The sequence below is a fragment of the Pseudomonas capeferrum genome (assembly GCF_013523055.1).
Classification (GTDB): Bacteria; Pseudomonadota; Gammaproteobacteria; order Pseudomonadales; family Pseudomonadaceae; genus Aquipseudomonas; species Aquipseudomonas capeferrum_A.
The window spans coordinates 115,344-229,768 of sequence record NZ_JAAMQM010000003.1 but is presented as its reverse complement, the minus strand read 5'-3'; the positions used below and the strand labels follow the sequence as shown (position 1 = coordinate 229,768).

The 114,425-nt window shown below is 60.3% G+C and carries 99 protein-coding genes and 8 pseudogenes (2 of these 107 cut by a window edge); 42 read left to right on the top strand and 65 right to left on the bottom strand.

Annotated features, from left to right (window positions below):
- From G7009_RS04995 to G7009_RS04980, 3 genes and pseudogenes are all read left to right on the top strand, one after another.
- Window positions 1–817, top strand: partial view of a fumarylacetoacetate hydrolase family protein gene (locus tag G7009_RS04995; RefSeq protein WP_181128904.1) — the 3' portion only. 41 nt of this gene lie to the left of the window's left edge; 817 of the gene's 858 nt are visible here — the last part of the coding sequence; its start codon lies beyond the left edge, outside the window; the stop codon is at window positions 815–817.
- On the top strand, window positions 814–1,989 hold the full coding sequence (locus G7009_RS04990) for a 3-hydroxybenzoate 6-monooxygenase (RefSeq protein WP_181128903.1): 1,176 nt from the start codon (window positions 814–816) through the stop codon (window positions 1,987–1,989). Before G7009_RS04995 ends, G7009_RS04990 begins: the two co-directional genes overlap by 4 nt.
- An 83-nt stretch (window positions 1,990–2,072) precedes the next feature.
- Window positions 2,073–3,249: pseudogene (locus G7009_RS04980) on the top strand (OprD family outer membrane porin).
- 109 nt (window positions 3,250–3,358) lie between these two features.
- Here the strand turns inward: G7009_RS04980 and G7009_RS04975 are convergent.
- Window positions 3,359–4,177 (bottom strand): IclR family transcriptional regulator, encoded by an 819-nt coding sequence (locus G7009_RS04975; protein WP_308813311.1) that lies wholly within the window; start codon window positions 4,175–4,177, stop codon window positions 3,359–3,361.
- A gap of 547 nt (window positions 4,178–4,724) precedes the next feature.
- Between G7009_RS04975 and G7009_RS04970 the strand changes: the two genes are divergently transcribed.
- The 15 genes from G7009_RS04970 (at window position 4,725) to G7009_RS04895 (ending at window position 20,321) form a co-directional block, all read left to right on the top strand.
- Window positions 4,725–6,203, top strand: coding sequence for an aldehyde dehydrogenase family protein (locus G7009_RS04970; RefSeq protein ID WP_153375588.1), 1,479 nt, complete (start codon window positions 4,725–4,727; stop codon window positions 6,201–6,203).
- 187 nt (window positions 6,204–6,390) lie between these two features.
- On the top strand, window positions 6,391–7,395 hold the full coding sequence (locus G7009_RS04965; protein WP_181128901.1) for a SphA family protein: 1,005 nt from the start codon (window positions 6,391–6,393) through the stop codon (window positions 7,393–7,395).
- A gap of 120 nt (window positions 7,396–7,515) precedes the next feature.
- Window positions 7,516–8,874 carry a PucR family transcriptional regulator gene (locus G7009_RS04960; protein WP_181128900.1) on the top strand — a complete coding sequence of 453 codons (1,359 nt, stop codon included), beginning with the start codon at window positions 7,516–7,518 and terminating at the stop codon, window positions 8,872–8,874.
- A gap of 144 nt (window positions 8,875–9,018) precedes the next feature.
- Complete coding sequence (locus G7009_RS04955; protein WP_181128899.1) at window positions 9,019–10,014, top strand: hypothetical protein; 996 nt, start codon at window positions 9,019–9,021, stop codon at window positions 10,012–10,014.
- A gap of 132 nt (window positions 10,015–10,146) precedes the next feature.
- Entirely contained in the window at window positions 10,147–10,305 is a 159-nt protein-coding gene (locus tag G7009_RS27995; protein ID WP_308813310.1) for a TetR/AcrR family transcriptional regulator, read from the top strand.
- 16 nt (window positions 10,306–10,321) lie between these two features.
- Window positions 10,322–11,278 (top strand): AraC-like ligand-binding domain-containing protein, encoded by a 957-nt coding sequence (locus G7009_RS04945; protein WP_153374995.1) that lies wholly within the window; start codon window positions 10,322–10,324, stop codon window positions 11,276–11,278.
- Between the two features lie 155 nt (window positions 11,279–11,433).
- Window positions 11,434–12,789 (top strand): benzoate 1,2-dioxygenase large subunit, encoded by a 1,356-nt coding sequence (gene benA / locus G7009_RS04940; RefSeq protein ID WP_153374989.1) that lies wholly within the window; start codon window positions 11,434–11,436, stop codon window positions 12,787–12,789.
- Window positions 12,789–13,277, top strand: coding sequence for a benzoate 1,2-dioxygenase small subunit (benB, locus tag G7009_RS04935; protein ID WP_153374987.1), 489 nt, complete (start codon window positions 12,789–12,791; stop codon window positions 13,275–13,277). Before benA ends, benB begins: the two co-directional genes overlap by 1 nt.
- Before the next feature lie 69 nt (window positions 13,278–13,346).
- On the top strand, window positions 13,347–14,360 hold the full coding sequence (gene benC / locus G7009_RS04930; protein ID WP_153374984.1) for a benzoate 1,2-dioxygenase electron transfer component BenC: 1,014 nt from the start codon (window positions 13,347–13,349) through the stop codon (window positions 14,358–14,360).
- 63 nt (window positions 14,361–14,423) lie between these two features.
- Entirely contained in the window at window positions 14,424–15,200 is a 777-nt protein-coding gene (locus G7009_RS04925) for a 1,6-dihydroxycyclohexa-2,4-diene-1-carboxylate dehydrogenase (RefSeq protein ID WP_153374982.1), read from the top strand.
- Between the two features lie 57 nt (window positions 15,201–15,257).
- Complete coding sequence (locus G7009_RS04920) at window positions 15,258–16,592, top strand: MFS transporter (RefSeq protein WP_181128898.1); 1,335 nt, start codon at window positions 15,258–15,260, stop codon at window positions 16,590–16,592.
- A gap of 60 nt (window positions 16,593–16,652) precedes the next feature.
- Window positions 16,653–17,774, top strand: coding sequence for a muconate cycloisomerase family protein (locus G7009_RS04915; protein ID WP_153374978.1), 1,122 nt, complete (start codon window positions 16,653–16,655; stop codon window positions 17,772–17,774).
- Window positions 17,775–17,800: 26 nt separating this feature from the next.
- Window positions 17,801–18,091: a muconolactone Delta-isomerase gene (gene catC, locus G7009_RS04910; protein ID WP_153374976.1), complete on the top strand. Its 291-nt coding sequence runs from the start codon at window positions 17,801–17,803 to the stop codon at window positions 18,089–18,091.
- A gap of 42 nt (window positions 18,092–18,133) precedes the next feature.
- On the top strand, window positions 18,134–19,060 hold the full coding sequence (catA, locus tag G7009_RS04905; protein WP_153374974.1) for a catechol 1,2-dioxygenase: 927 nt from the start codon (window positions 18,134–18,136) through the stop codon (window positions 19,058–19,060).
- Window positions 19,061–19,185: 125 nt separating this feature from the next.
- Window positions 19,186–20,321, top strand: a protein-coding gene (locus G7009_RS04895; protein WP_219856437.1) for an IS3 family transposase whose coding sequence is annotated in 2 segments (ribosomal slippage) — window positions 19,186–19,438 and window positions 19,438–20,321 — 1,137 coding nt in all. Because the reading frame shifts where the segments join, the coding sequence is not laid out codon by codon here.
- A 34-nt stretch (window positions 20,322–20,355) separates the two neighbouring features.
- On the opposite strand, the pseudogene G7009_RS04890 reads toward G7009_RS04895, so the two are convergent.
- The 4 genes and pseudogenes from G7009_RS04890 to G7009_RS04875 all read right to left on the bottom strand — a co-directional run.
- Window positions 20,356–21,757, bottom strand: a pseudogene (locus G7009_RS04890) (bifunctional 3-(3-hydroxy-phenyl)propionate/3-hydroxycinnamic acid hydroxylase); the annotation flags it as partial.
- Between the two features lie 29 nt (window positions 21,758–21,786).
- The gene (locus G7009_RS04885; RefSeq protein ID WP_181128895.1) at window positions 21,787–22,608 is read right to left on the bottom strand and encodes an IclR family transcriptional regulator; all 822 of its coding nucleotides are present in this window, start codon (window positions 22,606–22,608) and stop codon (window positions 21,787–21,789) included.
- A 1-nt stretch (window position 22,609) separates the two neighbouring features.
- Complete coding sequence (locus G7009_RS04880; protein WP_020300871.1) at window positions 22,610–23,461, bottom strand: fumarylacetoacetate hydrolase family protein; 852 nt, start codon at window positions 23,459–23,461, stop codon at window positions 22,610–22,612.
- Between the two features lie 19 nt (window positions 23,462–23,480).
- Window positions 23,481–24,841: pseudogene (locus G7009_RS04875) on the bottom strand (MFS transporter).
- Between the two features lie 277 nt (window positions 24,842–25,118).
- Here G7009_RS04875 and G7009_RS04870 point away from each other — a divergent pair.
- Window positions 25,119–26,876: an FUSC family protein gene (locus G7009_RS04870; RefSeq protein ID WP_181128894.1), complete on the top strand. Its 1,758-nt coding sequence runs from the start codon at window positions 25,119–25,121 to the stop codon at window positions 26,874–26,876.
- Complete coding sequence (locus G7009_RS04865; RefSeq protein WP_181128893.1) at window positions 26,869–28,344, top strand: aldehyde dehydrogenase family protein; 1,476 nt, start codon at window positions 26,869–26,871, stop codon at window positions 28,342–28,344. Before G7009_RS04870 ends, G7009_RS04865 begins: the two co-directional genes overlap by 8 nt.
- A 153-nt stretch (window positions 28,345–28,497) precedes the next feature.
- Here G7009_RS04865 and G7009_RS04860 read toward each other — a convergent pair whose 3' ends face one another.
- From G7009_RS04860 to G7009_RS04850, 3 genes are all read right to left on the bottom strand, one after another.
- Complete coding sequence (locus tag G7009_RS04860) at window positions 28,498–29,934, bottom strand: carotenoid oxygenase family protein (protein WP_181128892.1); 1,437 nt, start codon at window positions 29,932–29,934, stop codon at window positions 28,498–28,500.
- 235 nt (window positions 29,935–30,169) lie between these two features.
- Window positions 30,170–31,495 (bottom strand): NAD(P)-dependent benzaldehyde dehydrogenase MdlD, encoded by a 1,326-nt coding sequence (gene mdlD, locus G7009_RS04855; RefSeq protein WP_181128891.1) that lies wholly within the window; start codon window positions 31,493–31,495, stop codon window positions 30,170–30,172.
- A gap of 49 nt (window positions 31,496–31,544) precedes the next feature.
- Entirely contained in the window at window positions 31,545–33,140 is a 1,596-nt protein-coding gene (locus G7009_RS04850; RefSeq protein WP_181128890.1) for a GMC family oxidoreductase, read from the bottom strand.
- A 175-nt stretch (window positions 33,141–33,315) separates the two neighbouring features.
- On the opposite strand from G7009_RS04850, the gene G7009_RS27990 reads away from it, so the two are divergent.
- The 3 genes from G7009_RS27990 to leuD all read left to right on the top strand — a co-directional run bounded on the left by G7009_RS27990 (window position 33,316) and on the right by leuD (window position 36,600).
- Window positions 33,316–34,398, top strand: a complete 1,083-nt coding sequence (locus G7009_RS27990; protein ID WP_181128889.1) for a helix-turn-helix domain-containing protein — start codon at window positions 33,316–33,318, stop codon at window positions 34,396–34,398.
- 139 nt (window positions 34,399–34,537) lie between these two features.
- On the top strand, window positions 34,538–35,959 hold the full coding sequence (gene leuC / locus G7009_RS04840) for a 3-isopropylmalate dehydratase large subunit (protein ID WP_181128888.1): 1,422 nt from the start codon (window positions 34,538–34,540) through the stop codon (window positions 35,957–35,959).
- Window positions 35,956–36,600: a 3-isopropylmalate dehydratase small subunit gene (gene leuD / locus G7009_RS04835; protein ID WP_181128887.1), complete on the top strand. Its 645-nt coding sequence runs from the start codon at window positions 35,956–35,958 to the stop codon at window positions 36,598–36,600. The genes leuC and leuD overlap by 4 nt, the downstream gene beginning before the upstream one ends.
- A 14-nt stretch (window positions 36,601–36,614) precedes the next feature.
- Here the strand turns inward: leuD and G7009_RS04830 are convergent, their stop codons facing one another.
- Window positions 36,615–37,361, bottom strand: coding sequence for an IclR family transcriptional regulator (locus G7009_RS04830; RefSeq protein WP_181128886.1), 747 nt, complete (start codon window positions 37,359–37,361; stop codon window positions 36,615–36,617).
- Between the two features lie 266 nt (window positions 37,362–37,627).
- Here G7009_RS04830 and G7009_RS04825 point away from each other — a divergent pair, with 266 nt between their 5' ends.
- The 5 genes from G7009_RS04825 (at window position 37,628) to G7009_RS04805 (ending at window position 43,472) form a co-directional block, all read left to right on the top strand.
- The gene (locus tag G7009_RS04825; RefSeq protein WP_181128885.1) at window positions 37,628–39,016 is read left to right on the top strand and encodes an MFS transporter; all 1,389 of its coding nucleotides are present in this window, start codon (window positions 37,628–37,630) and stop codon (window positions 39,014–39,016) included.
- Between the two features lie 17 nt (window positions 39,017–39,033).
- Window positions 39,034–40,080, top strand: coding sequence for a cupin domain-containing protein (locus G7009_RS04820; RefSeq protein WP_181128884.1), 1,047 nt, complete (start codon window positions 39,034–39,036; stop codon window positions 40,078–40,080).
- On the top strand, window positions 40,077–40,934 hold the full coding sequence (locus tag G7009_RS04815; protein WP_181128883.1) for a fumarylacetoacetate hydrolase family protein: 858 nt from the start codon (window positions 40,077–40,079) through the stop codon (window positions 40,932–40,934). Before G7009_RS04820 ends, G7009_RS04815 begins: the two co-directional genes overlap by 4 nt.
- Window positions 40,931–42,106, top strand: a complete 1,176-nt coding sequence (locus G7009_RS04810; protein ID WP_181128882.1) for a 3-hydroxybenzoate 6-monooxygenase — start codon at window positions 40,931–40,933, stop codon at window positions 42,104–42,106. The genes G7009_RS04815 and G7009_RS04810 overlap by 4 nt, the downstream gene beginning before the upstream one ends.
- 106 nt (window positions 42,107–42,212) lie before the next feature.
- Window positions 42,213–43,472, top strand: coding sequence for an OprD family porin (locus G7009_RS04805; RefSeq protein WP_375139535.1), 1,260 nt, complete (start codon window positions 42,213–42,215; stop codon window positions 43,470–43,472).
- Between the two features lie 378 nt (window positions 43,473–43,850).
- On the opposite strand, the pseudogene G7009_RS04800 reads toward G7009_RS04805, so the two are convergent.
- The 9 genes and pseudogenes from G7009_RS04800 to G7009_RS04760 all read right to left on the bottom strand — a co-directional run.
- Window positions 43,851–44,072: pseudogene (locus G7009_RS04800) on the bottom strand (transposase domain-containing protein); the annotation flags it as partial.
- A gap of 92 nt (window positions 44,073–44,164) precedes the next feature.
- Window positions 44,165–45,838 (bottom strand): group II intron reverse transcriptase/maturase, encoded by a 1,674-nt coding sequence (gene ltrA / locus G7009_RS04795; protein ID WP_033997878.1) that lies wholly within the window; start codon window positions 45,836–45,838, stop codon window positions 44,165–44,167.
- Between the two features lie 576 nt (window positions 45,839–46,414).
- Window positions 46,415–47,723, bottom strand: a pseudogene (gene tnpC / locus G7009_RS04790) (IS66 family transposase); the annotation flags it as partial.
- A gap of 61 nt (window positions 47,724–47,784) precedes the next feature.
- A complete protein-coding gene (tnpB, locus tag G7009_RS27630; protein WP_157831713.1) occupies window positions 47,785–48,120 on the bottom strand; it encodes an IS66 family insertion sequence element accessory protein TnpB in 336 nt (111 codons plus the stop codon).
- On the bottom strand, window positions 48,117–48,434 hold the full coding sequence (gene tnpA / locus G7009_RS04780; RefSeq protein ID WP_003282986.1) for an IS66-like element accessory protein TnpA: 318 nt from the start codon (window positions 48,432–48,434) through the stop codon (window positions 48,117–48,119). Before tnpA ends, tnpB begins: the two co-directional genes overlap by 4 nt.
- A 248-nt stretch (window positions 48,435–48,682) precedes the next feature.
- A pseudogene (locus G7009_RS04775) lies at window positions 48,683–49,938 on the bottom strand (integrating conjugative element protein); the annotation flags it as partial.
- A gap of 8 nt (window positions 49,939–49,946) precedes the next feature.
- A pseudogene (locus tag G7009_RS04770) lies at window positions 49,947–50,883 on the bottom strand (TIGR03756 family integrating conjugative element protein).
- Window positions 50,880–51,317, bottom strand: coding sequence for a TIGR03757 family integrating conjugative element protein (locus G7009_RS04765; RefSeq protein WP_181128881.1), 438 nt, complete (start codon window positions 51,315–51,317; stop codon window positions 50,880–50,882). The pseudogene G7009_RS04770 and the gene G7009_RS04765 overlap by 4 nt, the downstream one beginning before the upstream one ends.
- Before the next feature lie 167 nt (window positions 51,318–51,484).
- The gene (locus tag G7009_RS04760) at window positions 51,485–51,934 is read right to left on the bottom strand and encodes a JAB domain-containing protein (RefSeq protein WP_181128880.1); all 450 of its coding nucleotides are present in this window, start codon (window positions 51,932–51,934) and stop codon (window positions 51,485–51,487) included.
- A gap of 364 nt (window positions 51,935–52,298) precedes the next feature.
- Here G7009_RS04760 and G7009_RS04755 point away from each other — a divergent pair, with 364 nt between their 5' ends.
- The gene (locus G7009_RS04755; protein ID WP_027897568.1) at window positions 52,299–52,670 is read left to right on the top strand and encodes an MbcA/ParS/Xre antitoxin family protein; all 372 of its coding nucleotides are present in this window, start codon (window positions 52,299–52,301) and stop codon (window positions 52,668–52,670) included.
- Complete coding sequence (locus tag G7009_RS04750) at window positions 52,667–53,191, top strand: RES family NAD+ phosphorylase (RefSeq protein WP_181128879.1); 525 nt, start codon at window positions 52,667–52,669, stop codon at window positions 53,189–53,191. The genes G7009_RS04755 and G7009_RS04750 overlap by 4 nt, the downstream gene beginning before the upstream one ends.
- A 34-nt stretch (window positions 53,192–53,225) precedes the next feature.
- On the opposite strand, the gene G7009_RS04745 is transcribed toward G7009_RS04750, so the two are convergent.
- Window positions 53,226–53,519 carry a hypothetical protein gene (locus G7009_RS04745; RefSeq protein WP_181128878.1) on the bottom strand — a complete coding sequence of 98 codons (294 nt, stop codon included), beginning with the start codon at window positions 53,517–53,519 and terminating at the stop codon, window positions 53,226–53,228.
- Window positions 53,520–53,759: 240 nt separating this feature from the next.
- Between G7009_RS04745 and G7009_RS04740 the strand changes: the two genes are divergently transcribed.
- Together G7009_RS04740 and G7009_RS04735 are read left to right on the top strand one after the other, a co-directional pair.
- Entirely contained in the window at window positions 53,760–54,371 is a 612-nt protein-coding gene (locus G7009_RS04740; RefSeq protein WP_181128877.1) for a DUF6088 family protein, read from the top strand.
- Window positions 54,364–55,380 (top strand): nucleotidyl transferase AbiEii/AbiGii toxin family protein, encoded by a 1,017-nt coding sequence (locus tag G7009_RS04735; protein WP_181128876.1) that lies wholly within the window; start codon window positions 54,364–54,366, stop codon window positions 55,378–55,380. Before G7009_RS04740 ends, G7009_RS04735 begins: the two co-directional genes overlap by 8 nt.
- Before the next feature lie 8 nt (window positions 55,381–55,388).
- On the opposite strand, the gene G7009_RS04730 is transcribed toward G7009_RS04735, so the two are convergent.
- The 10 genes and pseudogenes from G7009_RS04730 to G7009_RS04685 form a co-directional block, all read right to left on the bottom strand.
- A complete protein-coding gene (locus G7009_RS04730) occupies window positions 55,389–55,775 on the bottom strand; it encodes a hypothetical protein (RefSeq protein ID WP_258197862.1) in 387 nt (128 codons plus the stop codon).
- A gap of 21 nt (window positions 55,776–55,796) precedes the next feature.
- Window positions 55,797–58,655, bottom strand: coding sequence for a conjugative transfer ATPase (locus tag G7009_RS04725; protein ID WP_181128875.1), 2,859 nt, complete (start codon window positions 58,653–58,655; stop codon window positions 55,797–55,799).
- Window positions 58,655–59,086 (bottom strand): TIGR03751 family conjugal transfer lipoprotein, encoded by a 432-nt coding sequence (locus tag G7009_RS04720; RefSeq protein WP_181128874.1) that lies wholly within the window; start codon window positions 59,084–59,086, stop codon window positions 58,655–58,657. Before G7009_RS04720 ends, G7009_RS04725 begins: the two co-directional genes overlap by 1 nt.
- A pseudogene (locus tag G7009_RS04715) lies at window positions 59,067–60,484 on the bottom strand (TIGR03752 family integrating conjugative element protein). Before G7009_RS04715 ends, G7009_RS04720 begins: the two are co-directional and overlap by 20 nt.
- Window positions 60,474–61,334, bottom strand: coding sequence for a TIGR03749 family integrating conjugative element protein (locus G7009_RS04710; protein ID WP_181128873.1), 861 nt, complete (start codon window positions 61,332–61,334; stop codon window positions 60,474–60,476). The pseudogene G7009_RS04715 and the gene G7009_RS04710 overlap by 11 nt, the downstream one beginning before the upstream one ends.
- Window positions 61,331–62,011, bottom strand: coding sequence for a PFL_4703 family integrating conjugative element protein (locus G7009_RS04705; RefSeq protein WP_181128872.1), 681 nt, complete (start codon window positions 62,009–62,011; stop codon window positions 61,331–61,333). Before G7009_RS04705 ends, G7009_RS04710 begins: the two co-directional genes overlap by 4 nt.
- Complete coding sequence (locus tag G7009_RS04700) at window positions 62,008–62,403, bottom strand: TIGR03750 family conjugal transfer protein (RefSeq protein WP_181128871.1); 396 nt, start codon at window positions 62,401–62,403, stop codon at window positions 62,008–62,010. Before G7009_RS04700 ends, G7009_RS04705 begins: the two co-directional genes overlap by 4 nt.
- Before the next feature lie 16 nt (window positions 62,404–62,419).
- Window positions 62,420–62,782, bottom strand: a complete 363-nt coding sequence (locus tag G7009_RS04695) for a TIGR03745 family integrating conjugative element membrane protein (RefSeq protein ID WP_003244858.1) — start codon at window positions 62,780–62,782, stop codon at window positions 62,420–62,422.
- A 12-nt stretch (window positions 62,783–62,794) separates the two neighbouring features.
- A complete protein-coding gene (locus tag G7009_RS04690; RefSeq protein WP_181128870.1) occupies window positions 62,795–63,028 on the bottom strand; it encodes a TIGR03758 family integrating conjugative element protein in 234 nt (77 codons plus the stop codon).
- Window positions 63,025–63,393: an integrative conjugative element protein, RAQPRD family gene (locus G7009_RS04685; protein WP_181128869.1), complete on the bottom strand. Its 369-nt coding sequence runs from the start codon at window positions 63,391–63,393 to the stop codon at window positions 63,025–63,027. Before G7009_RS04685 ends, G7009_RS04690 begins: the two co-directional genes overlap by 4 nt.
- Window positions 63,394–63,576: 183 nt before the next feature.
- On the opposite strand from G7009_RS04685, the gene G7009_RS04680 reads away from it, so the two are divergent.
- From G7009_RS04680 to G7009_RS04670, 3 genes are all read left to right on the top strand, one after another.
- Window positions 63,577–64,623 carry a DUF6710 family protein gene (locus G7009_RS04680; protein WP_181128868.1) on the top strand — a complete coding sequence of 349 codons (1,047 nt, stop codon included), beginning with the start codon at window positions 63,577–63,579 and terminating at the stop codon, window positions 64,621–64,623.
- Between the two features lie 79 nt (window positions 64,624–64,702).
- Entirely contained in the window at window positions 64,703–65,362 is a 660-nt protein-coding gene (locus G7009_RS04675) for a hypothetical protein (protein ID WP_181128867.1), read from the top strand.
- Window positions 65,359–66,063 (top strand): PIN domain-containing protein, encoded by a 705-nt coding sequence (locus G7009_RS04670; RefSeq protein WP_181128866.1) that lies wholly within the window; start codon window positions 65,359–65,361, stop codon window positions 66,061–66,063. The genes G7009_RS04675 and G7009_RS04670 overlap by 4 nt, the downstream gene beginning before the upstream one ends.
- A 13-nt stretch (window positions 66,064–66,076) precedes the next feature.
- Here G7009_RS04670 and G7009_RS04665 read toward each other — a convergent pair whose 3' ends face one another.
- Genes G7009_RS04665 through pilL2 form a run of 7 tightly spaced genes read right to left on the bottom strand, consistent with a single transcriptional unit; the run spans window position 66,077 to window position 72,013 of the window.
- Window positions 66,077–66,826, bottom strand: coding sequence for a TIGR03747 family integrating conjugative element membrane protein (locus tag G7009_RS04665; protein ID WP_181128865.1), 750 nt, complete (start codon window positions 66,824–66,826; stop codon window positions 66,077–66,079).
- Complete coding sequence (gene traD / locus G7009_RS04660; protein WP_181128864.1) at window positions 66,823–68,997, bottom strand: type IV conjugative transfer system coupling protein TraD; 2,175 nt, start codon at window positions 68,995–68,997, stop codon at window positions 66,823–66,825. Before traD ends, G7009_RS04665 begins: the two co-directional genes overlap by 4 nt.
- Before the next feature lie 10 nt (window positions 68,998–69,007).
- Window positions 69,008–69,535: an integrating conjugative element protein gene (locus G7009_RS04655; RefSeq protein WP_181128863.1), complete on the bottom strand. Its 528-nt coding sequence runs from the start codon at window positions 69,533–69,535 to the stop codon at window positions 69,008–69,010.
- Entirely contained in the window at window positions 69,532–70,113 is a 582-nt protein-coding gene (locus G7009_RS04650) for a transglycosylase SLT domain-containing protein (RefSeq protein ID WP_181128862.1), read from the bottom strand. The genes G7009_RS04655 and G7009_RS04650 overlap by 4 nt, the downstream gene beginning before the upstream one ends.
- A complete protein-coding gene (locus G7009_RS04645; RefSeq protein ID WP_181128861.1) occupies window positions 70,095–70,820 on the bottom strand; it encodes a TIGR03759 family integrating conjugative element protein in 726 nt (241 codons plus the stop codon). The genes G7009_RS04650 and G7009_RS04645 overlap by 19 nt, the downstream gene beginning before the upstream one ends.
- A 9-nt stretch (window positions 70,821–70,829) precedes the next feature.
- A complete protein-coding gene (locus tag G7009_RS04640; protein ID WP_181128860.1) occupies window positions 70,830–71,483 on the bottom strand; it encodes a hypothetical protein in 654 nt (217 codons plus the stop codon).
- The gene (pilL2, locus tag G7009_RS04635) at window positions 71,480–72,013 is read right to left on the bottom strand and encodes a PFGI-1 class ICE element type IV pilus protein PilL2 (protein ID WP_181128859.1); all 534 of its coding nucleotides are present in this window, start codon (window positions 72,011–72,013) and stop codon (window positions 71,480–71,482) included. Before pilL2 ends, G7009_RS04640 begins: the two co-directional genes overlap by 4 nt.
- A 521-nt stretch (window positions 72,014–72,534) precedes the next feature.
- Between pilL2 and G7009_RS04630 the strand changes: the two genes are divergently transcribed.
- Together G7009_RS04630 and G7009_RS04625 are read left to right on the top strand one after the other, a co-directional pair.
- Window positions 72,535–74,280 carry an ATP-binding protein gene (locus tag G7009_RS04630; protein WP_181128858.1) on the top strand — a complete coding sequence of 582 codons (1,746 nt, stop codon included), beginning with the start codon at window positions 72,535–72,537 and terminating at the stop codon, window positions 74,278–74,280.
- A gap of 113 nt (window positions 74,281–74,393) precedes the next feature.
- Window positions 74,394–74,966 carry a hypothetical protein gene (locus G7009_RS04625; protein WP_219856436.1) on the top strand — a complete coding sequence of 191 codons (573 nt, stop codon included), beginning with the start codon at window positions 74,394–74,396 and terminating at the stop codon, window positions 74,964–74,966.
- Window positions 74,967–75,011: 45 nt separating this feature from the next.
- Here the strand turns inward: G7009_RS04625 and G7009_RS04620 are convergent, their stop codons facing one another.
- Both G7009_RS04620 and G7009_RS04615 read right to left on the bottom strand, forming a co-directional pair.
- On the bottom strand, window positions 75,012–75,839 hold the full coding sequence (locus tag G7009_RS04620) for a DUF932 domain-containing protein (RefSeq protein WP_181128857.1): 828 nt from the start codon (window positions 75,837–75,839) through the stop codon (window positions 75,012–75,014).
- Between the two features lie 185 nt (window positions 75,840–76,024).
- The gene (locus tag G7009_RS04615; RefSeq protein WP_181128856.1) at window positions 76,025–76,909 is read right to left on the bottom strand and encodes a DUF3577 domain-containing protein; all 885 of its coding nucleotides are present in this window, start codon (window positions 76,907–76,909) and stop codon (window positions 76,025–76,027) included.
- Between the two features lie 462 nt (window positions 76,910–77,371).
- On the opposite strand from G7009_RS04615, the gene G7009_RS04610 reads away from it, so the two are divergent.
- The gene (locus tag G7009_RS04610) at window positions 77,372–78,505 is read left to right on the top strand and encodes a DUF6035 family protein (RefSeq protein ID WP_445676985.1); all 1,134 of its coding nucleotides are present in this window, start codon (window positions 77,372–77,374) and stop codon (window positions 78,503–78,505) included.
- A gap of 72 nt (window positions 78,506–78,577) precedes the next feature.
- On the opposite strand, the gene G7009_RS04605 is transcribed toward G7009_RS04610, so the two are convergent.
- A complete protein-coding gene (locus G7009_RS04605; protein ID WP_219856435.1) occupies window positions 78,578–78,943 on the bottom strand; it encodes a hypothetical protein in 366 nt (121 codons plus the stop codon).
- 310 nt (window positions 78,944–79,253) lie between these two features.
- Window positions 79,254–80,051, bottom strand: coding sequence for a GTPase (locus G7009_RS04600; RefSeq protein WP_181128853.1), 798 nt, complete (start codon window positions 80,049–80,051; stop codon window positions 79,254–79,256).
- A 384-nt stretch (window positions 80,052–80,435) separates the two neighbouring features.
- On the opposite strand from G7009_RS04600, the gene G7009_RS04595 reads away from it, so the two are divergent.
- Together G7009_RS04595 and G7009_RS04590 are read left to right on the top strand one after the other, a co-directional pair.
- Window positions 80,436–81,395 (top strand): LysM peptidoglycan-binding domain-containing protein, encoded by a 960-nt coding sequence (locus tag G7009_RS04595; protein ID WP_181128852.1) that lies wholly within the window; start codon window positions 80,436–80,438, stop codon window positions 81,393–81,395.
- Between the two features lie 7 nt (window positions 81,396–81,402).
- The gene (locus G7009_RS04590) at window positions 81,403–81,888 is read left to right on the top strand and encodes a hypothetical protein (RefSeq protein WP_181128851.1); all 486 of its coding nucleotides are present in this window, start codon (window positions 81,403–81,405) and stop codon (window positions 81,886–81,888) included.
- 158 nt (window positions 81,889–82,046) lie between these two features.
- On the opposite strand, the gene G7009_RS04585 is transcribed toward G7009_RS04590, so the two are convergent.
- The 3 genes from G7009_RS04585 to G7009_RS04575 all read right to left on the bottom strand — a co-directional run bounded on the left by G7009_RS04585 (window position 82,047) and on the right by G7009_RS04575 (window position 85,528).
- The gene (locus tag G7009_RS04585) at window positions 82,047–82,439 is read right to left on the bottom strand and encodes a hypothetical protein (RefSeq protein ID WP_181128850.1); all 393 of its coding nucleotides are present in this window, start codon (window positions 82,437–82,439) and stop codon (window positions 82,047–82,049) included.
- 24 nt (window positions 82,440–82,463) lie between these two features.
- On the bottom strand, window positions 82,464–82,700 hold the full coding sequence (locus G7009_RS04580) for a hypothetical protein (RefSeq protein ID WP_181128849.1): 237 nt from the start codon (window positions 82,698–82,700) through the stop codon (window positions 82,464–82,466).
- An 809-nt stretch (window positions 82,701–83,509) separates the two neighbouring features.
- On the bottom strand, window positions 83,510–85,528 hold the full coding sequence (locus G7009_RS04575; RefSeq protein ID WP_181128848.1) for a DNA topoisomerase III: 2,019 nt from the start codon (window positions 85,526–85,528) through the stop codon (window positions 83,510–83,512).
- A gap of 251 nt (window positions 85,529–85,779) precedes the next feature.
- Between G7009_RS04575 and G7009_RS04570 the strand changes: the two genes are divergently transcribed.
- Together G7009_RS04570 and G7009_RS04565 are read left to right on the top strand one after the other, a co-directional pair.
- Complete coding sequence (locus G7009_RS04570) at window positions 85,780–86,856, top strand: hypothetical protein (protein ID WP_181128844.1); 1,077 nt, start codon at window positions 85,780–85,782, stop codon at window positions 86,854–86,856.
- A complete protein-coding gene (locus G7009_RS04565) occupies window positions 86,760–89,051 on the top strand; it encodes a hypothetical protein (protein ID WP_181128843.1) in 2,292 nt (763 codons plus the stop codon). Before G7009_RS04570 ends, G7009_RS04565 begins: the two co-directional genes overlap by 97 nt.
- A 12-nt stretch (window positions 89,052–89,063) precedes the next feature.
- On the opposite strand, the gene G7009_RS04560 is transcribed toward G7009_RS04565, so the two are convergent.
- The 22 genes from G7009_RS04560 to G7009_RS04455 all read right to left on the bottom strand — a co-directional run.
- On the bottom strand, window positions 89,064–89,843 hold the full coding sequence (locus G7009_RS04560; protein ID WP_181128841.1) for a hypothetical protein: 780 nt from the start codon (window positions 89,841–89,843) through the stop codon (window positions 89,064–89,066).
- 166 nt (window positions 89,844–90,009) lie between these two features.
- Complete coding sequence (locus G7009_RS04555; RefSeq protein WP_181128840.1) at window positions 90,010–90,411, bottom strand: single-stranded DNA-binding protein; 402 nt, start codon at window positions 90,409–90,411, stop codon at window positions 90,010–90,012.
- Window positions 90,412–90,471: 60 nt separating this feature from the next.
- On the bottom strand, window positions 90,472–91,005 hold the full coding sequence (locus G7009_RS04550) for a DUF3158 family protein (protein WP_181128838.1): 534 nt from the start codon (window positions 91,003–91,005) through the stop codon (window positions 90,472–90,474).
- Window positions 91,002–91,793 carry a PFL_4669 family integrating conjugative element protein gene (locus G7009_RS04545; protein ID WP_181128836.1) on the bottom strand — a complete coding sequence of 264 codons (792 nt, stop codon included), beginning with the start codon at window positions 91,791–91,793 and terminating at the stop codon, window positions 91,002–91,004. Before G7009_RS04545 ends, G7009_RS04550 begins: the two co-directional genes overlap by 4 nt.
- Window positions 91,794–92,062: 269 nt before the next feature.
- Window positions 92,063–93,193, bottom strand: a complete 1,131-nt coding sequence (locus G7009_RS04540) for an STY4528 family pathogenicity island replication protein (RefSeq protein WP_181128835.1) — start codon at window positions 93,191–93,193, stop codon at window positions 92,063–92,065.
- A 4-nt stretch (window positions 93,194–93,197) separates the two neighbouring features.
- A complete protein-coding gene (locus G7009_RS04535; protein ID WP_181128833.1) occupies window positions 93,198–93,758 on the bottom strand; it encodes a DUF2857 domain-containing protein in 561 nt (186 codons plus the stop codon).
- Window positions 93,759–93,776: 18 nt separating this feature from the next.
- Entirely contained in the window at window positions 93,777–95,447 is a 1,671-nt protein-coding gene (locus tag G7009_RS04530) for a ParB family protein (protein ID WP_181128831.1), read from the bottom strand.
- Window positions 95,448–95,457: 10 nt separating this feature from the next.
- Window positions 95,458–95,643 carry a type II toxin-antitoxin system HicA family toxin gene (locus G7009_RS04525; protein ID WP_124084248.1) on the bottom strand — a complete coding sequence of 62 codons (186 nt, stop codon included), beginning with the start codon at window positions 95,641–95,643 and terminating at the stop codon, window positions 95,458–95,460.
- Entirely contained in the window at window positions 95,627–96,490 is an 864-nt protein-coding gene (locus G7009_RS04520) for a ParA family protein (protein WP_181128830.1), read from the bottom strand. Before G7009_RS04520 ends, G7009_RS04525 begins: the two co-directional genes overlap by 17 nt.
- The gene (locus tag G7009_RS04515; protein WP_181128828.1) at window positions 96,481–96,729 is read right to left on the bottom strand and encodes an AlpA family transcriptional regulator; all 249 of its coding nucleotides are present in this window, start codon (window positions 96,727–96,729) and stop codon (window positions 96,481–96,483) included. Before G7009_RS04515 ends, G7009_RS04520 begins: the two co-directional genes overlap by 10 nt.
- Window positions 96,730–97,209: 480 nt before the next feature.
- Window positions 97,210–98,109, bottom strand: a complete 900-nt coding sequence (locus G7009_RS04510; RefSeq protein WP_058167086.1) for a LysR family transcriptional regulator — start codon at window positions 98,107–98,109, stop codon at window positions 97,210–97,212.
- Between the two features lie 702 nt (window positions 98,110–98,811).
- Window positions 98,812–99,597: an ABC transporter ATP-binding protein gene (locus G7009_RS04505; RefSeq protein ID WP_181128826.1), complete on the bottom strand. Its 786-nt coding sequence runs from the start codon at window positions 99,595–99,597 to the stop codon at window positions 98,812–98,814.
- 10 nt (window positions 99,598–99,607) lie between these two features.
- A complete protein-coding gene (locus G7009_RS04500; RefSeq protein ID WP_181128825.1) occupies window positions 99,608–100,363 on the bottom strand; it encodes an ABC transporter permease in 756 nt (251 codons plus the stop codon).
- Window positions 100,364–100,373: 10 nt separating this feature from the next.
- Window positions 100,374–101,126 carry an ABC transporter permease gene (locus G7009_RS04495; protein WP_181128824.1) on the bottom strand — a complete coding sequence of 251 codons (753 nt, stop codon included), beginning with the start codon at window positions 101,124–101,126 and terminating at the stop codon, window positions 100,374–100,376.
- Window positions 101,127–101,420: 294 nt separating this feature from the next.
- Complete coding sequence (locus tag G7009_RS04490) at window positions 101,421–103,868, bottom strand: TonB-dependent receptor plug domain-containing protein (protein WP_181128822.1); 2,448 nt, start codon at window positions 103,866–103,868, stop codon at window positions 101,421–101,423.
- Between the two features lie 119 nt (window positions 103,869–103,987).
- On the bottom strand, window positions 103,988–106,231 hold the full coding sequence (locus G7009_RS04485; RefSeq protein WP_181128820.1) for a TonB-dependent receptor: 2,244 nt from the start codon (window positions 106,229–106,231) through the stop codon (window positions 103,988–103,990).
- 248 nt (window positions 106,232–106,479) lie between these two features.
- Window positions 106,480–107,538 carry an ABC transporter substrate-binding protein gene (locus G7009_RS04480; protein WP_181128818.1) on the bottom strand — a complete coding sequence of 353 codons (1,059 nt, stop codon included), beginning with the start codon at window positions 107,536–107,538 and terminating at the stop codon, window positions 106,480–106,482.
- Window positions 107,535–108,599: an ABC transporter substrate-binding protein gene (locus G7009_RS04475; protein ID WP_181128817.1), complete on the bottom strand. Its 1,065-nt coding sequence runs from the start codon at window positions 108,597–108,599 to the stop codon at window positions 107,535–107,537. Before G7009_RS04475 ends, G7009_RS04480 begins: the two co-directional genes overlap by 4 nt.
- 19 nt (window positions 108,600–108,618) lie before the next feature.
- Window positions 108,619–109,770, bottom strand: coding sequence for an LLM class flavin-dependent oxidoreductase (locus G7009_RS04470; RefSeq protein ID WP_181128814.1), 1,152 nt, complete (start codon window positions 109,768–109,770; stop codon window positions 108,619–108,621).
- A gap of 537 nt (window positions 109,771–110,307) precedes the next feature.
- The gene (locus G7009_RS04465; protein WP_181128813.1) at window positions 110,308–112,158 is read right to left on the bottom strand and encodes an ABC transporter ATP-binding protein; all 1,851 of its coding nucleotides are present in this window, start codon (window positions 112,156–112,158) and stop codon (window positions 110,308–110,310) included.
- Window positions 112,151–113,926 (bottom strand): ABC transporter ATP-binding protein, encoded by a 1,776-nt coding sequence (locus G7009_RS04460; RefSeq protein WP_181128811.1) that lies wholly within the window; start codon window positions 113,924–113,926, stop codon window positions 112,151–112,153. The genes G7009_RS04465 and G7009_RS04460 overlap by 8 nt, the downstream gene beginning before the upstream one ends.
- Window positions 113,927–114,007: 81 nt before the next feature.
- Window positions 114,008–114,425 carry the 3' portion of an acyl-CoA dehydrogenase family protein gene (locus tag G7009_RS04455; protein ID WP_181128810.1) on the bottom strand. 815 nt of this gene lie beyond the right edge of the window, so 418 of the gene's 1,233 nt are visible here — the last part of the coding sequence; the start codon falls outside the window, past its right edge — the gene reads right to left on this strand; its stop codon occupies window positions 114,008–114,010.

Sequence of the window (114,425 nt, the reverse complement as noted above, 5' to 3'; positions counted from 1 at the left end):
CGAAGCCAACACCGTTTACGATGTTTCTGAAGCACTGCGTCAGCTGCCGACCTCGGGCTATCCCTATCCCCAGACCGACGCGCTGATTACCAACCTAGAGCAGCTGACGCCGGAAATTATTCGGTTGAGAGAAGGTGCATCGTCCTTCCCTTTGAACGAGGTAACACTGCTTAGCCCCGTGGCGAATCCTGGAAAAATCGTCGCAGCGCCGGTGAATTATCAAGCGCACCTGGACGAGGCGATCGCTGATCCAGCGACCTTCACACGTGCGAACGTCAGGAAGATTCAGGAAACTGGCCTTTTCCTGAAAGCGACGAGCTCGCTGATCGGCGCCGGCCAACAGGTCGTCATCGGTTTGCCTGAACGCCGTACCGATCATGAGATCGAGTTGGTAGCAGTAATTGGGAAACGCGCTAAGAATGTCAGCGCTCGTGATGCACTTTCCTACGTTGCTGGTTACAGCATCGGCTTGGATATCACTATCCGTGGTCCGGAAGAGCGAAGCCTGCGCAAGTCTCTGGACACCTACACCGTCCTTGGCCCTTGGTTGGTTACTGCAGATGAGCTGTCCGATCCGCATGCTCTGGAAATGGTCCTGGACATCAACGGCGAAAAGCGACAGCACGCTAATACCAGTGACCTGATCATGGATGTAGCTGAGCTGATCGAGTTCGCTTCCCAGTACTACACCCTGGAGCCGGGTGACTTGCTGTTCACAGGCACTCCGGAAGGCGTGGCACCCATTGTTGCCGGTGATCGAATCAATGCTCGCATCGACAACATTGGCCAGTTGAGCGTTGATGTAGTGCAGTCATGACTCAGGCCAATCCAGTCGTTATCGTCGGTGGAGGTATCGGAGGCCTGGCGGCCGCTCTCGCCCTCTCGCAGAAAGGTATCGCATCACTTTTGATTGAGCAGGCGAATGAATTTCGTGAAGTAGGCGCGGGCATCCAGGTAGGCCCAAATGGCTATCGTGTGCTGGAGACGCTGGGTATCGCCGATAAGGTAGCCGAGTTGGCGGTGCTGCCCGACGACCTGATCTTTATGGATGGCGTTACCGAAAAGCAGATCACTTCAATCCCAACAGGCGCCGCCTTCCGCGACCGTTTCAAGTATCCGTATTCCCTAGTCCATCGTGCCGACCTGCACAGCGTTCTGCTGGAGGCCTGCCGTGAATCAGAGTTGGTTCAATTTCAGGGCGCGACGAAGGTCGTAAGCTACGAGGACACCGGGACCTCCGTGAGCGTTTTCACTGATAAAGGCGAGCCTTTCCAGGCTAGCGCCCTAATTGGCGCGGATGGCCTGTGGTCCAAAGTAAGGGAACGAATCGTAGGTGATGGCGCCCCGGTCGTATCCGGCCATATCGCCTACCGAGCGGTCCTGCCTATTGAGGATGTGCCGGTCGAGTTCCGCCGAAATGCCATGATTCTTTGGGGGGGGCCGAAGTGCCACTTGGTTCAATACCCACTGCGAGGTGGAAAACTGTTTAACCTGGTGGCGGTGTTCCACAGTGATAAATATGTCGAAGGGTGGAACACCGAGGGTGATCGTGAGGAGTTGATCAAACGCTTCGCCGGTACCTGCCCAACGGTGCAGACCTTGCTGTCCAAAATCGACAGCTGGCGCATGTGGGTGTTGTGTGATCGTCAGCCGGTCAAGCAGTGGTGCTCGGGGCGGAGCGTACTCCTAGGTGACGCTGCTCACCCAATGCTGCAGTACCTGGCACAAGGCGCTTGCATGGCCATGGAAGACGCAGTTGTACTCGCCGATGAAATGTCCAGGGCCAATGGTTGGTATGCCGGGGCCTTTGAAAAATACCAGGCTCGTCGGTATCTGCGAACCGGACGGTGCCAAGTGATGGCCCGTGTCCACGGTGACTTCTACCACGCAGAGGGAGTTGTAGCGGAGCTGCGAAATGGAATGCTTGCGAAGCGTACGGCCGAACAGGCTTACGACGGGCTGAGCTGGCTTTATGACGCGGTGATCTGAATCAAGCCCGCGGAGATCGAGTCCGACCTCCGCGGGTTGTCTTTTGAAATTCTCGTCTTACAAAAACAATAACGAGTGAACTCATGAACGCGAGATGCGCTACCTTGCTGGCAGCGCTTTGCCTTGCTGAGCGCTGCATCGCCGGCGACGCGCCGGCATTTCTGTCCGAAGCCACGGCAACACTACAAACCCGAAACTACTACTTCCAACGCAACTACTCCGATATCAGGGGTACGGAGCGCTCGAAGGCGGAAGAATGGGCTCAGGGCTTCATTTTCAACTTCAAGTCGGGCTATACGCCTGGCAGCCTTGGTTTGGGCGTCGACGCTACAGCCACATTGGGCATAAAGCTGGATAGCGGACCTGGGCGCGTAGGCGTTGGATTGCTACCGGTCCAGGATGACGGCCACCCCGCCGATGAGTACAGCCGGTTAGGTGGGGCAAGGTGAAAGCCTTGCAGCGACTGCTGACTCGCTCGTTCAGCGGCAAAATGTTGGCCGTGAAACGAGTGACGGAAAACAGAGGGAAGAGAACACCGGGCGTTGATGGCAAGATCTGGTCGACTCCGGTGGCCAAATCGACGGGAGCACACATCCCTCAACGCAATGCCAGCAGCGATGCGTTTAATTATGTTGGTGGGGATTACACGTTCAACGGCAACAGAACGACACTGAGCGGATGGATAGGCCAGTTGGAGGACATTTATCTCCAGACGTACCTCGGGGTTGAGCATAAAGGCTCTCTGGGCTCTTGGTCATTGGCAGGCATTCTCGGGCTCTATGATGCGGTTGAAGACGGCGCCCATTTGATCGGCGATGTGGACAACCGGGCGCTTCATGGCATGGTTTCCGCAACGAAGGCAGGTCATACATTCTCGTTGGGTTACCAGTGGATGTTCGGTGAAACGGCTTTCCCGCGCGTGTTCGCAAATATTGCACCGTTGAGCAATGAACTGCCCACTTACGACTTTTCGTTTACCGACGAAATCTCGTATCAGCTCAAGTACCGCTACGACTTCGTCGCAGTGGGTATCCCGGGCCTAGCGCTTACCGCGCGCTACGGACCGGCGACAATGTGAAGACCGGGCGAGGCTATGAAGGGAAGGACACAGAGCGAGACCTTGATCTCTCTTACGTGGTGCAGAGCGGCTCACTTCAGGGATTGGGTATTCGCCTTCGGAACGCGGCTGCGCGCTCGAATTATCGCACTGACATAGACGAGTATCGGATCATCTTCAGCTACACTTGGGATGTGCTTTGAAGCTTCTAGTGGAACAGCGCAGCACCCGATGTCTGTTCGGTTGTGATACCGGTAGTACTCCGGCGCACGGCCGCTGCCCCGCACTGCCGACCTTGCTATGAAGGACTAATCAGAGAGAGTTCGCCGCCAGAGCAGCCATCGTGTTGCTCATTGTCTGAGCCGCAGCAGCTACTACGGGAGCCAACTGAGCTTTCACCTCATCAGATGCTAGGGCTGCTGGTACTACGAGGCTTATGCTTCCGATCACCCGTTTGTCATCGAAGATCGCCGCCGAAATGCCAGCCGCACTGCTGCCCAACTCGCCTGAAGTGATCACAGCCTGTTGCTCCCTGAGTGCTCGTAACGCCTGCTTCAATTCGGACCAGTTTGCACCTAGGTGGAAGCGCTCGAACTCCTTCGGTACCTCCTCATAGAAGGCTTTCACCTGTCGCAGAGGGAGGTGAGCAAGAATGACCTTCGATGCCGCGCCTTGGTATAGAGGCCGTGGAAGTCCGCGCTCGTAGCTAACCTCGTGCTGGAAGCGAGTGGTGAACTCCTCATGAACGCACATGACCTGACCTTGGAAATATCGGCACAGAATTGCGATGCAGCCTGCTGGAACAGGCACAAGAATTTCATTCATCAGTGATCGGGCCGCCTGAATCATCGGATCGCCTGTCCGCATTTTCCTATCCAGCGCGATGATTGCAGGGCCGAGTACATAGCGCCCAGGGGTGAAGGCGCTGATGTAGCCAGCGCCGGAGAGGGTGCGGAAATAACGGTATGTATGGCTAGCCGAAAGCCCTAGCTCGATGGCCGCTTCGTCTACTGACCAATGACTTTTTCCCTCTCTGCTGAAAAGCTCAAGCAGAAGCATTAAGCGATTCAGCGAGCCCGATTTTCCTTCCTCGGGTCCTCTATCTGAGGTGTCACTGGACTCATGCCGCACTGCGAATCTCCTCCAAACCTGTTGTTGGCTAGTACCAGCGGAGTGTACAGGGAAACCGCCGCTCGCCAATAAAGCAAAAACTATCCTAATGGGATAACTATGTTGACGCGGATCAAAAAAAGCGTAATTATCGTATTGCACTAATTCTTACAAAAATCACCTTGAGGTGCTAGGTACCCATTCATGAGCCAAGCTCTGCCTGCCGACCTTAGCAGCCCCTCTTGCGAGCTAGGGAAGGCCTTGCTCCAGCCTCTCAAACTTGTCGCGATACTCGTGGCCCCGTTGCTTCTGCACAGCCTTGCCTGGCAATTGGGCGCAGCTTTGGCGAGGGCCTCCAGACAAGCAGCCCTTACAGCGGGAACCCCACAACTCTCTGCCCTCTGGTCCTATGCGACCCGCCAAATTTTCGGTGCCATTTCGGGCTCTCTCACGCGCGCGTATCAAAAAAAACCTGAGCCGGCACAGGACAGCCTCGCTGAGCATCAAGCCCAAGGTGTCTGATCTCGAACACTCCGTAACCAAATCATCGATAGGAAGGTTGTTAGAAATGAATAAGCCGACACTGCTTCCGTACAAAATCACCGGCCAGCAATTTATCAACGGCAATTGGAGCATGGGACGCTCGGAACGTCGTCTCGACGACCGCAACCCCTATAACAATGAGCAGTTGCTCGACATGCAGCTTGGATCTGTACAGGACCTTGATGAGGCCTATCAAGGGTCGAAGCAGGCTCAGCAGCAGTGGGCGAAGGTAGCTCCTGCTGAGCGTGTTGCGCTGGTGAATGCTTTGGCTTCGGTCATGGAGTCCCGTAGCGATGAAATTATTGACTGGCTTATTCGCGAGTCAGGCAGTACCCGTGGAAAAGCAACCTTTGAGTGTTTCCATACGATTAGCATGGTTCGTGAAAGCGCCACTCTCCCGTACCAGGTGGAAGGTAAAGTCCTTACCAGCTATAAACCGGGGAAGCAAAGCTTCGTATTTCGTGAGCCGCTCGGAGTCATAGGCGTCATCAGCCCCTGGAATTTCCCGCTCTATCTCAGCATGCGCTCAGTCGTGCCAGCGGTCGCATTAGGCAATACCGTAGTCTTGAAGCCAGCTAGCGATACGGCTATCACTGGTGGCCTTTTGATAGCTCATCTGTTCGAGGAAGCTGGCTTCCCGCCAGGGGTGGTAAACGTGATTGTTGGCGCCGGTTCCGAAATCGGTGATGCCTTCGTAGAACACTCCGTTCCAAGCTTGATTTCGTTTACAGGATCGACAGACATCGGCCGCAGTGTGGGGCGCATTGCTGTCGGCGGAAAATACATCAAGCGCGTAGCCCTCGAACTTGGTGGTAACGCTCCACTGGTCGTATTGGACGACGCCGACATCGAGGCCGCAGCCCATGCGGCAGTGGTGGGTCGCTTCCTGCATCAGGGCCAAGTCTGCATGAGTGTCAATCGGGTCATCGTTGATCAAAAGATCTATAACGACTTTGCCGCCCTCGTAGTGGAGCGAGTTCAGAAGCTTTCTGTGGGTGACCCTAACCTGGCTGAAACGGTGATCGGACCAGTTGTGAGCCAGAGCCAACTGACTGGTTTGCTCAACAAAATCACCCGAGCAAACCGCGATGGTCTTGAGTGCCTCCATAGCGGAGCTGCATCAGGCTTGGTTCTTCCACCACATGTTTATGGACGGGTAGCACCACATCACGAGCTGGCATACGACGAAACATTCGGGCCGATCATGCCTTTGGTCATTTCTCAAAACGAAGAGCATGCTTTGGAGCTCTCTAACTCCAGCGAGTTTGGGCTTTCGAGCGCTGTGTTTACGCGAGACATGGATCGCGGCTTGCGCTTCGCAAGCGGTATCGTTGCAGGCATTACGCATATAAACGACATCACCATCGATGACCAGCCCAACGCGCCCTTTGGAGGGGAGAAAAACTCTGGCCTAGGTCGATTCAACGGAAGCTATGCCATCGACGAGTTCACCAGAGCTCACTGGGTAACTTGGCAGCAAGCAGGTCACAACTATCCGTTCTGAGAAGATTTTTCTGAGAAAGCGGGGAGCGGCGGCTCCGCTTTTCGGTATCAAGAGGTTAGACCCAGCGAGAGTTCGCTAGATTGGCAAGTGAAATTTATTTCAAATAATTCGACAGGTTGCTTGAGGCAGAATTTCAATTAATCTGCTCGCACTTAATTCCGTTCAAATAAAAATAAGGCGGTTCGTGATGATGGCTAAAGTTATGCGTAGTTATGCACTTGCAGCGATAGCTGCGACTGGACTTGTTGCCTTTGATGTAAGCAAGGCGCTCGCTGTCCAGCCCACTGTTACGCTTCCTACTGGTTTGAATTTAGGAGCAACAAGCTTCTATGACGGCTTTGGGGGACAACCGGGAGACAGTGCCTGGCAGACGTATATTTCATATGCTCACAATAAAGGCATAAAAGATGGTGATGGAAAAGACATTCCAATTTTTAATGACCCCAAAATGGATGTCTATTCCGTTATCAGTCAGTACAGTTATCTGTTTAAAACAGACCAAAAGATCTTGGGTGGTCACCCTGGCGTTGATGTGATCGTGCCGATGGCTTCGTTGGATGCAAGCTTTCAGAATGCGCCACCATTTCCAGGGGTAAAACTCAAGGATAATGGATTTGGGTTGGGCGATCCAACGGTATCGCTGTTCGTTCAGTATGACCCAGTTACAATAAATGGGAATCCGTTCTTTGTTTCGCGACTGAATGCCGGCGTGACAATGCCAGTTGGAAAATACGACAACGATAAAGACTTTAATATTGGCAACAATTTCTGGTCCATTCACACATACTGGGCGATGACATTTCTGCTCAGCCCCAAGTGGTCGATTAGTCTCCGGCCTCAGTATTACTACAATTTCAAGAACAATGACCCAGCGAGCAGTCTCCCTCTCGACGAGGGTGTTGATGATACGCAAGCCGGACAGAGTGCATCGATTAACTATAATGTTGGTTACAAAGTTAATGATTATCTCACCGTCGGTGTCAGCGGTTATTACCTGAAGCAAATTACAGACCACCAGATAAACGGGCATAGTATTTCAGACTCCAAAGAAAAAACGCTCGGTTTTGGTCCTGGTCTAGTGGTTGACCTTGATAAAGATAAGTTCTTTGTTACAGCCTATCGCGAGTCAAGCGTGGAAAATAGGTTTAAGGTAGAGAACTCTATAACCTTGCGCTGGTTGCATATGTTCTAGCTTGGATAGGCGGGTCGCCAACAAGTGAAAGCGCAGGCATAAACAAGGTAATCGAATGCCAGAGCATTCGATTGCTTTTGACTTTTACGGCGCCGAAAGCTCAGCTGCATGAGCTTCGGCATGTCTACGCTCCAAGCTGCTATACTATTCCTGATGACTATGAAATCGAAACCTGCAGTGTTTGGCTCTCGATTGATCGGGGATTACATGGAAAACTTGAAATCTGTCTTCGCTTATTTTCTACCATCGTGCAGGGCAGATCAGGTGTTAAGCCAAGCTCTTGTTGCGCCGGTAGTTCTGGAACTTGCTATTTCCAAGGTTGGTGAGAAAGAAGTTGCATGGGGGCTAGAGTTGTCTCAGCGCTCACTGGCTGTGGCTAAATCAAAGTTTTCATACCTTGATAGCTTCCCTGACATGGAGGTTCTTAAGAGTCTTGAGCTTCTGATGTTGCAACTGCTCGTCAGGATGTCGGGTCACGATGCTGATGTCGGGTTGTCTGAATCTATGCGTGCGATGGCATATAAGGCAGTGCGCATGGATGTATATTTTGAAAGCATTGTTCAAGGCATAAGAGAGACGCAGGGGCTCTGGACTAAGGAGATTTTGGACTCCTTAGATATATCCATTGAGCGCCAGAATATCTCGCAGTTGGTTATGATGTTGGCGCTGGTATTTGATGATGCAGTTAAAGATTTCTTTGAGGGTTGCCTAGCCGAAAAAGAGTTATTGCTGGAAGAGTCTCTTGTTTCGAAGCGAAGACTAGTGGAAGAGCTTATAGAAGGCGGTTCGTCTATGGGGTCAGAAGTGGTCGAGGCTTTTAAGAGTAATCTAGGGGTGGATCCTGATAAGTTTTACACTGCCATCATAATCTCTTCAGCTCGTGCTGCTTCTAAAGCTAATAAATATACCCAGAGAGCCATCGGTGAGCTTATTTCAAATTCTAGCTTGGTTCACTTGCCTCAGGCAGATGGAGCATGGCTTTGGATTGCAACCGGTACTCCGCCATTAAAAAAGCAAATTTCAAATTTGACTACTTCTTTAAAGTCCGCTGAGATCGGGATTTATTGCTTAGGGGAGACCGTCAGGGGCATCGAGGGCTTCAGGCGATCTCACGTACAAGCTCGTGCATTGTTGGAGGTAGGAAAGCAGTACTCAGTCGGCAGGGTATTACAATGGCCTACGCACGCTGCTACGGCGATTTTCATCAGGAATAAAGAGCTTACAGACTGGTTTGTAAAATCTACGCTGGGAGAATTGGCAAGCACTGACCAAAAAATCGAGAGTTATAGAGAAACTCTCAAGAGTTATCTGCTTTCAGGAAATAGCTTACTGCATGCTGCGGAGAGTCTAGGCATTCATCGAAATACGGTTGTGTATCGACTGCAAGCTGTTGAAGATATCCTGGGCAAACCGATAAAGGAATTTGATTTTTCATTGAGCTGCGCACTGACATTGCTTGACCTCAAACCGCGCGACTAATCCTTCCTAGCATCTCCTGTGCCTTAGTACGATATTTTCGGAAAAATTTGTATTCGGCGTCTAATGACACGTAGGTCTGAGAGGCATAGCATCTACTGGGAGTCACTTAAAACATCAACACAATAACAAGATGGGGTCTTGAACATGCCTAGAAAGTGGATTGCTAAGCGCATCAATAGCCTTGATCCTACCACCGACTTTGATGAGATCTGGAAGCTGTCATCCGCCTATCGGCCCAACGATTTCATCATGAACTTGATTTACACTGTCACGTTTCCTCACTTCTTTGTGCGTGAACTCGATGCCCTGCCATTGTTTGATGAAGGCTCAGGGAAGATTCTAAGTCGCCGAGACGCGAGGGCTGACGATACGTCTTGGAAAATGCAGGTTTGGTGGAACTACGGATCATCACATGAACTAACGTTGAAGAACGTCGAGTCCATTAATAAGCTTCATGAGCATTACGCTAAAAAATTCTCAGAAAGTTTTAGCCGCAATGACACCTATATTTATACTTTGTGTTATGAAGCTGCGGGTATGCATAGGCTTCTTCGTCGAGTAGGTCTACCTGGCTTTTCCGATAAAGAGAAATTGGCTGCGGTTCACTACTGGACAAACATGTCTAAAGTATTTCGTAACGCAGGCACAGGCGAAGAGCTAATCGGGTTCCCCGATTCGTTTGATGGCATCATGGAATTCATGGACAAGTGGGAGGCCGAAGAGGTCCCATCTCACAAAATAGGGCCACCTGCAGCTGAAGCTATCATGAGTCAGTTTGCCGATCGCTACTTCCCGAAGATTCTGCATCCTTTGGTCTACAAGTGGATCGCGTCCCTTTACCCAGAGCACGTGCTGAAAGCCTTTTCGATAAAGCGGCCGTCAGCTTTAGGAACTGCTGTGCTTAGGAAGCTGACCGCTTGGTTCTTTTGGTTCGGTGAAAAGGTCCTGCCGGATCCTCTAGACACCTTCGAGGAGCGCCGACTGAAGACCCGAAATGCTCAAACGAAGGGTTGCCCATTTTCAGCCCTGAAGGCTCGCCAGATGCAAGGCGGTTGTCCGCATCTGCGTTCCGCAGACTCGGCAGGATCCGAGAGTCCGGAAGATGTTAACAGTCGGCACATCAGTGATGCCGTCAAATAGCTATCCAGGCACTGCTGACCTGTATGAGCAAAGAAGAGAAGCCTGCGACCGGAGTAAGTGAGATTCCGGTCGCAGCTGAGATAGCGTGAAAACAGTCTCACGTATTCAAGCTGCGAAACGCTGATTTACCATGTGCTGAACCTCGGCAGTATCGAATCAACAAAAAAGGCTAGGATTCGGACCAGGAGCAAATTGCTTTGTGCGGCCCGGACTGTATTCGGTTGTAAGGGCATAGAGTCCACCGCAATTAACGATATTACTGAAGCGGCTGGTGTTTCGTTTGGTTCTTGAAGAGAGTGCCTTGATGATGGAAAGCCACCTCCTGAGTGACCGCAGCAGTGTATTCCAGCACGCTGATCCCTACGCGGTTTCCGAGTATGTGAACAAGCACGTGGGCCAGCATTGCATTGGCCTAGCCACTTCATCGCATCCTCAAGCAAGCCTCAATCACCGTAAGTTCGCCACCCTGGATCTTTGCCGGATCAGTTATGGCGGGAGCGTTCGAGTGACCTCGCCAGCGCTGGAAAGTATCTACCACCTGCAGATACTGCTCAGCGGTAACTGCCTATGGCGGGGATACCAACGCGAGCATCATTTTGTGCCTGGTGAACTGCTGCTGATCAATCCGGATGAGCCGGTTGACCTGACCTATTCAGAGGACTGTGAGAAGTTCATCCTCAAGGTGCCGGTCAAACTGCTGAATTCGGTGTGCGACATGCATCGCTGGCAATTGCCCAGCGGCGGCGTAAGGTTCCAACGCAATCACTACCGGCTTGATGAACTCGAAGGTTTCATCAATCTGCTGGCAATGATCTGCTTTGAATCGGAGGTTGCTGAGCCTTTACCGAGCGTTCATGAGCACTACTCGCAGATCGTAGGCAACAAGATGCTCTCCCTTCTGAGTAGTAACGTAGTTCGCAACACCGGTAGTGCGTCCTCGATCAGTTTCGAACGAATCCTTCAGTACATCGATCAGAACGTCAAAAGTGAGCTGAGTACCGAGATCCTGGCCGATCATGCCAGGCTGAGTCCGCGCTCGCTTTATGCTCTGTTCGAGCGGCATTTGGGGGTCACACCCAAGCAGTATGTGCGCCAGAAGAAGCTGGAACGCATCAACGCCTGTCTCAAAGACTCCAGCTGTTTCGTGCGTAATCTCACTGAGCTTGCCATCGAGTTCGGCTTCATGCACCTGGGGCGGTTTTCCGAATCCTATCGTCAGCAGTTCGGTGAGCTGCCATCTGACACGCTCAAGCAGAGAGGTTGATTGAGCGCCCACCTGAGGCGGCTCTGGTCACACATTCTTACGGTTCAGGAAGGTTGTGCAGGAATCGGATACAGGTCTGCACAAATAGGATATTGCGCCATCTGGCGCCTTCCTATGATGACCCTGCCTGAACAATAACAATGGAGGCCCTGGCCATGACCTTGGGAATCGATTACCTGAACACTTTGCTTGAAGAAGATAGAGAGCAGGGTGTCTACCGTTGCAAGCGTGAGATGTTTACTGACCCTCGGCTGTTCGAGCTTGAGATGGAGCATATCTTCGAGGGCAACTGGATCTACCTCGCACACGAGAGCCAGATCCCGAACGTCAATGATTTCCTGACCACCACCATGGGTCGCCAGCCTATCTTCATTGCACGTAATAAGGATGGCGAGCTGAATGCATTTCTCAATGCGTGCAGCCACCGAGGCGCGATGCTGTGTCGGCACAAGACGGGGAACCGCTCCAGCTACACCTGCCCGTTCCACGGCTGGACATTCAATAACAGCGGCAAGCTCCTGAAGGTCAAAGATCCAAAGGAGGCCGGTTACCCAAGCACGTTCAACTGCGAGGGCTCCCACGACCTCACCAAGGTTGCTCGATTTGAGTCGTATCGCGGGTTTCTCTTCGGCAGCCTCAATGCTGATGTCAAACCACTCACAGAACACCTGGGTGAGTCCTCGAAGATCATCGATATGATCGTCGATCAGTCTCCTGAAGGGCTTGAAGTGCTGCGTGGTTCGAGCTCTTACATCTACGAGGGAAACTGGAAGCTGACCGCCGAAAACGGCGCGGATGGCTATCACGTGAGCTCCGTTCACTGGAACTATGCCGCGACCCAAAATCAGCGCAAACAGCGTGAGTCTGGTGAAGAAATCAAGACCATGAGCGCTGGTAGCTGGGCCAAAAATGGCGGTGGTTTCTACTCCTTCGATCACGGCCATTTGCTGCTGTGGACTCGCTGGGCAAACCCCGAAGATCGGCCTGCTTATGAACGACGGGACGAGTTGGCTCAGGACTTTGGTCAGGCCCGTGCTGACTGGATGATCCAGAATTCGCGCAACCTGTGCCTGTACCCGAACGTGTACTTGATGGATCAGTTCAGTTCGCAGATCCGGATCGCACGTCCTATCTCCGTAGGCGTCACTGAAATCACCATCTACTGCATCGCTCCTAAAGGTGAAAGCGCCTCGGCACGTGCTAAACGCATCCGCCAGTACGAGGACTTCTTTAACGTCAGTGGTATGGCCACACCTGATGACCTCGAGGAGTTCCGTTCGTGCCAAACCGGCTATGGGGCTGGGCGTGGCTGGAATGACATGTCCCGTGGCGCTACGCATTGGGTCGAGGGGCCGGATGCCGCCGCCCAGGAGATCGAGCTCAAGCCGCTGCTTTCCGGCGTTCGTACAGAGGATGAAGGTCTCTTCGTTCTGCAGCACAAGTACTGGCAGGAAACGATGCTCAAGGCGGTCGCCAGCAATCAAGAGCTGATTCCCGTGGAGGCTGTGTGATGAGCAGCACCTACGAAGTCGTTCGCGATTTTCTGTATCGCGAAGCTCGCTATCTTGACGATTGCCAATGGGAACAGTGGCTGGAGCTGTACGCGCCGGACGCCACCTTCTGGATGCCTTCCTGGGATGACAACGACAATCTCACCGAAGATCCTCAGAGTGAAATTTCGCTGATTTGGTACGGCAATCGCAGCGGCCTGGAAGACCGGGTATTTCGGATCCAGACCGAGCGCTCCAGTGCCACGATTCCAGATACACGCACCTCGCACAACATCAGCAACATCGAGATCATCGAAGAGGCTGATGGCCAGTGCAAGGTGCGCTTCAACTGGAACACCCTGAGCTTCCGCTACAAGTCCAACTTCAGTTACTTCGGCACGTGCTTTTACACCCTCGATATGCGCGGTGAGCAACCGCTAATCAAGGCAAAGAAAGTAGTGCTCAAGAATGACTACGTTCGGCAAGTAATCGACATCTATCACATCTGATCTGCGTGGCTGTACGCACTAAGCCGCCCCCTCGTGGCGGCAGGCGTACGGCTGCGTAGGAGGTGCAGCATGAGTTTCCAAATCGCACTTAACTTCGAAGACGGAGTGACCCGCTTCATCGAAGCAACAGCCAGCGAAACCGTGGCGGATGCAGCCTACCGCCAAGGTATCAATATCCCCCTCGATTGCCGAGATGGTGCCTGTGGTACCTGCAAATGCTTGGCCGAGTCTGGGCGTTACGACCTTGGCGATCAGTTCATCGAGGATGCATTGAGCGACGATGAGGTCGCGCAAGGGTTTGTGCTGACTTGCCAGATGCGCGCTGAGAGCGACTGCATAGTTCGCATTCCTGCGTCCTCCCAGGTCTGCAAGACTGAGCAAGCTAGCTTCGATGCTGTGATCAGCTCCGTGCGTCAACTCTCGGAAAGCACGATTGCCTTATCAGTAAAAGGTGAGTCGTTGAGCTCTCTGGCATTCCTCCCAGGGCAGTACGTCAATCTGCGTGTACCAGGTAGCGACCAGACTCGGGCCTACTCGTTTAGCTCGCTGCAGAAGGATGGCGAGGTCAGTTTCCTCGTGCGTAACGTACCTGGTGGCCTGATGAGCAGTTTCCTGAGCGGTCTGGCAAAAGCCGGTGATGCGATGAGCCTGACCGGCCCGCTGGGAAGCTTCTACCTGCGCGAAATCAAGCGACCACTGCTGCTGCTGGCTGGTGGAACCGGCTTGGCACCGTTCACCGCGATGCTGGAGAAGATCGCTCGCGATGGTTCCGACCATCCCCTTCACCTCATTTACGGGGTGACCAATGATTTCGACCTAGTCGAGTTGGACAAGCTGGAAGACTTCAGCGCCCGCATCGCCAATTTTACCTTCAGCGCCTGCGTGGCCAATCCAAACAGCGTTCACCCGCACAAGGGTTATGTGACTCAGCACATCGAACCCAAACACCTGAACGAGGGCGAGGTGGACATCTACCTATGTGGCCCGCCACCAATGGTGGAAGCCGTTAGCGGCTTCATCCGCGAGCAAGGCATTACGCCGGCGAATTTCTACTACGAAAAATTTGCTGCCAGTGCGGCGTGAATTCAGCCAATCAATCCATGGGGGCTGCTCGCGGGAGAGGAGCCCCTCGTGATGGAGGTAGTCATGAACATGAGATTCTCAGGCAAGGTTGCGTTGGTTACAGGTGCTGCGCAGGGTATTGGTCGCCGGGTGGTTGAGCGACTGATCGCCGAAGGCGCCGTTGTTGCGGCAGTGGATCGTTCAGAGCTGGTCTTCGAACTGACTGAGGACGCGAGCATCAATGAGTCAGTGCTCGCGTTGACTGCAGACCTGGAGCAATACAGCGATTGCAATCGTGTTATGTCACAGACCGTCGAGCATTTCGGTCGCATCGACATCCTGATCAACAACGTCGGCGGCACCATCTGGGCTAAGCCATACGAGCACTACGTCGAGGCAGAAATTGAAGCCGAGGTAAGGCGTTCACTGTTCCCTACTCTGTGGTGCTGCCATGCAGTGCTACCACACATGTTGGAGCAGGGGGCGGGCTCGATCGTGAACGTTTCCTCGATTGCTACACGGGGAACCAACCGCGTGCCTTATGGTGCAGCCAAAGGTGGGGTGAATGCCCTGACTGCATGTTTGGCATTTGAAAATGCCACACGTGGAATTCGCGTCAACGCCACCGCACCAGGCGGGACAGAAGCACCGCCACGACGCATTCCTCGCAACACCGCTGAGCAGAGTCCCGACGAGAAAGCCTGGTATCAGCAGATCGTTGATCAGACTGTCGACAGCAGCTTGATGAAGCGCTACGGAACCATTGACGAGCAAGTCGGCGCGATCCTTTTCCTCGCTTCAGACGAGGCCTCCTACATCACCGGATTAACACTACCTGTTGGCGGTGGTGATCTCGGCTGATCATCGGTCAGGCCTTCTCAAACGCAGTTTCGACAACAAAAACAAGACTTCGATGCCATGCGCCAAATCAACGTTAACCAAGCAATCGACAATGCCGGTTTCACCCGATTCCACTGGATGGTGATGTGCTTGTGCGCACTGTTGCTGATCTTTGATGGCTATGACTTGTTCATATACGGGGTCGTATTGCCTTCACTGATGCAGGAGTGGAATCTGACTCCACTGGAAGCCGGTGCACTGGGTAGCTATGCACTATTTGGGATGATGTTTGGTGCGCTTACCTTCGGCACTCTGGCGGACAAGATCGGACGCAAGAAGGGCATCGCTATCTGCTTCCTGTTGTTCTCCACCGCAACCATCATCAATGGTTTTGCCAGTAATCCAACCGAATTTGGCATTTGCCGTTTTATCGCTGGGTTGGGATGCGGTGGGCTGATGCCCAACGCCGTCGCTCTGATGAACGAATACGCGCCCAAGCGTTTGCGCAGCACGTTGGTCGCGATCATGTTCAGTGGCTACTCCTTGGGCGGCATGCTGGCCGCTGGAGTGGGTATCTACATGCTGCCACGCTTCGGCTGGGAGTCGATGTTCTTCGCTGCCGCTGTTCCGTTGCTTCTGCTGCCTCTGATTCTCTGGAAGTTGCCAGAGTCGGTAGGTTTTCTGGTGCGCGAAGGGCGTACTGCACAGGCGACTGAAGTACTGAGCAAGGTCGATCCAAATCTTGAGATCGCTCATGGTGATGTGTTGGCCATGAGTGACAGCAAAGCCCATGGTGTCGCCGTACTTGAACTGTTCCGGGAGAGCCGTGCGCTGCGCACGCTTTGTCTTTGGGTGGCGTTCTTTTGCTGTTTGCTGATGGTCTATGCGCTCAGTTCTTGGCTTCCTAAGCTAATGGCAAATGCCGGTTACAGCCTGGGGTCGAGTTTGACCTTTCTCGTGGCGCTGAACCTCGGTGGCATGGCTGGGGCAATCCTTGGTGGTTGGCTTGGTGATCGCTACAACCTGGGTAAGGTCATGGTGGTGTTCTTCGTCGCAGCAGCAGTCTCCATAAGCCTACTGGGCTTCAAAAGCGCCCCTGAACTGCTTTACCTGCTGATCTTCATTGCCGGTGCGACCACCATTGGTACTCAGATTTTGCTCTATGCCGGTGCAGCCCAGTTCTACGGGTTGTCTATCCGATCCACTGGCTTGGGCTGGGCCTCTGGCGTGGGCCGTAATGGCGCCATCGTCGGGCCGCTTCTGGGTGGTGCCTTGATGGCGATCAACCTTCCGTTGCAACTCAATTTCATCGCTTTTGCGATACCTGGAGCCGTCGCTGCGCTGGCGATGACAGTGTTCACTTTAAGTAACCGCACCAAGCCTCAGGTGGTTGTACTGACCGCGAAGGCATAGATCCGGCGCGGCTCTGTTTCACCGAGTTGCGTGCTTCGACTTATCTACTGGAGAGCAGGAATGTCCGTACCCCTGATTGAGGGATTTACGACGATCATCGTCGACCTCCCGACTATCCGTCCGCACAAGCTGGCGATGCACACCATGCAGAAGCAGACACTGGTGATTCTGCGTCTGCAGTGCAGCGATGGTGTTGAAGGTCTTGGTGAGTCCACCACGATTGGTGGTCTTTCCTACGGCTATGAAAGTCCCGAAAGCATTAAAGCCAATATCGATGCCCATCTGGCACCAGCACTCATCGGCATGGAGGCTGACAACATCAATGCCGCCATGCAGAAGCTCGATAAGATCGCGAAAGGTAATACCTTCGCCAAATCTGGTATCGAGACTGCATTGCTAGACGCCCAGGGCAAGCGACTTGGTTTGCCGGTGAGCGAGCTGTTGGGCGGCCGTGTTCGCAACAGTCTGGAAGTGGCCTGGACGCTTGCCAGCGGCAATACGAGTCGTGATATCGACGAAGCTGAGCAGATGCTTCAGACGCGCCGCCATCGGATCTTCAAGCTCAAGATCGGCGCCAACCCGCTGGAGCAAGACCTCAAGCACGTTATCGCAATCAAAAAAGCATTGGGTGATCGCGCCAGTGTTCGCGTCGACGTTAACCAGTATTGGGATGAGTCTCAGGCGATTAGAGGTTGCCAGATCCTGGGTGACAACGGGGTCGACCTGATTGAGCAGCCCATCTCGCGTATCAATCGATCAGGCCAGGTGCGCCTCAATCAGCGCAGCCCGGCGCCGATCATGGCCGACGAATCGATCGAGTGTGTTGAGGACGCATTCAGCTTGGCTGCTGACGGCGCTGCTAGCGTCTTCGCACTGAAGATCGCCAAGAATGGCGGCCCTCGTGCGGTACTGCGAACGGCCCAGATTGCAGAGTCCGCCGGCATTGCTCTGTATGGAGGCACGATGCTCGAAGGGTCGATCGGAACCTTGGCCTCCGCCCACGCGTTTCTCACGCTTAAGGAACTGACCTGGGACACCGAGCTCTTCGGGCCGCTGCTACTGACCGAAGAAGTGGTCACTGAGGCCCTGGAATACCGAGACTTTCAACTGCACATACCTCGCACCCCTGGACTGGGCCTTAGCCTCGATGAAGATCGGCTGGCCTTCTTCCGCCGTTCCTGATCGAGCAACCCTAGGAGCAAGTTCTCATGCTTTTCCACGTGAAGATGACCGTAAAACTGCCTATCGATATGGAGCCTTCCAAGGCATCGAAGTTGAAGGCTGACGAGAAAGAACTCGCTCAGCGCCTGCAACGTGAGGGCAAATGGCGCCACCTCTGGCGCATCGCTGGGCACTACGCGAACTACAGCGTTTTTGATCTCTCAAGTGTTGAAGAGCTGCACGACACCCTGATGCAGCTGCCTCTGTTTCCGTACATGGAAATTGAGGTTGATGGGATCTGCCGTCACCCATCTTCGATTCATTCGGACGACCGCTAATTCATCAGTTCTCTGTACAAAAACAAAATGGGGTAAACCGTCATGACCGTGAAAATTTCGCATCAACCAGAAGTTCAGAAGTTCTTCCAAGAGGCTGCCGGCTTTGAGAACGACACGGGTAGCCCTCGCGTAAAGACCATCATCCTGAGGCTGTTGCAGGATACTGCGAAGATCGTTGAAGACCTCGAAATTACCGAGGACGAGTTCTGGAAAGCAGTGGACTATCTGAACCGTTTGGGTGGCCGTACAGAGGCTGGCTTGCTGGTTGCTGGCCTGGGTGTTGAGCACTTTCTGGATCTGCTCCATGACGCCAAAGATGAGCAGGCAGGTCTGACCGGAGGAACCCCCCGTACCATCGAGGGGCCGCTTTATGTGGCAGGGGCACCACTGTCTGAGGGTGAAGCGCGTCTGGATGATGGTAGCGAGGACGATGTCGGCACATTGTTCTTCCTTGAGGGTCAAGTGCTCGATCCGAGCGGCAAGCCGCTACCTGGCGCCACTGTGGATCTGTGGCAAGCGAACACGAAGGGCACTTATTCATTCTTCGACCCAAGCCAGTCTGAGTACAACCTGCGTCGTCGAATCATCACTGACAGCGAAGGGCGTTATCGCGCGCGTAGCATCGTGCCTTCTGGCTACGGGTGTGACCCGAAAGGGCCAACCCAGGAATGCCTGGACCTGCTTGGACGTCATGGCCAGCGCCCGGCACATGTGCATTTCTTCATTTCGGCCCCAGGCCATCGTCACCTGACAACCCAGATCAACCTGTCAGGCGAGAAATACCTGTGGGATGACTTTGCCTACGCGACCCGTGATGGTCTGGTGGGGGAGGTCGTATTCCGCGAAGACGGTGCGCGTGGCACGCAAGGTCGCTATGCCGAACTGAAGTTTGACTTCCAACTTCAAGCGGCGGTCAAGCAGGCTGACGAAGTTCGCAGTAATCGCCCACGGGCTCTGCAAGAAGCGTAATGCGGTGAGCTGCCAGGGCGGCTATGAATCGCCCCGGCTTTCCTAGACACTCTCCAAGCTCTGGATGGACTACCCCCGCTCCGGTAGACATCCCCGGCCTATGCTTTGAGCATAGGAGGAAGTCTATGAGCACCCAACGATTCACCCCGGAATTTAAGACCGAAGCCGTCAGGCAGGTTGTTGAGCGTGGATATTCAGTCGCGGAGATCGCCGCGCGCCTCGGCGTCTCTACTCACAGCCTCTACAAATGGGTAAAGGCTGTCACGCCCGATAAGTCAGAGAGACAGGCTAGCGAGCTGCTGGAAGCCAAGAGTGAAATTTTACGCCTGCGAGCCCAGATGCGCCGCCTTGAAGAAGAGCGAGATATCCTAAAAAAAGCCGCGCGGTACTTTGCCAGGGAGCCCGAGTGAAGTACCGCTTTGTGAACGAGCATCGCCATCAGTACGCCATTGCTACAATGTGTCGGATATTGCGAATTGCTCGTGCTGGGTTCTATCAATGGCTACATAAACCGGTCTCCGATCGCGAGCGGGAAAACAGCCGTTTGCTGCAATTGATCCGTGACTCCTACGCGGCCAGTCACGGTGTTTACGGTGCGCGCCGCGTCTTTGGTGATCTGCGGGAAGCTGGCGAAAACTGTGGCAAGCATCGTGTTGCTCGTTTGATGCGCGTCCACAAAATCAAAGCATTGCGGGGCTACAAGGCACCACGGCCAATCGCTGGGCGACCCTCGATCATTGCACCCAATCATCTCAAGCGTGAATTTACCGTCGATGCGCCCAACAAGGCTTGGGTAACCGACATTACCTACATTCGTACCTGGCAGGGCTGGCTGTACCTGGCGGTAGTGGTGGATCTGTACGCGCGTAAGGTGGTTGGCTGGTCGATGAAGCCGACGCTGGCTCGCGAACTAGCGCTGGACGCCTTGCTCATGTCGCTCTGGCGGCGCAAGCCCAAGAGTCGAGTCATCGTTCACTCCGACCAGGGTAGTCAGTACGGCAGCGATGACTGGAAGCGCTTTTGTGCTGCCAACAATCTGGAGCCCAGCATGAGCCGACGTGGTAATTGTTGGGACAATGCAGTGGCAGAATCCTTCTTCAGTAGTTTGAAGAAAGAGCGCATCCGCAAACGTATCTATAAAACCCGCGACGTGGCGAGGGCTGATGTGTTCGACTATATCGAGGTGTTTTACAACCGAACTCGACGTCACAGTCATTTGGGTGGCGTCAGTCCCGAGGCCTTTGAAAGCGCCTCGTTATGAGGCCGGGAAATGTCTATTGGAATGGGGGTAGTCCAATGATCACGATGCGCTTGGCATCCAGGTGGGTCCAGAGCGGGTGCTGCAGTTGATCCATGCGTTGGCTGCGCAGATCGCCATATTGAATCAAGGCAAAGCCCGGGCCGATGTGCTCATCCAACAGTTGCGCGCAGCCGTGAGAGTCGAAAAGAGTCGGCTGCGGCAGCATGGTCCCGGCGCGCAGGTTGCCGGCCTTACCTTGGGATAACACCAGGCCCTGGGTAAAACGAGGCTTTGGTTTAAACTTCATTTGCAGAAAGTAATCGCGCAGAGGCGGGATCAGCCCGATCACGCGGAAGGTGCTGGTAATGAGTTTGGCGCGCAAGGCTGAAGCCGGCGCCATGACCACCCCGAGATTCAGCGCCAGCTTGATCAGCGCCCAGGCATGATCGCGGCGTTCGCTTTCATAGGTCTCGAGGGCGCTTTTCGCCATTTGTCCCCGGAGTACCGCCACAAGTTTCCAGGCGATGTTATGCGCATCACGCACACCACTGTTCATGCCTTGGCCCGCATAGGGTGGGGGTCAGGTGCGCAGCGTCACCGGCGAGAAAAACACGACCTTCCTGCCAGCGAGAGGCAACCCTGGCGTGGAAGGTGTAGACCACTTTGCGCACCAGCGAATAAGCTTTTTCACCCCGGAACGGCCGCAGCAAGTTGCCAAGGCTAGCGTCGCTGAGCATTTGCTCATCAGTCTCGTCGTCTTTGAGCATGAACTCGAAGCGACGTGTCTGATGAGGGCCGGGCACTTCTACGACAGGTCGCTGCGCGTCGCAATACACACGAGTCTGCCAGAACGGGTCATCGTCCTGATCCAGATCCACGACCAACCATCGGGACTTGAAGCTGGAACCCACCATATCGATACCCAGTTGTTTTCGAACCGGGCTTCTGCCGCCATCACAGGCAACCATGTACTGGGCGTGCACCTCAACCGTGTCACCGGCCGCATTTTGTATTCGAGCGAGAACGCCTGAGGCGTTCTGTGTGAAGTCGATCAGTTCATGGCAGAAAAGCGGAGTCAGGCTAGGGAAACGCTCCATACCTTGCATCAGCGTGCGTTCGAACAGGGGTTGCCTGAACGCATTGCGTTTGGGGTAGCCGTATTGCTTGCCGACAGGTTCGACCTTGCCAAAGCAACGTCCCCCTGGCTTGTCGAAGTAGTGAACGCCGTAGCCTTTGACGACGTCAGCCAACACGGCTTCATCCAGCCCGGCTGCCTGCATGGTTCGCAGCGACTCATCGTCGATCGAAACGGCACGCGGTTCAGTCACGGTGCCGGCTTTACGATCAAGAATGGTCGTACGCACGCCGGCCTGTCCGAGGAGGTTGGCCAACGTGAGTCCTGTCGGGCCGGCACCGATAATCAGTACGTCAGTATTCACGGGTGTAAGGGTTGTCATTTTTATTCCCTCGGTGACCGCCGGGCTGGTCAGTCCAGTACTTCTGGTCTGTGCGCCAGCGCGGTCATGAGTTGTGAAAGATTGTCGGCAAGGGCGAGGATTTGCTGGCCTTGCATTTCATCCTGTTCGCTATCGCGTTGCGAGGTCGGGCGCACGCAGCTGACGCTGCCCACCACTTTGCCGTCGCCATCGAATATGGGGGCCGCGAGGCCAAAGACGTCAGCATCGACTTCGCTGGTGCTCAGCACATATCCCTGGCGGCGCAAGCGTTGGAGCGAGCGCCGGAACACCTCCCAAGTCTTGCCAAGGTTGCTGGACTCGATGTCACTCGGGTTTTCCAGAAACAGTTGGCTTTGATGCCGTGAGCCCATGTTGGCGAGGATCGCTTTAGAGGTCGCTCCCATGAACAAAGGTCTTGGCGATCCTCGCGAGTAGCTCACTTGGTTGGAAAGGTTGCCGGTTTGATGGATACAGACCACTTGATCCTTGAACAGCCGACACACCAACCAGGCTTGCTCGGCACCCCATTGCGGAAAGGTCGACTCCAGGGAGTGCGCCGCGCGTACCAACGGATCACTGACGCGCAGTTGGCGATCCCAGGTGATGATTCTCGCGCCCAGCGCATAGCGACCGGCCTCCACCTGAAACAGCAAATTGGCCTCGGCCAGTTCGCGTACATAACGGTAGGCAGTGGAGCGTGTGAACCCCAGCGCATTTCCCATCCCGTCGACCGTCCAGATGGGATGGTGCTCGGTGAACAGGTCGAGAATTCGCAGCATCCGCTCCAGGCTGGAGCCTTTGCTGTCTGCCAGGTGCTCGGTGGTGTCTTCGGAATCAAACGGTTTTTGCATGTCAGCTCTCGTCTACAATACTGTTGCGCAGGATACCAATGCGCTCGATTTCGATTTCGACGATATCGCCCGGCTTCATCCAGACTGGTGGCTCGCGGAATGCACCAACGCCGCCGGTGGTGCCGCTGACGATTACGTCTCCAGGGGCCAGTTCAGTGAACGCGGTGCAGTACTCGATCAACTTGCGCACATCGAAAATCATGTCGCTGGTGCGCGTGTGTTGCATCACTTCGCCGTTCAAACGAGTCGTCAGTTCCAGGTCCTGCGGGTCGACGATTTCATCGCTGGTGACCATCCATGGGCCGAATCCACCGGTGGCCGGGAAGTTCTTCCCTGGAACAAACTGGATCGTGTGCTTCTGCCAGTCACGTACGCTGCCGTCGTTGTAGCAGGCATAGCCGGCGACGTAGTCCAAGGCGTCCTCCGGTTTGACGTGGCGAGCGGTCTTGCCGATCACCACGGCCAGTTCACCTTCGAAGTCAAGCTTGTGGGACACGGTTGGGCGAACGATGGGCTGCAGGTGTGCGGTCTGGCTGTCGGCAAAGCGGGTGAAAATCATCGGGTAGGTCGGCATGTCCCGACCAGTCTCGCGCACATGCGTGGCGTAGTTGATCCCGATGCAGAGCACTTTGCCTGGGTTGGCAATGACCGGCAAAAAGGTGATTTCACTCAATGCCAGGCGAGGCAGGTCTTTCAGCGCATCAGCCCCCAGTTCGCTCAGTCGATTGCGCGCGATGGCTTCTTTGAGGTCCGCACCCAGGTGAGACTTGAGTGATTCCAGGTCAATGACGTGGTCACCTTTAACAATGCCGTACGTGGAACGGTTTTGGTAAACGAAGCTTGCGATTTTCATGGGTATGCCTCTGGTTGCATCAATGATGTGTAACAGACTGTGAGGGTGTGGGTTGTTGTTTGCTCGCGGGGTCAAGTCGTAGCAAGGTAATCGCCGTCAGCGCGATGATCCCCGGAACCAACGCTGCGCTGAGGATCTCTGTCAAAACCCAGCCGGCTGCCAACATCAAGCCGCCGCAAACGGGCCCTGTAATGGAACCCACTCGCCCGACGCCAAGTGCCCAACCGACGCCCGTGGAGCGAATTTCCTGTGGATAGAGTTCTGCCGCCAACGCATTGAGACCCGCCTGTGCGCCTTGCACCAGCACACCCAGCATCAACATGGCAGGGAACAGTGAGTAGAGCGAGACGGGCAGCTGGCTCAGCGCCAGGACGATGGCCAGGTACCCGGCGAACTCAGTCGTCAGCACATTGGCAGCGCCCCAGCGATTCATCATCGCCCCCTGGATGACCGAGCCGATCACACCGCCCAGGCTGAACAGAATGATTGCCCGTATGCCAAGGCTCAAGGGCGCATGGGCTGCCACCAATACCGTCGGAATCCAGCTCATGATGAAGTACAGAATCAGCAGGTTCATTGCGTAGGGCAGCCACAGCAACAAGGTGCGACGCCACATGCCGCCGGTGAATAACCGGCCCAGGGAGGTCGACGCCGCCACTTCAGCGCGTGCGCGGGTGATGCTGGCTGGCAGCTCGGTGAGTCCGGGGGCGAGCCGCTGGATGATGGCGCTCACTGCATCGCGATTGCTGGGCTTGCGGCTGAGGAATTCTACTGACTCAGGCAGGCGCCACACCACGGCACCGGCAACCAGCAACGGCAGTGCGCCACCGATTAGAAACAGGTTCTGCCACCCCAAGGTGTGCAGCAGTTGGTCGACGGTCAAACCGGCCAGCATCGCGCCTAGCGGCATTCCGCAGAACAGCAGGGTGACCGCGCTGCGCGAATAGCGCCGTGGGCTGTATTCAGAAATCAGCGCCACCAGGTTGGGGATCGCGCCGCCCAGGCCAATGCCGGTCAGGAACCGCAGTACCAGCAATTGCGGACGCTGGTCGCGAGGGCGGTCAGCGCCGCGAACGTGCCGAACAGCAGAATCGACACCACGAGGATTTTTTTGCGGCCCAGGCGATCCGCCATGGGTGCCAGAAGCAGCGCGCCGAGCATCAAGCCGAACAGGCCGACTGCAAACACTGGCGCCAATGCCTGTGGGGTCACGCCCAGAGTCGAAGATATCGCGGTGACCAGAAACCCGATGATCTGGGTGTCGAAGCCGTCGAGCACGGCGACCAGCACGCATAGGGCGATTACTTCATATTGCAACCGGCTCACAGGGCGGTTGTCCACGACATCGCAAAGCAGATTGTTGAGTATAGGGGTGTGCATGACGCGTACCTCTTCTTGTTTTTGTTGTCGGGGGGCAGGCGTGTGCCCTTGACTGAGCTCAATCTAGTACGAGCATTAAATCCTGTAAAGCGAAAACCATCACAAATCCCAAATAGCAGGATATTGGTTTATTTGGTAGGCTGTGCAGGGATGGCGGCTTGCAGTTGAGCTATCTCGCTGGGCCCTCGCTGCGATCGTCCTGGCCAACCTCCGAGATAACAGGCAACACATGAGAAAGTGGCTATATCAACCTCGGCAGAGCGTAAAGCGTCAGCCGATGCCCTGGCTAAAACCGCCCACCGCGGCTTCGCTGATATTCAGCGCTCATACCACCCTGGCCGCACTGCTGGCCCTGGTGATCGCGCAAATGCTCGAGCTTCACCACCCGTGGTGGGCAGCGATGACGGTTTGGTTGGTCGCGCAGCCTACGCGGCAGCTGATGATCGGGCGCATGACCGCAAGATTGATCGGCACTGCGGTCGGTGCGCTGGCGGGCGGCATATTGCTGGCGATTTTTTTCGACCACCCTTATTGGCTTATGCTCGCACTGGCCGGTTGGGTCGCCCTGTGCGCAGGCGTCGGAAACCTGTTTCGGCACTTTCGCAACTATGCCTGTGTGCTTGCGGGGTACACCGCTGCGATCGTGGCGTTGTTCGGCCTGCAGGATCGTACCCTGGACGTGGACCTCGCCTTGGGGCGGTTTTACTGCACAGTGATCGGCGTCCTGGCCTCTGCGTTCTTCGCCTGGGCGTTTACTGTCAGCAGCGCAGCGCAGCAAACGCTCGATAATCGAATCGACGACTGGGTACTGGCCAGTGTGCGCTACAGCCTGCATTGTGCTCGGGGCGCTACTTCACAAGGCCGGCAACGGCTGAACACGCTCCTTCAGGAAGCCGCCGAGTTCGATCTTTCCCTCGATCAAATTGCTGCGGGCTCCAGGGCGATGAGCCGGCGTGCGCGGCATGTTCGCGCCACCCTCGCGGCGGTCCTCGAGCTGCTCGTATGGGCCACGCACTTGGGTAAGGTTGGGGAGCTGAACCGCTCTCTCGAGCTACCGCAGATCCCCCCGGGAGCTCCGGCCATTGCGGCGGTGCAAGCGGTCATCAGCCAAATACAGGACGAGCCTTGGGCTGCGGGCTTGTCTGCCAAGTTGGAACACGTGGCATTCACGCTGCAGAGGCCTGAGTCCGCAGCCCCCAGGACGCGGCAGATGCTGGGGCAGCACGATTGGCGGGGCGCTTGCCTGGCGGCAGCCAGGCCGTTGGTGGCGCTGCTCATCGCCACTACGCTGTGGTGGGCGTTCGCTTGGGCGGATGGCCCGATGATGGTGATGACGGCGGTGTTGTTCGCCTCGCTGTTTTCCAGCCATAGCCATGCTAATGCTGCGTTGAAAGATGTACTGGTGGGCTCCTGCGTGGGCGCCGTATTGGGCCTGAGTTGCCGGTTCTGGTTGTTGCCTCATGTCGCCAGCGCTTGGCAGTTGGCCTTGGTCATTGCGCCTTTTCTGCTGGCCGGCGCGTGGCTGATGGCTCGGCCCAGCACGGCGAAGTTGGCGATCGATCTGAACATGACCTTCTTGTTGATCGCCCAGCCCAGCCTGAGTACTGACACCAGCATCGAACATTCGCTGTTGCAGATGGTTGCGATCCTGGGGGGCGTAGTCATCGCGTTACTGACCTACCGGTGGTTAGTGCCTTCCTCGCCTGGCAGTGAGGGTAAACGCCTGGCAGTACGCATCGCGAACCTGACCCTAAAGATATCGAATGGGCCTAGTGCCGCCATGCGGTCACGCCTCTATGGGCAAATCACAGTGCTGTTGGTGAGGCTGATCACTATCGAGAAGTGCGCCTCGACGCTGCTGTTGAGCGCATTCGAATGCACGGCCATGGCCCAGCGTGTTGCTGAGGGCCGGGCCGAGAAATTTCCCCTCAGCGTGGCTGATCAACACGGGGTGACCCACGCGGTTGCCACGCTGCAAAACACAACTATCCCAGGCGCTGACTGCCTTGAATCAACGGAGAATACTCATGTCTGACCGTCCACCACTGTGGCAGGGTTTTACTGGCCAATACATCGCTGGCGCCTGGCGCTCCGGCAGTACCCGTAAAGTTCTGGAAAACCGAAACCCCTACAACAACGAACTGCTGACCGAGATTTCGCTGGGCGATGCTCAAGATCTCGATGCCGCCTACCAGGCTGCCGCCATCGCACAAAAGGCCTGGGCGTTGACGCTGCCCGGTGAGCGTTCAGCGTTGTTCATGCGCGCGGTGAATGTGCTCGACGCCCGCCACGAAGAGATTGTCGACTGGTTGATTCGTGAGTCCGGTAGCACGCGCACCAAAGCCGAGATCGAATGGGCGGCTGTACGTTCGACCATGATCACCGCGGCGGCGATGCCTTCGAGGGTGGTAGGCCGAATTTTGCCCATCGATACCCCCGACAAGGAAAGCCGCGTCTATCGCAAGCCATTGGGCGTAGTAGGGGTCATCAGCCCCTGGAACTGGCCGCTGCATCTGTCCAACCGCTCGATCGCTCCCGCGCTGGCATTGGGGAACGCGGTCGTGGTCAAACCGGCCGATGATACGCCCGTCACTGGCGGCTTGTTGTTAGCCAAGATCTACGAAGAAGCAGGCTTCCCCCCTGGCATCCTCAACATCGTAGTGGGCGATGTGGCTGACCTGGGTGATGCGTTCACCTTGCATCCGATTCCAAAATTCATCTCGTTCACCGGCTCGACACGCGTTGGGCGGCATATCGGTGCCTTGGCGGTGACTGGCCCCACGCTCAAGCGCGTAGGGTTGGAGCTGGGTGGTAACGCGCCGTGTGTCGTGCTCGATGACGCGGATCTGGATCTGGCGGTACATGCTGCGGTCGTCGGGCGCTTCCTGCACCAAGGGCAGATATGCATGAGCAGCAACCGCATCATCGTCGACGCCTCGCTGCAAAAAGATTTCGTCGAAGCTTTTGTCGAGCGTGTGCGCCAGCTCAAGGTCGGCGATCCGAACCTGGCAGACACCGTTATCGGCCCGTTGATCAACCGTCGTCAGTTAGAGGGTGCAGTGGCCCGTATCGAAGCGGCAAAAGCCGAAGGTATCGAGTTGCTGCTCGGTGGTGCTGCACAGGGGCAGGTACTGCCGCCTCATGTGTTCGTCAATGTCGATAACATGAGTGAGCTGGCCCAGGCTGAGCAATTTTGTCCTGTAGCGCCGATCATCACTGCGCGGGACGAGGCACATGCACTGGAGTTGGCCAACCAGACCGAGTTCGGCTTGTCTTCTGCGGTGTTCACCAAGGATGAAGGTCGGGGCCTGCGTTTCGCTCAACAGATCGAAGCCGGCATGACTCACATCAATGACATCTCGGTCAATGATGATCCGAACAACATGTTTGGCGGCGAGAAAAACAGCGGTATCGGTCGCTTCAACAGCGAATGGATCATCGCGGAGCTGACCAGCGATCACTGGATCTCGGTGCAACACAAACGTCGCGCTTATCCGTTTTAAGGTCAGGGTTTGGTGGACTGATCGTATGGCATGAACGCCCCTCGCAAGGGGCGTTCCTTCATACAAAGACTGCCCGCAGCGATACGTTATTTGCAGGGCAGTCAGTTGCGCGTCGCTGTTGCTAGGACGCCCGGCTAGAACGCTACCGGTGGGTTAGGGGATCCAGTTCCCATGAAAACCCAGCGGGATATGATGATCCAGCTTTACCCGTGCCAATGGTGCACCGGTGAAGTCGCTCGCGTCGTGGATCACCAGTTCGCTTTTGTTTGTCTGCGGGTCCCACCAGACGACCAGCAACCAGCCATCGTCTTCACTCACCGCATCGGGTTTGGCCACGAATATCGGCTCGGCAGGGGACACGTCCCTGTCACCTTCCAGCGTTTGATACTCGGTTTTGCCGGAAATAAAGTCATGCTTTATCAGGCAGTTGAAATCGTGGCTGTCACTTTTGGGTTGATGCACCCCGGCAAAGTAGCCATATTGGTGTTTTGCACCCAGGAGTTTTTCGTTGATCCTGGGAAACTCGACGGAGAAATCTCCGACACGTGCTCGTGTCATCCGACCGGCATCGAGATCCAAGGTCCAGCGGTACAGCACGGGAGGTGTAAACGGCGAGCGTCCAGTGTCAGGAAACGGAAACGGGAAGAAATTCTCGACTTTTATGTCATCGATAAATTGGAGGTCACTGACGCAGCCGTCGACGATTATTTTGCCATCTTCCTCGTAGGCGTTGACGAAGTGTGTGGTTTGGTACGCTTCATCGGTGAACCATTGAGTTGCACCGGTCTGGCGGTGGACCACCAGGGTTCGATTACTCAGCTTTGGGTCAAACGTCCACGCCGATTTGCCTGCAGGGACTCGGTCGGATGATTCTGGATGCCAGTTGATGGGCCCAAAGAAGAAGACAAAATGGTTTTCAGTAAACATGAAGTCGTGAATGTAGGCGGGGGCGTCGAGTGTAACGACGTGCTGTTTCAGGATGTTCCCTTGCCTGTCAGCCAGTGCGCAGACGAACCGGCGGGTTTCGGGTTCGACCGTATATAACAGTATTTCATTTTTTGCAGCGTCGGTATGGATATGCGCGGTAACCGGTGCATCAATTGCACCGTGAAAATCAAAGGTGCCGATGGTTTCCAGGGTGTTTCGGTCAAGTTCATAATAGTGTCTGCCCGCCTCTTGCAGAGCCAATACGCGCCCGTCGATTTCCACGACGTTGACGTTGGCGACTTGCTTGACGGTAGCGGGCCCCTGTTCCAGCTGCGCTTGAGCTAGTTCGTAGGACCCGTAGATACCGTTGTAGAGCGATCTGCCGGCTGCTTCTTCATCCTTGAAACCCTCGGTGCGCACCCATTTATTGCGGTAGCTGACAGCGCCATTGCTGATATAAAACCCATGAACCATGCCATCGCCGTCGAACCAGTGGTACCGATCAGGGCGAGCAGGCTCCCAACGCTGGTTGGAGCCGGTTCGAAAAAGAACGCCCTCCAGTCCAGGTGGCACAGTCCCTTCTATGCGAAGTTCATCGGCGATGATCTCGTTGGAGAGGGGTTGGCGAATACCTTGTAAAAAGGGGCTGCTATTGTTCCACATGCTATATCTCCCAAGGCTAATAGGGGTGACTTTTTAAAGGTTTAGAGAATGCTAGCCGTTGGGTTTATTGCTGTCTCCGGGTTGCGAGTACGAATTCTTATAGAGTGTTGGTACTGAGGTACACGCAGTTTAATTTATTGAACTCGTCATGGTTTTTGTAGTCTTGCGATCACGGCAGGCTTGCAAAGCATGCCTGCCGTTGACCTTGCCCGGTCTCGCGTTGTTGCTGTTTAATTTATACCGGCTTGCCAGATTCAACTATCCGTACAGACTTTTTGTGGGTAAAGGCCAAGTAGCTGTATCGGCCGTGATATTCGCCCATCCCTGAAGCGCCCACCCCACCGAACGGCAGATATGGGGAGAACGCGTGCACCAGCACGCCGTTGACCTGAGCATCACCAGCTTGAATGTGGTCGATGACGGGTTTGGCATTGGCTGTGTTGCCAGTGAACACATAAACGGCCAGTGGCTTGGCGTGATGTTGATTGATGAGATTGACCGCACTATCCACCGAATCAAACGTCAGCACCGGCAAAATGGGCCCAAACAGCTCTTCGGCCATCAGGGCGTCGTCCCATTGCACCTGGTCGACCACGGTCGCGCTGAATACCCGCCGTTGCGGGTCTGCATCGCCGCCGACCAGCACCTTGCCCGCGCTCTTGCTCAGCAAGTTTTGAAGCCGCGATACTTGTTGGCTCGTGACGACTTTTCCCGTGGAACCGATGTCTGGCAGGTCCTGCTGAATGCGCTGCGTCAGGCGAGTGAGCAGCTCATCCTTGATGCTGCTGTGGACGTACAAGTAATCCGGTGCGATGCAGGTCTGGCCGCTGTTGATGAACTTGCCAAACATCAGCTGCGACACCACCAGATCAACATCGGCATCGGCCAGAGCAATCAAGGGGCACTTGCCGCCCAGTTCCAGGATCACTGGCGTAAGGTGCGCGGCGGCTGCCTGCATCACTATCTTGCCGACGTTAGGGCTGCCCGTGAAAAAGATGAAATCGAACGGCAAGCTCAGCAGATGAGTGTTCTCATCCCGCCCACCCTGCACCACAGCGATATAGTCGGCAGAGAATGCTTCCTGGATGATTTTCTCGATGACCCATGAGGTATTGGGCGTGGTTTCGGAGGGCTTCAGGATGCAGGTGTTACCGCCAATGATTGCGCCTATCAGCGGCGTCAGCGTCAGGTTCACGGGATAGTTGAACGGCCCGATGATGTAAGTAACGCCAAACGGCTCCTGCGTGACATAGCACTGGGAGGGCGCGATCAGGTCTGCGGTGGGTACCGTTTCCGGTGTCGCCCATTCGGCGAGGTGGGCGAGGGCGAAGTCGATTTCGTGGATGACTGCGCCGATCTCGGCCAGGTCCACATCGGCCTTGGGTTTTCCTAAATCTTCGTCCAGTGCGACGTAGAGCGCCTCTTTGTGATTGAGCACTGCCTGTTTCAGGCGCTCCAGGCTGTGCTTGCGAAACTCGATGGACAACGTTTGCCGGGAAGCGAAAAAAGCACGTTGCGACTTGAACACTGCATCGATGGATTCGGAGCTGGGGTAATTCATGGGATATCACCTTTTCGGATTCAGTGGATGTACATGAGCATCACGCGGATCAGCGAAAGTAATCTTCACAAAGCATTTTAGCTGCGTGCAGGGCCAACGCTTGAGTGGGCGCGTTGGTGTTCCCGCTGGTAATGTTGGGCATGATCGAGGCATCGATGACACGCAGATGCTCTACACCTCTGACGCGCAGGCGACCATCAACGACGGCACCTTCGTCCTTGCCCATGCGGCAGGTGCCGACCGGGTGCCACATGGTGGTAGCGACGCGTTTGACCCAGTCGCCAATCTGCTCATCGGATTGCACGCTGCGACCCGGTGAAACTTCTTCGTCGATCACCGGCGCCAACGATTGCTGAGTCAGCACATGACGCATGGCTTTGACCGACTCGACGGCCACTTTCAAATCGTATTCGTGGCCAATGAAGTTCGGGTTGATCAGTGGCATAGAGGTGGGGTCAGCGTCAGCCAGGCGTACCCAGCCGCGGCTTTTTGGCTGCAACACCACCAACTCGAAGGTCACGCCAGGGCGCGAACCGGTAGGGCTCAAACCGTCTTGAGAAATGATCGGTACGTGATAGCACTGAACCGTCGGCTCGCCTTGAAAGTTCAGGGGGTCCCAATAGCTGACGGTCTCGATGCCACTGCCTGCGGCCGGCCCATCTTTGGTCAGTACGTAACGGATCCCTGCCTTCAGCGTCCCAAGGCCTTGAGCCGCGCTTTGGTAGCCCAGGTTTCCCTTTACATAGGCACTGAGCGGCACGATAGGGTGGTCGTGGAGATTTTCGCCCACGCCGGGGGAGTCGACCTTCACCTCGATGCCGAACTCCTGCAGCTGTGCCTTGGGCCCGATACCGGAATGCATGAGAATCTTCGGGCTATGCACGGCGCCAGCGCTGAGGATTACCTGTTTGCCCTGGATCTGCTGCGTGGCCCCACCCTTGATTATCTCGACGCCTACCGCGCGGTGCTGATCGATCAGCACGCGAGTCACCGTTGCGTTCGTCAGCAACGTTACACGGCCGCTGTCCAGATGACGGCGCAGGTGCGCGACCACCGCACTGCAACGGCGACTGTTCTCGATATTCGATTGCACCGGTGACACACCGATCTGGCTGGCGCCGTTGTAATCCGGATTGTAGGGCAGGCCGTATTCCTGAAATGCCTTCAGGCAATACTGGTTCAGTTCGTTGATCCCTTTGGGCAACTGCACCGACAGAGTGCCTTGGGTGCCATGATGTTCGTTGTGGAACGTGTCGTTTTTTTCTTGCTCGATGAAGGCACGCCACATGCTGGCGTAGTTCCAGTCCCCGTCACCTGCGGTGGCTTGGTCCCACGCATCGAAGTCGCGTTTTTGACCCCGCACATACGCCATGGCATTTACCGACGTGCCGCCTCCCAGCACCTTGCCGGAGCGAAAGCGTCGCTCGGTGCCATGCTGGGCAATGGTTGAATGGGGCCATACGTGTTTATCCTTGGCCAGGATGGTGCCAAAACCCGCAGGAATATGGATCAGCGGGTCCGAATCTCTGCCGCCCGCTTCGATCACGGCGATGCTGGCGTCACTGTTCTCGGCCAGATAACTGGCCACCACGCATCCGGCAGCACCACTTCCCACAATCAGCACATCATAGCTTGTCGTTGTCATTTTACCCACCGCAGATTGCTCTTGAACGGGTGAGTATCGAGGGGGGGATAGCGTACTGCCTATCAGACATCGGTAGCGAGCTCAGAAATCAAGAATCGTTTAAGCCAGCGGTTTCGATGTTTAGATGTTACAAATATGAACAGTCGGGCCAGAGTCAGCCTTTGGAAACCCCCTTATGCACCAAAATGAAGCTCTAGGTGACTGCTATCGGATGCGAGTACTCGCGGCCAAGCACGCCATCGTCAACGGTGTGCCGGTATCCGACCCAACCATCGCGCCCTACCTCTTAGCATCATGGCAGCGCAGCCATGACTTTGGGCTCAAGAGGAGCGATCGTCTATTGGCCGGACCGGACTACCCTCAATTCATCATCGACGACGCCGATCGTGAATTTGCCGCCATTGTCGGACACGAGATCGACGCCATCTGGGAATCGTTCGGGGGAGAACATTGGGCGGCGTACTGCACCAATGCACGCAGCATCATCATCAGGGCGCGCCATGGCGCCAATCCAGCATCGCGATCGTTCGCGCTTCACGTCGGGCGGCGTATTGAGGAGCGTGATGTAGGCACCACGGCGCCTGCGTGTGCCCTGCGCGAACAGATGCCCGTGACCTTGGTTGGGCCGGAGCATTATCTGGACGAGTTCGCTGACATGTTTTGCTGCGCCGTACCGGTATGGGGCCCGTGGGGAACGCTCGTTGGAGTGCTCAATGTCACCGGGAGTGAGACCTTCAAATCGCGTCTGGTCGAACACAAACTGCAAAGCACGGCGATGAAGACCGAAAATCGCCTGTTCCTGGCGGCGCATCAGCCGAACACGGTTTTCAAGATTCACTATGACGCCGCGTTCATCGACACCCATTTGGCAGGCCTGATAGCCGTCAATGCGTATGGTGATGTGTTGGCAGCTACTCGTAACGGGCTTCAGATGCTGGATCCGATCGACGTCTTCAACACGCGCTGTAATCTAGCGGACCTGTTTGCCGATGGCTTCGTTGTCACCCAAGGCTATTGCCTTAAAACCAGACTTCGCACCGGCGTGGTGTTCTATACCAAGGCTTGTGGAGTCGATACCCAAAACAGCCTGACCCAAGACCCCGCAGTGGGCGAGAGCGGGTCTATGCGTGACAGAGCTGCGCAGCATGTTCTGGACGTCGTGCGTCAATGTGGCGGCAATATCAGCCAGGCTGCGAAAGTGCTGGGGCTCTCGCGCACAACGCTGTACCGCGTGCTGAAGCACCGTGTGGATCGATGATCAGGATGCTCTGTACTGTGTCATGCAGTAAAAAACATAACTATCGCATAGCGATATAAGTGTTCTTTATTTGCGGGGCAGTCTGCCTGCGATTGGCCAGGCACGTCCGTAGTGATCGATCTAACAAGAGGAGCCTCCAGTGCCCAAGACGCTGCTGCAAAAACTCTGGGAAACGCACGTCGTGCGACATGATCCGGACGGTTCGGCGATGCTCTACATTGATCTGCAGTTGATCAATGAGGTCACCAGCCCTCAGGCTTTTGAGGGATTGTCGGTGGCGGGACTCAGCCCTTGGCGAAGCGGCACGATCATCGCAACCTCGGACCATAATGTGCCGACTGTGGACCTGGACCTGGGTATTCAGGACCCGGTGGCGAAAATTCAAGTCCAGACGCTGGAGCGTAACTGCGATGACCTGAATCTGCGCCACTTCAAGATGGGGGATCAAAGGCAGGGCATTTTGCATGTCATCGCGCCAGAATCCGGCGCCAGCCTTCCGGGTATGACCATCGTCTGTGGCGACTCTCATACCAGCACCCATGGTGCTTTCGCAGCCTTGGCATTTGGCATCGGGACTTCAGAGATCGAGCATGTTCTGGCCACCCAATGCCTGCGTGTTTCCCCCATGGCAGCGATGAAGGTGCAGATCGACGGCGACTTGCAACCGTTAGTGACCGCAAAAGACTTGGCCCTGGGCTTGATTCGCAAGATCGGTACGGCGGGGGCCACCGGTCATGCGATCGAGGTCACGGGCAGCACGGTCAGTAGCATGTCCATGGAAGCGCGGATGACCCTGTGCAATATGGCCATCGAGGCCGGCGCGCGTGTCGGCCTGATCGGTGTAGACGCGACCACGCTGGCCTACCTGCACGGCCGACCGCACGCGCCGCGAGATGCAGCCTGGGAGGCCGCCGCTACGTTCTGGCGCACGCTTCACAGTGACCCGGGGGCGGTCTTCCAACAGGTCGTGCATCTGGATGCAGCACAAGTGGCCCCTCAAGTTTCATGGGGCACCTCGCCGCAAATGGTCTGTGATGTATTAGACAAGGTGCCCGACCCCGCCGACGAAGCAGACCCTGCTAAACGTCAAGCCCTGGTCAGCGCGCTCGACTACATGGGGATCACCGCGGGCACCCCCATCGTTTCAATCGGACTCGATAAGATTTTCATAGGCTCCTGCACCAATGCGCGCCTGGAGGACCTGCGGGCAGCTGCCCAGGTTGTAGTGGGCCGGAAAGTATCCTCGCGTATCAAACAAGCGTTGGTGGTGCCGGGATCGGGGCGGGTCAAAGCCGAGGCCGAAGCCGAGGGGCTAGACAAAATATTTACCGACGCCGGGTTTGAATGGCGCGAGCCCGGTTGCTCGATGTGCTTAGGCATGAACGACGACCGCCTGCTCCCTGGCGAGCGCTGCGCATCCACGTCCAATCGCAATTTCGAGGGGCGTCAGGGGCAGGGCGGCAGAACTCACCTCGTGAGTCCGGTCACTGCAGCCGCTGCGGCGTTGGCAGGACATTTCGTGGATGTAACCGCTGCTCAGATCAGGAGTTCAAGGCCGTGAAACCATTCCAGCAGTTTTGTGCAGTAGCGGCGCCGCTCGATCGCATCAATGTCGACACGGACGCCATTGTGCCCAAGCAATTCATGAAATTGATCAGCAAATACGGCTATGGCGATTACCTGTTCGATAACTGGCGTTATCTAGACCAAGGCGAACCTGGCGATGACTGCTCGGTACGCCCGCTCAACGAGCAGTTTGTGCTCAATCAGCCCCGGTTCAAGTCAGCGCAAATACTGCTGTGCCGGGATAATTTCGGTTGTGGTTCAAGCCGGGAGCACGCGCCATGGGCTTTGCGCGATTTCGGTTTCAAAGCGCTGCTCAGTACCAGTTTTGCGGATATTTTTTATGGCAACTGCCTCAAGAACGGCATCCTGCCCATTGTGTTGGCCAAGCCTGAGATCGATCACCTGTTCGCACTGGCGGCCGATGACGCTGCGCTGCACCTTGAGATCAATCTGGCGGACCAGACCGTCTCCCAGCCTGGGGGCGTGACTTACCGTTTCGAGATCGATGCATTCCGCAAAAAATGCGTGATGCTGGGGCTTGATGAAATCAGCCTGACGCTTGCTCAAGCCGATGACGTGCGTTTGTACGAGGGCAAGCGCCGCGCCACCGAGCCTTGGCTGTTCCCGGAGGGCTGAAGGCGCTGCGTGTTTCATGATCCAGAAGACGCCAACGCTGCCATCTTCTGCGTCATCTGCGCCCCGGCCACGGCCACAATAGGCGCGAGCAGCGTTCTGACTTCCTGCGAGGCATCGACAACGGGAATCACCAGGCTGATGCTGCCGATCACCCGTTTATCGTCAAAAACGGCGGCTGAAATACCCGCAGCGCTATTGCCCAATTCGCCGGAAGTGATAACGACGGGCTCGTTTCTCAGCGATCGTAGTGTCTGCTTCACTTGCGCCCAATTGGACCCGAGGCCAAACCGCTCGAATTCGCCCGTTACCCCTTCGTAATAGGGTTTGACCTGCCGCAAGGGCAGGTGCGCCAGGATAACCTTCGAGGCCGCGCCTTGGTAAAGGGGCCTAGGGAGGCCGCGCTCATAGCTGATGTCTTGCTTGAAGCGCGTGGTGAACTCCTCATGCACGCACATGACGTGCTCTTGGAAGTAGCGGCATAAAATCGCGATGCTGCCTGCGGGGGCCACTTCCAGCATGTCGGCCATGACTGGCCTGGCAGCTTGGATCATCGGATCACCCAGGCGCATTTTTCTGTCCAGGGCGATGATTGCAGGGCCCAGGACATAGCGCCCAGGTGTGAAGGCGCTGATGTAGCCGGCACCCGACAGCGTTCGAAAGTAACGGTACGTATGGCTTGCCGATAGCCCTAACTCGATGGCTGCTTCGTCTACAGACCAGTCAGATTTGCTGTCCCCACTGAAGAGTTCGAGCAGGCGCATCAAGCGATCCTGCGAGCTGCCTTTGGCATCTTCTGCGCCTGACGCGTGCACTGCGCGAGCGCCGGTTACCTGCTGCTTTATCAACCCTGACCCCTTAGAAAGGTGTGCTTGACGGAGCCCATCATGTTACCGCCAAGCTGGATCGTGAGTGGAGTAAAAACAAAAATAGCGCCATAGGATAAAATCGTTGACACGCAGATTAAAAAGCATAATTATCGTATTACAACAAATACTACATAAACACCTTAAGGTGTGAGGGTCCCATCATGAGCCAGCCTGCGCAGCCATCGTCCGCCGTCCTCGACATCGCGCCCATTCTCGATCACGGCGAATGGACGTCCTATCAAAAGCGGATTCTCTTTCTCGTTGCCCTGGTCATGGTGTTCGATGGGGTGGACGCGCAAGTGTTGAGCCTGTCGCTGTCCTCCATCTCAGCCGAATGGGGTGTCAGCCGCGCGGCCTTTGCCCCCGTGCTCGGATTCAGCTTCGTGGCCATGGCCCTGGGAACGGCCCTCGGGGGCCTGCTGGGCGACCGCATCGGCCGCAAATGGACCCTCATCGCGTCCAGTGTCACGTTCGGCCTGATGACGCTATTGGGCGCATTGGCTAATGACGTCGTATTTCTGGGCACCTGCCGAGTGATTGCCTCGCTGGGCATGGGCGCAGCCATGCCTAACGTCACAGCAATGCTGGCCGAGTACACCCCAGTGCGCCGGCGCAGCCTTGCACTGGCCATCGGGATGAGCGCTTTGCCCTTTGGCGGTATCGTCGTTGGTCTGCTGGGGGCGCAAATTCTTCCCGCTCTCGGCTGGCGTAGTTTTTTCGTAATTGCAGGGTGTGCGCCGTTGCTCGTCGCGCTGACGCTGATCGTTGGCGTTCCGGAATCTTTGAGATTTCTAGTGGCCCGCGGCATCAAGCCGCAAGCCTGTCTGTCCATCATTCGCCGTCTGGGGCGTGTGGTGCCAGCTACATCCACGTTGGTGGACAGCGGGGAAACTGCGGCGGTCAAGAAGGCTTCGGTGCGAACGTTAATGGCCAGCGAATATGCCGGAGATACTCGTGTCTTGGCGGTCGCTTTCTTTACCGTGATTCTGTCTAGCTACCTGATGTTTACCTGGTCCCCATCCCTGTTTGTCGAGGCCGGTTACAGCGTTAGTCTGTCCAGCGCCAGTATGGCGGTATTCAGCCTGGGTGGCCTGATCGGCGGCGTGGGCGGCGGATGGCTGTTCAGTCGCTTCGGCTCGCGTAGAACCATGCTCTGCATGGCGGCGGGGGCTTTGGCCTGTTGCGCTGCGCTAATGGTGACGCCACTGCAACCTACAGCGCATTCACTGCCCATCATTGCCGTCAGCCTGCTTCTACTCGGCGTGTGTGTGCCCGGCACACAAGCGATCCTGTTTGTACTGGCGGCGCAAATATTCCCTACCTCAATGCGTGCAAGTGGCGTCGGTTTGCCAGCTGCTTTTGGCCGCCTGGGCGCCGTGCTGAGCGCCTTCATCGGCCCCTGGATTCTTGCCAGCACAGGCATTCGGTTCTTCGGTTTCATAGCCGCCATGATGGTGATTCTGTTTGTCGCGCTGACCCTCGTCCGTCGCCACATCGCACGGGCCTCAACTCAAGGCCGTAGCGACGCACGGTTGAACGAAGCTCGGTAGATAGTAAGGAGATAATTGTGAGTAACAGTACGTTCAGAGATCATATCGCCCAGGACAACATGACGCCGCTTTGGGAGGTATTGCGCGGGCTCACCCCGCGCGAGCCCAAGCAGACCGCCGACCCCATCATCTGGCGCGCCGAGACTATTCGCCAGAACATGAAAATGGCCTGTGAGGTCATCTCCGCAGAAGACGCAGAACGCCGAGTGCTTGTCCTCGAAAATCCCAAGTTTCGCGGCAAGTCGCAAATCACCTCGTCCCTGTACGCCGGTATTCAGATGATTCTGCCCGGCGAGATCGCCCCCAGTCATCGCCACACCGCGTCTGCCCTCAGGCTGATACTGAGCGGTCAAGGTGGATTCACGACGGTGCATGGCGAAAAGGTACTCATGAGCCCAGGCGATTTCGTGATCACGCCTACTGGGGTGTTTCATGACCATGGTGCCCAAGGCGACGATCCAGTGATGTGGCTCGATGGCCTGGACGTGCCTGTCGTGCAAATGCTCAACGCTGGATTCTCCGCCGATGACCCGAACTTGCGTCAGGCGGTTACACGTCCCACTGGCCACTCGAATGCCCAGTTCGCTGCCGGCCTCAGGCCGGTAGGCGATACCCACGGTGGGCCCGTCAGTCCGCTGTTCCACTACCCCTATCCGCGTACCCGTGACGCACTGCAACAGTTGGCGCTCGTTGACGATGCGGATGCCTGCAATGGCTTCAAGTTGATGTTTACCAACCCCACCAATGGGCTGTCGCCAATCCGCTCGATGGGCGCCTTCATGCAGCTGTTCCCGAGTGGGTTCAAGGGCGCCAGTTTTCGCGAAACCGACGGAGCCGTTTGCTGCGTGGTCGAGGGCAGCCTGCGCGTACAAGTCGGCGATCAGTCGTGGACAGCCTACAAAGATGACGTGTTTGTGGTTCCGGGTTGGGCATGGCGCTCATTCGAAGCTGACGAACAATGCGTGTTGTTCAGCTTTTCTGACCGACCGCTTCAAGAGCATCTCGGATTTTGGCGCAGTGAAATCAATCTGAGCTCGAATACTACACCAGGAGAAAAACAATGAAGATTTGTCTGTTTAACGATAACCGTCTGGGCCTGATCGAGGGCGAGACTGTCTATGACGTCTCCCAGGCATTGCGCTCCTTGTCGCCGGTTCGTTATCCGTTTCCTCGCCATGATTTGCTGATCGCTAACCTCGCTGAACTGCTGCCTGAAATATCGTCGGCCAAGGCCAGTGCCGTGGCCTTCAAACTGAGCGAAGTCCAACTGCTCAGCCCAATAGCCAACCCCGGCAAGATTGTGGCTGCGCCAGTCAATTATCAGGCTCACCTTGACGAAGCTATCGCGGACACCGAAACCTTTACCCGCGCCAATGTCCGCAAAATTCAGGAGACGGGTCTTTTTCTCAAAGCCACCAGCTCGTTGATTGGTGTCAGTCAGCCCATCGTTATCAATCTTCCAGAGCGCCGTACCGACCATGAAATCGAGTTGGTGGCGGTGATCGGCAAGCGCGCAAAGGATGTAAAAGCTAAAGACGCGTTGTCCTACGTTGCCGGCTACAGCATTGGCCTGGATATCACCATCCGCGGGCCTGAAGAGCGGAGCTTGCGCAAGTCGCTGGATTCTTACTCGGTGTTGGGGCCATGGCTGGTGACGGCCGATGAACTCAGCGATCCGCACGGTCTGGAGTTGCTGCTGTCGGTCAATGGTGAGACGCGCCAGCACGCCAATACCAAGGATCTGATCATGAACGTCGCCGAGCTGATCGAATTCGCCTCGGCCTATTACACGCTCGAACCTGGCGATCTGCTGTACACCGGCACGCCCGAAGGTGTAGGCCCCATCGTTCACGGCGATCAGATCAAAGCGCGGATTGAAGGGATTGGCGAAATCACTGTCGAGGTCGTATCGCCATGAGCCTACAAGACCCCATTATCATCATTGGCGGCGGCATTGGCGGTTTGGCAGCTGCGCTGGCACTTTCCCAGAAGGGCTTCAAGACGCTGTTGATCGAGCAGGCCGAAGAGTTTCGCGAGGTCGGGGCGGGGATTCAGGTAGGCCCTAATGGATTTCGCGTGTTGGAGACGCTCGGTGTGGCCGATAAGGTGCGCGAGCTGACCGTGATGCCCGATGATTTGATTTTCATGGACAGTGTCACTGCCAAGGAAATCACCACGATCCCCACAGGCGCGGCGTTCCTGGATCGTTTCAAATATCCCTACGCACTTGTTCATCGCGCAGACCTGCATTCTGTGTTGCTGGCGGCGTGTCGCGAGTCGGCTGATGTCGAATTTAAGATTGCTACAAAAGTACTGAGCTACGAAGACAATGGACAGTCTGTCAGCGTTACCACAGATCAGAGTGAAACCATTCGCGGCAGCGCGCTGATTGGTGCCGATGGGCTGTGGTCCAAAGTCAGGGAGAGGATTGTCGGAGATGGTGCGCCTGTGGTGTCCGGGCACATCGCCTACCGGGCAGTGCTGCCGATTGAAGATGTGCCCCTGGAGTTTCGCCGTAATTCGATGATTCTCTGGGGTGGGCCAAAGTCTCACTTGGTCCAATACCCGCTTCGCGGTGGCAAGCTGTTCAATCTGGTCGCGGTGTTCCACAGTGATCGGTACGTAGAGGGCTGGAACACCGAAGGCGACCCTGAAGAGCTGCGCCGCCGATTCGTCGGCACCTGTGACACCGTACAAACGCTACTCTCCAAAATTGAAAGCTGGCGTATGTGGGTACTGTGTGATCGCGAGCCCGTGAAGAATTGGAGCGACGGGCGCACCACATTACTGGGCGACGCAGCGCACCCCATGCTGCAGTACCTTGCCCAAGGCGCCTGTATGGCCATGGAAGATGGGGTGGTGCTCGCTCAGGAAATCGAAAAGTGCCCGGGTGATCTCGAGTTGGCATTCAAGGCTTATCAAGCTCGCCGTTACTTGCGCACCGGCCGGTGCCAGGTCATGGCACGCGTGCATGGTGAGTTTTACCATGCCGAAGGGGTGGCGGCTGAATTACGCAATGGCATGCTCGCGGCCCGCACGCCCGAACAAGCCTATGCTGGCCTCTCCTGGTTATATGACGCAGTGATCTAAGCACTCCCAACGAACCATCCTGCAGCACTCATCACGCTGCCGGGTGGATCATCGTTTGCACCATGTACGCAATGCTCATTCTATAAAAATAAAAAAGGGTGAAATCGTGAAAAATGACTACACGGGGCCTCTGTGGCCCGCGTTACTGGTTTGCTGTGCGCCAAGCTTGGTATGGGCAGAGGATTCGGATTTTTTCAAAGATTCGACCGCTACACTACAAGCCAGGAACTACTACTTTCAGCGCAACTATCTGGATATTCGGGGCGCTGAAAAACCCAAGGCCGAAGAATGGGCGCAAGGCTTCATTCTCAACTTCAAATCCGGCTATACCCCAGGCCCGATCGGTTTTGGTATCGATGGTATTGCTACCCTCGGCCTCAAGCTCGACAGTGGTACCGGTAGGGTAGGGACAGGGCTGTTGCCTATCAAAGACAGCGGAGCGCCTGCGGACGATTACAGTCGCGTGGGGCTTACCTTGAAAGCGCGGGTTTCCAAAACCGAATTCGAGTTCGGTGAACTTCAACCGGACATTCCCGTATTGCCATTCAGCGACATTCGTCTGCTGCCCCCGTCCTATCAGGGCGCTTCCTTTTCCAGCAGCGAGTTCGCCGGATTGACCCTGCAGGGTGGCCGCATCAAATCCACCAGCCTGCGAAACGAGGCGGGTGACGAAAAGTTGACCACGATTCTTGGTTATATTCCCCAGCGCAAGGCGTCAAGCGATGCCTTCAATTACATGGGCGGCGACTATAGCTTCAACGAGTCCCATACCACCGTGAGTGGCTGGTATGCGCAGTTGGAGGATATCTATCGGCAGAGCTATATCGGTATAAAACACAATCAGGCGTTGGGGCCTTGGGCGGTAACAGCTACGCTGGCCCAGTATGATGCTGTCGAGGATGGCGATCACTTGATTGGCGACGTCGATAACCGCGCCTTGTATGGCACACTGGGGATTGCCAGATCCGGTCATACGTTAACGGCTGGATACCAGAAGATGTACGGTGATACCGGTTTCCCCCGGGTGTTTGCCAATATTGCGCCACTGGCCAATGAACTGCCCACCTACGATTTTTCCTCACAAGGCGAGGTGTCTTATCAACTTCGGTATGACTATAACTTTGCCGCTGCGGGAATACCCGGCTTGCTGTTCTCTACCCGATATGTGCAAGGTTCCAATGTCGAAACGGGTCGAGGTTATGAAGGCAAGGATACTGAACGGGATATAGACATGTCGTATGTCATCCAGGGCGGGCCTGTCAAAGGGCTGGGCATCCGGCTTCGCGATGCCGTAGCTCGCTCCAATTACAGGACTGACATCGATGAGTATCGAGTCGTCCTCAGTTACACGTGGAAGCTCCTGTAGCGGCGGCCGATCGGCAGATCGTTCCCTTGTCGAGACTGACGCTGCCACCGTGGCAGCCGTCGGGCGCTTTCTGCATCAAGGGCAGATCTACATGAGCACCATGCGGTTTGTCATCGACAGATTGGGACCCTCAACGTTCACTGGACAGATGGCGTCTTGCAGAACGAAGACCGCAGCACCGGCGTAAAAAGGCAGTCTCTTATCCAGTGTTGCATGATGTGATATGTCGACAGACTGGCCTCGGGTCAGAGGAAGCTGCCAGTTGGATTGTGTGTGGCGCCGATCTAGGCCTGATAGCCTAAGCGCACGGGTTAGTAGCGAAATCGTCAAGCTGTAGTCGTTGAGCGGTAAGCGTACGCCGAACTCACCTTGCGCGACTCAGGCAGGCGCCCACTGATGCGGCAGCAGTTGGCCGACCTCACTCGCCCGTTGCGTCGGCAGGCGTGTCAGCACGTCCTTGAGATAGGCATACGGATCATGCCCGTTCATGCGGGCCGACTGGATAAGGCTCATGATCGCCGCCGCGCGTTTGCCGCTGCGTAGCGACCCGGCAAACAACCAGTTCGAGCGCCCCAGGGCCCAGGGCCGGATCTGGTTGTCGGGTAGTCAGACGCGGTTGCCCGCGTCCAACCCCCTAAGAACCGTGCATGCGAGTTTCCCAGCACACGGCTCAAGCCTCCGCTAAGGCACCTCTAGGCACCCGGTTGTACGTCATCGGCATAGGCAAATTGCACATCCCTCGGGCAGCGCAGGTGGTATATCTCAAGATTAGCCGCCGCGTCCGTTCCGCCATGACCTAGCTTCACAATATGGCGACTATGCCACGGTGTGTCTTTGGTCACCGGCTTGAAGCAGACGCAGCACCGACCGCCCTGTTGCACCCAAATCCGGTACAGCTTGGCTCGACCTTTCGCGGAAGTGAGCATCCTCTTGCCCCAGCGGGACTCGAAGTATTCATCCCAAGCGGGGTCGTGTGGGTTGGCAGCGGCCTTGATCTTGATATGTCGCACAATTGGCGTGTCCGAGGCGTCCAATAACGTGTACTGACGCTTCCGACCATCGGCGGATTTTTCAGCACATGAGAACACCCATCGACGCCCCCCTTGTACTTTGAAATACCGATCCTTCACCCATCGGCGTGTCTTGCGAGGGTGGCGACGTACCGCCCATCGCCAGAGCATTTCCCACACTGCACTGTCCACCTGGTTGAAGACCTTCTTGGCGACGACATGACTGTGATAGTTCGCCCAGCCCCGTAGAACCGGGTTGAGCAAACCTATCAGATTGGTCTGCCGTATCGTTTTGTTGGCCTTGATCAACTCTCGTAGCTTGGCAAGGTGAGCGCTGATATTCGCCTTGGAAGGCTTGATCAAGAGCTTGCCGTTGTACTTGCGCACGTTCCAGCCGAGAAAGTCGAACCCGTTCCCTATGTGCGTGATTTTGGTCTTATCCTTGGAAAGCGTGAGACCACGCTCTGCCAAGAACTCGACCACGGCAGGACGAACTTCATTTTCCAGCCACTCCTTCGAGTACCCGGTGATGATGAAGTCGTCCGCATACCGCACTGCTTGCAGTTTCTTGCCTGTCCATTTGGCGGTAGGAAACCTCTTCGCCAGCATCGCTTCTAGCCCGTCCAACGTCATGTTGGACAGTACCGGAGAGATGATGCCTCCCTGCGGCGTTCCTGCGTTACTAGGGAACAGCTGGCCGTTGTGGATGTATCCGGCGTTGAGCCACTTCTGCAAGATCGCCTTATCCATGGGGATGTTGGCGATCAACCAATCATGGCTGATATTGTCGAAACAGCCTTGAATGTCACCCTCTAGAATCCACTCCGCATTTGCTTTTCGTGACAGCACACCAAAGCACTGTGCTGCCGCATCCGCGGTCGAGCGTTCCGGCCTGAACCCATACGAGTTTGGGTCGGCGGTGGTTTCCGCAATGGGCTCCAAAGCCAGCAGATGGAGTGCCTGCATGGCCCTGCATTTCATGGCGGGTATTCCGAGAGGTCTCGTCTTGCCGTTTTTCTTCGGGATAAGAACTCGCCGAAGCGGAAGCGGCGAGTAGCCTCGCCGCTTCAACGACTCTATCGCACCGATCTTGGCCCTAGGCGTATTCCAAGTAACCTTGTCCACACCTGGGGTATTTTTGCCTTTGTTTTCAGACACCCGTTTCACGGCCAATGCCTTACCGCTGAACGAGTGAGTCAGCAGCCATTGCAGGGCTTTCACCTTGTTATGTCTGCCGTCTTGTACAGCCTTCACAATACGCGCTTGCAGCCCTCTGACACGACGTTGTACGGCAATCCAATCGATGGCTTCCCACGACGTGCCGGAAGGTGCACACGCCAATGCTGCTGCGTTCATTTGCTCTCCTTCCGTTGAAAGGGTTCTACCTACTCTCGTGTGAAGAGAGACCATGAGGACGTCTGCCCGCTTTCGCGTGAAGTGATGTTTCAACTCCTATCCAGCCCATTACAGGATGGCGTTCGCTTTTTCCTCGTTCCTTCGCCCGCACCGCCATGGACAGTTTTTACAAACGGCTTTCCCTGGCGGGAGCGATACGGGATTTCCACGTTCCGCTTATTGAAGTGCGTCGGGTTAGGTGCCTGCTATCGACCGGGAGGCATGTGGGTCACGAATGCGTAGTCGAAAGACGCGATTCCCACCTCCGTTACCTTTTGGTTCGAGCGTATAAGCCATTTCCGCTCGTTCAACTTAACGATCGTTGCGCAGATTCACATGTGTTCACCATACCAACTATCTAGCCCTTGTCCGGCCATGGCTGCCAGAAGGGTACGCCTCTCACGATTGGTACCCCGCACCTTGCGATGCCTCGTTCCATTGTCGAAGGCGCTCTTGATTCAGCCTTCTAGATTCACCCGGTGACACGGGTGGTTCCCACCAAGGGGAACAACTTCATTAAGCGACTTCGTGTCGCACTTCGACCTGGTTGTTGTCGATGGGCACAGTTCCATCTTCCAGGTAGCGCGTCAGCGCTACCCAGCGTTTTAGGCTGTAATCCAAGGCTTTCGCCGTGGCCGATCCGTTGGGCACAAGATCACGCTGGGCCAGCATCCAGTCATGCAGTGTATCGAGGATCGGTGAAGCCTTTTCCTGTCGTATTCGCCAGCGTTCTTCATCGCTCATGTCCCGTGCTTGCCGTTCGATTTCGTACAGGCTGCCCATCGCGTGCAGTGCTTGTTCGGCCAACTGGCTTTTGTTTGCAGCGTGCAGATCGAAGAACTTGCGGCGGGCGTGGGCCATGCAGCCGATTTCGGTAATGCCTTGCTCGAAGCTGGCCTTGTAGCCAGCGAAGTCGTCGCAGACCAGCTTGCCATTCCACTGACCAAGAAAATTGCGCGCATGCTCGCCGGCACGGCTGGGACTGAAGTCATACACCACGGCCTTCAGATCGGCGAAGGGTGTGGTGCTGTAGGCCCAGACGTAAGCCCGATGGGTTTTCTTCTCGCCTGGGGTGAGCATTTGCACCGGGGTTTCGTCAGCGTGGATCACGCGTTGGCCCAGCACGGCTTCGCGCAGGGCATCGACTAGCGGCTGGAGCTGCACGCCGGTTTGTCCGACCCACTGCGCCAGTGTCGAGCGAGCGATGGCCAGGCCGGCACGGCCAAAGATTTTCTCTTGCCGATATAGCGACAAGTGGTCGGCGAATTTGGCCACCATCACGTGAGCCAGAAGGCCGGCGGTGGGGATGCCCTTGTCGATCACCTGGGCCGGCACGGGGGCCTGGATCAGTGTTTCGCACTGGCGACAGGCCCATTTCCCACGCACATGCTGTTCGACGGTGAACACGCCCGGCGTGTAATCCAGCTTTTCGCTGATGTCTTCACCGATGCGTTGCAGCTGGCAGCCGCAGGCGCATTGGGTGTTCTCCGGTTCGTGGCGGATCACGGTGCGCGGAAATTGTGCCGGCAGCGGTGTGCGCTTGGGCTGTTGGCGGGGTTCGGCTGGAGCAACCGGGGGGATTGACAGCTTTCAGCTCCGCCTCGATGGCGGCGATGTCAGTGTCGAGCAGGCCGTCCAGCAAGCTACCCTGGTCAGGGCTCAGTTGCTCGCTACGCTTGGCAAACTTGTGCCGTTTGTACCAAGCGATTTCGTGTGTGAGCTGCTCAATGATGGTTTGATCACGGTGGATTTTCTTGCCCATCACGTCGACCTGCGTCAGCAACTGCGCGGCCAGTGTGCGCAGTTGCTCAGCTGTCAGTTGGTCGAGATTGGGCGAGGAGTTCATGCTGCTGATTGTGCCAGAGCAGACGCTCTGCGCAGATACACCGATGGGCTAATGGCCGGTGCTACAGCACTGTGATCGCGCCGCCCGCACCGACCCGCTGCCAGGGCAGCCCCAGCACTAACGCCTGGAGTTGCTCGGTGTCGAGTTCAACTTCCGAGCCGTGGCGGATGCCTGGCCAGTGAAACTTGCCCTGGTTCAATCGCCGCGCGGCCAGCCAGATACCCACGCCGTCATGCACCAGCACCTTCATCCGATTGGCGCGGCGATTTGCGAACAGATAGGCACAGTGCGGCTTCGCCGCACCGAACACCGCAATCACACGGGCCAACGCGGTCTCGGTGCCGGCGCGCATGTCCATCGGTTCGGTGGCGAGCCAGATACTATCGATACGGATCACTGGGCGAGCCCCCGGACAAAGCGGGCGCATCCTTCAGGATCGGAAGCTGGCCATTTCACTGTGATCGATTGCTCGCCCAGCGGCAGCTCGATAATCACAGCTGGTTCAACTGGTCGTTTTGGCGTAACTCTCGCAGGAACGAACGCCGGCAACGCCGCTGGCAGTTGATCTCGATAAAGCGGTAGCCACTTGCGAATGACGTTGGCATTGATGCCGTGGCGGATGGCAACGCTGGAAACGGTCGCACCGGGTTGCAGGCACTCCTGAACAACCTGGGCCTTGAACGGTTTGGGGTAAGAGCTTCGTTGGCGCATGGAAATCCCGGCGATAAGGGCTATCGCGTCCGCTTAAAAATACGCGGACACCATCGCCCTTAATGCTGGAGTTCGGAAGGTGACTTGGCTGAACGCTTACGTTGAGCGTGCGCGGCAAGTGACTGATTCGAAAGAAATTGCTTTCAGGGGTTGCCATCCATGCGAAGTTAGTCCTTGATGCTGCCCATTTTGTAGCGGGTTTTACAGGAAAAATATTGTAAATCAAAAGGTTATGGAGTAGATAAGAGTCTCGTTTCCAGCTCGGTTTTCAGGTTGTGGATCTCGCGGTCGAGCAGGTCGCTTTCCTGCGACACCGCTTTCTGCGCCAGTTCATTGGCCGCGACGTTCGGCTCCTTGCGCCCGGTCAGCAGCGTGCGTTGCAGCAGCAGGGCTTTTTCGAGCACGCTGGACAGCGCGATTTCCGAGGCCAGGCGCCGCGCCAAGATGTCTTGATCGGGCTCATCGCGCAGCGCTTCGATCACGCCGCGAGTGATGGGCAGGGAGGCGCTGCCGGCCGCCTGCAGGTTGTCGAGGCTCAGGGGGCGGCTGCCGCTGATCAGCGCCTGCAGCGCTGCGAGCTTGGCTTCGTATTCTTCCTGGATCAGCGGGGTAAGCCCTACGCCTGTGTAGTCACGGTCTTGTTGCAGGTCTCGCAGGTGCGCTGTTCCTGCTCGCCGAGCACGCGCACGGCCCAGGCTGCGGCAGCCGCCGGCGAACTCCAGGCCTGGCAGGTCAGGTTGCCACCGCAACTGCCGGGATCGATCGAACTGGCGTCCCCGACAGCGCGCCCGTTGACCAGGTTGTAGCCGGCGCGGGTCACGTCACTGATGACGCGAATCGGGTCCTGCCCGGCGCCGCCGGCGTTGTGGCCACCCACCCAGGTCACGCCGTCGTTGCCGCGGCTGGTTTCGGTCTGCTCGATGGCGGATACGGCGTCGCTACTGGCGACGGCTTGGGTGAGCGCCATACCGTCGGCGAGCTGACTCCAGCCGACCTGGCCACCCGCCACGTCGGCCATCTTCTCGGCCATGGCGCGGCAGGTCAGCTTGGAACGGTCGAAGTCCAGGCGCGCCTGCAGCACGCCATTGGTGAGCAGGTTGTAGAGCCCGGGATCGGCGCGCTGGATGATCAGCGCCGGCAAAGAGGCGACCGCCGCGGTGGCGTTCTGGATCACCGACGACATGATGGTCTGAAAGCCGTTGGTCAGGCCGTTCAACTGGTTCTGGATGGTGGTGGAAATCGACATGTCGCCGCACATCAGGTTGCTGTTCCAGCCGACGCCGACGCCAATCGAGCGCATGGCGGATGCGGGCGTCATCGACACGGCGCGACCGCCGCCGATCGAATACAGCACGTCGTCACCGATCACCGCGCCCTGGTGTTGCACACCGTACTGATTGACGCTGGTCTGGGCGGAGGCGCTGACGCAGACCAACACCCACGGCGCCGCCAGCAGGGCGAGGCTGCGGCGGAAACGGGACGAGGACGCGAAACGATTGGTCATGGCCAGCCTCAGTCGAAATCGACGCTGCCCAGAAACACCTGGCCTTCGCGCTTGCAGCAGCTGTAGGGGCGCCACAGCGTCCAGGCGTAATCGCCTTGCGGCGCCTGTACGCGGGCGTCGCTGTGCGGGAACACCGCGCAGGTGCGCGAAAGCGTCGGCGTCAGCTCCTGCCATTTGCCCGTCTGCGCGTCGCTTTCGAGCAGTGCGCCGGCTGGCCAGTAGCCGTCCTTGGCGTTCGCAAGCAGCGGCTGGTAGACGTGGAGTTGACCGCGACGGGTGACGATATCGCCGGCACGCTGGGCCACCACGGCGCCTGCCAGGTAGTCGTCGCTCTGGTGCAGAAAACCGCCGCGCGGGTAGACGTTGCCCCAGAGGTTGCCGCCGGTGCGGCTGCCAATCTCGCGCATGCCGGGCGTCAGCGCCTCCGGGTAGAGCATCTCCGGGAGGTTGTAGCGCCACGCGAGGGTGTCGAGGGTGCTCAGCAGGTAGGGCATAAAGGCGGTGCCGGCGCCTTCGCAGCTGTAGCCGAAACTGGAAGCGAACTGGTTGAACACATAGCCGCCGGGATGGCCGATCACGTCGGCATTCTTGAACTTGGCCAGGTTGTTTTCGTGGTGTTGGTTGGTCGTGCCGTCGCCCCCGGCCTGCGCCATGGCATTGGACGGGCTCATCGGCCGCACCTCCAGCCAGGGATTGGCGCCGGTGTTGGCATAGCTGGAGACCACTGCATCCGGCACGAAGTGGCGCACCTTGACCGAGGTCTCCACTGAGCAGCCGAAACTGCTGCAGTGCAGCCAGAAGCAGATGCCGACCACGCGGTATGCCAGGCAGTCCGGCGAGAGCGTCGAGACGGCAAATGGTCGCCGTGGTGAGCGCGAACGACGGTGCGCCCGTGGCCAGCAAGATGGTGGCGATGCCGGCGCGCAGGCGGGAAGAACGCGTCATGGTTGCGTCCTCCGGTGCGCTTCGATCAGCGCAACCGCCTTGGTGACGTCCGGCTCGCCATAAACCACATAACGGTGATCGACGATCACCGCCGGAATTGTTGTCACCCCGAGGCTCCAGGCATCCACTACCCCCTGATAGGCCGCGCCGAGGCGTTGTTGCAATTCGATGCCGCCATTGTTCAAGCGCTGTTGCACCAGGGCAGTGCCACGTAATTGATCGGCCGGCAAATGGGCACCCAGCTCGGCCTCGATACGGGCGGGTTGATCCAGCTCGATCAGCCGAGCATCGCCGGTGGCTTGCACCGGATGCCGGCTATTGGTCACGACCAGAATCTCAGCAGCCTGCGTCAGTGGCGAGAGCAACGCGGCGCACAGCGCTGCGGCACAGAGGGGCGGGCGCAATGGGAGCCGGCTGGGGCGTTGGGCTGGCATGTCGAAGAACCCTGAGATGGACTTGCGGACAGTTGACGCGCAGGTCGGGCGTGCGACGACAAACAAACGGGAATCGCGGCACGCCGATTTCATCGCGAGCCGGCGCGTCCACCTGGACGGCCGGCTCTGGGCGGGTGAGGGAGGAGGTGTGGCACGGCTACGAAGGATTACAGCTGGGCATGCTCCGCGAACGAATACGGCTGGCCTTTGCCGATGATGAAGTGATCCAGCAGGCGCACGTCCACGCACTCCAGTGCAGTTTTGAGGCGCTGGGTCAGGCGCTCATCCCTGGATGAGGGTTCGGAGCAGCCCGAGGGGTGTTGATGCGCCGCGATCAGAGCGGACGCGTTATGCAGCAGTGCCCGCTGAACCACCACGCGGGGATGGACTTGCGCGGCATCGATGGTGTCTCGGAACTGCGTTTCACAGGCGATGACCTGATGCTTGGCATTGAGAAACAAGGCGACGAACACTTCGCTGGGTTCCGGCATCAGTTTCAGGCGCAGGTAGTCGCGGGTGACCTGCGGGTCTGACATCGGCGGACCATCGACGAACAGCCGGCGCTCCAGAATGGCAATGGCCTGGGCGATGAGGCGGTTCTCGTGTGCGACGATCAAGGCAGAGCCCGGTTCTGCTGGGGTGTCGAGACGGGCGTGGCATCGACCACCGCGTCGGCGGTGGTTGTTCGCGCGGGGATGCGAGGCGAACGGGACGGGTCAGCGCAGCAGTGCGGCGCCGTAGCCTTGCAGACCTTGGCTACCGACTTGCCGCATCAGTCGAACGCAGCGCGGCGAGGCGCACGACAAAGATTCGGCAATTGGCATGTCCGCTTTGGCCTGGGCATCGCTAAGGGCGATCGGCATTGGGAGGTGCTGGCCAAGGCAGGCATGTGTAGGCGAGCAGCTGAGTCGTAGAGTCGTTTGCGAAAAGAGCGTTTGGAGTGCAAAATAAGTGCGTGAATTCTGCGTCAGGTGATATGCCATGAATACCGCCCTGCAAGAACCTTTCGTTGAACGGTTCCGTGAGCCCAATACCCCGTATCTGTCGCCGGCCAAGGTCGGTGACTTCTTCGGCTTTCGGGTGCAGGAACTAGCCGAGCGCGCACACGTGCATCGCAATACCCCGACCGCCCGGCCCCAGGCCCCGCAGTTGCAGAAGTACTTGCAAGACATGGTGAAGGTGCTGGCTGTGGCTACCGAGATGACCGGAGACCTCGAGCGCGCGGCCTTCCTGGTACGCAATGAGCCGCTAAGGGCCTTTGGCTACAAGACCGCCGATGACCTGATTCAGGAAGGACGGGCCGATGCGGTGATCGCTTATCTGGAATCTCTCGCCGGTGGTGCCGCCGGATGATTTTGAGAACCCTCGGCGAGGGCGGGGACGCAGCCTTGTATCGGGTCATCGTGCCGGCCTACGCCAGCTCGCCGCTGTCCGGGATGGGCGCGGCGCGCCAGGGTGGTCGTTTCAACCGCCCCGAGCAGGAGGCGCTGTACCTGTCGCTGGATGAGTCGACGGCACTGGCGGAGTACAAGCAGGACAACCCGTGGTTGCGCCCGGGTACGATCTGCACCTTCTTCGTCAGCGGGCTGCGCGTGGCCGACCTGAGCGCAGGCTTCGATCCCGAGCAATGGTCATCGCTGTGGGCCGATTTCGCGGTTGACTGGCGGGCGGAATGGTTCGGCAAATCTATCGAGCCGCCGACCTGGTACATGGCCGACGACGTGGTAGCGGCCGGACTGGACGGGATCCTCTTTCCCTCCCAGGCACGCCCAGGCGGAACCAACCTGGTGATCTACCGCAGCTCGGCCAGATCACCGGCGCAACTGCGCGTCTATGACCCGGACGGGGCGTTGCAGAGGCTCGCGCTACGCTGAGTGTTCAACTCAGATGATTGTGAATGAGCTGGTGCTATGCGGCGGGCAGCGCCGGCATCGAGCAGGCCATCAGCGCCTGGCAGTCACCGTTGGGCCACACCAACTGCGCGTGCATGCCGTCGAGTTGCAAGCGCGCCTCGCGGAAATGGCGCACCTGCGGCGTATCGCTTTCCGTATTCAGGGGCCGCTGGCTGGTGACGGAGCGATCCGTGACCCACAGCCATTCACACACGGCGGCTGTAGAGGCCCGGCCGATCAGGTGGCGGATCTCGACGAGATAGCCCTGCGTCGAGGTGAACAGACGCAGGATGTCGTAGGGCAGCGGCATAGTGACGAATCGGAAACCGGCGTGTCCGCTTTGCTCTCGGCATCGGTAAGGGCGATTCGTATCAAATAATGCGGTCTCCATCAGATGTCCGAATTCCACTGCACCCTGCGCTCGCCAGGCAATGGCTCCAGCGGGGCTGTGAGTCGTCTATCGCCATCCGGCGGTCACCCCCTGACAGATAGCGGTCGCCTTGCATGTTGTTAGATTTTTAAACAAAATATCTAACAAATGGAGGTCGACATGAGTACAGCCCAAGTCATACGCGAACGCATCGCGGCGCAGCCAGTCGGTGAGCCCTTCACCCCAGCCCTGTTCGCCGGGGTGGGTTCGCGCGCGGCGATCGACCAGACCCTGATGCGTCTGACCAAGGCTGGTCATATCGAGCGTATTGGCCATGGCCTGTATAGCGTGCCCAAGGTGGGACGGTTCGGCATCAAGGCCATGCCGGCGCCGGAGCAGGTGGCGCAAGCGCTGGCCGCGCGTGAGGGCGCAACCATCGAGGTGCATGGCGCCGAGGCCGCGCGGCGGTTCGGGCTGTCGACGCAGGTGCCGGCGCAGCCGGTGTTCTACACCACGGGTTCGTCGCGCACGGTGCGCTTGGGCAAGATGGTCGTGCGCCTGCAGCATGTGGCTCCGCGCAAACTGGTGTTGGCGGGGCGCGCTGCCGGACAGGCACTGTCCGCGCTGTGGTACCTGGGACGGCATCAGGTGACCTCCGCGACCTTCCAGCGTATCGCCGAGCGGCTGCCGAGCAGCGAGTTCGAGGCGCTGCGCCAGGCGAAGGCGGTGATGCCGGCCTGGATGGTGGCGGCGCTGAGTCGCTATGAGCGTGGCGAGGTCGCGCATGGCTGAGGGCACCGAGCGCTATTTCGATCTATCCCTGGCGGAGCAGGCCGAGCTGTTGCTCGGGCTGGCCCCGGTGCTGGGGCGCCGGGCTGAAATCCTGGAGAAGGACATCTGGTTGTGCCAGGTGTTGGGACTTTTGTTCAGCCTGCCGTGCCGCAAGCCGATGGCGTTCAAGGGTGGCACGTCGTTGTCCAAGGTCTATCAGGCCGTCGAGCGTTTCTCAGAGGACATCGATGTCACCGTCGATTACCGCAGCCTGGTCGATGACGTCCCGGAGCTGGCGAGCCTCGGCAGCAACCAGCGCCGGCGCTTGTCCGACCTGCTCAAGGCCGCGTTGGCACTACATGTGACCGGGGAGCTGGTACCGACGCTGCGCGAGGCCCTGGCGCAGGCGCTACCGGGCAGGGAGATCAGCATTGAGGTCAGCGAGGATGCGGAAAAGCTCTGGCTCTACTATCCGAGCGCGGTGGACAACACGGACGCCTACCTGCGCCCCAGCGTGCTGATCGAGTTTGGCGGCCGCAATGCGACCCTGCCGCAGGACCGGCTGACCATCGTGCCGGACGTGGCCACCTATGTGCCGGAGCTGGCGTTTCCAAGTGCGGAGGTGGTCGTGCTGTCGCCCATGCGGACCTTCTGGGAAAAGGCGACGCTGATCCATGTCGAGTGCCACCGTCCGCAGATGCGCGCAGGTGCCGAGCGTTTGTCGCGGCACTGGTACGACCTGGCGCGTCTGGCGGATCATGATGTTGGTCGTCGGGCCGTGTCCGACATCGCGCTGCTGCGCGATGTGCTGAACATCAAGGAGACCTTCTACCGCAGTGGCCACAGTCACTACGACCGGTGCGCGGCGGGTGGGCTGCGGCTGGTGCCGGAAGCGGCGCTGCTCGGCGCGTTGCGCGAGGACTATCAGGCGATGCTGGCCGCGCAGATGTTCTACGGCGAGACGCTGCCCTTCGAGCGCATCATCGAGCGCCTGGCTGCGCTGGAGCAGCAGATCAACCAGGGGCGTTGAGGCGCACCTCAACTCAGATGATTGTGAATGAGCTGGTGCTGCGCGGCGGGCAGCGCCGGCATCGAGCAGGCCATGAGCGCCTGGCAGTCGCCGTTGTGCCACAGCAACTGCGTGTGCATGCCGTCGAGCTGCAGCTGCGCCTCGCGGAAATGCCACACTTGCGGCGTGTCGCTGTCCGCGGGCAGGGCGCGTAGGCTGGTGACCGAATGATCCGTGACCCACAGCCATTCCCGTGCGGTGGCTGCCGCAGCGGCCCGGCCGGCCAGGTGTTGAATCTCGACGAGATAGCCTTGCGGCGAGGTGAACAGACGCAGGATGTCGTAGGGCAGCGGCATATCGACGGGGTGGCTTCCACAGAAGTGGCCGATTCTGCCAGAGATGGGCTGGTTGTTCATGCTGCCGATTCCTCCATGGGGCTACCGCGGACGGCTCCAGTCCAGCGGCAGTGAGGTGATGCCACGTGCCCGGTCGATGTGCTCGGCGATCTTGAGCGCGGCGTCGAGTTCGCTGATGCCGTGCTGCTGCATGAGCTTGTAACGCTCGGCTTTTTCTTCCGGTTCGGTTTGCGCGAGCGCGAGATAAAGGCTGGGCGGCACGGCGCGAAACAGCAGCTCCATGCTGCGCGACAAAATCACCCCTTCCGAGAACTTGCCGGCCTCCTTGCGGGCCGAGAGCATCAGGGCCTTCTGCGCCGGGGTGAGCTCGCGGAACCTGGCGATCTTCTCCACCTCGTCCGGCGGCATGCCCAGGCACAGCCACCACTCCATCATGTTGAGCATCGGTTCGGCGGCCTTGGGCAGGTCGTCGAGGTTCTGCGTCGCCAGCCAGAACCAGGCGCCCAGCTTGCGCCACATCTTGGTGATCTTGACGATGTAGGGCGCGAGCAGCGGGTTCTTGGTGATGATGTGGCCCTCGTCGGTGACGTTGATGATGGGCCGGCCGAGGAACTGGTCGCGCTCGGCGAGGTTGTTGACCGTATTGATCAGCGAGATGTAGGCGATGGAGAGCTGCGCGTTGTAGCCCTCGCGGGCATAGGTGGCGAGGTCGACGATGGTGATGTCGGCCTCCGGCCAGGGCGTGCCGGGGCGGTCGAACATCTCGCCGTCGCTGCCCTGGGTGAACATGTCCATCGCATCGGCCATCTCCAGCAGCTGGGCCCGGCGCAGCTCGGGCAGGCCGGTGTCGCGGCTGCGTTCGCGCAGCGCGTCGCGCACGTCGCGGGTCAGCACCGTGCGCTGCGTGTCCACGCACAACCGCGCAGCGTCGAGGATGCACTGGCGGATCAGGCTGCGGTCCGCACGGGTCATGCGCGCCTCTTCCTTGTCCTCGCCACCGGTGATCATTAGCCGCGCGGTGATCTCCAGTTCACCGAGCACGTCGCGCTGCTCGTCCCCTTCGACCGCCGCATGCTCGTCGTCCAGAGCATCGGCATCGAGCGTCTGCACCTGGCTGGGCGTCTCCACCAGGCGCTGGGCGTCGGCGAACGGCGCCAGGCTGACCCCGGCACCCGGCGCGAGCTTGACCCGATGCACGCGCAGGCCCAGGCGCGCGGCAAAGTCGCCATACAGGCCAAAGGAGTTGCCCGCCTCGACGATGAACAGCCGCGGCCGGTAGATGGCGGTGACCTGGTTGAGCAGGTTGTTCAGCGTGGCCGACTTGCCGGAGCCGGTCGGGCCGGCGAGGAACAGGTGGGCATTCATCTGCCGGTCGAGGCGATTGAGGGGATCGAAGGTGATCGGCCCGCCGCCGCGGTTGAATAGGGTAATGCCGGGGTGGCCGGTGCCCTGGCTGCGCCCCCACAGCGGCGCCAGGTTGGCCGCATGCTGGGCAAACATCAGCTGGGTGTACCACTGTTGGCGGTCCTTTGCCGGGTCGTAGACGCAGGGCAAGCCGCGCAGGTAGGTGTTGAGCGGCGCCACTTCATCCTCTTCGCGCACCGGCTGCAGGCCGGCGCCGAGCAGCACGTTGCCCAGTTGCAGGCCGCGGGCGTCCAGCTCCGCCTGGTCGCGGCCACGCAGGTAAAAGGTCAGGGCACTCCGGTACAGCTTGTGGGCGCTGCCGATCAGGCTGCGGGCCTGCTGCACATCGGCGCGGGCCTGCTCCGAGGCGAGGGTATCGCCCACGGCCTTGCGGCCCAGCTGGTTGAGGTGCGCTTCGAGCACGTCCTGCGGGGTGATGACCAGCGTCAGGCACTGAATGGTGTCTTCCGGCAGTTGGTCGAACAGTGCGTTGATCGCCTCGCCCTTACGGGTTTCGCCGGTGACATGGCCGGTGCTGGGCGGGCTGCGCAGGCGGTCGACGGCGATGGCGCGGTGCGGCAGGCCGTCGAAGTACCACAGGCCTGGCTCGACCGCCGAGCGCGGCTGGCTGAAGAACAGGCGCTGGCTGAAATCCGTGCCGCTGGCCAGCTCGACCTCGCCGGGCTCTTGTTCGTCCGGGTAGCGGGTCAGGGCATAGAAGCGTTCGCGGTCTGCGGCAGTGTCGCCGAGCTGGGGCGGATGGGGGTTGAACCAGCGCAACAGCCAGGCGTGGATGTCCGCCGCGCCCAGCCGCCGGGCGCGCACGCCGGCGTGGGCCAGGCCGCCGATGAGGCGCTCGCACACCCGGTTCAGTGCCTGCTCGGGCGATTGCCCGCGGCGCTGCGGTGCCGGGCCGACTCGGCGGTAGACGACCAGCCGCGTGCGCCGGTTTTGCCCGCGCCAGGGCAGGCGGGTGACGGTGTGGTCCTCGAACAGCCCGCCCGGTTTGGCGATGGCCTGCAGGTGATGGGCGAAGAAGCGCAGGTAGAACGCGGTGAAGGCACTGCCCTGGGCGCGGGGCTGGATGTAGGCGCGCAGCTCGTCGAGGTAGCGGTCCCAGTTGGGGTCGTCCTGGGCGTAGAACTGCACGACCCAGGGGTTGTCCTCCAGCTCGTCGAAGGCATCCTGCATCACGTTTTCCAGGGTGTCGCGCACCTGCAGCAGCCAGGCGGGTTCGCGCCCCTCTGTGCCGACCGGCAGCAGTTCGTAGAAGGCGGCGACCGAGATGCTGTCATCCAGCAGCATGCACTGCGACTCGGGCAGGTACTCGGCCCACGGCAGCTGATCGGCGAAGGAGGGCGCCACGCTGTAGAGCGCCTGCTCATCGGCCTGGGTGGCTGGCCGCCGGGTGCTCTGTGCAGTGCCGGGCTCGGCGAGGCCGTGGGCGTGCAGCTCGGCGACGTGGCGCGCCCAAGCGTCTGCAGGAGGCGCCGGGTCCTCGGTCTGGGCGCGGCGCATAAACCACGGCCAGGCCATCAGTAGTCCTCCAGCCGTTCCCCGGGCAGGGCGTACTGCACCCGCTGGTACAGGGGAAACAGCGTGGTGTAGCCGGGCACCGGCACCGGGTCGCTGCCGGCCAGGTGGGGGAACACGTACATCAGCAGATCGGGATTGGGCAGACGATGGAACTGCCGGTAGATCTCGTTGGCTGCCGTGCGGGTATAGCGGGCCTGCACGGCCGGCGCGGCCTGCACATCGGCCTGCACATCGGCCTCGCTCAGCGACCGGCGCAGGGCCTGGCGCGCATCGAGCAACTGCCGGGCGCTGCCACCGCCGGTCTCGACGTTCCAGATGTCGAGCATGCTGCGGTTGTCGTGTGGCAGCAGGGCTTCCTTGCTGGTGGCGCAGCCACCGAGCAGCAGCGCCATGGCCAGCAGGGCCAGGCCGTCAGTCCAGGTCTTGTGCATGGGGCAGCCCTCCAAGGCGATGATCGACGCGGCGGCCGGTGGGGTCATAGTCGAGGGTCAGGGGTTGTTCGAGGTGTACGGCGACCTGGGCGCCGGGCTTGACGTAGACCGCAGCGAACGCCTGGCCATAGAGCTGGTTGACCCAGGCCGACATGTCCTGCACGCCGCCGGCGAGGATGCGGCCCATGCTTCGTTGGCACCGATGCCCACGGTGCCGACCGAGCCGTCGCGGCTCATGTAGGAGACCTGGCCGCTGCCTTCGTCGATCAGCGAGGCGACGCCGGCACCGGCTGCAGTGATCAGGGCCTGCGAGCCCAGGTACTGCTGGGCGTTGCTGCGCCGCTCGCCGGAGACGCAGGGGATGCCATACGGGTCGCTGATCCAGCCCAGTCCGTCCTGGGTGTCAGTGCTGCTGGTCTGGCGGTTGCCGCCGCGCGCGTCGTCGTTGGGTAGAGTGCGGATGGTGCCGTCCTCGAAGACGAAGGTGACCGAGCGGATCTGCCCACGCACGCAGGAGAGGGTCCAGTCCCCAGAGGCCGTTCCGCTGACCACGGCGCCGGCCACGTCCGGAATGTCGATACCGTTGGCGGTCAGGTTGTCCCGCCCGATCAGGACTTTGAAGGGGTAGGGGTCGTTGACCGTGCCGTCGATGGGCACGCGGCCGATCAGCGCCGTCATGGCGATCGAACCCATCAGGGTCGAGTTGGTCGGCACGGTGTAGACCGCGGTGGTCTCCGGCACCTCAGCGGCGCGGCGGCCGGCGTCGACGGCAGCGCTGGCGGTGCTTTCCAGCGTCTTCTGCGCTGGCCCGAAGCTGGTCGGAAAACTGAAGCTGCCGGTCGTGCCGCTGCTGCGCGACTGACCATCGTCGCGCCGATCCTCCGGTTCGATCCAGCGCAGGGCATCGCCGGGCAGGCCGTCGCTCGGCTCGAGCCCCAGGCCGACCGGTAGGTCGGCGTGGCCCTCCTGGCCGATGGCATCGAGCCGCTGCTGCAGTTGCTGCAGCAAGCCCTGGGTCTGCTGGCGTTCGTGGCTGAGCTGTTGGCGAACCTGATGCAGCTGGCTGCGCTCGCTGTCGAGCGCGCTCTGGATACGCTGGTCGATGGCCCCTTCGCGTTGGCGCAGGCGCTGGTTCTCGTCGCGCTGCACCTTGTTGTCGCTCAGCGCGGTCTGCAGCTCGGTACGCAGTTGGCGAACCTGGGCGACCAGCGTCGCCACGGTGTCGCGCGGGGTGTCGCCCTCGATGCCGAGCGCCTTGGCTTCCTCGGGCGTCAGGCGGCTGGCCTCGTCCGCCGTACCGGGCGCGTCGCTACCAGTGGAGAACAGCTTGACGGCGCCGAACACCAGCAACAGCAGCAGGGGGATCATCAACCACTTGAGCAGGCCATTACTGTGCATCGTGGCCTCCTGTGGGTGCGGGCAGGTTGAGGGCCGCGTCGATGGGGGCAATGGCCGGCAACAGGGCTTGCGCCAGACCGTGTCCACGGGTGACGAGGTAGACCACAGTGGTGTCCTCCGGCGTGCCGCGCGGGCCCAGCGTCGGGTGCTGAAAGGTCGCGGCGAGGAAGTACCCCTGTAGCGCACGCGGGTCCAACCCGACCCCGTGCGCGCTGTGGTTGCGCAGGCGCACAGCGCTGACCCACAGGTTGTCCAGGCGCCAGGCCGCCAGCGCGTGCGCCTGCACCGGCAGGGTGGGCAGCAGGGTGTCGAGCGGCAGGTCGGGGTGCAGGGTGACGCGCACAACGCCCGGCACCGGTTCGACGGTGCGTAGTGGGGCGTAGAGGTTCTGCGCGGCGAAGCGGGTAAGGATCACCGGCTGCGGTGTGGCCCGCACGGGAGCCGAGGCGGCACTATCGTCATCGGCCGCGGATGCAGCCGCGGTTGATGTAGCCTCAATGATGCGCACCGGCTCCAGAGGCGGTTGGCCGTCCTGGGCCGGCTCGGCAGCGATGTCGAGCAGCATCACCGTGCCGGTGTCGGCGTCCTGCAGTTGCAGCCGGGTTGGTTCGATCGGCTCGCTGGCCAGCAGGTAGATCGCACCGGCGTCGCTCTGCACGCGCAGGCGATTGCCAAGCGAGGCGGGGACGCCGACACGGACATTGCGCTCGACGAAGACGACGCGCTCCTGATCGACCAGCAGTGGTAGCGCCAGGGGCAAGCGTTCCCAGCGCAGGAGTTCGGTGGCCTGGGCGGCGCTGAAAGATGCCAGCGCGAACGCCGCGAGGGCCAAGGGCAAGAAGCGGTTCATGGCATGCTCTCTGTGGCGGGGGCAGGGGCGGGCGTGGCCGCCGGATCGACAGGGCTGGCAATGCGCTGCGGCGCGCCGTCGTAGCAGTCGATAACCAGCCCGAACGGGTTGCGCTGCGGGTCGACGTCGCTGCGCAGGACCTTCAGCGGGTAGCGCACCAGGGCGCGTTTGACCTGCTCTGAGGCGTAGTACTCGTCGGCCGTAACATCCAGGTTCACCACCCATTCACGGGTGGAGACGCTGCGCACGCGCAGGGTGGGGTTGTCGCCGTACCCGCGCCCGGGAATCTCGTAGATGCCGCGCACGCGCCGGCGCAGCTCGCCGCTGTTGCGACGGTACTCGTAGTCCTGCTGCAGGAGCGCCTGGCAGGCGGGCGTGAGGTAGGGCGACAGCACGTGCAGGTTGCGCGGGTAGTCGTCGTCGCCGTTGGTGGGCCAGCGCTGCAGCTGCTGCCAGACGTAGAAGGTGAAGGCGTACACGCTCTCCGGTGGCACGTCCCACCAGGGGCGCGTGCTACCCGAGCGCAAGTCTGGCGGTACATGGATGGTCAGGTTACGCGGCGCGCTCCACCAGCCGATGCCCATGACCAGTGTCAGCATCACCAGCAGACTGGCGCCGATGCGCAGGGTCCTGATGTGGGCGTCGAGCCGCTGCACTTCGTTCTTGAACCGGCTCACGGTGCATTGCCCCTGCGCGTGCTCCAGTAACCGGAACGGGTCACCAGCCGCTGGCCGTCGGTGAGGGTGGCGAGCGCCGGTAGACGCAGCGCGATCCACCACTGCAACCGCCGGTACAGCCAGGTCTCGGGGCGGCCGCGCTTGAGCCGGCGCAGTGCACCGCCGCCGATGAAGATGCCTGCGCTGACTGCCAGCAGGATGGCCGTGGGGACGATGGCAATCGTCGCCAGCAGCATGGCCAGCGCCACGCCGCTCGCCAGGCCAAGCAGACCCGACAGGCCGGCACAGACCCACAGCTCATTTGCCGTCAGTCCGCGCACCACCACCGGGTGACGGTTGAGACGGTGGGGCAGAAACAGCACCGTCCCGTCCGTGCGGATGTCTTCGGTCATTTCGGCAGGCCTCGCTTTAGAGCACGCCGATGGCTTCGGTCAGCAGCCAGATGCCCACCACCAGCAGCATCGCACCGACCGCCACGGTCAGGCCGAACTGGCCCCAGGTCGAGCGACCAATATGGATCTCCGCGTAGCGGGTGTAGGCGTGGTAGCAGACGCCGACGAACATCGAGGCGACCACCAGCAGGGCGATCAGCATCACGATGTCGTAGCCGTAGTTCTGCAGCGTTTGCAGGATGCCCGTGCCGACGCCGCGCGATGGGTTCTCCAGGGTGGGCAAAGCGGCCTGGGCCGATGGCGACAGCACGCCGAACAGCGGCAGCGCTGCCAGGCCAGCGAATGGACGGGGGAGACGGGAACGGGCAAGCGGCTTCATCAGGACGACCTCTTACGAGAGCAGGAAAAAGGTCAGCACTAGGTACAGCACGACGAAGCGCACCACGACGACCAGGAACTGACGATGGGAAAGCTGTTCTTCGGCCCAGCCCACGTAGGCGCTGCGGATCGCCCAGACGCCCCACAGGAGCAGCGCGGCGAACACCGCACCGAGCAGCACGGTTGCCATCTCGGCCGGGATGAGGCCGCTGTTGGCCTGGAATGCGGTGATCTGGGCGGCGTTCATGGCGCCTCCTGCGCGTCGCGCGCGGCGGCAGGCTGGCGATATCCGCTGAGCAGCTCGGCGGGGTCGCGCGGCTGGGCACGCGAGGGCGTCAGGTAATCGCGAATACCGCCGCGCACGCGCTCCAGGTCGGCGGCGAGACGGCTGTAGTCGAAGTGGTAGCGGGCACGTGCATCTGGCGGCTGCGCGGCCTGTTGCGCGACGAGGCGTTCGATGCTGTCGAGTTGGCGCAGCGCGGCGGCGAGGCGGGCGTGTTCGGGCGTGGCATCGTCGGCGGCGGCGTGAACGGCCAAGCACAAACCGAGCAGCGCTGGGATCAGACTGATGGTGTGATGCCTGTTGGCGTGAGAGAGCAGTCGCTTCGACATGAGCCAGTCCACGATGTGCGAGGAATGCCGAGATGCTCTCGGTATGGCTGTGGTGCTGCCTTAAACAATGGGAACCTGAGGCTATCCCTATTGGGGCGTTGGCGATGGCCTTCGATGCTTAGTAAATGGCACTGTGAGTTGCGCAGCCTGCGATGGGTATATAAGAGCGAGAGGGAGCGAGAAATGACTGCGAATACAAATGGGAGGAGGCGAGCAAGCTGGCTGGGGCGGGAGTTCCGCTGGCGCCTGGCGGAGCATGAAGCGATACGCCGGGAGCGTTTTGAGAACGTGATGAGGCGGGCTAGATCGGTTGCGGCGGCTGATCCGCTCGGACTCTCCAGCCTAGTCAGGCTGATCGCCGCGCCGTTGCAGGCCAGAGCTACTACATCGCTGGTATTCCAGTCTGCGCATGGCGCGCGTAGCGCTTACGATCTGTCCGACCTCTTCGGTTCTCTGTCCGCGCAGATAACAGTGGAAGGGCTGACGGTTGACCAAGTGGGCGTGCGTTTGACCGAGGCGCGATACCGCCTTCGCCTGGGACGTGATCCGATCCTGGCCGTACCCTGGTCAGAATCCAGCTTGACGAATGCCATTGCCAACATCGGGCATTCGCGCCGCATGGGCGAATGGCGCGCGGATTTCAACCACAAGGTTGAATTGCTACTGCCATTCGGGTTGACCCTAGTGCATGGCGGTAACCACTCGCTGGCGGCTGGTATCACCAATGCCGAGGGTACGGTGGTGGCCGAAACGGTGATCGACCTTGCACCGCTGTACGCTCATGTGCGCTATGACGGCGTAAGCATGATCAGGACGCATGACGGCTATCTACGACTGTGGGAACCTATCGACGAAGAACTTGGCATCCTGTTCGAGATCGGGCGCTTGATGGTGGAAAATAGGGTGCGCTACGACGCGCAGAGGACCACCGCCAATGAGAGCAACAGTGATGAAGGCAGCGAGAGTTTTCCGATCTGCTACCGGGTACTCGTCGATGGTCAAGACACGGGTTATTCGCTTTCCGGTAGCGGTGCCACGCGAGCGCTTTTGCAAGCTGAGATCGAGCCAGGCAGTGCCGAGGCGCGCTCGGTAATTGTTGATGGGGCGGCGTTTACACACCGTACACGGGCTGGCGCAGACAGGCGGGTGGCGCTTGAGCACTATGGACGCAGACCCCTTGTCCATGATCTGGAGCGTGTCGCGCAGCTATCGATTCTGGGGGGCGATTGAGGTATTCCATATAGTTAGATGGCGATGTGCGTGTACAAATGGAAACTCACCATATACATAATCAACATAGGCTTTCAGTATGACGGATAAAGGCATTGAGGTTTTTCAGGAACTCCACTTGAGGGGGGCGTCTGCAACGCTCATCCGTGATTGCGTCTTGTCTCAAGTGCAGGAACCGTGGCATCACGACGCTGAGCGAGAGGAAGACATCGGAAGAAATGCGCCTGGTGACGAAGATGTGATTGTCTTGGTGCGCGCTTCATTCGGGGATATTGATGAGTCTGGTTTGTTGCTCTGGCAAGAAAATGATGGTTATAGAGTGGCGAACATTGTTCCCCGGAATGTAGGTGAGCTTGGAATAACGAAATACAACCTAATCCTGCGCGACTTTTTCTCTCGGATCGCAGAGCCAGCAGCACAGGCAGGAGGATTCAAGGTTGATCTAACATCGTCCAATCAAACACTGGAAGACTGGCTGGAGACTGATTCAGCAGAAGCGCTAAGGCGTTTTTCGAGGCACGCGAATAAATCTACAGGTGCCTCGCATCCGATGGATCAGCAACGGTGGTTTAGCTTTTTGATATCTGCACACCATGCCTCAAAGCGACCGGATTCAGAGCAAGTGGCTCGATGGTTTGTCGAGGTTGATGGCTGGTCGTCGGAGCAGGCACAGGACTTGGCAATCGACTATGAGTTCGCGCTCGGATTGCTTGAACAATACGATAACTCACGTTCATGAGTTTCAGTTCTCAAGATATCGCCAGACTAGCGGCACTCGATGTGCCTGTTTTATGCGTCGATACATGTACCTTATTGGATGTGATTCGCGACATCACGCGTGATTCCGTTGCTTTGAGCGATGTAAGTGCCGGGCTCACTTTGTTGGCCACGGCAGAGCTTGGTGCTGAACTAACCGTTCTTGTAGCGGAGCAGGTGACCATAGAACTCTTGACCCATATTGAGGGCGTCGAGCAGGAGGCACAGCGTGGATTGGAGAGATTCCAGACGCAAGCGAGCCGTATTCACTGTGTGGCGGATGCCTATGGGGCTCAAGGTATCTTGAATGCTCAATACCTCAATGGGCATGTGGATAGAGCTCGTGCTGTGCTGGATCGCTGGCAGAGCGTCGCGCGCTTGGTACCACACAACGATGGCGTTTCCAGTCGAGCTTTTAGGCGTGTCAACGAACCACGCACACCTGCGCGACGAGGGAAGGAATCAATGAAGGACTGCGTGATCGTCGAAGCTTATCTGGAGACAGCTCATCAGCTTCGTTCTGCTGGCCTCCGAAAACCGATTGTATTTGCGTCGTCGAATACGAAAGAGTACTTCGAACCAGCTACGCGGCACCTATCAGCCGATATTGCTGCTGACTTGGCCGTGGTACAGATGGAATATGCTCCCAATTTCGGGGCTGCTAAGCACCTCCTGGGGCTGTAGCTTGGGGCCGGAACTAAAGATACTTCTTGAAGCTTGCCGCAGTGATGTTCACCGCCAGGCCCAGCAGCGCCGCGCTCGGCAGTAGCACCAGCAGCGGATGCACGCTGACGGGCAGGGTGAGGTAGAGGATCCACGGCAGGACGGCTAGTGGCATCAGGCTGGCTTTGGCGCGGTGGTAGATGAACCCTGACTCGCGACCGGCGCCGAACTTGCGGATATCTCTCCGCACCAGGCCATCGATCAGGCCGACGAAGGCGGCCAGCAGAAACAGCGGCAGCGTCAGCACCAGGACCAGCAGCCGTACCATGAACGTCAGTGTGGTGAACGCGGCTGCGATCAGGTAGCGCTCGCTCCAGACATAGACCTGGCTGATGTAGTAGTGGGCGTCGCGGGCATCGGCATGGCTGGGCGCGCGCGATCGTGCCGATGCCTGGCTCATCCAGTCGAGCAGGCCGGTCTTCACGAAGAGCCATTGGTAGGCGCCCTCGACCAGCTGCTGCGCGGTGCGGCCCGGCTCCTGCACCACCGCGCTGCGGGTGAAGTGGGTGGAGAGGTGATTCAGTTCGTAGTCGAGCATGCCCTGGGCGTGACGCCAGCCCTGCTCGGGCCAGAACAGGTGCATGCCGGCACACTCGATGAGGATCGACAGCAGCAGCGAGCCGATCAGCACGCCGAGCATACGCAGCGGCAGGGTGACGAGGCTGGCGAACATGCCTTGCTGGCGGGCCTGTTCGCGCTGGGTGGCGGCGGCTGGGTCCTTCATGGACGTGCCTCGGTTTCTTCGGAAGCGTCCGGATCGGCAAGGTGGCGAAAGCCGTCGAGCAGGTCGTCGGGCAGCGGTTGATCCTGCAGGCCTGGCAGGACCTGGTTTTCCCACCAGTCGCCGGCCTCGGCATAGTGCTGGCGCATGTAGCCGGCGAGCTGTTGGAGATCCTCGGGCAGGGCTTCATCCGGATCGGGGGCCGGCAGCGGCATGCGGATCTTCCACAGCTGGCCGCCTTGCAGCAGGGCAAAGGCCTGGCCTTTGGGCAGGCCGACCACGTGGGCGGGCTCGATCATCGGCACGCTTGCGGTGCTGATGCGGTCCTGTGCATTGGAGGTGAAGTCGGTCGGCCCGCGTACATCGGAGCTGTCGGTGGCGCCGCTGACCAGTGTCGTGGTGTAGACGTCCACTTTGGGCAACTGGCGGGTGAGCAGCTCGGCGGTCGCGGTCTCGCGCACCCTCAGCATGAACAGGTTGTTGAAGTTGCCAATGACCTGGCCTGCTTTGGCGCGGTTGCCGACACGCGCCTCAATGTCGCTGAGCGTCTGGGTATAGGCGGTGACCTGCAGCCCAGCCCCGCCGCCTTTGTTGACCAGCGGCACGAACTCGTCGCCCATCAGTTCATTGAATTCGTCCGCATGGACGTTGATCGGCACCCAGGCACCCGCCAGGGCCTCGGGCAGTCCATCATCGATGCCGAACTTGTAGATATGGCCGGCGACCGACACCAGGTCGGCAAACATCGAGTTGCCGACGGCGGCGGCGACCTCCGCATCCGACAGGGCGTCGAGGCCGACATAGACCACCGCGCGTTTGCGCACGATCTGCATCCAGTCGAAGATCGGCCGCGGATCGGCCAGGTCCGCATAATTCGGTGCGAGCAGTTGCGCGGTCTTGCCGGTGGTGAGCTTTTCCAGCAGCGGCAACAGGCTGGCGACGATCTTGTCGAAATAGGTGCGGTCGTAACGCACGGCACTGCGCAGGCCGTCGAGCACTGGGTCGTAGACGCGGACTTGCGACAGGTACTGTTCCAGCGCGACCACGCGCTTTTCCCGGCCGATCATGTTGCGCGGGATGTTTTTGTCGTTCAGCCGTCCTTCGAGCTGCACGATGATGTCCCAGGCCTTGGGTTCGTGCCGGGCGAAGTAATGCTGCGCGTACTCGATGAACAGCGCGTCGATATTGACCACGTGGCGCTGGATCAGCAGATAGTCCGGACGCTGGCCCAGCTCGACCAAGGCGCGGGCGATGATGTTGACGAAGCGCCAGGCGAACTCGCGAAACGCTGCGCTATTGCCCTCACCGGAGAGTTGCCCGGCGATGCGCGTGGCCACCTCCGAGATTCTTCCGAAGCGACCCACTGCGTTGTAACGCGCGCTGAAATCCGGCCAGCCCAGGTGGAAGACATAGAACTCGCGTTCGCGCCCGGTGCGCTTGGCCTCCACGTACATGCGCTTGAGCAGGTCGGCATCGCCTTTGGGGTCGAACACGATCACCACCTCGTGCTCGCCGGCCGCGTTACGCCGCCGAATGTCCTGGGTCACGAACAGTTCGGCCAAGCGGGTCTTGCCGACCCGGGTGGCGCCCAGCACCAGCGAGTGCCCGACCCGTTCGCCGAGTGGCAGGCTGACATCAACTTCGTTCGGTTCAATGCCATGCAGCCTGGGCAGGCCGCCGACCGCAGGCAACGGGCGTAGCGGGTTAAAGGCGATGTCCCAGGCGGTGAGCTTGGCCAGCTTCGACAGTGGAAACGGCGCGAACTCCAGCCGCTCTTCCAGGCGGCGCGCCAACTGGTAGACAGGCGTGGGCTCGACGTAGCGGCGGAATTCGGGCCTGAAGGTCTGCGTCAGGCGGTGCGTATGGCGTTGTTCCCAGCGAAATCCGCGGCCGATGAACAACCGCTGCTGGCTGACCGGCACATCGCGACTGGTCATCACGTAGCGCGGCAGGCGGCGGATGTTGCGGCGGTAGCGCAGGATCACCAGCGCATCGCGCAGGCGGATCGCGCCGAAGGCGAGGAAGGCCAGTGCGCTGCCCAGGCCAATCGTCGGATTCAGCGCCAGCGACCAGGGGGCCACCAGGGACAGCAGCGCGGCGGCGGCGCAGACCTCCACGGTGTACAGCTCCACCGCTGGCCGTAGCAGCACCTCGATCGCGTGGGACTGGGCCATGGCCGACGCTTCACTGTTCGAGGCCGGTGGCCGTGATCAGCACCGGGTAGTGCCGCAAGCCGAGACGCTCGGCGAGGTCGTCGCCGGCCACCGGTGACAGCGGCAGCCCTGGCACCAACGCACGCAGCGCATCCAAAGACTCGGTCGAGCTGATATTGACGATCAGGCCCACGGCGCCAAGTTCGCGCAGGCGCAGAGCCCGCTGCTGTAGCCAGGCGCGCGAGCGTTGGTCGTCGCCGACGAGAAAGAACGGCCGCAGCCCGGGCGCCTCGATCACCCGACGCGCCACAACGCCGGGCGACAGTCGCAAGGAATGCACCGGGAGCATGCTCGCTTCGTTGACCACCCCAGCGGGCGGAAGCGGCATCTCAATCCGTGGCGCGCTCACCTTGGCACGCGGCTGCAGGTTCAGTGCCTCGTAGTACGGCAGGGCCGAGACGCCGCCACGATCTTCGATGATGATCAGTGCATCGGCCTGGGCGAGCATCGGCAGCCACGGTAGAGAGAGGCAGGCGACGAGTACGGGTAGGGCGTTCATGGCAGGTTTCTCCGGGAGCGGGTCGCCAGTCGGGGTTCGCCCAGTACGCGGGCCAGGTGCTGGCCGACGCTGTGGCGGTAGCGCGCAGCCGGCGCGCCGCCAGCAGGGCGGTGGTAACGGCCGATGGCGAGCAGCCAGTCCTCACCTGCGACGTGCTGCTCGCGCAGGATCTCGGCGGCGATGGCCAGGTTGCGGTAGGGATCGAGCAGGTCGCAGGGCTGGGCGTAGCGCTGTGGGTGGTAGCCGAGATTGATCTGGCCGAGCCCGGCGTCGATGCGGGTGACCGGAGTGTCCTTGAGCGCTTGGCGCAGCCCGATGCAGGCTTCGGCGTGGGTGGCATAGCGCTGCGGCGTACCGGCGACGTTGAGCGTCCAAGGCCAGGGCACCAGGCGGCCCCCCACGCGGGTGCCGCTCTCCTGCAGCGCCACGGCGTACAAGACAGTGGAGGGAATGCCGGTGCGCTGCGCGGCGACCTGATAGGCCGGCGGCGGGATTTCCCCTGCCCGGATGGCGCCGGCCAGCGCAAAGGCCAGCAGCGCGAGCACGGTGCGGCGCGACATTAGGGCTGCCGCTGCCATTGCCCACCGACCTGACGCACCACCGCCGGCAGATCGCCTGAAAGCCCCAGCGACACCCAGCGCCCCACGTCGTGATTGAGCGTGACCTGGCCGCTGCGTACCTTGGCTGGGTCGATGCCAATGCGCTGCGCCCAGGCGCGGATGCGCGCGTCGTCGGCGCTGCTGTCGACGACGTAGATATCGAACGCCCTGCCGGCGTCCTGCAGCCGCAGCGCAGCTTGATCGCAGGCTGGGCAGGCGTCCCGGACGAACAGGGCGAGCCGTCCGCTTGTCGCCGGCATCATCGGCGAGAACGCCAGACCGGCGTCGGGCAGGATGACGCGCGGCATATCGGCGTGGAGCCGCTGCCAGGCGTCGTCGTAGGCCCGCTGGTAGGCGAGCAGCTTTTCGACGCGCTGCGCTTCGGCTGCGACCTGCAGTTCCGCGTAGTGCTGCCGCTCCTGGTCGGAGCGCGCCTCGATACCCAGCGCTGTCAGCGGGTCGATGTGCGGCGAATAGACGCCAAGCGGCCCCTGCATCAGGTCGCGGTAGCGCGTCCATTCCTCGAGTTTCAGACCCCAATCGCGGGCATGCTGTTCGTCGGCACGTTCGATGGCCACCGGTCGCTCGCGGCTGGGCCGGTGGTCGCTGCTGAGGGTTGGCGCGCCCTGGGCCAGGCTGCTCGTCAACAGGAGCAGCAGGGCAGGGGCGATACGATGAGGCCTCATCTGACCCTCCTACCGCGCCGGAATCGGCAGACGACGGCTGTCGGCACCGTGCCGAAATACGGCGGTATTGGGTTCGATGGCCTCTAGGTGCCAGCCGGCCTCGGATTCGCCAAGGCGCAGCAGGCGAACCTGCGCGAGTGCGTTCGAAGCAGCCGGCAAAATCGAGAGAAACGGCTCGCCGGCTCGCAGCTCCGTGCCGACCACCCGGAATGGCGGCTCGATGGCCTTGGGTTTGGCGGGTGCGGCGGCGCGTGGGCGTGGCGGAGTCGGTAGGGCAGGAGGGGGCACGCTGAGGCGCATTTCCAGTTGATCAAGGCGGGCTTGCAGCGGCAGCAGGTTGTCCGCTGCCGGCTGGTTGCCGAATGCCGCCTCGATCGCACTGAGCCGTTGCTCCAGCACCTCACGCTCTGCTTCGTAGCGTGCCTGGGGCAGGGCGTCCGGTTGTTGCTGGACGTACTCGATCTGTTGGATCAGTTCGGCAAGACGCTTTTCCAGCACAGCGACCTGCAGGCTAGGTGCGTGGGTTTCGACCTGGGCCGTCAGACCCGACAGCGCAACGTGGTTGATCGCGACGGCGCCGCTGATCAGCAGCAGCCAGGTGGCTACAGCGACCCGTATCAGGGGGCCGTGCGTGCTAGATCCATGGCCGGGCATCATCGTCATGGCTGCGGCTCCCCGGTTGCACTTTGCAGGGGAACGCTATCGGCTATAGCCGAGGTCGCTTCAGCAGCCACTTTGTGAGGCTGGCTGAAGCAGATGCTGCGCGTGCTGTGGTCGACGTGCAGCGCTCGCGCCGGCCCGGACAGGGTCAGCAGGGCATCACGCAGTTGCAGAGGGCCGAGGTGATAGTGCGCCGCTGGTAGCGGGAGGCTGCTCAGCGCATCGGTGTCGCCTCCGCTGCATAGCTGATAGCCGGAGCGTTGCAATACATGCCGCAGCGCATCCCCGACGCTGGCGTGCAGCGTGCTGGGAATGGACACGTCGACCACCTGCAACAGCAGATCCTGCTGGGCGGCCGTCGGGGTCAGCTCGACTAGGGTGTAGCGGCCGTAGCGAACTACTGGAACGTACTCCAAAGCCTGAGCCGGAGCCGCGACCTCTGCGGGAACGGGATAGGGCGCTGGAGGTGTTGCACAGCCGGCCGCCAGTGCGGCCAGCAACAGGCAACTGCGGTAGAAACGGATGGCGTGCATGGCTCGGCTCCCGGCAAGGTCGAGCCGAGACCATCGCCGTTACGCGAGAGCGAATCAGCAAACAATGGGAATCGCTATGTTGCCGGTTTTACAGGGCGGCCCAAAGAGGGCAGCTGACTCTGCGGCGATCAAAAAATCAGCAGGTGAACCCGAGGCCCATGCGTCGTGGGATTAGGATCTTATCGAGAGGGTTATGCACAGATTTTGTGGATAACTCGAAGCGGGCTTGTACGGTTGGCTGCCGAGCAATCAGATTCGATATGTTCGGTGCCGTAGTTGAAGGCCAAAGGTGCTGGAGGAGGGCGCTATCGGCGAGCTGGTATTTGGCAGAATGAATCGCCACTGGCATTAACTCCTGCCGCGTATTGCCAAATCCACAGCCCACATCAAGAGGACGGCACATTGCCACTGCAGGCTCATCTCGGTTAAAAAGGATTCAAGGCAGTTCGCCAAACATTGAGGCCCACCTATCGGCATCCTTTTTTAGTTCGATGGGACGGACGCAACGAAGTAACCGCACGATGGAAAAGCTGTATTTTCAAGTCGACTCGCGCTTGGCGACCCTTCTGAGCCAGGAGTACTCCTCAACCGAGAAGGCGCTTAAAGAGTTGGTCGACAATGCCTGGGACGCCGACGCCGAGCAGGTGTCTATCACCCTACCAGAACCCATGAGCGATGAACCGATCATTATCATGGATGACGGAACCGGCATGACTGCTCAAGAGCTCAGTAGTCAATACCTGAAAATCGCATCGGATCGCCGGGTAAGACGAGGAGAACGAACTGCCGGCAAACATCGTCTCATCAAGGGGCGCAAGGGTGTTGGCAAGTTCGCAGGTCTGATGGCGGCATCAGTGATGACTCTGGCGACCCGAGCACGCGGTAGCGAAGTGAGCTTCACCCTCAGCCTGGCTGAATTGGAGCAGGTGGCGGATATCGAACATCTGCGTCTCAGCCCAAAGGTCGATGTGTGCCTCCCTGAACAGCACGGCACCACGATAACTCTGTCCAACTTGCATCAGGGGCTCGTGTATCCAGACGCCAATCGGCTTCGCCAACTTCTGATTCAGGAGTACGGACGCCAAAAGGATTTCACCATTGTTATCGATGGTAAGCCCTTGGCTATTGATGATCTGGAAGGCACTTATACCGAGGACGCCATTTGCCTGCCAGACACAGGCGACGTAGCGCTACGTTTCTCGATCAGCAGTGGCAAGACCGGCCTGCGCGAACCGGGCATAACCTTGATGGTGGATGGCAAAGCTGTCGGCAAACCCAGCTTCTTTGGGCTCGACCAATGCGATGATTTCCCACCCAAACTTCTTAGAAAAATGTACGGTGAGATCGAAGCCGATGGTTTGAGTGAGCATGTCACGGCGGGTTGGGACTCAGTGGTAGAGAATAGTGAGCGGTTTCAAAGAGTCGTGGAGTATGTTCAGGAGAAACTGCGTGCAGCCTTCACTGAAACCCATGGGGCAGAAATCCGCATGGCCCATGCTCGCTTACAGAAAGCAGTTCATGAACGCCTGGCTGCAATGCCTGGGTTCAAGCGGGATTATGCGGATCGGGCCATCAAGAAGGTATTGGAAAAGTACTACGACGAGCCGTCCAGCAAGGTCGAGTCGATCGTCTTCGTCGTGCTGGAAGCGTTAGAACGCTCCGACTACCGAACCGTTGTGGAGCATCTGGCCGACGCCCAACGGCGTGACGTGACTATCCTGGCCGACTCTCTAAATGACTTCGGCTTAGCGGACATGGCTTTCTTAGTCGAACAAGCCTCAGCCCGCTCCACTTTTCTTGATCATTTAGAGCGATTGGCCAACACCGCCGATACCCTCGAAGCAACCATGCATAAGGCCATCGAACACAATCTCTGGATTTTCGGTTCAGAGTATTCCTTGTTCAGCTCGAACCAGACCTTGCAGCGCCAAGTTGAGGACTACCTTGATCGGACATATCGGGGCGAATTCGCGAACAAGCGCCCCGACCTTCTGCTCAATGAGAATCTCAATGGAGAGTACCTATTGATCGAGTTCAAACGCCCATCGCATGCGCTGAATTTCGCTGACTACCAGCAGGCTACTGGTTACCGACACGACTTTCTCAAACACGTCAGTAAATCGATCAAGGTGCTGGTCATAGGCGGCAAACGTTCTGGGGATTATCCCATGCAGAATTTGGAGCCAAACGTATCCGCCATGCTATTCGCCGATATTATTTCCACTGCGCGACGGCAGATTCAATGGCAGTTGCGTACCAAGTTTTAGTGATGCTACGGTCGGACCGGAAACGAGCAAAAATATCTGCACTGGAGTAATTAGTCGTATAAGAAAGCTAGCGACTAGCAGAGGCTGAGGGAAGCCTAATAACTGGACATGCCATGACCGACAGAAGCGCCGTTGACACTATACGAGGGTATTTTTACCAGTTCGACCTGTCCATACTCAGCGTCTTGCAACTGGCTTCGCTGGATGATTCTGTCGAGGTCGAATGTATCGAGGATATCGATATCCGGGCTGCGACCGACGTCACAGCCACGCAATGCAAGTATTATGCGAAGACCGAGTACAATCACTCCGTCATCAAAGACTCAGTAAAGCACATGGTGTCCCACTTCAAGGAAAGCTTAGCGGGAACGAAACCGAAGGTCTTGTACTCCATCAAAGGTCACTACGCCTCCGGACAGGAAAAACTGGATGGCGGAATAGACGTCGAATTCCTGAAGAAGCACTTCCTTACCTACACAAAGGAGAAAGTCACCTATTGCCATCATATAGAGCTAGGCCTCTCCGATGCCGAACTTGAGGAGTTCCTAAAGCGCCTAGGTATCGACGTTAGGGCGAAGGAATTTGACGAACAGTTTCGTGAGGTGGTTGAAACCCTCCAAGCTGTCTTTGGAGGGTCGCCGTTCTCCGCCGAATATTTTTTCTACAATAATGCATCCATTGAATAAGAGAAACAGCGGACCACGCCCACCAGGGGCGTAGTCCACGTGGCCTCAGGCCTTCAGCTGTTGCATGCCTTCAGCCAGCATCCACAACGCTCGGTTGAGCCGCAGGTTCCGATCGATGCCCTGGACCGGCCGGGTACTCTGGCGACGGCCACGGGCGTTGCGTCCATTCAAACCGCCTTTGACGAGATTCTCCTGAATGCGGTTGAAGGTGGACCACAGGTCGCTGCCGCGGTCATCGACGCGGCGGGGCATCAGCACCTGCGCTTCGGTGATCGGCACCACCTGGTTGGGCGTGTCGTACTTGAGCGCCAGTGCAGAGCGGGCCAAGACCTCCTGCTCGCCTTCGTCCAGGGTGATCAGGCGCATCGCGTCGCGCGACTCCTGCACCTGCTCGAAGCCATGCAGGACCTCGTACGCACCTTCGATTACCTGCTCGGCGACATTGCCTTTGTGATGCACACGGACATCGGCGACGGTGTTACCGCAGACCAAGCCGTTGTGGCAGACGAACCTGAACATGCCGGCGAGCATCTGGTAACTGCTGGTGCCGTCGTGCGAGTTGAGGAGGATGATTTCATTCGCTTCGTTGCCGTTGATCTGGCTGGCGTGGCGAAGGCGGATCATGTGTTTGGTGAATTCGCGGCGATTCTCGTGGCGCACGCGGGTCTGGCACACCATGAACGGCTGGAAACCCTCTCCGCGCAGCTCGGCCAGTACCGATGCGGTGGGGATGTAGCTGTAGCGCTCGGACCGGCTCTCATGCGGGGTATCGGCAAAGATCGACGGTGCCACGGCGCGGATCTGCTCATCGGACAGCGGATGATCGGCGCGCAGTATCGGCGAGCGGGGAGCAAAACGAGAGGCGAGTTGCATGGTCGTTCTCCTTGAGAATGGCGGCAATCGCATGCGCGGCCTGGAGACCGAAAGCAGTGATTGCATGGGATGAAAAAGCCCCGAAGGATGGGGCGATAAAGGGAGGTGGTGCGTATGCCGCCGACACCGAAGTGCCGGGGCATGGGGGGAGAGGAAGAGGCAGGACCAGGAGTAGGCCCTGCGGGTTAGAACGAAGCCGCCTGCGCAGACTCCTCGACAGGGGCCTGAGTGGTGACAGTGGGTTGTGCGTCACCGCTTTCGTCCTCGGCGCGAACCGTCTCGTCGGACGCGGGAGCGTCTTCGTGAGCGGGCGCTGCGGATTCCGGCGGATAGACCTGTACCCCATCGACCTTGATCAGGCCGATGCGCATCAGCTTCGACTTCAGGCTGCCGCCCACTTCACCGGCGTGCTCGCCTTTGCTGCGAACGTAGGCCTCGGCCTTCATGTCGTTGAGCGTGAAGGCCAGCAGCACCTTCTTCTTCGCTTCAACGGCCTGAATGCAGCGCTTCACCAGGTGCTGGGCGCTGTCGTCGGCGACGGTGGTCTCGATATAGCGATACTCGGGCTCGTCGACCGGGCCGGCCAGGGCTGCGATGGAGCAGGACAGAAATGGATCACCGCCGTTCGGGATCATCCTGGGATTGTTCAAGTAGCCGATACCGCGGGTCAGCAGCTCGTGATACTCGATTTCGGCCAGGGCACTGCGCTCCAGCAGCTCGGCCTTGAGTAGCCGGGCCTTCATGCTGGCTGCCGGATCGCCCGAGGGCCGACGAAATGGATCGATCCAGAGGTCGCCGAGACGAAAGCGCACCAGCGGCCGTTGCTGGGGATCATCGATACCGATGTAGGGTTGGACGAGTTGCTTGGCTTCTGCGCCGGAAACCCGCACGTCGAAGTAGCGCCGGGTTGGGTTTTGTGCCGGCCCGACCAACGCCGCTACGGTACAGGCGAGAAAGGGAGTGGCTTTACGGCCACCCTTTACCGGTACTTCGCGCACGCGTTGGATGTAGCCGATGCCAGAGGTATGGATGTCGAAGTACGACTTCGAGCTGGACGTAGTGCTGCTCATGGTGAATCTCCTGACTTAGGAACAAGAACACGGAGACACACCGACCCAGAGCGGGGAGGTGCGTAACCCCGCGGTGGGTTGAGGAACATCTGCATCCGCCACCGGCAAGCCGGTGGTCGTTCGCGCGAGGGATGCGCTGCGAACGGGGTCGGTCACGCGGAAGAACCGCGGGCAGCCTGAAGACCGAAGCTGCCTGGCATGTCGCTGACGACGTCAGCGGAACATGAAGGGGAGGTTGGTGCTACGCGAATTCCTTGGCTACGAGGAATCGGTAACTGGCGGCGACCTTATTCGTCAGTCGAGGCAAGAGAGGTAGGCGGGTAAGTTACATGTGCGCTTTTCAGATTGTCCATCTGGACAGGCCGATCTGATTATCACGAATCTTGACCTGCGAGCCCGACATATAACCGAATACAGCTTGTCGGCTTATAGCGACCGCAGAATTCTTTTCACACCGTTATCATGTCTGCTGATCTGAGCAACGGAGTGCGTGGTATGCCTGATAAGGCTTTCTCTCTACCTGAATCCTTGGCCGTCGCAGACGCTGCGGTCGCTGCAGTCATGCATCTAGAAAGCGGGAAGTTGCTGACCTCGCATGAGGTGATAGGCAGCCATTACGAGAAAGCCGTTCAGCTGCGGATGGCGCTACAGGAAGGAATCTCAGCGGGGAGCCCCCTCTACTGTTGCCCCCTATGTTCGGTACCAGTCAGACCTGACGTTCGTGCTGTCTGGAGGGGGACGCTGCCAGTGGCGTTTGAGGTGCAGTTATCGACCACCTTCTTACGGGTCATTGCTGAGCGAAGACAGTTTTACCTGCGTGAAGGCGGTTTGCTGCTCTGGGTATTCAAGGCTTTCGATGCGAGTGAAACCCGGTTGACGCAGGATGACATTTTCTATAACAACAATCGCAACGCATTTGTTGTTTCACAGGAGACTCTTGAACTGTCACTGGAGCGCAAGGCACTGATGCTCGATTGCTCTTGGACTGAGCCAGTTATCGATTTTGGGCGCCAGGCCTGGGTGGCAAAAACTCAACGGGTTAGCTTCGGCGATCTAACGATTGAGCGCGAGCGTCAGCGTGTTTACTTCTTCGATGCGGAACGTGCGGAGACTGCGGTAGAGAAGGGGCTTGTCGATGATGAAATCAGGCAGGCTTTTCATGCCTTCTGGCTTTCTTCATCAGAGGACTCTTCAACCTGGCTGAAACTCCGCGCTGACCTTGCGCAGCGAGGAATCAAGGTTCCGTACTACCTGGGTGATCCGGAAGGCCCATTTTACTTTCTGAACACGCTTTACACTGCTCGCGAAGGGAGGCCTGTAGGTTGGGGGCATGCGGAACTGATCAATGTCGCACACCACGTTTACGATCGATACAAGCCGCACCTGTGGGCCATGAGGTTGATGCTTGCCGCCCATGACATGGGACCTCTAATTCGCTCACAAGATCGCACCGGCAAATGGCGAAATCTTAAGGTCAAAGCTTACATGGCCGCGTGGCGGGATGGTGACGCAGCTTTCCAGCCCGATCGGCGATGGGATCGGCTAGTGTCATTCTTATTCCCGGAAATTGCTGAGCAACTGATCACCACGCCGTGACTGACTGTTGGCTAGCTAGCCAGTGCAGGGACTCCAGCGATACCGCCTAGATGGATGTATGCCACCGCGTCATCAAATCAGATCACCGTCTAGAAAGTGCTCGACCATATCGGTGCCATCTCCGACGTCGACCCAAGCCAACTTAAACGCGTGCTTCTCTATTTCGGCCGGTACGGTAAGCCAGTGAACCTGCAAGATGCCCTTGTGATCGTGCACGCCAGAGACACGAAGAGGTAACTGGCCAACGCCATTCACTGACATCATTGCAGCCGCGTAGCCTACGGTATGGTGTAGGCGAGGGAGGCGGTAACGGTCGGAGTTGTAGGCAGTAACCTCAATATCAGCCATATTGCGTTGTTCAGGCTCATATGACATTTGATGATCTCCATTATCGGGTTTAGCTTGCGCATACCGTGCACCATCGTCACGTAAGGACACAAGAAGATCATTCAAACATGTCAGGCGGACGTCTCCTAGGGCGGGTTGGCCTGGAGACTGTATAGCGTGACCAATGGAGCGCGAAAAGAAAAAGCCCCCGCGAACGAGGGCTGCGGAGTGAAAGGTCAGTTGTCACCAGGTGCTGATCGTTCTGGCGCGGCGGGACAGCTGTGTGGCTGTGGCGGACAACTCAAGCTTGCCCCTGCTGTTCCGGATGTGCGTGGAGGCCATGGTTTTCGGGGCGAAATTTTGCCGGAGTCATTACCACCAAGCTCAGCTCGGCCACCAACCATGGTTGATATCCTGCTGCTCAGTGCCGGACAGGTTTCGATCCAGATAGGCACTGCACGCGGATGAGCCGCCAACTGCCATCGTCGATCAGTTGCTCCAGCGTTTCCCCGAGCGAGTCGAAGAACACTTGATCGATGCGTTCGACGAGTTCTCCATCGTGTTTCAGCTCGATCACATAGAGGTCATCGGCGCGGTCGTACAGCAGGGTGACCTGCCCTCGAAACTTCGCGGTGGCCACGGTGAAGCTGATCGCCGGCGGCGTCTTGATGATGTCGTCGGGTAGTGGATCGACAACGGAAAACTCCCGTGCGCCGGCATCCACCAGCAAGTGGGTGATGTGGCGAAAACCATCGGGAGCCGGCAGCTGTTCGAGCTGGTTGATGAGCTCCTGCAGCTCCGGGCAGCGTGGTTGCGGGAGTGGCAGCTTGGCGGGTGCGGAACCGAGAACGTGCGTTTGCATTATGAAGGGTGTGCCGTCAGCGGCGTACTCGGTGCGTTCTTCCGGTGTGTCCGCTCGTAGCCCGTCGAAACGGCGCCGGGCATACGGCAGGACCTGCACCTTGGCGCCTTCAACAGGCACTTCAGTCAGCAGTGAGCGATCGAGCACAGCGAATTCGGCCCGACCGATCTTGACGACGATGGCGTCGCCGGTGTCGGCGATCACCTTGCCCTCGAACGGTCTGGGGTCGATGTGGAAGCCCCACGTCGAGACCTTGGGTTGTCCGTCGAAGATTTTGAACTTGAAGGTGCGGACATTGCGGGGTGCATGACCGGCGACCAGAACGGGCATTTGTGCACGGATGGCTTGGGTATCCATGGGAGACTCCTTGATGAAAAAGGGACTCCCGCCCGCAAGGGAGGATGTCCCTCGTGGGTTGGGTGGATGGCGCGACATGTGCTGGAGTAACAAAGCAACCAGTGCGATGAACCGCACCGCAGTCTCGAAGGTCTCGACTGCCTGGGCATGCTGCTGGTAACACCAACGAACATGCATGGAGGATGACGGGCAGAAGGTATGACTGGGCTAAGCAAAGCGCATTCGATCATGCCCGCTTAGTCCCCGTTGTCCTGCTGTAGGGCTCGTGAGTTGGTGGCGTTTACGAACCTTATCCGCCGGCTATAGGGCGTGACATGTATAGAGGGGCGACTATCCTCAGTCTGGTATCTGGGAAAACGCTCTGCCTCAACAGGGAGGTGCTTCATGCGCAGTAGAGTCATGCTTGCCTTAGTCCTGGGGTTTGCTCAGGCGCATGTCCAGGCCCAGCAACTCGGGCCGGCCTCGGTCCGTGACAGCTACGGTTTAGTTAGCTTACCTAGCGAGCTGCGAGAGAGACAGATTGACTTAACCCTGGCCAACCACACCGTTGTGTCAGGCGAGACCCTTGAGTCGATCTTGTTGTCCCAAGGGGTGGTAGCGACGCCACGGGCGTTGGGGTTGGTATTGGAAGCCAACCCCGATCTGGAAAACGTCAATCAGATACTGGCTGGTACCGAACTCCTCGTTCCGCAGATCGAGGGCATCGACGATGAGACGATGCGTTTCTACATCGGTGCACCAACTGAAGTAACCCGGGCTGGCCGCGCGGTGCGTGAGCTGTCGTTCCAGGCAGCGACATTGGAATCACCCGATATGAACAACGCCTTCTCCGCGCTCGCCAGTACGTTTCAAGATGCTCTGCACTCACGTAATGGTTTACCAGCCGGAGTTATTGCACATTGGCGTGAGAATGCCGAATCCATTGTTTGGTTGGCTAAGTCGGATCACCCTGAAGACTTAGAGCGTGCTATCCGGCTTGCCCACGATGCCAATAAAGGGCTTCATGAGGCCGTCTCGCTTTCCCGGTCGGGTATTACCACCACGCGGGCTGTGCTTGTAATGGCGACCAACCCACCGGATGGGGGAATTCCAGCGAGCTGTAAGATTCGGTATGCGCTGTTCGGCTTCGCGGCTCATGGGCACGTCGTGGAGTCGCAGAGAACCAAAACATTCAGCGCTTCAGCGTGTCACGAGGGGCGGGAGATGCTGTCGGTGGGATTCCATTATGGCATCTGGGCCGAATGGCTGGAGGCTGGTGCAATCCGGCGGTCGCAGATCAAGGATTTTTACATGCTTTCTGGTTTCGACTGGCCTATCGACCTCCCGCTCTTGCCCTTCGAGTGATGCAGGCATGTGGATCAACGAGGTGATGGATTTTTTCGAGTGGCTTCTTCCATACAGTGCCAGTTGGTTCGGGGGAGCGGTCTTTGCGATGGTTGTCTTTGGTCTTCTCCTGCATCTGAAGGCGCCTCGCCGCGGGAGAAAGCGATTATCGCTCGTACAGCATTTCACCATCATACTGGTATGCATCATCCTATTTATTGGGGGGCACTCGCTTTTTGTGCATGAAAGCGATGGTGGTCGGGTGCTTGGTGGGTTTATCTACCAAGACGCTGTAGAAAAGTTCCTTTTAGTGATGCCCGATTCGACAACTGATGAGGTTATCAGTGCATTTGGTGGCTGGACCGAACCAGAGGCGGTTTGGACACTAGGCAGTCTGATTGCGATTCGAGTCTTTTCGGCCCTGCTGGTAGGTACCCTCATGGGGAGCTTGCTTGTCTACGTTGATCGGGTTCCGAAGATTCATCATCTTCTGGAACGTATCTTCAAGGGTTGACAAGATGGGTTAGCCGAGCTGGACGCGCTATGCGATGCCGTCAATCGCAAGGCGCGGAAGCTATGCTGTCTTACGAGAAGGAACACGGTTCTGGTGTGAACACGTGCCCCTCCTGGGTAGTAGATAGGGATGAAGGATCGTAGTGCACCGAGATGAATTCACCAGCCGTCGTAGTGGAGCACTAGGTCGGCGATGACCTTGCGGCGTTCCAGGTCGAGACCGCCAAGATCGGCAAGCCCCTCGAACTGGCAGCGTTTGAGCATCGCGCCGCCTTCACTGGCGTTGTAAAAGCTGACCATTGCGGCAAGAAACAGCCGTTGGCCGCTGCTCAACACGTCCAGGGCCTCATTGAGTCGCTGTACATTCGGCCGCAGCTCCCACTTGCTCGTGGCTTGCTGCAGCCCGGCACGAGTGCCATCGCCGAACCATTCGGCACCGGCGATTTGGACGCCGCGTTTCCATGCCTGCAGAAATGCTGCGGGGGCGTTGTCGAAATGCAGCATTTCCTGCGCGATCTGATCAAGGACGTCTGGGGGTAAAGACTGATTCATGATGGTCTCCCGATGGGTAGGGGCTTAGGGATAGAGGCACTGCTGCCAGCGCCCTGTGCTCAGGGCCTGCTCTGCAGCTTCGTATGAGCGGAAGTACTCGACGGACTCGCGCGAGACCGGCCCGTTGTCGTCGGCAGTGCCGATGAAGTGGCCGGCGGCGCTTTGGCGTACCTGCAAGGGCAGGCGTTGACTGGCCAGGTAGCCGATGGGTTCGGCTTGGGCCTGGGTGGGACTGGGCGACGCGGGAGAGTTAAAGGACATGGAAGATCCTCCTAACAGAGATGGAACGAGGCACCGACGCCTGGCCGGCGTTCGTCCACGAGCTGGTGCCGGGCGGACTGGTTGGGGGCGGCGCGGAAGATTCCGCGGTGCAGCCGAGGCCCCGTGCTGCGGGCATGGTGTCGACCGAGGTCGACGACACATGGGGGCAGCTTCGAACGGCGAGGGGAGGTGAGTCAGCGGGAAATGGGAAACCGGTGACCTCCAGATTTTGCGGGCGGCCGGAGCACTCGCGCTCGTTCTGCCGGGAAAACGCTCGTTGTCAGTTGGGCTGAAGGTGCATTTCGGTTAATTCAGTGGATGGCTCGGCAACGATGCAACGATGCACTGGGCAGACAGGAGAAAGGCGCCGAAGGCCTGGGCCTTCGGCTGTCGAGCAAGACACCACCGGTGCGCTGATGCAGGGCGTGGCCGCCGTCAAAGCCAACCGCTGTTGCAGCGATCGCACTCGACCCGTGTCGTGGCTGGGGTCGACATCCTTTGGCACACATCCGCGCACAAAAGGAACCCGTTGTTTCGCCGGTGGGCGCCGGCACTGATTACCATTCGACCCGAAGGGTCTCCTGATGCCTCGTCGGGCTACCGAGACAAGGCACCAGGGAACCCTTCATCGCGACACTCAGCAGATCAATCTGTCCGGGTATACGGACGCTGGATGAGTCAGCCTTCCCGTCGACCCAGCGATGCGGGCGACGGGCACGCGTTGCAGAAGGAGGGGCGTGCTGGGTTCCCCGCAGGCGCGAGGGGGCGCATCGACCGTGGTCGATACGATGGGGAGCGGGGCCGGCGAGCTATTTCGGCATCTGCCGCGGCTTGCGCGAGGGACTGAGCTTGGCGCTGGCCTGCCGGCCATTCTCGATGGGCAGGGTGCCTTTGCAATCGGGATAACGGCAGCAGGACCAGAACGCGCCGGTCTTGCCGCTACGTTGGCGGGTGGCGCTGCCGCACAGCGGGCAGGTGGGCCCTTCGGGAAGTTTGATGGCCAGGGTGGCTGCGCGGTACTGCTGCACCAGCTGGGTGATCCATATGGATTGCTTGGCGATGAAGGTCTCCAGCGTCATCTCGCCGGCCTCGATCATGTCCAGGGCCTGCTCCCAGATGGCGGTCGTACCGGGATCGGTGATGGCCGCGGGCACGGCGTCGATCAGCATGCCCGCCGCATCGGAGGCCCGCACGGCGCGACCCTTCTTGAGCAGGTAACCACGCTCGAGCAGGCCTTTGATGATGCTGGCACGGGTGGCTTCGGTGCCAATGCCGGTGGTCTCTTTCAGCTTCTGCTTCAGACGCGGGTCGGTGACCAGCTTGGCGACGCCTTTCATGGCCTTGATCAGATCGCCTTGGGTGTAAGGTTTTGGCGGTTGCGTCTTGAGGGCTTTCAGATCGACGTGGTCGACCTGGCAGTGCAGCCCTTCGTGCAGCGCCGGCAACATCTGGCTGCGCGGGTCCGCTTCGCCGTCGGCGTTGTCCGCTTCTGGGACGGCCAGCACCTGGTGCCAGCCGGGGATGATCACCTGCTTGCCAACGGCTTGCAGGCTCTGGCCGCCGCACAGCAACTGCGCCGTGGTGCGGTCGAACTCGTGATGCGACAGAAACTGCGCGAGATAATGCGCGCGGATCAGTTTGTAGACCGCCTGCTCCTTATCGCTCATGGCCGCCAGGTTGGTTGGCTCCAGCGTTGGGATGATGCCGTGGTGGGCCGACACCTTGCCGTCGTTCCAGGCCCGTGAGCGCTGAGTCCGGTCGAGCTGATCAAGCAGCGGGCGCAGGCCGGGATCGGTTGCGAGCACGGCGGCGAGTACGGCCGGCACCTCGGCGAACATGCTTTCGGGCAGGTAACCCGAATCCGAACGGGGATAGGTCGTCGCCTTGTGCGTCTCGTACAGCGACTGGGCAATGTCCAGCGTCTCCTGCACGTCCAGGGCGAGTTGCCGCGAGCACACCTCCTGCAGCGTGCCCAGGTCGAAGGGCAGTGGGGGCGCCTCACGCACGCGCTCCGTTGCGAAGGAGACCACCTGAGCGCTGCCGGCGGCGCGCAGGCGATCGGCGGCGTGCTGGGCCACCGCCTGCTGCAGGCAGCGCCCGGCATCATCGCTGCAGTCGTCAGGGGCGATCCAACTGGCGAGGAAAAGTTGTCCGCCTGTCGATAGCCTGACCTCGATGTTCCAGAACGGCACCGAGACGAAGCCCGCGATCTCGCGGTCGCGGCTGACCACCAGGGCCAGCGTCGGCGTCTGCACCCGGCCGACCGAGAGCACGCCATCGTAGCCGGCCTGACGCCCCAGCAGGGTGAACAGGCGACTCAGGTTCATGCCGACCAGCCAGTCCGCGCGGGAGCGCGCGAGCGCCGCAGCGTATAGCGGCAGCGTCTCGCTCGACGGCTTCAGCGTACCCAGCGCCTTGCGAATGCTCGCGTCGTTGAGCGCCGACAGCCACAGCCGCTGGATGGGGCCGCGATAGCCGCACAGCTCGATGATCTCGCGGGCGATCATCTCGCCTTCGCGGTCGGCATCGGTGGCGATCACCAGCTCGCGGGCCTGGCCGACCAGCTGTTTGACGATCTTCAATTGCGTAGCGGTTGCCGCTTTCGGCTCGACCCGCCAGCGCTCGGGAATGATCGGCAGTTGCTCAACGGACCAGCGTTTGTACTGCTCGCCGTAGGCTTCCGGTGGCGCCGCTTCGATCAGATGACCGATGCACCAAGTCACGATTACGCCGGTACCGCTGCAGTGCCCATTGCCACGCTTTCCGATGCCCAGGACGCGAGCGATGTCTTTGCCTTGCGACGGCTTCTCGCAGAGGTACACGCGCATGATGTCCTCCCGGCAGCGTGATGACTCATCGGTTGCCGAGCATGATTTCCGATGTGGCCGAGCGTTGTCGCAAACAACGCGGAGATGGCGAGTTCGTGATGTGGTGTCAGGTGCGGGATCAGTGTGCGAGGCAGGGGGTGGAAAAACATGCGCCTGTTTTGGTTTGTACGGAGGCAGTGCCTGTGTCAGCCTCGATTTATGGCGATACGCCTGCATGTTTCCATCACGAGCCGAAATCGCAAGGGGGACGATTGAGAGAACTATCCGCGAATGCGCGCAACACCTATCGAGAGTTTCGTCGACGCATCATAGAGAACCTGGAACCACGGCAGCCGCAGGGGCGCTACTCATTCGAGGCTCCCCATCCACTGCAGCGTCTGCGCCTGCAGGTCACGGCATTTCGTAAGCATCTGGAATTCCACGGCGAGCAAATGCTCATGCAGGATTCTGTGATAGAGCCGCTGTTGCGTAGGGCGTTGCGCATACCGGACAGGATCCGGCTGTTGCCCACGAGAGCGGAGAAGTGGGGTCAATGCCTGATGTTATGTTTGCCCCTCGGACTTACGGTACGTAGGGCCAGCGCGCAGCTTCAAGCGATTGGCACCCACGAAGGGCGTGCTCTGGTATTCGCCCAGCAGGTCGACCGAACGATTCCGGGCCAGCACCATTTCGGCCCTTCCTTCGATTTTGCCTTGCGCAGGCTGCAACCGCCCCATTCATTCGAGTCGTTGCGCAACATGAGCTTCGTGGATTTTGGCTGGATGCAAGCCTGCTATCGTCTGGGCGTACGCCAGATGGATGAGATGGATCGTGTCGCCAGGGCCCGGTATGGCCGAAGGATCGATGGGACGCTCCTGTTCGCCCTGGTGGAGCTGGGCGCGATTCGCTCGGTGGAGGATCTGGAGCAGTTACCGTCGCGTAACGACTGGCACTATGGCGACCACCAGCCGGATCGACATGAGGTGGGTAAATTCCGCCAGGTCGCTCAGATGCTGCTCGATGCCGGCGCGGCTCCGACCGCCATCGTGCCGCTGGTCAAGCACCCGATGAATGACTTCGATCCGCAGCGCCTGTCCGCCACGTTGGCGGTGCTCGGGCTAGAGGGGATGAGCTTTCCACGCTGCTCGAGACGACGGGCAGGCAGTTGCTGCTGGCGAAGCCCGAACGGTGGGCGTTCCTGTGCGATGTCTTGGGGCTGCGCGCAGCGGCCGACTTGGGCAGGTTCAGCCGCTTGCTCGAGGTCGGGCGACTGCCCTGCCGCGAGTTCGCACTGGCGCTACGCGCCGCCGGTGCCAATATCGATGCGCTGGAGGCCTGCCAGTCGCTGATACTCGAGGTGAATGCTCGGGACGATGTGTCGTTGCCCGTGGCAGCGCTGCAGCGACTGCTGGCCAGCCCCCACTCGTTCACGTTCGCTGAGTTGGCCAAGGCCAAGGACTACCTGCTGACGGAGCGTGATCTGCAAGCCTTTCTGAGGGTGCTGGTGGAGCATGGCTATGGCGGTGCGGAGCATGTTCTGGCGTTTCAGAACTGCTACCAGCGGCTCGGCGCCGATATGCTCCATCGCTGGCTGGGCATCGCCAGCGCCTGTGGTGCCGGGGAGACGTCGGCGGTCGTTGCCGGCTGGGTGGCGAAGGCCGGCAGCGGTGGCTACATCGATAGCTTTGACTACCTGCTGCAGGCCGGCGAACTGCGCACCTTCACCCATTTGCAGCAGGCTGTGGAGATGGCCCCGCTTGGCGCCTCGCTGCTGCGCTATGTGCGCGAGGAGCGTGGTGTGGGCGATCTACCGGCACTGCGCACCTGGTACTACGACGACGCGGAGGGTATCAAGGATCTGCGCTTCTGGTACGAGCTCGACGGGATGCACCGGGTGCTCCTGGACGATGCTTTCGAGCGCAAGAATTTCACCCTGCTGGAAGGCAACCGGGACGTTGTAGACAGGCATATTGGCGAACGCATCACCACCACACTCGGGGCGTTCTCGTTCCGCACCGACGAGGCGACCAGGGAGGCCTACCACGAGGCCAGCCGCGCCCTGCGCAAGGAGCTGGGCGCTGCGTTGGTTCCGCGCTTGCGGGACATGTTGGTGGCGAGCGACGGTCTGCTGTTGCGGAGCCTGATCGAGCATATCGACGAGCCGGTGCAGCAGTTGCGGCAGAGAATCGCCGCCCTGGCGCCGCTGCTGGGAGACCTGCTTGCCGGCGCAGGCCCCAGCAAGGCGATCCTGAGCGATCTGGAAGCGGACTTGATCGCCATCGTGTACCGCACCACGCCGCACACGATTCGCAGCCGTTGGCGCCAGGTGATCGGCCGTGAACGAGACGTGGCCGATCTTGTCGCTGGAGCCCGTTATCCAATGCAGTGGCTGCGGGCCGAATTGCGGCTGGACGGCTTGATGGAGCCGCGAGATCTGCGCGCATTGTCGGAGGCTCTGCTGTTCGCCGCGCGCTTCGTCGCGGAGCACCGGCAGGACATGCACGCGGTCTTCCGGCCCCTCGGCGCGAAGCCGCTGCAGGATGCCGCCGCCGATGTCTGGTCGTTGAGGTCGCACCTCGGGCTGCTGCTGGCCATTGCCGGGGCGGACTCGAACGTGCGCGCCTGGCTGGATCCGGGTAACGAGGCCATCGCGGCGCTGGCCGAAGCCGGTTCGCTCGCCTATCGGCAGGTCGAGTCCCTGCATACCCTGTTCGACGTTCAACTGACGGATGCGCTGGACGCGCTCGAGGCCGGTTTCGTCGAAGGCCTGGACGATGCTGCAGCAGGTACTCTGGCGTCCCGGCTGGCGACGCGCGACAGTGTCGGCTTCGCCACGGCGAAGGATGACCTGCGCCAGGCCCTGGCGACAGCGCGTCAGGTGGTGCTGAGGGTGTATAGGCGCTGGGCCGCACGGCAGAAGGATCGCTTCACGCCGCAAGGCGTGGAAGGTGTGTATACCCAGCTGCAGGCCATCGTCTCCAAGGCGCCGGCGGCTTTCTTCGCCAAGGAGGCCGCTTGCCTCTGTACCCGCGCCAACACCGACATGTGGCTGGAGGCGAGGCATGCGCACCTGCTGGTGTTCGCCCCTGGCGAGAAGCGCCTGGCGGGAATGGCGCTGCTCTATTTCGAGCGGATTCCGGCATTGGATGTGGACAGGGACACGCTGGTCATCCGTGCGATCAACCCGGTGGGCGGGTTCCTCGCTTCGCACGCGGTGTCGTCCATCGTGGACGCCTACTTCGACGTCCCCATCGGCATCGCCAGGGACAACGGATTGGCCGCGGTGGCCTTTCCCTGTCCCCACGGTATGCACCTGATGTCGAACCACAAGGATATCGAGGACGACATCGGGGAGCGTTTCATCAAGCGTGCTCTGACCTACCGGTGCTGGAAGTCCGAGGAGGAGTCGACGTGCTGGCTCAAGCAGCCGCGCAGGGTGACGGCGAAATTCTACGCCTACGAGTCCGGGGAAGTGCCCGTGGAGACGCTCTATGCGGTCTGGCACGCCAGGGCGTGCGACCAGGCGCAACGGGCGGTGGCCTGACGGCCGAACGTCTCAGGTCGTTCGCCGGGCCAGCCGGTTGTGCAGCAGGAACCAGCACAGGTTGAGGGCGAGGGAGCGCCCGAGCCGAGTCATCTGGCTCTGTGGAATGCCGATGGGCCGATGGGCACCTGGGCTGAGGAAGCCGAACACACCGGCCAGGCCTTTCTCTTCTTCCACGGTGATCTCTCCGCTGTTACGCAGGAAGGCGATCACCTCACCCCATTTCGCTGGGTTGTAGCTGGCGTTTGATGCTTGCTGGGAGGCGACATCCGCGGCTACATCAACCGCCAGCGTTTCCAGGGCGATCCGGGCGTTGGTCAGCGCAGCGTTGTAGTCGGGCGGTGAGGCACGGAACGCCTCGGCCGAGTCGTTGATCTTGGCGATTATGGCTTCACGCGTGGGCGCGCCTGAATTGCGCAGGGCAATGATCAGGTCGTCATCCACTGGGGGCGCATCGGTGATCGATGGATCCGTCTGCAGCAATCGCTTGTCCTGGACGATATAGCCATCCAGGAGAAGGCATTGGGTGAGGTCATGCATACGCTCGTCGAATCGGGTCTTCGGCGTGACGGCCGCGCGCAGGTTGCTCTGCGTGCCGACGACTTCCTTCAGGATCAGCAGAACAACGCTGTCGTCGAGTCCCACCAGGGTCTGCTCCAGCCCGATGAGCAACTGACCTGGGTACAGGGAGTGATTGTGCACGCCGTATTTGCGCAGCAGCACGATCAATACCGAGACTTCCTGCAGTGCGAGGAATTGAGCGAGGGAATAGCGGGTTCTCTGGCCGACCATGTGCAAGCTCCGAAAAGGGCAGGTGCACAACAGTATGCCGATTCGGAGGTGAGCTATCACGGCTTCCAGGCCCTGTGTGACCGTTTCGCTCACGTTGGGTGCTCTGGAACTCAGTGGAACTCCATGGAGTTATCCCCTGGGGATAGCTCCATGGAAGGCCACGGCGCTATTCGCCGACGGGTTCCGGATCAGGACTGCTGCCCGGCTTCGGGCTGAGCGTCAGGGCCTCGATACGGTAGGGCATGATGCCGACACCTCGTGCATTGATTCGATACGTGGTGCGCGGATTGTTGTCCTCGTCCGTCCAGTCGTCGCGTTCCTCGCGGCCGAGCACCACGACGCGCATGCCTTTCTTGAACAGCGTGGCCCAGTGTTCGGCGTCCCGATGCCACCAGTCGACCGGCCGCCAGAAGCCGCCGCGATCTTCGTAGCCATCCTTCACCGGTACCGGATTGTCGAAATACACGTTGAGGCGCAACACCCGGCGCGGCTCTTCGTTGCCGTTCGGGTACTCGTGGAATTCCGGTGCCGAGCCGATGTTGCCTTCGGCGAAAAAGTAAGTGCTCATGCTGTCAGTCCTCGAAGGGGAAGTGGCGTGATGCCGCAGGGAGTCAGTTCAGGTTGTGTTTTAGTGCGGTGGACCCAGGGCGGGGGGATCGCCACGCCGGCGTAGGTAGACGGCATGCGCCTGGGCCACCTTGGCGGCGCATTCCTGGGCCTGACGACCGAGGGTGTGCAGCAGGCTGATCTGCATGTTGATGGCGATGCGCTGCACCTCCATCGCATAAAGGTCATCGGTCAGGGCTTCGGGCGTGGCGGCGCTTCCGATCAGCCCCTGCCACAGCGCCACGCCCATGGCCGAGCGATCCGGCTTGCGCCAGCGCAGAAAGGTCGTGCCGGCGCCCGTGGTCTGCTGGGCCAGCTCCACCGGTAGCAGGCGGAAGGGATAGGCATTTGCCTGCGCCAGGACGCGCCGCTGCGCCAGCTCGATCAGCTCATCGCGCAGCCTGTGGCACTGGCTGGCCCACTGGGTAAGTGCCCCCTTACCTTTAAAAGGCTGTAAAAGGCCTTTTAGAGAGGCGGCCTGTTCCAGCTTGAGGAAGTCAGCCTGTTCCAGTGGGTAAAAGCGGCGGGCTGCCGCAGTACTCGGCGTCGAGTTCATGCTGAGGCCTCCGCGTTATCGCCGGCGGCTGCCAGGGTGATGTCGTCGGGCTCAGCCAAAACGTTGTCGTCACTGGCATCCGCGACATCCTGCGGTACCGAGGCGGCCAGCGCCGAGCGCCGGATGATCGGCGGGGCATAGCGCGAGCGCAGCGTGCCTTCGAGTACCTCCTGCGGCAGTTCCCCGAGCTTCTCCAGGGCAGCTCGGGCGGCGGCATTCTTGGCCGCGAAGTCGTCCCGCGTGCAGCCCGAGTAGCGGTACTGCTGGGCCAGCGAGAACAGACTGCGCAGGGCGTGCGCCCCTTCGTTGAGCCAGCGTTCAAGCGTGCTGCGATCAATCAGCGCGGTGTGGTGGGCGAGGATCAGCTTGCGCGCCAGGTCGTCGTAGTCGGCCAGCAGGTACACGGCGAGGAAGCCGAGCTGCGCGTTGACGAACAGTGGCAGCTTCACCGGCTGCACGTTCATGTTCTCGCCCAGCGACAGCGCTGGCGGTATGTCGGCCAGGGCCTGATCGACCTGCTCACGCAAGGCCTGCAGGCTGTCCTTGGTCTGCGTCAGCTTTTCCTCGAGCCTCAGCATCCACCAGTCCGAGTAGGGGTCGTCCTGCTCGGCGCCGCGCTTGATCTTGTTGGCGATGGCGATGAAACCGTTCAAGCCGACGATGCCGGGCTTGCCCTCGCTGGCTGCGCGGCCGTGCCAGATGCGCGAGGCGTGATGGGTGTGCAGCGTCAGCGACATGGCACTGCGCAGCGATCCGAGATTCAGTTGCAAGGAGGTGTCGGTGGCCATGGGGACGACTCGCGTGAGAGGAACGAGTCGCTAGCTTGAGCAGCGCACGGAAGGCGGTCAGTCAACAAAGCGCAGCCGAGGGCTGCCGGCTTTGCTGGGCGGAAGGCTGCGTGTTGCAACTATCCCCAGGGGATAGTTCCAGGGAGATCCAGTCGGCAGACGGGTGTCGCTGGTGCAGAGCAGGGTGGTGGTTCACCTCCGGGAGGCTGTGTGTTGCAACTATCCCCGGGGGATAGCTCCAGAGAGAGCCAGGGAGGGTTACTCGGCCGTCACTTGGGGTGCAACAAGGCATGCAGCTGGGCGAGGTGCGTATGCACCACCTCGGGGGGCGGATCGGCGGTGGCCTTGCTCTTGTCCTGTCCGGCCCAGGCGTTGAACTCACCGCGAATGGCTGCCTGGATGATGCCGAACAGGTAGCCGGCCGGTTTGCGCACCTCGTTGCTGCGACAGCGCGCGGCCCATTCATCGAGCACGGCTTGTCGCTGTTCAACCTGCACTTGCTGCAGGGCCACCAGCGCACCGGCCTGCTGCTCTTCGCGTAGCGCCAGAAAGCGCTCAGGAAGGCGCAGATGCGGGTGTTCTCGCGCACGCGGTACCGTACGTACGGATTTATCTATACGAGTACTAGTACGGTCCCGCTTCGGATTCCGAAGAGGGCCGGTTTTACTGGCGTTCGTACCTGCTTCGGCATCCGAAGACGGCGGTTCGCCATTCCGAAGAAGGGCGTTTTCACCCTCTTCGGATTTGTGGAGGGAGTGCGCTTGTGGATAAATTCCCCCAGGGCTGACGCCGCCCTGGGCCATGCGTTGCACCAGCACCTGCAGCCGCGTCGGCAACACGCGGCCGCTGAGCAACGGGTCTTCGCTGATGTCCTGGAGGGTGCGGTAGCCCACCCGCTGCACCGCCTTGCTGGCATGCTCCAGCGCATGGCTCACCAGCCCCAGATACTCGGGATCGAGTTGCATGGCTTCGAAGGGCGTGAGGGGCTCGTCGTGCAGGACGTACAGGTTGCCCTTGATGTGTCCGGTCTTGGGATCGCGCCGGCGGCGCACGAGGCTCAGCCAGCGTGTCAGGCGCAGCAGGGTAAGCGCCCGCGCCACGGTTTCGTACGACGCCTGCTGCGCGCAGGGCGTCGAGGCCAGGTAGGGACGCAGCTGGTCGTAAGTGGGGAACGCCGTGACGCCATCGGCGTTGAGCATGAGCCGGATGATTTGCCAGGCATTGCGCTCCAGCGGGGTCAGCCGAGTGTCGAGAAACAGCGCCCGGGGCACGCTTTCATGGCGATTGCCGCTGTAGAGAAAGCCATCGCTGGTGGGCGCGGGCTCCCGTCTGGGCGGCAACTGCCGCAGGGCGTCATCGAGCAGCGTTGAAAGCGCGGCGGGGCCTGCCTGCGCGACCATGGCTCTACACCAGGCCTTGGTCGATCCAGCTTGCGATGGCCGCCCAGATCACCGACATGGGCAAGGCGAGGGCTTCGGCCAGATCCATCGTCAGTTCCAGCATCGTGCTGTCGTTATCCAGTGCGATGCCGCGCTCGGTGATGCCGGCCTTCCACTGTTTCCACAGGGCCATCTCCTGCTCTTCACTCAGCACCGGATGCCGTCCCCTGCGCTTGGGCAGGCAAATGATGTCGCGGCGCAGGGCGACCTCCTGATGCGTCAGCCCGTAGAACTTGCTGACCATCTCGGTACTGGCCCCCAGGCGCAGCATGCGATCGATCGTGGCGATCTCCTGCTCGATGTCATGCATCTGGCTGACCAGGCGCCAGAGGACGGCCGTATTGACCGTCACGGAGCACCAGGGCACCTGGGCATTGGCCAGCAGGCTCACCAGCGCCGGTTGCTTGAGTACATCCAGTTCTCGCTCGCTGAAACCCATCGACTGGCAGCGGCGAAGTTGGCCGTTGCGCAGGTCGTGCAGCGCCTGTGCAACCACGGCTTGATTAAGCGGATGAGGTGCCGACATGGTTCCCTCCGGCCTGTTTCAGGGGTTGGCCTCATCTGGATTGGCCTCCAGATCCAACAGCCGGCGTGCCAGCCGGATCAGACGGAACAACTTGACCAAGCCGTTATCGCTGAGACGGGGAAGGGTGCCTGCGTCGCTGCCACCGCCTCCCAACAACAGTGCCCCCAGGTGGCCCTCCAGGTGCCGATCATCCTGATCGGGGACCATGGTGTGGGGCAGACTCAAGGTGCGTAAAAACGCCAACACGACCTGACCGAAGGCCGGTGGCGACACGTCCGCCTGGGGTGCACTGCAGGTGAAGCCTATGCCGGTCTCGATTGCTTCGATGCAGTCGATCAGCTCGGCTTGCTCGGCGATCTCCTGGGCGAGTTGGGCGATGTGGATGCGCAGTCGATCGGGCGCATCCAGTCCTGGCTCGATGTACCAGACGTCGCTGATCGGGAACAGCCCGCCGGCTTGCACCGGAATGGCCTGCAGTACCCTGTCCGCGAAGGCCGGCAGCGGATCGCCGGTGTGCTCGGCGAGCATGTGTTGGATGCCTTGCAGGCGCTCGGTGTCGTCGGCGGGGGAGACAATATGGCCCTGCAGGCGCGCGTCTGGATCATGATCACCGGAAGAAGCGCCTGGTACTGGTTTCTGTACTGACGGTGGTGGTGAATCGGTGTCTTTGTTCGGCGCAGCTCCGGAAATACCTACGGCAGCATCCCTGTTCTGAGATACATCCGGCGATGGAGTGGCTGCACGTCCAGGTTGAGCGACGGTTGCGGTTTCAACCGGCAGCTGGGGTGGACTGGTTACCGCCCGCTGGCGGTGCTCGGCGCTGTCGACGTCCAGTTCCAGCACGTTGTAGTCGATATCGAGCAGCTGCGACATCTGGCCGATCAGTTCGTCTTGGACGCGGCCAACGGCAAAACAGTCGGGCTGAACATCAAAAAGGGTGAGGACGTCGTGAAAGAACGTCTCGAAATCGACGGCCAACGCCTTGCCGCTCGCATATTTTTCCCAGGTGAGCTCGCAGGCTTTGCGCAACACCGCCAAGCGTTCGACTTGATGCCTGCCCAAGCCGTTGTACAGCACGTTGGGGATGGTGGGCAGCAGGTAGCGCACGGTGTCTTGCATGCGGCTGATGTGCGACTGCTGGATGGGATAGCCGTCGGCGCTGAGGCGGCGGGCGAGCTCCGACTGCGACAGCGACTTGCCGCTTTCCTGCTCGTAGAGCTCGCGGGCTTTTTCAACGCCGAGGGCCCGCTCGATGAACGTCAGGCTGCCGTGTAATTCGTTCTCCGCCAAGTGCCCGGTCAGGGCGACGATCTCGCCGCGCTCCGGCCATGGCCGGAACAGGCAGGCAATGCGGAAGAAGCGTTCATCCTTGGTCTCTGACCACAGCTCGCGCAGGATCGCCAGGCGGGTGTTGCCGCCGTTGCGAATGATGAAGTGCTCGGCACCGGGCCGCCGGGTAATCGGTGGCGGGGCATCCAAACCCCGCTCACGGATGGAGGTTTTGATTTCGTCGTAGAGCGCATTGCGCGTCAGGCGTGGATCAAGCTCATAGGGGCGAAGGTCATCGAGCGTGACCACCATCGGCGTGTCGGTCAGCGGGTCGCTTAACACCTGTGCGGCAGGGCCGGAGCGGGCAAACCCCTCGGCCAGCAATTGGCCGGCCATTTCCTCAGGCGTGACAGTCGCCATGACGGCCTCCCTACGTGCTCAGGCTTGCCCGGTCGTCGCTCACCAGTGAGCGCGTGAAGATCGGCGGCAGGTCTGGCTTCACCAGCTTTAGCTGTCCTGCCGGTGTGCGGCGGACGCGCCAGCCTTCACGCAAGGCGAACTCGATCAGCGCCAGGAACCGTGGATGATCACGGCAGTGCTCAGAGGTGCTCGACATGTGACGGCCTCCTGCCGACGCGACCGATCACGCTGGCAAACTGCTCTTGCCACTGGGGCAGCAGCTCACTGGCCAGGGCGCGCATGATCTCCAGCGCCGCCGGTGCCTGGCGCCCGCTCGGGCGTCGGTATTCAGCCCGGTGCACGGGTTGGCCCGCGGTTGCCGCCCGCGGGAAGGCTTCGATCGCGGGCAGTTCGCTGCCGAGTATCCGCACCTCGCGGTGCTCACGAAAGATCAGCCGCAGCGTCTGCTGCACCAACCTGGCGTTCGACGAGACGGCAGGCACGCGATTGAGTAGCAGATGCAGGGGCGGCGGTTGGATGCCCAGATAGCGGTACGGAGCGATGGCATCGATAAGCTGCAGCGTGCCACGCTGCAGTTCCCGCGCCGCCAGAATCTCCGGGGTGATCGGCGAGACGGCCAGGTCGGCGGCGAGCAGGGCCATCTCCAGCATGACGCTGCGGGCGCCCTGCGTATCGATCAGCACCAGGTCGTAATGCGGCTGGAACAGCGGCAGCAGGTTGCGCAGCCGCAAGCGCCCATCGGCCGCATGGAGCAACAGCGTGCCCAACTGCTGGTGCTGGTCGTTGGACAGCACCACGTCCAGGTTGTGCACGGAGGTCTGGGAGACCAACTGCGGCAGCGACTGTTCATTGAATGCCAGCAGCTCGTAGATGCCGCCGGCGGCGCGCTGGGTGAGTGCGTAGTAGGACGAAAGCGTCGGCTGGACGTCGAGGTCGATCAGCAGGACCCGCCGACCGGCGTCGGCGATAAAGCCGCCCAGGTTGGCGGCAACGGTCGTCTTACCGACCCCGCCTTTGGTCGAAATGATGGCGATCACGTGCATGACCCGCTCCCTGTCCGTGGTGGAGCCGTGTCAACGCGCTCTTTGAGGCGTTCGGTGATCCAGCTGTCGATTTCGGCGGAGTCCCAGCCGACGGCGCGAATCCCCAGGCGCAAGGCCCTGGGGAACTTGCCTTCCTTCATCAGGTTGTAGATGTGGGCGCGCTTGAAGCCGGTCTTGGCTTCCACTTCGGCGCGGCGCAGGATGCGATGCTCGGCAGTCGCGGTTTGCTCAGTGGACATCGTGGTCACTCCTTTATGCTTGGTAGCACTCGTAAGGGGTGACATGCAGTAGAAAGGCGTCACTCCATTGGCGCATCAAACAATCGGATCGTGCTGACCACCTGATTTACAAGAACGGCCCTTGGCCGCTCTAACTTCGCACTGCTTTTTGGCATCCGCCGTCCAGCCGATTCGCAAGGCGGGCACTATTGATAGGGCGTCGAGGGTAATCAAGATCGAAAAGGCACAGCGTTCTACTGCGCAAAGGATGAGGCGGCGAATCCGCACTTCTGGGTCACGGCAGTGACCAAAAAGGTTGGTGGGCGATGCCGGTGGCTGTCATCTATTTCTGGGGCTGATTCGGCGGACATCCGCTGCGCTGCAGCGCGTGAAATGGCACGGGGTCCGTGATGGGGTGACCTTAAAGGTCCGACCAGCGACGGAAAAAAGATCTTGACGCGCCAGCTCTGGGCCGGATCGGAGTCTGTGAGCCCCCCCCCATCAGCCGATGGTCACCTCACCAATTTGCCGGGCGCGGTCGATGAAGCGGCTGAGGGCCTCAGGCCGTGGCTGATCGAGTAGCGTGATGAACGTCGCTGTGCTCGGTACATCGTCCGTGACAGGGCGGATGATCACATCTGGGTGATTGTACAGCGTGATTTGCGAGGCCAGGCCAATGCCGATACCGTAGCCGGCAGCGACCAACATCACCATGGGTTCGTGCCCAGAAACGTATTCGGCATTCGAGGGAAACGGCAAGGTCGCTTCGTAGAACCAGCGGTGAATCACGTCGTATCCCCCTGAGCACAGCTCTGGATGGCACAGAATCAGCGTGTGCCGAGCCACCTCCTGGAGAGGGATTTTCTCCAAGGAGAGAAGAGGGTGGTTTCGCGGGATGGCAATGATGGGGCGATCGGTCCAGACGACTTCCTTGACCAGCCCTGCGCTGAGCTCGGTATGGACAGTGAAGCCCGCATCGATCTGGTCGTGCACCAATGCCTTGACCATCTCGCTGACGGTCATTTCAACGATTTTTACCTCGGTGAGGGGCTCTTCCTCTCGGCAGCGCGCCAACAGTTTGGTCAGGTAGGGCTGAGCAAGGCTGTCTGTCAAACCGATGCGCAGCCGGCCGCGGTAGCCTTTCTCCGCCGCACGGACACGACTTTGCGCGTCTTCCACCAGGCTGAGTATGCGTCGTGCTTCATCCCGGAAGACTTCACCGGCCCAGGTCAGGTGCATACCTGCCTTCGTGCGTTGGAATAAGCTGACCCCCAACCCCGACTCCAACTCTCTGATGGCCCGCGACAGGGGGGAGGGCTCGATATGAACTCTGGCTGCAGCCCGCGAGAAGCTCAGTTCTTCGGCGACGACCAGAAAGTAGCGCAGATGACGTATCCGCATACAACAGCCTCCGTGCTTGCTCTACTCCTCTTGGATGGACCGCAGTAATCCCTCAGGTGGGGCGCATGCGATTCTGTCTTCGAAGAGTCCTCTTTGACGCTCCTTGGTGGGCGTTAGTCCCGCCAGGTGATCCCGATCGCTTGTGCTGCCAGACGGCCGGGACGTTCTACCGCCGCGAGAGGTTGGGCGGTTGATTGCACAATACCCCCACTTGATAATGGGATGCACCACCAATGGAAGAATATGTTCTCAGGCCCCACCGAGCCGGCGAAGGGTGCGCAGTAAGGCTAGTCAACGGCCTCCAGCCGGCTCAAAAGAAAAATTGCGGGTAGGGGTTGTCTGGCTCATCAAACAAGTCCATAATTGCGTCCGCTGCCAAGGCAGTGATTGCGGAAAAGCCTTTCAAATCAAAAGGTTGGAGACTTGGTTCTAGTCTCGTTTCCCGCTCCAGATAAAGATCTACAGAGCTCCCAGGAGGTCTGTAAATCATTGAAAAAAGGGCCTTCGGGCCCTTTTTTCGTTCCAGCCGGAATCGCTGAAACGGGTCGCGTGATTTTCACGAAAACGCACGACGGGTCACTGCGTATGGACCCTGCCCATGCAAGCGGCACACACCCGTATTTCACCCAGGTCTGAAGGCCCAGGCCTCATTCCGGGACGTGCCGGCCGCCAGGCCCGGAAGCGCCTGATAGGTGGCGAGGCTCAATGTCCGACCAGTTCGCCCAGCAAGCGTTGCTTGTAACCCTGGAGCAACGCACTGTCGCGTTCACGCGGATGGGGCAAGTCGATAGGCAGGTCCTCGCGGATCGTCCCCGGATTCGCATCCATGACGATGACGCGGTCACCCAGGTACAGCGCCTCATCGATATCATGGGTGACCATGATCACGGTGCAACGCTCCTGGATCCAGATGCGTTGCAGCTCTTGCTGGAGTCTCACCCGGGTGAGCGCGTCGAGGGCGCCGAGCGGCTCGTCGAGCAATAGCACCTTGGGTTTGTTCACCAGCGCCCGGGCGATCGCTGCACGCTGCGCCATGCCTCCCGAAAGCTGATGAGGGTAGGCGAGCTCGAAGCCGCGCAGTCCCACCAGGTCGATGTGTTCGGCCACCAGACGGTCTTTCTGCGCGGCTGGCATGACATGGTTCTTCAGGGCCAGGGCGATATTCTGCTGCAAGGTCATCCAGGGGAATAGGCGGTGGTCCTGGAACACGATACCGCGCTCCAGGCCCGGTCCGCGCACGGGTTGCTGGTCCAGAAGAATCTGTCCCTGATAGTCCTGGTCAAGGCCGACAATAAGTCGCAGCAGCGTGGACTTGCCACAGCCACTGGCGCCAAGGATGCTGACGAACTCACCGGGCCGTATGTTCAGATCGATATCCTTGAGCACTTTTACCGGCCTGCCCTTGAGCGCATAAGTTTTGCTCAGACCGCAGATGGTCAGGGCGCCGGTGTCGACGCTCGGATGAAGAGGATGGGCAATGGCATTCATGTCGGGACCTTCAACGGTTCGGGCGCCAGCGCAGCAGGCGACGGGAGAGGAGGGTGCACAGCCAGGACATCAGGTAGCCACTCAGGCCTATGCACAGCACGCAGACGATGATGATCTCCATACGGGCAGCCGCCTCGGCGTTCATCATCAGGCTGCCAAGGCCGGCGCCAGAGGACAGGAACAGCTCGCTGCCTACCGAGGTTACCCAGGCGAACGCCAGTGCTTGCAACACGCCGGCGGCGATGCCCGGCACGGCTGCGGGCAGCAGGATCAGGCGCAACTGCTGCCAGCGGCTGAGCATCAGCACCTGCGCCGCTTCGCGATGTTGGCCCTCGACCTGGCGCCGGCTCTCGAAGGTATTGAGCACCATTGGATACAAGGCCGCCAGGCTGACGATGAGTAGCTTGGCGCTTTCTCCGTTGCCAAGCCACAGAGCGATCAGTGGGATCCAGCCCAGCATCGGCACTTGGCGCAGGGCGTGGAACAACGGTGCGATCAGGCGATTGGCAGGTCCGCACAGGGCCATCAAGGCGCCCAGGCCGATTCCGCCAACGATGCCTACGCCAAGGCCTGTGCAGGTGCGCGTCAGACTCGCCCACAGGTTGATCAGTAACTCGCCGCTGCCCAGCAGCTCGGCCATCGCCGAGGCCACCTGCGCCAATGGCACGAAGGCATAGGCACCCGCGGCGCCCTGGCGCGAGGCGTATTCCCATGCGCCGACCATCAGCAATGGCAGCACCAGGCCTCGCATATCCCTTACTTTCATCAACGCCTCCTCAGCGGCTTTGCCAGTTGGACAAGCGACGCTCGAGGCGCCGCAGGCCAAAATCCAGGGTAAAACCGATCACACCGGTGACCACGACCCCGACCATCACCACATCGATACGCAGCATTTGCCGAGCCATTTCGATCATTTGCCCCAGACCGCTGTCGGCGGCCAGCAGTTCACAGGCCACCAGCACCACCCACGCGCGGGTCAGGGCCACGCGTACGCCGGTCACGATCGCCGGTACTGCGGCGGGAAGGGCGATGCGCCCGACCAGCGTGGTCCAGCGCAGGCGGTACACGGCCGCTACCTCGAAGTGGCTGCGCGGGATGGCGCGAACCCCTTCACACGTGGCCAAAGCCACGGGAAAGAATGCGGTTTTGGCAACGATCACGACCTTGAAGGTCTCATCGACGCCGAACAGCAGAACGAACATCGGAATCAGCGCGATGCTGGGGATTTGCCGTAGGGTGTGGAACAGCGGCGCGCAATAGGCCTCCAGCGTTTTTGACAATGCCAGCGCGGTGCCGAACGCCAGGCCCGCCAGCGACCCGCCGGCAAAGCCCAGGGCCAGGCGCGAGAGGCTGCCGCTCAGGTGCTCCTGCAGCTCGCCGGTGGCCAGCAGTTCGGCAAAGCTATGCCAGACCTCCAGTGGCGGCACCAGCAGGTTGACGGGAAACAGCCCAGCCTTGGCCACCAAGGCCCAGAGTGTGAGCAGGGCCAAGGGGGATATCAGCCAGGAGAGAGGCGAGAGCAAGCGCATGGCAGGCCTTGGAAAGCGAGAGATGAGAGGCCTATCGCAAGAGCTGTGCCAGGGCGCCTGGGGCGGGTTTTATGGGAGCGGCAGGCGGGGAGTGATGCTGGGGCAGCAGTGAGGTGCTGCTGTAGCAGCAGGCGGTCAGCAAGCTGGGGCGAGAAATCTCATTGCGGGCGAGTCGTATCGGCGACACCGCGCCCACAGAGTCCGAGTCGATCGCAGCCTTGCGGTATGCAAGGCCATGTGGGGCGGCGGTTCGCCAATACGACTTGCCCGCGAAGACTTCACCCCGATCGAGGATCAGAAATCATAACCGACGCTGGTGTAATAGAACGCGCCCTGCGCTCCCTCGGGACTGGTGACCGAATATTTCGGTACCCCATACAACTGAGCCCCTTCAAGCTTGTCAGGATGGCTGTCGAACAGGTTGATCGCACCCGCCGACAGGGTCAGGCCCAGGTCGAAGCGGTACGAGACATCCAGGTCGGTCACCCATTGCGGGCTGAAGGTTTGATCCAGTGCCGGATTGGCAGCGTTGCGGCTCTGCCATTGGCCATAGCGGCGTTGGGCCAAGGTGACGCTCCAGCCGTCATGCAGCCAGTTGGCGCTCAGAATCAACTTGTCCTTGGGTGTACCGTCCTCGATCAGACCTTGGGTATTGCGGCCGATGATCTGGTTTCCTGGGATCCCCCCGACGTCGTCCAGGCCTGTGATGCGGGTGTTGTTGCGCGCATAGCCGCCGTTGAAATCCAGGCGCCCCCAGTGGCCCAGGTCGAGCTGATAATGGCCGGCCAGTTCCACGCCATCGGTACGGGTGTCGGCGATATTGGTATAGAACGCGGCGCTCTGGATGTTGGCGTAAGGCGTTCCGGCGAAAATCGGCGTGACCACCGACGAAGGCAGTTGATCCGACAAAGTGATGCGGTTGTCGATATCGATGCGGTAGGCGTCGAGGGTCAGCGAGGCATTGGGCAGCGGGCGCCAGACCAGGCCCAGCGAGACGTTGGTCGACTCTTCGGGCTTGAGCGCCTTGCCACCGAGCAGCGCGGCTTCCGGACTGTCGGCGCGCAGGGTGCGTTGCTGTACTTCGACCCAGTTGCCGCTGCCCGGTGGTTGTTCGACCACCTGCACACTGAACGACGACAACCCGCTCTGCACCAACGATGGCGCGCGGTAGCCGGTGCTGGCGCTGGCCCGCGCGGCGATTTCGGGAGTGAAGTCATAGCGCAGCGACAGCTTGCCGTTGGTCGTGTCGCCAAAATCCGAATAGTGCTCGCTGCGCACGGCTACACCGGCCTGGAATTTCTCGGTGACCTGGGCTTCGATATCGAAATAGGCACCGATCACACGGCGATCCAGCGACACGGCATCGACCTGGGTTATGCCCGAATAGTAGCCAGGGGTACGCCGCCCGGTGACAGGATCGACGGTGTTGAACAGCGGCCCGTTGGCCCAGCCGGCCGCGTCACCTTCGCTGAGGTCGTAATTTTCCTGGCGCCAGGCAAGCCCTGCGGAGACGGTCAGCGGCTTGAACAGCCAGCCATCGGCGAAATCCCGTGTCCAGTCCAGGGTCAGGTTGGTCTGATCGGCCTCGCGCCGTCCGGTGTAGAGGGTCGAGGGGCTGGCGCTGCCCCAGCTGGGATTGATGGCGTCGCGATCGGTGGAATCCACACGGTTGTTGCCGTAGTTCAGTGCCAGGTCGAAATGGCCCAGGGCTTGGTCCTCGTAACGCAAGCCACCGGTAACGGCGAAGTCCTCCAGCCCATAGCGGGTGACCGGCAGACGGCCATCGGGATAGCGCGTCACGGCCACGCCGCCGTAGTTGTTGCGCAGAGTGGTGGGTGGGTCGAAGAAGTTCTCTGCATCCGTGTTCTTGTGCGCATAGGTGGCGAAGCCGTACGCGCTCAGGCCCTCGCTCAGGCCCGTCTCGGCGTTGGCGGTGAAGTTGTACTGGTCCGAGACGTTGCCCGAGCCCCATCGCCAGTTGCGGTAACGGTTGTTCTGTTCGCGCGGGGTGTCAATGCCAGTCGACCCTGGATAGAAGATTCGGTTGTCATCGCGGGTATCGCTGGCCGGGTCCTGGCTGCCGGCATCGAAGGCCAGGGTGAGGAAGCCATCGTTTGGCAAGGCAAAGCCTTTCCAGCCGCTGAGCTTGCGTTGCAGACCGTCGCCTTTGTCGTAGCCGGCGAAACGGTAGCCGGCGTTGCCACCGTCATCACGCTCCTTGAGTACGATGTTGATCACCCCCGCAATGGCATCCGAGCCGTATTGGGCGGCGGCGCCGTCGCGCAGGATTTCCACCCGTTCGATGGCCGCGAGCGGGATCAGGCTGAGGTCGACCGCTGCAGCACCGCGGGCATTCACCAGGCCTTGGCGGGTGACGTTGGCGCTGGTATGTCGACGTTTGCCGTTGACCAGTACCAGCACCTGGTCGGAGGCCAGGCCGCGCAGCGAGGCGCCCTGAGCGATGGAGCCGGCGAAGGCACCCTGGGGCGATTGCGGGAAGCTGAACGAAGGGGATAGTGCGGTGAGCGCGGCGGAAAGGTCGCCGGCACCGGTCTCCTGAAGCTTCTCGCCGCTCAGTACGTCGACAGGTGCGGCGCTCTGCAGGGCGGTGATATCACTGCGGTGGGTGCCGATCACCACCACGGTGTCGAGGGGGTCGGTGGACTCGGCGGCCAGGGTGGGCACGGCAAGGCTGCCGATGGCCAGCGCGATGGCGCTGGTCAGGAGAGAGTGATGAGGCATAAGGGTTCCTGCTGGTGTTTGTATTGGCAGTGCAGCCTGTTCGTGGGCCAGCTCGCTCCCACAGATTGCGCGTCGGATCTGTAGGCGCGAGCTGCCACGAAGGGGTCTGATAGGGCTGGCTAGAACCGGCTGGTGACACTCAAGCCGACCGTGCGCGGGTCGCCATAGGTGATCACGTACTGCCCCGCGGTCCCGTTGGGGCGGCCATGGACCTGATAGCGGCGGTCGGTCAGGTTGTTGACGAAGCCGGTCACGCTGAGCTTGTCGTCGGCGCTGAGCCAGGTCAGGCGAGCGTTGGCCAAGGTGTAGTGAGGCTGGCTGAGGGTCTGGTCAGCGCTGCTTTGACGGTCGGCGAGGAAGTATTCCTTGTCGCGCAAACTCACGTCGCCGCCGGCCACCAGTTTGCCGCCGACCTGCAGCGGGATGGTGTAGTCGGCACCCAGGGAGACCACGTGGCGTGGCGAGCGCACGAAGCTGTTGCCGCTGTAGTCACCGGTGACCGCGCCGGTGGTGGGGTTGGTGTTCTTGAAGTCGGTGTACTCGGTATCGAGGAACGACACGGCCGCGCGCAAGTGCAGGCGGTCTGTCGGCTGACCCTCGATCTCGAGTTCTGCGCCTTTGACCTTGCCCTTGGCACCGTTGGTCAGTGCCGTGGTCAGCACGCCGTTGTTGACCGTCAGCAGGTTCACCTGGATGTCGGAATAGTCGTAGTAGAAGACGTTGGCGTTGACGGTCAGGCGGCGCTCGAACCACTCCGACTTCAGCCCCAGTTCATAGGCATCCAGTTCTTCCGGATCGACCGTGGTCAACTGCGCCAGGCTGGTCGACAGCCCGGTGTTGAAGCCACCGGAGCGGAAGCCGTGGGCGTAACGGAAGAACACCCTGAGGTTGTCGTTGATGCGGTATTCGGGCGTCAGGTCGTAGGTCCAGGCTTCCCAGGTCTTGTCTTCCTGGCGATTGCCGTTGGTGCCGACTCCGCCCAGCGGGATCAGGGGGCCGTCGGCGGTGGCGCGGGTCAGTTGCACCAGATCCAGGTCGATGTCCTTTTTCTCTTGGGTCCAGCGCAGGCCACCGGTGACGCTGAAGTCATCGGTGAAGTCGTAGGTCAGGTTGCCGAACAGGGCGTAGCTGTCGGTGCGGTGGTCAAAGCCCATGTCGCGCAATGCGGTGGTGCCGACCTGATTCGAGCCGGTACCGTTGGGCGTCGGGCCCGGGATGACGATGCGCTGGGCCGAACTGTCCAGGTCCTCGTGGAAGTAATGGGCGCCCAGCAGCCAGTGCAGGGGGCGGTCCTCCGGCGAGGCCAGGCGCAGCTCTTGGGACCACTGGCGGTAGCTGTTGTCGGTGATCGCCGCGCCGTTGACCTCATAAGGCGTGTAGTCGGCATCGGAGGTCGAGCGGTTGCGAATGTAGTCATAGGCGCTGATCGAGGTCAGGGTGTAATCGCCCAGGTACCAGTTGAAGGTCAGCGAAGCGCCATCATGGTCAAGGCGATAATCTTCGTCGACGTTGAGCGAAATATCGCGGCCTTGAGGGCGTTGGTAGCCAACGTTGTAGTAGCGTCCGACCGGTAGCGAGCCGTTGCTGCCATCGCCCTTGAACTGGCGGCTGTGGAGCTTGAGCAGAGCGTCAAGGTCCGGGGTGAGCTGGGCGAGGAACTGCAGGCGGATAGCCTTTTTGTTCACGTCGCCGTAGGTATTGCCGTCGAAGTCGTTGTTCTGGAAACCGTCGCGCTCCTCGGAATACAGCGACACGCGCCCGGCCAGCTTCTCGTCCACCAGGGCGCTGCCGATTGCGCCGGTGACGATGCGCTCGTTCTTGCTGCCAAAGCCGATCGTGCCGTAGCCGTCGGTGTCGAATGTCGGCTTCTTCGAGATCACGTTGACTGCGCCGGCGGTGGTGTTCTTGCCATACAGCGTGCCTTGCGGTCCACGCAGGATTTCGATGCGTTCGAGGTCGAAAAGCGGGCCGCCGCCGGCAATCGGCGCATTGAGGTAGACGTCGTCGGCGTAGATCCCCACCGGGTAGACGGTTGCCGCGCCCGTATCGCCAGTCCCTAGCCCGCGGATGTACCAGCGTGGACGGCCATCGCCATCAGGATTCTTGGCGGCGGCGTTGGGCACGAAGGTGGTGAGGTCGCCCATCGACCGCACCCCATCGGCAGTGATGCTGGTGCCCTTGATGGCCGACACAGCCACCGGGACTTCCTGCAAGGTCTGCTCGCGATGCTGAGCAGTGACCGTGACGGTTTCGAGCGCGGCGTCCTTCTTGTCTTCATCGCTGGCGGCGATGGCTTGGCTGCCGGTGCTGGCGACCAGTAGCGCCAGGCTGATCTGGCGCGTCAGTGGATGGAGTTGGTACATGGTGAATCTCCCCGTCTGTAAGCGTTGTTGAGGAGAGACAGAGCAGGGACTGTGCCATATCTATAACTTATTGATTTTTAATGATAATACCGGAGTTTAGAAGAGGTGTTGCAGCCCGTGCAGCAATGAAGTGCTTGCGCGGTGCTGCTGGGGCAGCAGGTGTTGATGGAGCAGCACGACAGCGTTGGTATGGGGGACGGCTGGACGCCGGGCGCTGGGAAAGGGGCACTCGGTGCCCCTGGGTGCAATCAGACCGCCAAGCGAGAGGTCGAGCCGATCACACTTTCCAGCACGCTGAAATCGATCCACTCGCGCACCTCGAACCTGCGCGCAATGAACCCCCACCGAAACAGAAACTCGGTGAAGTCCTGCAGCGCGTCGATCGAGCGGCTGTCCAGGGTCGTGCGCAGACGCCGGTGCGCATCCTCGCCATAGGCCGCCGCTACCCAGTATTCGCTGGTATTGAGTTCCCGAGCGAGGAAGCGCCGGGTCTCGTCCGGGTTGGCCCAGGCCCATTGCTCGGTGCGCAGCACGGTATCGACGAGCGTGCGGCTGGCATCGAAGTGCTGTTCCAGCAGGTGGCCATCGACGGTCAGGGTGCGCGGTGTGCCGTTATTGCTGCGGATCAGCGGGTCGGGGTGGCTGCCGGTATCGACCACCACGCGCAGACCGAACTCGTGGGCCAGTTGAACCGCATGGGCGCCTTTGAGAAAGATCGCATCGATATCACCGCGCAACAGACCGATCAGCTCGTTGTTGCGTCGGCTGAAGCGGCTGGTGTCCAGGCTCACCTCGGCGCCATACAGGTGCTGCTTGGCGTCGTCGCTGTAGGTCCCGCCGTAGGGATAATCGACCAGTTCGACATCGGCCACGGTCATGCCTTCGAGTTTCAGGGCGTTTTCCAGCCCGCGCAGGGCTTGGGCGCGGGTGAAGTCGATCTGTACGTTGGCCCACTTCGGCAGGCCGAAGCGGCGGTTCCTCAGGTCGCGAATACTGCGCACGGCGCTTTCTTCGGTGGTCAGGATCAGCTGTACTTCATCGCTCCACGACAGCCCCAGCACACGCGTGTCGACGCCACTGGCATAAGCCCAGATCGCCGGGATGTTGCCGCCATGGCGCACGGAGTTCTGCAGGTGATGATCGTAGTGGGCTTCACGTACCTCTCGTTCGCTGGACTCGCGCAACGACTGGATACTGGTGCCAAACGGGGCGAAGGCCTCGGCCAGGCGCCCCGACTGCACGGCGATACCCAGGCCGGTTGGCACGGGGCTGTGGGTGTACCAGAGTGTTTCCAATGGCTTGCTCATGGGGTTACGGGCTTCCTGTCCATGGGAGTGGGGGCCAGCAGGTGGTCCAGTGGACGACGGTCGATCCAGTCGCGTACAGCGAAGCTGCTTGGGATGAAGCGCCACCGCTCGAGGAACTCGACGAAGTCCTGCAGGGCAACGATGGCCCGTTCATCCAGGCGGGTGTCCAAGCGCAGGTGGGCGTCGTCGCCATAGGCGACAGTGACCCAGTATTCACTGCTGTTGGTTTCCCGGGCGAGGTAGCGGCGGGTCTCTTCCGGATGTTGCTTTGCCCAGCGTTCGGCACGCAGTACCGAGGCGAGCAAGGCGCGGGCGACCTCGGGATGCTGCGCCAGCAGATGCTCGTCCACCGCAAGGGTGCGCGGGGTGCCGTTGTTGCTGCGAATCAACGGGTCGGGATGGCTGCCAATGTCGATGACCGTGTGCAGGGCGAAGGCATGAGCCAGTTGCACGGCACCGGCCCCCTTGAGAAAGATCGCGTCGACCTCGCCGCGCAGCAGGCCTGTCAGCTCCAGGTTGCGACCTTCGCTCAGGGTGCCGGATACCGGTGTTCCAGCGACATTGCGCACTGGCCGATCGCTGAAGGTGCCCTGGTAGCGATAGTCGATCAGTTGCACGTCGCCTACCCGCAGGCCTTCGAGTTTCAGGGCATTTTCCAGGCCACGCAGAGCCTGAGCGCGGGTGAAATCGATCTGGACCGCTGCCCAGTCGGGCAGGCCGAAGCGACGGCCTTTGAGGTCCTTGACGGTGCGGATGCCACTGTCCGGACGGGTCAGGATCAGTTGCGTCTCGTCGGCCCACGACAGGCCGATCACGCGGGTCGCTCGGCCTTGGGCGCGGGCCCAGATCGCCGGGATGCTGCCGCCGTGGCGCACTGAATTGAGCAGGCTGTGATCGAAGTGCGATTCACGCACCGCCTGCTCGTCGGCCTCGCGCAAGGACTGCACCCGAGTGCCCAGGCGGGCCAGATCGTCCTGCAGCCAGCCTTGTTGCACAGCGATGCCCAGGCCGGTCGGTACCGGACAGCGGGTATACCAGAGAGTGTCGAGGGGTAGGCTCATGTTCATGCTCCGTTTCGGTTCAGGCGCTGGCCTGCAAAGAGGGAGCGACTGTGGCCTGTTGCACCAGCGGCAGCACTTCCTGGCCGATACGCAAGGCCTCTTCCAGATGTGGGTTGCCGGCCAGGATGAAGGTACTGAAGCCGGCATCGCGGTATTCGGCCAGGCGTTCGGCGATGTTCTGGTGGCTGCCTACCAGCCCCACGGTCGGTCCAGGCTTGGCCTTGGCGAAGCCGGCCCACAGGTTACGGGCCAGGATCAGCTCGTCGAAACCCTGCAGGTGCTGGTGATAGGCGGCCTGGCGTGCGCCACCGACCGAGTCCGAGCCGCTGATGAACCCCTTGGCCGTGGCGCTGGCGTTGCCCTCCAAGCGATCGAACTGTTGGCGCAGCTCGCGCCAGGCCTGCTCCTCGGTTTCCCGGGCGAACAGATCGACCCGCAGACCGAAGCGCACCGTGCGACCCTGCTTGTCCGCCAGTTCCCTGACCCGCTCGATGTGCGGCTTGAGCTTGTCGATCGGCTCGGCCCAGTTGAGGTAGACATCGGCGTGACGCGCGGCCACTTGCAGCGCGGCATCGGAAAAGCCGGAGAAGTACACGCCCGGTTTGCGTTCATGTTGCAGGCCCGGTGGCAGGCTGCCCTGTTCCAGTCGGTAGATCTCGCCTTCGTAGGAGAATTTGTCCTGCTCCCACAGGCCCTGGATCACGTCGAGAAACTCGCCGGTACGCTTGTAGCGCAGGTCATGTTCGAGGAAGTCGCCATTGGCGCGCTGGCTGGCCGGATTGCCGCCCGTGATGATGTTCCAGTCCAGCCTTCCGCCGCTCAGGTTTTGCAGGATCGCCGCCTGTTGGGCGGCATAGGCGGGGAGGGTCCAGGTGGCCTGGAACGCGATCAGGAAGCGAATGCGCCGGGTCTCGCGCGCCAGTGCCGCGGCGGCGATCCACGGCTCTGGCCCGGTAGGCAGCAGTGCCCCCTCGAAGCCCGCCAGCTCGGCGGCCTTGGCCACTTGGGCGATGTAGTCTATGTAGGTGAAGCCGTCAGCTTCGCCATTGGGCAAGCGACCGGGGGCGATGTTGCCGGGGCGATGCTGGGGGTTGCCACGGTTGTGCCGGTCGGTGGACAGCTGTGGGCCATCGGTGCCCAAGGGCAGGCGCCAGAAGAATTCGGTGGTCATGAGAGGCTCCTGAAAGGGGAGTTGCGCGGATGGAACGGCTGGTGCAACGGCTGTGCCATACAGGGCGGCAGGCCTGTGCAGCGGGGGCTTGCGAGCCCGGGCCGGGGCGCACTGCTGCTGTGGCAGCAGTCGGGCAGCAACGGGTGCTGGGGGAGCAGCATCGGGTTTGCCGCGGGTAAGTCCGGGAGAATGGACTGCAACCGCGTGATGGCCGCCGCCTGTATGGCGTGAAAGTGATGGGGCCCTGAAGAGCGAGCGCCGCCCGCGCGACGCTGGCTCCGCAGTCGCGCAGAAAAGATGCCAGTGGGTACGCCGCATACCCCGTGGGAGCGGGCTTGCCCGCGAAGCGAGCACCGCGCAATAGGGCACCGGCTTCGCCGGTGTTCGCGGGCAAGCCCGCTCCCACGGGGACCTCGCTAAGTCAATGAGTTGGAATCTGTGCTAAAGGAACGACCTTGCGCCGCGCAGGCGGCGCTCGATCTCGAAGGCGCCACCGCATCAAGCGACCTGTACCTAAGGTCCATATGCGCTCCCTGATCAGGCCTCGACCCCATCCGCCACGACCTCCCCGGCACTGCGCAGATAAGCGTCGTACAACGCGGCATAAGCGCCTCCCTGGCCAATCAGCCGCGCATGTGGTCCTTGCTCCACGATCCGACCATGCCTGACCACGGCGATCCGATCGGCATCGCGGATGGTCGCCAGCCGATGGGCGATGATGATCGCCGTGCGGCCCTGGCACAGGCGACGCAGAGCCTGCTGGATGCGCCTCTCGGTATGCACATCGACCGCCGAGGTGGCCTCGTCGAGTACCAGCACCGCAGGGTCGGCCAGGTAGGCGCGGACCAGGCACACCAACTGGCGCTGCCCGTGGCTCAGGTACGAGCCCAGCGGGCCGACCTCGGTGTGATAGCGCTGGGGCAAGCGTTCAAGCACCTCGTCCGCACCCAGCTCGCGGGCGGCGGCCACCAGCCGCGCATCGTCGGCGGCAGGCGCGGCCAGGCGCAGGTTGTCGAGAATGCTGCCGCTGAACAGCACGTTGTCCTGCAGGACAACGCCGACATTGCGCCGCAGGTCATGCTGGGCCAGTTCGCGCAGGTCGATGCCGTCCAGCTTCACCGCGCCACTGTGGACTTCATAGAAACGGGTCAGCAATTGCACCAAGGTGCTCTTGCCATGCCCGGAGGGGCCGACGATGGCGAGGACTTCACCCGCGGGGATGTGCAGGTCGAGCCCGTCGATCACCGGGCGGGGACTGTTCGGGGTATAGGCGAAGCCGACATGCTCGAAGTCCACCGTGCCGTGGGCCTTGGCCAGCGGGCGTGGCAGCGGTGGGTCGAGTACCTGCGGGCGAGTGTCGAGCAGCAGGAAGATCCGTTGCGCCGAGGCGCTGCCCGTCGCATAGCGTTCGAACAGGTCCGACAGCTCCTGCAAAGGCCCCAGGAACAGGAACACGTAGAACAGGCTCTCGGCCACCTGGCCCACGCTGACCTTGCCTTCGGCCAGACCGTAGCCACCCACCAACAGCAGCAGCGCCATGCCGGCCGTGCTCAGCAGTGCGGTGAACGGCGCGAACCAGCCGGCGCGCAGGCTGCCGCGGATCAGTGCCTGGTTGAAATCTTCCAGCAGCTGCCGGTAGCGGGTCTGGTTGGTGTGCTCCTGACCACATTGCTGAATCAGCCGCACGCCGCTGACGCTCTCGACCAGGTGCGCGGTGAAGCGGCTGCGCTGTTCGGCGACCTTGGCCCAGTTGCGCTGGGAGACACGCTTGAAGCGCCAAGTGGCCAGCGCCAGCAGGGGTACCGTAGCGGCCAGGCTGTAGAAGAAGCTCGGCTCGATGCGCCACAGCAACACTGCCGCCAGGCCGCAGCGGAGCAGGGCCCCGAGCAGTTCCGGTGGGCCCTGCACCAGCAATGGCTCAAGGGCGTCGACATCGCGGTCGGCGCGGGAAATGATGCGCCCGGCGCGAGTCTGGTCGAAATAGCTCACCGACAGCGCCTGGACATGGGCGAACACGGTTACCCGCAGCGCGTTGAGCACGCGGATCGCCGCACGTCCGGCAATGAACTGCGAGACCCCGGCGAGCACGAAGCGCCCCAGCCAGCTCGCCGCCAGCCCGAGCCCGAGCCACAGTACCAGGCGCTCGTCCAGCAACCAGTGATCGGCGCTGGGCACCAGACCGTTGTCGAGCAACTCGCGCACGAACCAGGGCCGCAGGAATACGGTGAATACCAGCAGCAGTTCGATACCGATCACTGCCATGATCTGCCCGCGAATCGGCCGCAGCAGCGGTAGCAGGCGGTCGAACATGCCACGGTCCAGTGCCTGGCGCGCCAGGCGCTGCTCGATTTCGATGTCGCTGGGTGTCTTGTTGCGCGGTTCAGCCATGCTCGATCCCCAGCAGGTCGCGGTAGTGGGCATTGCTCGCGCTCAGACAGGCATGGCTGCCGCTGGCGCTGATACGGCCGTCCTCGAGCATCAGCACGCGGTCGGCCAGCAGCAGGGTCGATAGCCGGCTGGTGATCAGCAACAAGGTCGGGCCACGTCCGGGCACGCCGCGCAGGTGGCGGATGTTGTCCAATACCTGGCGTTCACCCAGGGCATCGAGTGCACTGGTGGCATCGTCGAGGCAAAGGATGTCCGGTGAGCCGAGCATTGTCCGGGCCAGGCACAGACGCTGGCGCTGGCCGCCGGAGAGAGTCACGCCGCGATCGCCCAAGGGGGTGTCCAGACCGTGCGGCAGGCGTTCCAGCACATCCGCGGCCGCGGCCAGGCGCAGGCCTTCATGCAGTTGTGCCTCGCTGGCATGCGGCGCGGCGAGGCGCAGGTTGGCGGCCAGGCTGTCGGAGAACAGGAAGCTCTCTTGAGGCAATACCTGTACCCGCCGGCGCAGGTCGGCGAGGTCCAGGTCGCGCACATCGTGCCAGCCCGCAGCGTCACTGCCGACCTGCACGGCGCCATCCTGCACATCGGCCAGGCGCGGCAACAGGCTGGCCAGCAGGCTCTTGCCGGTACCGGTCGCGCCGACCAGCGCCACCACTTCGCCGGGCTGCAATGTCAGTGAGCAGTCGCGCAAGATGTCACGCCCACCGTCCGGCGCAGCGATACGCACCCGCGCCAGCTTCAGGCCCAGAGGTCCTTGCGGCAGGAGGGTCTGGCCGCCGACGATCGCCGGGCGCTCGTCCAGCAGTTGCCAGATGCGCTCGGCACTGGCGCGGGCATCGGCGAAGGTCTGCATGACCCGGCCGATGCCTTCGATCCGAAACACCAGCGTGGTAGCCACCAGCAGGGAGGTGACCAGCTCACCGATGCCCAGTGCACCGGCAGCCACCCGGTGAGCGCCGTATACCAGTATCCAGACATGCCCAAGCGCCACCACCGCCTGGGGTAACGGAATGCGTGAGCTGGCGTAGGCCAGCGCGGCGCGCGCATGGCCGGTGAACATCTCTACCTGCGCGGCGAACCGCTCGATACGCTGGTCTTCCAGGCCGAACGCCTTGATGACCCGCACGCCACCGATGCCTTCGGCCAGGTCCTGGCTGACCTGGTCGTAGGCGGCGGCCACCGCGCGATCGAGCGTGACCAGCCGATCGGTCTGCACGATGAACAGCCACAGCCCGACCCCGGTCAATAGCAGCGGCACCAGACCCAGTAATGGGTCGTACCAGCTGAGCAAGCCGACCGTGGCCATCACCACCAGTGGCGTTTCGACGATCTGCCGCCAGAAGGTGATCAAGGCGTCGCGTACCTTGTCCGCGTCGCGGGTGGTGCGGGTCACCAGTTCGCCCATGCCATGGCGCCAGTGATAGCCAAGGTGCAGGCGCTGAACCTGGATGAGGATGCGTTCACGCAGGCGCGTCAGCAGGGCCTGGCTGAGCACCAGGGACAGTACCGCGGCGGCATATTGCAGCACGCCGCGGCCCAAGGCGATGGCCAGCAGCAACCATAGCCAGTGCCAGGCCACGGAGGCGTCCAGGCCGCCATTGGGCAGCCGCACCACGGCGTGGCCGGTGCTGACATCGTCGACCGCATGGCCGATCAGCCACTGCTGGCAGACCAGGCCCAGGTTACCGGCGATATAGAGCGCGGTGACCAGGATGAAACGCCAAGGCATCTCGCGATAGATGGCCAGGGCGCGCAGGAGAGGGTGGTTCATGAAGAGGCTCGATCAGGACTGATGCTGGCCACCCACGGGTCCCGCTTGCGCGGTACGTGCGCAGCGGGCCGGGCGGAGGGTTCAACGGCGCGTGGCGCCCTGGGTTTCCTTGGCATTGAGCACGGCGGTGTACTCGCCTGGGTCCGCGCCGTTGAGGTAGTAATTGCCGACGTTGTGCAGGCGCCAGCGGATCGGGTCGTGGGTGGTGTGGACACGGGCATTGCGCCAGAAACGGTCGAGGTTCCACTTGCTCAGCGAAGCACTGGCCCCCAGCAGCGAGAACAGGTCGCTGGAAATCCTCAGCGACGCGGCATCGGAATGGGCGCGGGCGGTGGCTACCGAGAGAATCAGTTCGTCCTGCAAGGTCTTGTTCTGCGGATCGCGCTCATGTTCGTCGAACACCCGCGCGGCATCGCGCAGCACCGACTCTGCCCCGCGCAGGGCCACCGCGTACTCGCCGATCTGGCGAATGACGTGCGGCTCATCGCTGGCGCGCTCG

What these genes read in the sequence shown, in the direction of transcription:
- G7009_RS04990 (WP_181128903.1), top strand. Translation starts at nt 814, where the DNA reads ATGACTCAGGCCAATCCAGTCGTTATCGTCGGTGGAGGTATCGGAGGC.
- G7009_RS04970 (WP_153375588.1), top strand. Translation starts at nt 4,725, where the DNA reads ATGAATAAGCCGACACTGCTTCCGTACAAAATCACCGGCCAGCAATTT.
- G7009_RS04965 (WP_181128901.1), top strand. Translation starts at nt 6,391, where the DNA reads ATGATGGCTAAAGTTATGCGTAGTTATGCACTTGCAGCGATAGCTGCG.
- G7009_RS04960 (WP_181128900.1), top strand. Translation starts at nt 7,516, where the DNA reads ATGTCTACGCTCCAAGCTGCTATACTATTCCTGATGACTATGAAATCG.
- G7009_RS04955 (WP_181128899.1), top strand. Translation starts at nt 9,019, where the DNA reads ATGCCTAGAAAGTGGATTGCTAAGCGCATCAATAGCCTTGATCCTACC.
- G7009_RS04945 (WP_153374995.1), top strand. Translation starts at nt 10,322, where the DNA reads ATGGAAAGCCACCTCCTGAGTGACCGCAGCAGTGTATTCCAGCACGCT.
- benA (WP_153374989.1), top strand. Translation starts at nt 11,434, where the DNA reads ATGACCTTGGGAATCGATTACCTGAACACTTTGCTTGAAGAAGATAGA.
- benB (WP_153374987.1), top strand. Translation starts at nt 12,789, where the DNA reads ATGAGCAGCACCTACGAAGTCGTTCGCGATTTTCTGTATCGCGAAGCT.
- benC (WP_153374984.1), top strand. Translation starts at nt 13,347, where the DNA reads ATGAGTTTCCAAATCGCACTTAACTTCGAAGACGGAGTGACCCGCTTC.
- G7009_RS04925 (WP_153374982.1), top strand. Translation starts at nt 14,424, where the DNA reads ATGAACATGAGATTCTCAGGCAAGGTTGCGTTGGTTACAGGTGCTGCG.
- G7009_RS04920 (WP_181128898.1), top strand. Translation starts at nt 15,258, where the DNA reads ATGCGCCAAATCAACGTTAACCAAGCAATCGACAATGCCGGTTTCACC.
- G7009_RS04915 (WP_153374978.1), top strand. Translation starts at nt 16,653, where the DNA reads ATGTCCGTACCCCTGATTGAGGGATTTACGACGATCATCGTCGACCTC.
- catC (WP_153374976.1), top strand. Translation starts at nt 17,801, where the DNA reads ATGCTTTTCCACGTGAAGATGACCGTAAAACTGCCTATCGATATGGAG.
- catA (WP_153374974.1), top strand. Translation starts at nt 18,134, where the DNA reads ATGACCGTGAAAATTTCGCATCAACCAGAAGTTCAGAAGTTCTTCCAA.
- G7009_RS04885 (WP_181128895.1), bottom strand. Translation starts at nt 22,608, where the DNA reads ATGCAAAAACCGTTTGATTCCGAAGACACCACCGAGCACCTGGCAGAC.
- G7009_RS04880 (WP_020300871.1), bottom strand. Translation starts at nt 23,461, where the DNA reads ATGAAAATCGCAAGCTTCGTTTACCAAAACCGTTCCACGTACGGCATT.
- G7009_RS04870 (WP_181128894.1), top strand. Translation starts at nt 25,119, where the DNA reads ATGCCCTGGCTAAAACCGCCCACCGCGGCTTCGCTGATATTCAGCGCT.
- G7009_RS04865 (WP_181128893.1), top strand. Translation starts at nt 26,869, where the DNA reads ATGTCTGACCGTCCACCACTGTGGCAGGGTTTTACTGGCCAATACATC.
- G7009_RS04860 (WP_181128892.1), bottom strand. Translation starts at nt 29,934, where the DNA reads ATGTGGAACAATAGCAGCCCCTTTTTACAAGGTATTCGCCAACCCCTC.
- mdlD (WP_181128891.1), bottom strand. Translation starts at nt 31,495, where the DNA reads ATGAATTACCCCAGCTCCGAATCCATCGATGCAGTGTTCAAGTCGCAA.
- G7009_RS04850 (WP_181128890.1), bottom strand. Translation starts at nt 33,140, where the DNA reads ATGACAACGACAAGCTATGATGTGCTGATTGTGGGAAGTGGTGCTGCC.
- G7009_RS27990 (WP_181128889.1), top strand. Translation starts at nt 33,316, where the DNA reads ATGCACCAAAATGAAGCTCTAGGTGACTGCTATCGGATGCGAGTACTC.
- G7009_RS04830 (WP_181128886.1), bottom strand. Translation starts at nt 37,361, where the DNA reads ATGCGCCTGCTCGAACTCTTCAGTGGGGACAGCAAATCTGACTGGTCT.
- G7009_RS04825 (WP_181128885.1), top strand. Translation starts at nt 37,628, where the DNA reads ATGAGCCAGCCTGCGCAGCCATCGTCCGCCGTCCTCGACATCGCGCCC.
- G7009_RS04815 (WP_181128883.1), top strand. Translation starts at nt 40,077, where the DNA reads ATGAAGATTTGTCTGTTTAACGATAACCGTCTGGGCCTGATCGAGGGC.
- G7009_RS04810 (WP_181128882.1), top strand. Translation starts at nt 40,931, where the DNA reads ATGAGCCTACAAGACCCCATTATCATCATTGGCGGCGGCATTGGCGGT.
- ltrA (WP_033997878.1), bottom strand. Translation starts at nt 45,838, where the DNA reads ATGAACGCAGCAGCATTGGCGTGTGCACCTTCCGGCACGTCGTGGGAA.
- tnpA (WP_003282986.1), bottom strand. Translation starts at nt 48,434, where the DNA reads ATGCGCCAACGAAGCTCTTACCCCAAACCGTTCAAGGCCCAGGTTGTT.
- G7009_RS04765 (WP_181128881.1), bottom strand. Translation starts at nt 51,317, where the DNA reads ATGCCAGCCCAACGCCCCAGCCGGCTCCCATTGCGCCCGCCCCTCTGT.
- G7009_RS04755 (WP_027897568.1), top strand. Translation starts at nt 52,299, where the DNA reads ATGAATACCGCCCTGCAAGAACCTTTCGTTGAACGGTTCCGTGAGCCC.
- G7009_RS04750 (WP_181128879.1), top strand. Translation starts at nt 52,667, where the DNA reads ATGATTTTGAGAACCCTCGGCGAGGGCGGGGACGCAGCCTTGTATCGG.
- G7009_RS04745 (WP_181128878.1), bottom strand. Translation starts at nt 53,519, where the DNA reads ATGCCGCTGCCCTACGACATCCTGCGTCTGTTCACCTCGACGCAGGGC.
- G7009_RS04740 (WP_181128877.1), top strand. Translation starts at nt 53,760, where the DNA reads ATGAGTACAGCCCAAGTCATACGCGAACGCATCGCGGCGCAGCCAGTC.
- G7009_RS04735 (WP_181128876.1), top strand. Translation starts at nt 54,364, where the DNA reads ATGGCTGAGGGCACCGAGCGCTATTTCGATCTATCCCTGGCGGAGCAG.
- G7009_RS04730 (WP_258197862.1), bottom strand. Translation starts at nt 55,775, where the DNA reads ATGAACAACCAGCCCATCTCTGGCAGAATCGGCCACTTCTGTGGAAGC.
- G7009_RS04725 (WP_181128875.1), bottom strand. Translation starts at nt 58,655, where the DNA reads ATGGCCTGGCCGTGGTTTATGCGCCGCGCCCAGACCGAGGACCCGGCG.
- G7009_RS04720 (WP_181128874.1), bottom strand. Translation starts at nt 59,086, where the DNA reads ATGCACAAGACCTGGACTGACGGCCTGGCCCTGCTGGCCATGGCGCTG.
- G7009_RS04710 (WP_181128873.1), bottom strand. Translation starts at nt 61,334, where the DNA reads ATGAACCGCTTCTTGCCCTTGGCCCTCGCGGCGTTCGCGCTGGCATCT.
- G7009_RS04700 (WP_181128871.1), bottom strand. Translation starts at nt 62,403, where the DNA reads ATGACCGAAGACATCCGCACGGACGGGACGGTGCTGTTTCTGCCCCAC.
- G7009_RS04695 (WP_003244858.1), bottom strand. Translation starts at nt 62,782, where the DNA reads ATGAAGCCGCTTGCCCGTTCCCGTCTCCCCCGTCCATTCGCTGGCCTG.
- G7009_RS04690 (WP_181128870.1), bottom strand. Translation starts at nt 63,028, where the DNA reads ATGAACGCCGCCCAGATCACCGCATTCCAGGCCAACAGCGGCCTCATC.
- G7009_RS04685 (WP_181128869.1), bottom strand. Translation starts at nt 63,393, where the DNA reads ATGTCGAAGCGACTGCTCTCTCACGCCAACAGGCATCACACCATCAGT.
- G7009_RS04680 (WP_181128868.1), top strand. Translation starts at nt 63,577, where the DNA reads ATGACTGCGAATACAAATGGGAGGAGGCGAGCAAGCTGGCTGGGGCGG.
- G7009_RS04675 (WP_181128867.1), top strand. Translation starts at nt 64,703, where the DNA reads ATGACGGATAAAGGCATTGAGGTTTTTCAGGAACTCCACTTGAGGGGG.
- G7009_RS04670 (WP_181128866.1), top strand. Translation starts at nt 65,359, where the DNA reads ATGAGTTTCAGTTCTCAAGATATCGCCAGACTAGCGGCACTCGATGTG.
- G7009_RS04665 (WP_181128865.1), bottom strand. Translation starts at nt 66,826, where the DNA reads ATGAAGGACCCAGCCGCCGCCACCCAGCGCGAACAGGCCCGCCAGCAA.
- traD (WP_181128864.1), bottom strand. Translation starts at nt 68,997, where the DNA reads ATGGCCCAGTCCCACGCGATCGAGGTGCTGCTACGGCCAGCGGTGGAG.
- G7009_RS04655 (WP_181128863.1), bottom strand. Translation starts at nt 69,535, where the DNA reads ATGAACGCCCTACCCGTACTCGTCGCCTGCCTCTCTCTACCGTGGCTG.
- G7009_RS04650 (WP_181128862.1), bottom strand. Translation starts at nt 70,113, where the DNA reads ATGGCAGCGGCAGCCCTAATGTCGCGCCGCACCGTGCTCGCGCTGCTG.
- G7009_RS04645 (WP_181128861.1), bottom strand. Translation starts at nt 70,820, where the DNA reads ATGAGGCCTCATCGTATCGCCCCTGCCCTGCTGCTCCTGTTGACGAGC.
- G7009_RS04640 (WP_181128860.1), bottom strand. Translation starts at nt 71,483, where the DNA reads ATGACGATGATGCCCGGCCATGGATCTAGCACGCACGGCCCCCTGATA.
- pilL2 (WP_181128859.1), bottom strand. Translation starts at nt 72,013, where the DNA reads ATGCACGCCATCCGTTTCTACCGCAGTTGCCTGTTGCTGGCCGCACTG.
- G7009_RS04630 (WP_181128858.1), top strand. Translation starts at nt 72,535, where the DNA reads ATGGAAAAGCTGTATTTTCAAGTCGACTCGCGCTTGGCGACCCTTCTG.
- G7009_RS04625 (WP_219856436.1), top strand. Translation starts at nt 74,394, where the DNA reads ATGACCGACAGAAGCGCCGTTGACACTATACGAGGGTATTTTTACCAG.
- G7009_RS04620 (WP_181128857.1), bottom strand. Translation starts at nt 75,839, where the DNA reads ATGCAACTCGCCTCTCGTTTTGCTCCCCGCTCGCCGATACTGCGCGCC.
- G7009_RS04615 (WP_181128856.1), bottom strand. Translation starts at nt 76,909, where the DNA reads ATGAGCAGCACTACGTCCAGCTCGAAGTCGTACTTCGACATCCATACC.
- G7009_RS04610 (WP_445676985.1), top strand. Translation starts at nt 77,372, where the DNA reads ATGTCTGCTGATCTGAGCAACGGAGTGCGTGGTATGCCTGATAAGGCT.
- G7009_RS04600 (WP_181128853.1), bottom strand. Translation starts at nt 80,051, where the DNA reads ATGGATACCCAAGCCATCCGTGCACAAATGCCCGTTCTGGTCGCCGGT.
- G7009_RS04595 (WP_181128852.1), top strand. Translation starts at nt 80,436, where the DNA reads ATGCGCAGTAGAGTCATGCTTGCCTTAGTCCTGGGGTTTGCTCAGGCG.
- G7009_RS04590 (WP_181128851.1), top strand. Translation starts at nt 81,403, where the DNA reads ATGTGGATCAACGAGGTGATGGATTTTTTCGAGTGGCTTCTTCCATAC.
- G7009_RS04585 (WP_181128850.1), bottom strand. Translation starts at nt 82,439, where the DNA reads ATGAATCAGTCTTTACCCCCAGACGTCCTTGATCAGATCGCGCAGGAA.
- G7009_RS04580 (WP_181128849.1), bottom strand. Translation starts at nt 82,700, where the DNA reads ATGTCCTTTAACTCTCCCGCGTCGCCCAGTCCCACCCAGGCCCAAGCC.
- G7009_RS04575 (WP_181128848.1), bottom strand. Translation starts at nt 85,528, where the DNA reads ATGCGCGTGTACCTCTGCGAGAAGCCGTCGCAAGGCAAAGACATCGCT.
- G7009_RS04560 (WP_181128841.1), bottom strand. Translation starts at nt 89,843, where the DNA reads ATGGTCGGCCAGAGAACCCGCTATTCCCTCGCTCAATTCCTCGCACTG.
- G7009_RS04555 (WP_181128840.1), bottom strand. Translation starts at nt 90,411, where the DNA reads ATGAGCACTTACTTTTTCGCCGAAGGCAACATCGGCTCGGCACCGGAA.
- G7009_RS04550 (WP_181128838.1), bottom strand. Translation starts at nt 91,005, where the DNA reads ATGAACTCGACGCCGAGTACTGCGGCAGCCCGCCGCTTTTACCCACTG.
- G7009_RS04545 (WP_181128836.1), bottom strand. Translation starts at nt 91,793, where the DNA reads ATGGCCACCGACACCTCCTTGCAACTGAATCTCGGATCGCTGCGCAGT.
- G7009_RS04540 (WP_181128835.1), bottom strand. Translation starts at nt 93,193, where the DNA reads ATGGTCGCGCAGGCAGGCCCCGCCGCGCTTTCAACGCTGCTCGATGAC.
- G7009_RS04535 (WP_181128833.1), bottom strand. Translation starts at nt 93,758, where the DNA reads ATGTCGGCACCTCATCCGCTTAATCAAGCCGTGGTTGCACAGGCGCTG.
- G7009_RS04530 (WP_181128831.1), bottom strand. Translation starts at nt 95,447, where the DNA reads ATGGCGACTGTCACGCCTGAGGAAATGGCCGGCCAATTGCTGGCCGAG.
- G7009_RS04525 (WP_124084248.1), bottom strand. Translation starts at nt 95,643, where the DNA reads ATGTCGAGCACCTCTGAGCACTGCCGTGATCATCCACGGTTCCTGGCG.
- G7009_RS04520 (WP_181128830.1), bottom strand. Translation starts at nt 96,490, where the DNA reads ATGCACGTGATCGCCATCATTTCGACCAAAGGCGGGGTCGGTAAGACG.
- G7009_RS04515 (WP_181128828.1), bottom strand. Translation starts at nt 96,729, where the DNA reads ATGTCCACTGAGCAAACCGCGACTGCCGAGCATCGCATCCTGCGCCGC.
- G7009_RS04510 (WP_058167086.1), bottom strand. Translation starts at nt 98,109, where the DNA reads ATGCGGATACGTCATCTGCGCTACTTTCTGGTCGTCGCCGAAGAACTG.
- G7009_RS04505 (WP_181128826.1), bottom strand. Translation starts at nt 99,597, where the DNA reads ATGAATGCCATTGCCCATCCTCTTCATCCGAGCGTCGACACCGGCGCC.
- G7009_RS04500 (WP_181128825.1), bottom strand. Translation starts at nt 100,363, where the DNA reads ATGAAAGTAAGGGATATGCGAGGCCTGGTGCTGCCATTGCTGATGGTC.
- G7009_RS04495 (WP_181128824.1), bottom strand. Translation starts at nt 101,126, where the DNA reads ATGCGCTTGCTCTCGCCTCTCTCCTGGCTGATATCCCCCTTGGCCCTG.
- G7009_RS04490 (WP_181128822.1), bottom strand. Translation starts at nt 103,868, where the DNA reads ATGCCTCATCACTCTCTCCTGACCAGCGCCATCGCGCTGGCCATCGGC.
- G7009_RS04485 (WP_181128820.1), bottom strand. Translation starts at nt 106,231, where the DNA reads ATGTACCAACTCCATCCACTGACGCGCCAGATCAGCCTGGCGCTACTG.
- G7009_RS04480 (WP_181128818.1), bottom strand. Translation starts at nt 107,538, where the DNA reads ATGAGCAAGCCATTGGAAACACTCTGGTACACCCACAGCCCCGTGCCA.
- G7009_RS04475 (WP_181128817.1), bottom strand. Translation starts at nt 108,599, where the DNA reads ATGAGCCTACCCCTCGACACTCTCTGGTATACCCGCTGTCCGGTACCG.
- G7009_RS04470 (WP_181128814.1), bottom strand. Translation starts at nt 109,770, where the DNA reads ATGACCACCGAATTCTTCTGGCGCCTGCCCTTGGGCACCGATGGCCCA.
- G7009_RS04465 (WP_181128813.1), bottom strand. Translation starts at nt 112,158, where the DNA reads ATGGCTGAACCGCGCAACAAGACACCCAGCGACATCGAAATCGAGCAG.
- G7009_RS04460 (WP_181128811.1), bottom strand. Translation starts at nt 113,926, where the DNA reads ATGAACCACCCTCTCCTGCGCGCCCTGGCCATCTATCGCGAGATGCCT.